This is a genomic window from Bremerella sp. P1 (assembly GCF_028748185.1).
Lineage (GTDB): Bacteria > Planctomycetota > Planctomycetia > Pirellulales > Pirellulaceae > Bremerella.
Genome location: NZ_CP118164.1, coordinates 519045 through 634387, shown reverse-complemented (window position 1 = coordinate 634387; position 115343 = coordinate 519045). Strand labels below are relative to the sequence as shown.

Annotated in this window: 103 protein-coding genes and 1 tRNA gene (2 of these 104 cut by a window edge); 45 read left to right on the top strand and 59 right to left on the bottom strand. The window is 55.9% G+C overall.

Annotation, left to right across the window (positions count from 1 at the left end):
- The 3 genes from PSR63_RS02635 to PSR63_RS02625 all read right to left on the bottom strand — a co-directional run.
- Nucleotides 1–913: the 5' portion of a TROVE domain-containing protein gene (locus tag PSR63_RS02635; protein ID WP_274330486.1), read on the bottom strand. The gene continues 749 nt to the left of window position 1, outside the view; 913 of the gene's 1662 nt are visible here — the first part of the coding sequence; it begins with the start codon at nucleotides 911–913; the stop codon falls past the left edge of the window.
- Between the two features lie 344 nt (nucleotides 914–1257).
- Nucleotides 1258–1333: transfer RNA gene (locus PSR63_RS02630), tRNA-Gln, on the bottom strand.
- 288 nt (nucleotides 1334–1621) lie between these two features.
- The gene (locus tag PSR63_RS02625) at nucleotides 1622–2335 is read right to left on the bottom strand and encodes a ZIP family metal transporter (protein WP_274330485.1); all 714 of its coding nucleotides are present in this window, start codon (nucleotides 2333–2335) and stop codon (nucleotides 1622–1624) included.
- 210 nt (nucleotides 2336–2545) lie between these two features.
- Here PSR63_RS02625 and PSR63_RS02620 point away from each other — a divergent pair, with 210 nt between their 5' ends.
- Nucleotides 2546–3709 carry a baeRF7 domain-containing protein gene (locus tag PSR63_RS02620; protein WP_274330483.1) on the top strand — a complete coding sequence of 388 codons (1164 nt, stop codon included), beginning with the start codon at nucleotides 2546–2548 and terminating at the stop codon, nucleotides 3707–3709.
- Between the two features lie 3 nt (nucleotides 3710–3712).
- On the opposite strand, the gene ruvB is transcribed toward PSR63_RS02620, so the two are convergent.
- Nucleotides 3713–4780, bottom strand: a complete 1068-nt coding sequence (gene ruvB, locus PSR63_RS02615; protein ID WP_443111078.1) for a Holliday junction branch migration DNA helicase RuvB — start codon at nucleotides 4778–4780, stop codon at nucleotides 3713–3715.
- Nucleotides 4781–4870: 90 nt separating this feature from the next.
- On the opposite strand from ruvB, the gene PSR63_RS02610 reads away from it, so the two are divergent.
- On the top strand, nucleotides 4871–5377 hold the full coding sequence (locus PSR63_RS02610) for a TspO/MBR family protein (protein ID WP_274330479.1): 507 nt from the start codon (nucleotides 4871–4873) through the stop codon (nucleotides 5375–5377).
- 154 nt (nucleotides 5378–5531) lie between these two features.
- Nucleotides 5532–5654: a hypothetical protein gene (locus PSR63_RS02605; RefSeq protein ID WP_274330478.1), complete on the top strand. Its 123-nt coding sequence runs from the start codon at nucleotides 5532–5534 to the stop codon at nucleotides 5652–5654.
- 13 nt (nucleotides 5655–5667) lie between these two features.
- Here PSR63_RS02605 and PSR63_RS02600 read toward each other — a convergent pair whose 3' ends face one another.
- The 6 genes from PSR63_RS02600 to ispF all read right to left on the bottom strand — a co-directional run bounded on the left by PSR63_RS02600 (nucleotide 5668) and on the right by ispF (nucleotide 11161).
- Nucleotides 5668–6660, bottom strand: a complete 993-nt coding sequence (locus PSR63_RS02600) for a zinc ribbon domain-containing protein (RefSeq protein WP_274330477.1) — start codon at nucleotides 6658–6660, stop codon at nucleotides 5668–5670.
- 25 nt (nucleotides 6661–6685) lie between these two features.
- A complete protein-coding gene (locus PSR63_RS02595; protein ID WP_274330475.1) occupies nucleotides 6686–7819 on the bottom strand; it encodes a zinc ribbon domain-containing protein in 1134 nt (377 codons plus the stop codon).
- Nucleotides 7820–7861: 42 nt separating this feature from the next.
- Complete coding sequence (ruvA, locus tag PSR63_RS02590; RefSeq protein ID WP_274330473.1) at nucleotides 7862–8491, bottom strand: Holliday junction branch migration protein RuvA; 630 nt, start codon at nucleotides 8489–8491, stop codon at nucleotides 7862–7864.
- Between the two features lie 27 nt (nucleotides 8492–8518).
- Nucleotides 8519–9013 (bottom strand): crossover junction endodeoxyribonuclease RuvC, encoded by a 495-nt coding sequence (ruvC, locus tag PSR63_RS02585; protein WP_274330471.1) that lies wholly within the window; start codon nucleotides 9011–9013, stop codon nucleotides 8519–8521.
- Between the two features lie 78 nt (nucleotides 9014–9091).
- Nucleotides 9092–10627 carry a cysteine--tRNA ligase gene (cysS, locus tag PSR63_RS02580; protein ID WP_338000662.1) on the bottom strand — a complete coding sequence of 512 codons (1536 nt, stop codon included), beginning with the start codon at nucleotides 10625–10627 and terminating at the stop codon, nucleotides 9092–9094.
- Between the two features lie 57 nt (nucleotides 10628–10684).
- Nucleotides 10685–11161, bottom strand: a complete 477-nt coding sequence (gene ispF, locus PSR63_RS02575) for a 2-C-methyl-D-erythritol 2,4-cyclodiphosphate synthase (RefSeq protein WP_274330470.1) — start codon at nucleotides 11159–11161, stop codon at nucleotides 10685–10687.
- A gap of 170 nt (nucleotides 11162–11331) precedes the next feature.
- Between ispF and PSR63_RS02570 the strand changes: the two genes are divergently transcribed.
- Genes PSR63_RS02570 through PSR63_RS02560 form a run of 3 tightly spaced genes read left to right on the top strand, consistent with a single transcriptional unit; the run spans nucleotide 11332 to nucleotide 14089 of the window.
- Entirely contained in the window at nucleotides 11332–12360 is a 1029-nt protein-coding gene (locus PSR63_RS02570; RefSeq protein ID WP_274330468.1) for an ABC transporter ATP-binding protein, read from the top strand.
- Nucleotides 12361–12377: 17 nt separating this feature from the next.
- Complete coding sequence (locus PSR63_RS02565; RefSeq protein WP_274330466.1) at nucleotides 12378–13226, top strand: ABC transporter permease; 849 nt, start codon at nucleotides 12378–12380, stop codon at nucleotides 13224–13226.
- A 5-nt stretch (nucleotides 13227–13231) separates the two neighbouring features.
- Entirely contained in the window at nucleotides 13232–14089 is an 858-nt protein-coding gene (locus PSR63_RS02560; protein WP_274330464.1) for an ABC transporter permease, read from the top strand.
- Here PSR63_RS02560 and PSR63_RS02555 read toward each other — a convergent pair.
- Both PSR63_RS02555 and cyaB read right to left on the bottom strand, forming a co-directional pair.
- Nucleotides 14086–15468 carry an MFS transporter gene (locus PSR63_RS02555; protein WP_274330462.1) on the bottom strand — a complete coding sequence of 461 codons (1383 nt, stop codon included), beginning with the start codon at nucleotides 15466–15468 and terminating at the stop codon, nucleotides 14086–14088. The two genes, PSR63_RS02560 and PSR63_RS02555, sit on opposite strands and share 4 nt — an antisense overlap.
- A 250-nt stretch (nucleotides 15469–15718) precedes the next feature.
- Complete coding sequence (gene cyaB, locus PSR63_RS02550) at nucleotides 15719–16270, bottom strand: class IV adenylate cyclase (protein WP_274330460.1); 552 nt, start codon at nucleotides 16268–16270, stop codon at nucleotides 15719–15721.
- A 271-nt stretch (nucleotides 16271–16541) separates the two neighbouring features.
- Between cyaB and PSR63_RS02545 the strand changes: the two genes are divergently transcribed.
- The gene (locus tag PSR63_RS02545; protein ID WP_338000661.1) at nucleotides 16542–17210 is read left to right on the top strand and encodes a TlpA family protein disulfide reductase; all 669 of its coding nucleotides are present in this window, start codon (nucleotides 16542–16544) and stop codon (nucleotides 17208–17210) included.
- Nucleotides 17211–17227: 17 nt separating this feature from the next.
- Here PSR63_RS02545 and PSR63_RS02540 read toward each other — a convergent pair whose 3' ends face one another.
- The 6 genes from PSR63_RS02540 to larB form a co-directional block, all read right to left on the bottom strand.
- On the bottom strand, nucleotides 17228–17575 hold the full coding sequence (locus PSR63_RS02540) for a P-II family nitrogen regulator (protein ID WP_105356734.1): 348 nt from the start codon (nucleotides 17573–17575) through the stop codon (nucleotides 17228–17230).
- Nucleotides 17576–18027: 452 nt separating this feature from the next.
- Nucleotides 18028–19530, bottom strand: a complete 1503-nt coding sequence (locus PSR63_RS02535; RefSeq protein ID WP_274330455.1) for an ammonium transporter — start codon at nucleotides 19528–19530, stop codon at nucleotides 18028–18030.
- Between the two features lie 525 nt (nucleotides 19531–20055).
- Nucleotides 20056–20838 (bottom strand): MBL fold metallo-hydrolase, encoded by a 783-nt coding sequence (locus tag PSR63_RS02530; protein WP_274330453.1) that lies wholly within the window; start codon nucleotides 20836–20838, stop codon nucleotides 20056–20058.
- A gap of 154 nt (nucleotides 20839–20992) precedes the next feature.
- Nucleotides 20993–21226, bottom strand: a complete 234-nt coding sequence (locus PSR63_RS02525) for a hypothetical protein (RefSeq protein WP_274330451.1) — start codon at nucleotides 21224–21226, stop codon at nucleotides 20993–20995.
- Nucleotides 21227–21519: 293 nt separating this feature from the next.
- Complete coding sequence (locus PSR63_RS02520) at nucleotides 21520–22407, bottom strand: NAD(P)H-hydrate dehydratase (protein WP_274330450.1); 888 nt, start codon at nucleotides 22405–22407, stop codon at nucleotides 21520–21522.
- A gap of 16 nt (nucleotides 22408–22423) precedes the next feature.
- The gene (gene larB, locus PSR63_RS02515) at nucleotides 22424–23194 is read right to left on the bottom strand and encodes a nickel pincer cofactor biosynthesis protein LarB (protein ID WP_274330449.1); all 771 of its coding nucleotides are present in this window, start codon (nucleotides 23192–23194) and stop codon (nucleotides 22424–22426) included.
- 187 nt (nucleotides 23195–23381) lie between these two features.
- Here larB and PSR63_RS02510 point away from each other — a divergent pair, with 187 nt between their 5' ends.
- Entirely contained in the window at nucleotides 23382–24692 is a 1311-nt protein-coding gene (locus tag PSR63_RS02510; protein WP_274330447.1) for a Gfo/Idh/MocA family protein, read from the top strand.
- A 109-nt stretch (nucleotides 24693–24801) separates the two neighbouring features.
- On the opposite strand, the gene PSR63_RS02505 is transcribed toward PSR63_RS02510, so the two are convergent.
- Nucleotides 24802–25980 (bottom strand): hypothetical protein, encoded by a 1179-nt coding sequence (locus PSR63_RS02505; RefSeq protein ID WP_274330445.1) that lies wholly within the window; start codon nucleotides 25978–25980, stop codon nucleotides 24802–24804.
- A gap of 335 nt (nucleotides 25981–26315) precedes the next feature.
- Here PSR63_RS02505 and PSR63_RS02500 point away from each other — a divergent pair, with 335 nt between their 5' ends.
- The 3 genes from PSR63_RS02500 to PSR63_RS02490 all read left to right on the top strand — a co-directional run bounded on the left by PSR63_RS02500 (nucleotide 26316) and on the right by PSR63_RS02490 (nucleotide 29144).
- Nucleotides 26316–27266, top strand: coding sequence for a bifunctional riboflavin kinase/FAD synthetase (locus PSR63_RS02500; protein ID WP_274330443.1), 951 nt, complete (start codon nucleotides 26316–26318; stop codon nucleotides 27264–27266).
- 27 nt (nucleotides 27267–27293) lie between these two features.
- Nucleotides 27294–28283 carry a DHH family phosphoesterase gene (locus PSR63_RS02495; RefSeq protein ID WP_274330442.1) on the top strand — a complete coding sequence of 330 codons (990 nt, stop codon included), beginning with the start codon at nucleotides 27294–27296 and terminating at the stop codon, nucleotides 28281–28283.
- 135 nt (nucleotides 28284–28418) lie between these two features.
- Nucleotides 28419–29144, top strand: a complete 726-nt coding sequence (locus tag PSR63_RS02490) for a hypothetical protein (protein WP_274330440.1) — start codon at nucleotides 28419–28421, stop codon at nucleotides 29142–29144.
- Here PSR63_RS02490 and PSR63_RS02485 read toward each other — a convergent pair.
- From PSR63_RS02485 to PSR63_RS02445, 9 genes are all read right to left on the bottom strand, one after another.
- Nucleotides 29141–29434, bottom strand: coding sequence for a PF20097 family protein (locus tag PSR63_RS02485; protein ID WP_274330438.1), 294 nt, complete (start codon nucleotides 29432–29434; stop codon nucleotides 29141–29143). The genes PSR63_RS02490 and PSR63_RS02485 overlap by 4 nt on opposite strands.
- A gap of 46 nt (nucleotides 29435–29480) precedes the next feature.
- Nucleotides 29481–29885, bottom strand: coding sequence for a hypothetical protein (locus tag PSR63_RS02480; protein ID WP_274330436.1), 405 nt, complete (start codon nucleotides 29883–29885; stop codon nucleotides 29481–29483).
- A gap of 324 nt (nucleotides 29886–30209) precedes the next feature.
- Complete coding sequence (gene nirB, locus PSR63_RS02475) at nucleotides 30210–33224, bottom strand: nitrite reductase large subunit NirB (RefSeq protein ID WP_274330435.1); 3015 nt, start codon at nucleotides 33222–33224, stop codon at nucleotides 30210–30212.
- Nucleotides 33225–33606: 382 nt separating this feature from the next.
- Complete coding sequence (locus PSR63_RS02470) at nucleotides 33607–35316, bottom strand: multiheme c-type cytochrome (RefSeq protein ID WP_274330434.1); 1710 nt, start codon at nucleotides 35314–35316, stop codon at nucleotides 33607–33609.
- 93 nt (nucleotides 35317–35409) lie between these two features.
- Complete coding sequence (locus PSR63_RS02465) at nucleotides 35410–36588, bottom strand: DUF1573 domain-containing protein (RefSeq protein WP_274330433.1); 1179 nt, start codon at nucleotides 36586–36588, stop codon at nucleotides 35410–35412.
- 42 nt (nucleotides 36589–36630) lie between these two features.
- Entirely contained in the window at nucleotides 36631–38895 is a 2265-nt protein-coding gene (locus tag PSR63_RS02460; RefSeq protein ID WP_274330432.1) for an O-antigen ligase family protein, read from the bottom strand.
- Nucleotides 38896–40062 (bottom strand): MraY family glycosyltransferase, encoded by a 1167-nt coding sequence (locus PSR63_RS02455; RefSeq protein WP_274330431.1) that lies wholly within the window; start codon nucleotides 40060–40062, stop codon nucleotides 38896–38898.
- A gap of 91 nt (nucleotides 40063–40153) precedes the next feature.
- Nucleotides 40154–40690: a DUF4416 family protein gene (locus PSR63_RS02450; protein WP_274330429.1), complete on the bottom strand. Its 537-nt coding sequence runs from the start codon at nucleotides 40688–40690 to the stop codon at nucleotides 40154–40156.
- Between the two features lie 129 nt (nucleotides 40691–40819).
- Nucleotides 40820–42172: a porin gene (locus PSR63_RS02445; RefSeq protein ID WP_274330427.1), complete on the bottom strand. Its 1353-nt coding sequence runs from the start codon at nucleotides 42170–42172 to the stop codon at nucleotides 40820–40822.
- A 566-nt stretch (nucleotides 42173–42738) separates the two neighbouring features.
- Here PSR63_RS02445 and PSR63_RS02440 point away from each other — a divergent pair.
- On the top strand, nucleotides 42739–43761 hold the full coding sequence (locus tag PSR63_RS02440) for a DUF1559 family PulG-like putative transporter (RefSeq protein WP_274330426.1): 1023 nt from the start codon (nucleotides 42739–42741) through the stop codon (nucleotides 43759–43761).
- A 93-nt stretch (nucleotides 43762–43854) separates the two neighbouring features.
- On the opposite strand, the gene proS is transcribed toward PSR63_RS02440, so the two are convergent.
- A complete protein-coding gene (gene proS / locus PSR63_RS02435) occupies nucleotides 43855–45375 on the bottom strand; it encodes a proline--tRNA ligase (RefSeq protein WP_274330425.1) in 1521 nt (506 codons plus the stop codon).
- Between the two features lie 242 nt (nucleotides 45376–45617).
- Here proS and PSR63_RS02430 point away from each other — a divergent pair, with 242 nt between their 5' ends.
- The 5 genes from PSR63_RS02430 (at nucleotide 45618) to PSR63_RS02410 (ending at nucleotide 52897) form a co-directional block, all read left to right on the top strand.
- Nucleotides 45618–46586: a 3'-5' exoribonuclease YhaM family protein gene (locus PSR63_RS02430; RefSeq protein WP_274330423.1), complete on the top strand. Its 969-nt coding sequence runs from the start codon at nucleotides 45618–45620 to the stop codon at nucleotides 46584–46586.
- A 439-nt stretch (nucleotides 46587–47025) separates the two neighbouring features.
- Nucleotides 47026–47931, top strand: a complete 906-nt coding sequence (locus PSR63_RS02425; RefSeq protein WP_338000660.1) for a UDP-2,3-diacylglucosamine diphosphatase — start codon at nucleotides 47026–47028, stop codon at nucleotides 47929–47931.
- Between the two features lie 179 nt (nucleotides 47932–48110).
- Nucleotides 48111–49199, top strand: a complete 1089-nt coding sequence (locus PSR63_RS02420; RefSeq protein ID WP_274330422.1) for a glycosyltransferase family protein — start codon at nucleotides 48111–48113, stop codon at nucleotides 49197–49199.
- A 128-nt stretch (nucleotides 49200–49327) separates the two neighbouring features.
- Nucleotides 49328–51682, top strand: a complete 2355-nt coding sequence (gene rnr, locus PSR63_RS02415) for a ribonuclease R (protein WP_274330421.1) — start codon at nucleotides 49328–49330, stop codon at nucleotides 51680–51682.
- Nucleotides 51683–51778: 96 nt separating this feature from the next.
- On the top strand, nucleotides 51779–52897 hold the full coding sequence (locus PSR63_RS02410) for a pyridoxal phosphate-dependent aminotransferase (RefSeq protein ID WP_274330420.1): 1119 nt from the start codon (nucleotides 51779–51781) through the stop codon (nucleotides 52895–52897).
- Nucleotides 52898–52899: 2 nt separating this feature from the next.
- Here the strand turns inward: PSR63_RS02410 and PSR63_RS02405 are convergent, their stop codons facing one another.
- A complete protein-coding gene (locus PSR63_RS02405) occupies nucleotides 52900–53475 on the bottom strand; it encodes a hypothetical protein (RefSeq protein ID WP_274330419.1) in 576 nt (191 codons plus the stop codon).
- Nucleotides 53476–53710: 235 nt separating this feature from the next.
- Nucleotides 53711–54355: a hypothetical protein gene (locus PSR63_RS02400; protein ID WP_274330417.1), complete on the bottom strand. Its 645-nt coding sequence runs from the start codon at nucleotides 54353–54355 to the stop codon at nucleotides 53711–53713.
- 708 nt (nucleotides 54356–55063) lie between these two features.
- Here PSR63_RS02400 and PSR63_RS02395 point away from each other — a divergent pair.
- Nucleotides 55064–56434, top strand: a complete 1371-nt coding sequence (locus PSR63_RS02395) for a transglutaminase-like domain-containing protein (RefSeq protein ID WP_274330415.1) — start codon at nucleotides 55064–55066, stop codon at nucleotides 56432–56434.
- Between the two features lie 196 nt (nucleotides 56435–56630).
- On the opposite strand, the gene PSR63_RS02390 is transcribed toward PSR63_RS02395, so the two are convergent.
- Together PSR63_RS02390 and PSR63_RS02385 are read right to left on the bottom strand one after the other, a co-directional pair.
- The gene (locus tag PSR63_RS02390; RefSeq protein ID WP_274330413.1) at nucleotides 56631–57074 is read right to left on the bottom strand and encodes a bis(5'-nucleosyl)-tetraphosphatase; all 444 of its coding nucleotides are present in this window, start codon (nucleotides 57072–57074) and stop codon (nucleotides 56631–56633) included.
- 8 nt (nucleotides 57075–57082) lie between these two features.
- Nucleotides 57083–58231: a TolB family protein gene (locus PSR63_RS02385; RefSeq protein WP_274330412.1), complete on the bottom strand. Its 1149-nt coding sequence runs from the start codon at nucleotides 58229–58231 to the stop codon at nucleotides 57083–57085.
- A 276-nt stretch (nucleotides 58232–58507) separates the two neighbouring features.
- Between PSR63_RS02385 and PSR63_RS02380 the strand changes: the two genes are divergently transcribed.
- The 3 genes from PSR63_RS02380 to glnD all read left to right on the top strand — a co-directional run bounded on the left by PSR63_RS02380 (nucleotide 58508) and on the right by glnD (nucleotide 63161).
- Nucleotides 58508–59983: an ammonium transporter gene (locus tag PSR63_RS02380; protein WP_274330410.1), complete on the top strand. Its 1476-nt coding sequence runs from the start codon at nucleotides 58508–58510 to the stop codon at nucleotides 59981–59983.
- 104 nt (nucleotides 59984–60087) lie between these two features.
- Entirely contained in the window at nucleotides 60088–60426 is a 339-nt protein-coding gene (locus tag PSR63_RS02375; RefSeq protein WP_274330409.1) for a P-II family nitrogen regulator, read from the top strand.
- 98 nt (nucleotides 60427–60524) lie between these two features.
- A complete protein-coding gene (gene glnD / locus PSR63_RS02370; protein ID WP_274330407.1) occupies nucleotides 60525–63161 on the top strand; it encodes a [protein-PII] uridylyltransferase in 2637 nt (878 codons plus the stop codon).
- Between the two features lie 6 nt (nucleotides 63162–63167).
- On the opposite strand, the gene PSR63_RS02365 is transcribed toward glnD, so the two are convergent.
- The 3 genes from PSR63_RS02365 to mutM all read right to left on the bottom strand — a co-directional run bounded on the left by PSR63_RS02365 (nucleotide 63168) and on the right by mutM (nucleotide 66541).
- Nucleotides 63168–64517, bottom strand: a complete 1350-nt coding sequence (locus tag PSR63_RS02365; RefSeq protein WP_274330406.1) for a DUF1570 domain-containing protein — start codon at nucleotides 64515–64517, stop codon at nucleotides 63168–63170.
- 64 nt (nucleotides 64518–64581) lie between these two features.
- Complete coding sequence (locus PSR63_RS02360) at nucleotides 64582–65604, bottom strand: DUF3500 domain-containing protein (RefSeq protein ID WP_274330405.1); 1023 nt, start codon at nucleotides 65602–65604, stop codon at nucleotides 64582–64584.
- Nucleotides 65605–65701: 97 nt separating this feature from the next.
- Nucleotides 65702–66541: a DNA-formamidopyrimidine glycosylase gene (gene mutM / locus PSR63_RS02355; protein WP_274330403.1), complete on the bottom strand. Its 840-nt coding sequence runs from the start codon at nucleotides 66539–66541 to the stop codon at nucleotides 65702–65704.
- A 169-nt stretch (nucleotides 66542–66710) separates the two neighbouring features.
- Between mutM and trpB the strand changes: the two genes are divergently transcribed.
- From trpB to PSR63_RS02340, 3 genes are all read left to right on the top strand, one after another.
- Nucleotides 66711–67925 (top strand): tryptophan synthase subunit beta, encoded by a 1215-nt coding sequence (gene trpB, locus PSR63_RS02350; protein WP_274330401.1) that lies wholly within the window; start codon nucleotides 66711–66713, stop codon nucleotides 67923–67925.
- 139 nt (nucleotides 67926–68064) lie between these two features.
- Nucleotides 68065–68868, top strand: coding sequence for a tryptophan synthase subunit alpha (trpA, locus tag PSR63_RS02345; RefSeq protein ID WP_274330399.1), 804 nt, complete (start codon nucleotides 68065–68067; stop codon nucleotides 68866–68868).
- A gap of 36 nt (nucleotides 68869–68904) precedes the next feature.
- On the top strand, nucleotides 68905–69246 hold the full coding sequence (locus PSR63_RS02340) for a hypothetical protein (RefSeq protein WP_274330397.1): 342 nt from the start codon (nucleotides 68905–68907) through the stop codon (nucleotides 69244–69246).
- A 62-nt stretch (nucleotides 69247–69308) separates the two neighbouring features.
- Here the strand turns inward: PSR63_RS02340 and PSR63_RS02335 are convergent, their stop codons facing one another.
- On the bottom strand, nucleotides 69309–69947 hold the full coding sequence (locus PSR63_RS02335) for a hypothetical protein (protein WP_274330395.1): 639 nt from the start codon (nucleotides 69945–69947) through the stop codon (nucleotides 69309–69311).
- A gap of 344 nt (nucleotides 69948–70291) precedes the next feature.
- On the opposite strand from PSR63_RS02335, the gene PSR63_RS02330 reads away from it, so the two are divergent.
- Entirely contained in the window at nucleotides 70292–70831 is a 540-nt protein-coding gene (locus PSR63_RS02330) for a hypothetical protein (RefSeq protein ID WP_274330394.1), read from the top strand.
- An 18-nt stretch (nucleotides 70832–70849) separates the two neighbouring features.
- Here the strand turns inward: PSR63_RS02330 and PSR63_RS02325 are convergent, their stop codons facing one another.
- The 3 genes from PSR63_RS02325 to PSR63_RS02315 all read right to left on the bottom strand — a co-directional run bounded on the left by PSR63_RS02325 (nucleotide 70850) and on the right by PSR63_RS02315 (nucleotide 75065).
- Entirely contained in the window at nucleotides 70850–71335 is a 486-nt protein-coding gene (locus tag PSR63_RS02325; RefSeq protein WP_274330393.1) for an LURP-one-related/scramblase family protein, read from the bottom strand.
- Between the two features lie 114 nt (nucleotides 71336–71449).
- Complete coding sequence (locus PSR63_RS02320; protein WP_274330392.1) at nucleotides 71450–72376, bottom strand: ABC transporter ATP-binding protein; 927 nt, start codon at nucleotides 72374–72376, stop codon at nucleotides 71450–71452.
- Between the two features lie 31 nt (nucleotides 72377–72407).
- On the bottom strand, nucleotides 72408–75065 hold the full coding sequence (locus PSR63_RS02315) for a hypothetical protein (protein WP_274330390.1): 2658 nt from the start codon (nucleotides 75063–75065) through the stop codon (nucleotides 72408–72410).
- 232 nt (nucleotides 75066–75297) lie between these two features.
- Between PSR63_RS02315 and PSR63_RS02310 the strand changes: the two genes are divergently transcribed.
- The gene (locus PSR63_RS02310; protein ID WP_274330388.1) at nucleotides 75298–75795 is read left to right on the top strand and encodes an SRPBCC family protein; all 498 of its coding nucleotides are present in this window, start codon (nucleotides 75298–75300) and stop codon (nucleotides 75793–75795) included.
- Between the two features lie 146 nt (nucleotides 75796–75941).
- On the opposite strand, the gene PSR63_RS02305 is transcribed toward PSR63_RS02310, so the two are convergent.
- The 5 genes from PSR63_RS02305 to PSR63_RS02285 all read right to left on the bottom strand — a co-directional run bounded on the left by PSR63_RS02305 (nucleotide 75942) and on the right by PSR63_RS02285 (nucleotide 80647).
- A complete protein-coding gene (locus PSR63_RS02305) occupies nucleotides 75942–76661 on the bottom strand; it encodes a hypothetical protein (RefSeq protein WP_274330386.1) in 720 nt (239 codons plus the stop codon).
- A gap of 319 nt (nucleotides 76662–76980) precedes the next feature.
- Complete coding sequence (locus PSR63_RS02300; protein ID WP_274330385.1) at nucleotides 76981–77445, bottom strand: hypothetical protein; 465 nt, start codon at nucleotides 77443–77445, stop codon at nucleotides 76981–76983.
- Nucleotides 77418–78389, bottom strand: coding sequence for an HD-GYP domain-containing protein (locus tag PSR63_RS02295; protein ID WP_274330384.1), 972 nt, complete (start codon nucleotides 78387–78389; stop codon nucleotides 77418–77420). Before PSR63_RS02295 ends, PSR63_RS02300 begins: the two co-directional genes overlap by 28 nt.
- 204 nt (nucleotides 78390–78593) lie before the next feature.
- Nucleotides 78594–79601, bottom strand: coding sequence for a nucleotidyltransferase family protein (locus tag PSR63_RS02290; protein ID WP_274330383.1), 1008 nt, complete (start codon nucleotides 79599–79601; stop codon nucleotides 78594–78596).
- Nucleotides 79598–80647: an XdhC family protein gene (locus PSR63_RS02285; RefSeq protein WP_274330382.1), complete on the bottom strand. Its 1050-nt coding sequence runs from the start codon at nucleotides 80645–80647 to the stop codon at nucleotides 79598–79600. Before PSR63_RS02285 ends, PSR63_RS02290 begins: the two co-directional genes overlap by 4 nt.
- Before the next feature lie 187 nt (nucleotides 80648–80834).
- Here PSR63_RS02285 and PSR63_RS02280 point away from each other — a divergent pair, with 187 nt between their 5' ends.
- Complete coding sequence (locus tag PSR63_RS02280) at nucleotides 80835–81539, top strand: class I SAM-dependent methyltransferase (RefSeq protein ID WP_274330380.1); 705 nt, start codon at nucleotides 80835–80837, stop codon at nucleotides 81537–81539.
- A 42-nt stretch (nucleotides 81540–81581) separates the two neighbouring features.
- Here PSR63_RS02280 and PSR63_RS02275 read toward each other — a convergent pair whose 3' ends face one another.
- The 3 genes from PSR63_RS02275 to trpE all read right to left on the bottom strand — a co-directional run bounded on the left by PSR63_RS02275 (nucleotide 81582) and on the right by trpE (nucleotide 84143).
- Nucleotides 81582–82133: a hypothetical protein gene (locus PSR63_RS02275; protein WP_274330378.1), complete on the bottom strand. Its 552-nt coding sequence runs from the start codon at nucleotides 82131–82133 to the stop codon at nucleotides 81582–81584.
- Between the two features lie 143 nt (nucleotides 82134–82276).
- Nucleotides 82277–82597, bottom strand: coding sequence for a putative quinol monooxygenase (locus PSR63_RS02270; RefSeq protein WP_274330376.1), 321 nt, complete (start codon nucleotides 82595–82597; stop codon nucleotides 82277–82279).
- Between the two features lie 31 nt (nucleotides 82598–82628).
- Entirely contained in the window at nucleotides 82629–84143 is a 1515-nt protein-coding gene (trpE, locus tag PSR63_RS02265) for an anthranilate synthase component I (RefSeq protein ID WP_274330374.1), read from the bottom strand.
- A 289-nt stretch (nucleotides 84144–84432) separates the two neighbouring features.
- On the opposite strand from trpE, the gene PSR63_RS02260 reads away from it, so the two are divergent.
- The 3 genes from PSR63_RS02260 (at nucleotide 84433) to PSR63_RS02250 (ending at nucleotide 88513) form a co-directional block, all read left to right on the top strand.
- Complete coding sequence (locus PSR63_RS02260) at nucleotides 84433–84942, top strand: UvrB/UvrC motif-containing protein (RefSeq protein ID WP_274330372.1); 510 nt, start codon at nucleotides 84433–84435, stop codon at nucleotides 84940–84942.
- Between the two features lie 110 nt (nucleotides 84943–85052).
- Nucleotides 85053–86093, top strand: a complete 1041-nt coding sequence (locus PSR63_RS02255) for a protein arginine kinase (protein WP_274334278.1) — start codon at nucleotides 85053–85055, stop codon at nucleotides 86091–86093.
- A gap of 113 nt (nucleotides 86094–86206) precedes the next feature.
- A complete protein-coding gene (locus PSR63_RS02250; RefSeq protein WP_274330370.1) occupies nucleotides 86207–88513 on the top strand; it encodes a TIM44-like domain-containing protein in 2307 nt (768 codons plus the stop codon).
- Between the two features lie 2 nt (nucleotides 88514–88515).
- On the opposite strand, the gene coaD is transcribed toward PSR63_RS02250, so the two are convergent.
- The 3 genes from coaD to PSR63_RS02235 form a co-directional block, all read right to left on the bottom strand.
- Nucleotides 88516–89013 carry a pantetheine-phosphate adenylyltransferase gene (coaD, locus tag PSR63_RS02245; RefSeq protein ID WP_274330369.1) on the bottom strand — a complete coding sequence of 166 codons (498 nt, stop codon included), beginning with the start codon at nucleotides 89011–89013 and terminating at the stop codon, nucleotides 88516–88518.
- Between the two features lie 40 nt (nucleotides 89014–89053).
- Nucleotides 89054–89695: a hypothetical protein gene (locus tag PSR63_RS02240; protein WP_274330367.1), complete on the bottom strand. Its 642-nt coding sequence runs from the start codon at nucleotides 89693–89695 to the stop codon at nucleotides 89054–89056.
- Between the two features lie 85 nt (nucleotides 89696–89780).
- Nucleotides 89781–90941 (bottom strand): aminotransferase class V-fold PLP-dependent enzyme, encoded by a 1161-nt coding sequence (locus tag PSR63_RS02235; protein WP_274330366.1) that lies wholly within the window; start codon nucleotides 90939–90941, stop codon nucleotides 89781–89783.
- 285 nt (nucleotides 90942–91226) lie between these two features.
- Between PSR63_RS02235 and PSR63_RS02230 the strand changes: the two genes are divergently transcribed.
- A complete protein-coding gene (locus PSR63_RS02230; protein WP_274330365.1) occupies nucleotides 91227–91409 on the top strand; it encodes a hypothetical protein in 183 nt (60 codons plus the stop codon).
- A gap of 161 nt (nucleotides 91410–91570) precedes the next feature.
- The gene (locus PSR63_RS02225; protein ID WP_274330363.1) at nucleotides 91571–92620 is read left to right on the top strand and encodes a prenyltransferase/squalene oxidase repeat-containing protein; all 1050 of its coding nucleotides are present in this window, start codon (nucleotides 91571–91573) and stop codon (nucleotides 92618–92620) included.
- A gap of 3 nt (nucleotides 92621–92623) precedes the next feature.
- On the opposite strand, the gene cobA is transcribed toward PSR63_RS02225, so the two are convergent.
- Nucleotides 92624–94168, bottom strand: a complete 1545-nt coding sequence (gene cobA / locus PSR63_RS02220) for a uroporphyrinogen-III C-methyltransferase (RefSeq protein WP_274330362.1) — start codon at nucleotides 94166–94168, stop codon at nucleotides 92624–92626.
- Nucleotides 94169–94334: 166 nt separating this feature from the next.
- Between cobA and PSR63_RS02215 the strand changes: the two genes are divergently transcribed.
- Both PSR63_RS02215 and rpsT read left to right on the top strand, forming a co-directional pair.
- Complete coding sequence (locus tag PSR63_RS02215) at nucleotides 94335–95780, top strand: tetratricopeptide repeat protein (protein WP_274330360.1); 1446 nt, start codon at nucleotides 94335–94337, stop codon at nucleotides 95778–95780.
- Nucleotides 95781–95852: 72 nt separating this feature from the next.
- Nucleotides 95853–96131 (top strand): 30S ribosomal protein S20, encoded by a 279-nt coding sequence (gene rpsT / locus PSR63_RS02210; RefSeq protein WP_274330358.1) that lies wholly within the window; start codon nucleotides 95853–95855, stop codon nucleotides 96129–96131.
- Between the two features lie 32 nt (nucleotides 96132–96163).
- Here rpsT and PSR63_RS02205 read toward each other — a convergent pair whose 3' ends face one another.
- The 4 genes from PSR63_RS02205 to PSR63_RS02190 form a co-directional block, all read right to left on the bottom strand.
- Nucleotides 96164–97015, bottom strand: a complete 852-nt coding sequence (locus tag PSR63_RS02205) for a dihydroorotate dehydrogenase electron transfer subunit (protein ID WP_274330356.1) — start codon at nucleotides 97013–97015, stop codon at nucleotides 96164–96166.
- Between the two features lie 25 nt (nucleotides 97016–97040).
- The gene (locus tag PSR63_RS02200) at nucleotides 97041–98012 is read right to left on the bottom strand and encodes a pseudouridine synthase (protein ID WP_274330355.1); all 972 of its coding nucleotides are present in this window, start codon (nucleotides 98010–98012) and stop codon (nucleotides 97041–97043) included.
- 93 nt (nucleotides 98013–98105) lie between these two features.
- The gene (locus PSR63_RS02195; RefSeq protein WP_274330354.1) at nucleotides 98106–98366 is read right to left on the bottom strand and encodes a hypothetical protein; all 261 of its coding nucleotides are present in this window, start codon (nucleotides 98364–98366) and stop codon (nucleotides 98106–98108) included.
- A gap of 98 nt (nucleotides 98367–98464) precedes the next feature.
- Nucleotides 98465–99436, bottom strand: coding sequence for a type I phosphomannose isomerase catalytic subunit (locus tag PSR63_RS02190; RefSeq protein WP_274330353.1), 972 nt, complete (start codon nucleotides 99434–99436; stop codon nucleotides 98465–98467).
- 403 nt (nucleotides 99437–99839) lie between these two features.
- On the opposite strand from PSR63_RS02190, the gene tatC reads away from it, so the two are divergent.
- Together tatC and PSR63_RS02180 are read left to right on the top strand one after the other, a co-directional pair.
- On the top strand, nucleotides 99840–100979 hold the full coding sequence (gene tatC / locus PSR63_RS02185) for a twin-arginine translocase subunit TatC (protein WP_274330352.1): 1140 nt from the start codon (nucleotides 99840–99842) through the stop codon (nucleotides 100977–100979).
- Between the two features lie 26 nt (nucleotides 100980–101005).
- Nucleotides 101006–102661: a formylmethanofuran dehydrogenase subunit A gene (locus tag PSR63_RS02180; RefSeq protein WP_274330350.1), complete on the top strand. Its 1656-nt coding sequence runs from the start codon at nucleotides 101006–101008 to the stop codon at nucleotides 102659–102661.
- Nucleotides 102662–103050: 389 nt separating this feature from the next.
- On the opposite strand, the gene PSR63_RS02175 is transcribed toward PSR63_RS02180, so the two are convergent.
- Entirely contained in the window at nucleotides 103051–104760 is a 1710-nt protein-coding gene (locus PSR63_RS02175; RefSeq protein WP_274330348.1) for an NADPH-dependent assimilatory sulfite reductase hemoprotein subunit, read from the bottom strand.
- Nucleotides 104761–105102: 342 nt separating this feature from the next.
- On the opposite strand from PSR63_RS02175, the gene folD reads away from it, so the two are divergent.
- On the top strand, nucleotides 105103–105987 hold the full coding sequence (gene folD / locus PSR63_RS02170; protein WP_274330347.1) for a bifunctional methylenetetrahydrofolate dehydrogenase/methenyltetrahydrofolate cyclohydrolase FolD: 885 nt from the start codon (nucleotides 105103–105105) through the stop codon (nucleotides 105985–105987).
- On the opposite strand, the gene PSR63_RS02165 is transcribed toward folD, so the two are convergent.
- Together PSR63_RS02165 and PSR63_RS02160 are read right to left on the bottom strand one after the other, a co-directional pair.
- The gene (locus PSR63_RS02165; RefSeq protein WP_274330345.1) at nucleotides 105984–106787 is read right to left on the bottom strand and encodes a TrmH family RNA methyltransferase; all 804 of its coding nucleotides are present in this window, start codon (nucleotides 106785–106787) and stop codon (nucleotides 105984–105986) included. The two genes, folD and PSR63_RS02165, sit on opposite strands and share 4 nt — an antisense overlap.
- Before the next feature lie 12 nt (nucleotides 106788–106799).
- Nucleotides 106800–107666: a class I SAM-dependent methyltransferase gene (locus tag PSR63_RS02160; protein WP_274330343.1), complete on the bottom strand. Its 867-nt coding sequence runs from the start codon at nucleotides 107664–107666 to the stop codon at nucleotides 106800–106802.
- 122 nt (nucleotides 107667–107788) lie between these two features.
- Here PSR63_RS02160 and PSR63_RS02155 point away from each other — a divergent pair, with 122 nt between their 5' ends.
- From PSR63_RS02155 to PSR63_RS02120, 8 genes are all read left to right on the top strand, one after another.
- Nucleotides 107789–108997 (top strand): PDZ domain-containing protein, encoded by a 1209-nt coding sequence (locus PSR63_RS02155; protein ID WP_274330341.1) that lies wholly within the window; start codon nucleotides 107789–107791, stop codon nucleotides 108995–108997.
- Between the two features lie 112 nt (nucleotides 108998–109109).
- The gene (locus tag PSR63_RS02150) at nucleotides 109110–110153 is read left to right on the top strand and encodes a glycosyltransferase family 9 protein (protein ID WP_274330339.1); all 1044 of its coding nucleotides are present in this window, start codon (nucleotides 109110–109112) and stop codon (nucleotides 110151–110153) included.
- 14 nt (nucleotides 110154–110167) lie between these two features.
- Nucleotides 110168–111217, top strand: a complete 1050-nt coding sequence (locus PSR63_RS02145; RefSeq protein WP_274330337.1) for a M28 family peptidase — start codon at nucleotides 110168–110170, stop codon at nucleotides 111215–111217.
- 34 nt (nucleotides 111218–111251) lie between these two features.
- The gene (locus PSR63_RS02140) at nucleotides 111252–111674 is read left to right on the top strand and encodes a hypothetical protein (protein WP_274330335.1); all 423 of its coding nucleotides are present in this window, start codon (nucleotides 111252–111254) and stop codon (nucleotides 111672–111674) included.
- Between the two features lie 111 nt (nucleotides 111675–111785).
- Nucleotides 111786–112973, top strand: coding sequence for an FG-GAP repeat domain-containing protein (locus PSR63_RS02135; protein ID WP_274330333.1), 1188 nt, complete (start codon nucleotides 111786–111788; stop codon nucleotides 112971–112973).
- Nucleotides 112974–113342: 369 nt separating this feature from the next.
- A complete protein-coding gene (locus PSR63_RS02130; protein ID WP_274330332.1) occupies nucleotides 113343–114350 on the top strand; it encodes a DUF1559 domain-containing protein in 1008 nt (335 codons plus the stop codon).
- Between the two features lie 152 nt (nucleotides 114351–114502).
- Nucleotides 114503–114811, top strand: a complete 309-nt coding sequence (locus tag PSR63_RS02125; protein WP_274330331.1) for a hypothetical protein — start codon at nucleotides 114503–114505, stop codon at nucleotides 114809–114811.
- Nucleotides 114812–115087: 276 nt separating this feature from the next.
- Nucleotides 115088–115343 carry the 5' portion of a DUF1559 family PulG-like putative transporter gene (locus tag PSR63_RS02120; RefSeq protein WP_274330329.1) on the top strand. Its footprint extends 761 nt past the window's final position, so the window shows 256 of its 1017 coding nt (coding positions 1–256); it begins with the start codon at nucleotides 115088–115090; the stop codon falls past the right edge of the window.

The window sequence follows — 115343 nt, the reverse complement described above, 5'->3', positions numbered from 1 at the left end:
ACTGCTTCGAACGCTTGATCTCGCGCTCGTCGGATAGACGCTTCGCGATCAAGTTAACCATCTCGTTATCCGGCTTACCTGATTCGCTACGCAGTACGCCCTGACGCAGCAGCGTGTTCAAGTTCATCCGCAGTGCCTGCGGACCCATTTGCTTGGCGATCGCCTTCCATGCATGTGCATCCTTGGCCGTATCGGCCAAAAGGTCCCACCGCAGTGACAAGTCGCGCACGATTCGGGCCTGCTCGGACCCCTTCTTCGCCTCGCGGAATGCATTCAACTTGCGCACTTCATCCGGCAGGTCATGCAGCGTAGCCGGAGCCCACTGCACCACCAGCTTTCCGGTCAACCATCCAAACAACGCACGGCGCTCGTTGTTGGCCGGCTTAGGCCGAGCCATCCGAAGCACGTCGCGCAGCGAAGGATCGTTGCCGATCGAAGCGGACAGTAGCTTCAGCGTCGAAGCTTCGTTTAGCCAACGCTCGAAGGCCCGCTTCAAACTGGAGGACAAACCGTTGCGTCCAAAGTGTCCGCTACGAACCATCTGGAACACGTTGCGCAGCATGCGGCCGTTATCGACAATTCGGTCGAATACCTCATGCGTGAGCTCGGTATCGCGCACCGACAACATCACCAGCAGTGCGGCCGGCATGTCCTTCATCATTCCACGCTGCCGCGCGTAGATGGCCAGCTTCGCCAGGAACTCGTCGTCGTTGACCTGGTCGACAAGCTGGACAACCTGATCCAGTTGCTGCTGGCCGGTTGCGTAGAACGTACCGCTCAAGCATCCGGTGGTCGCCAGTTGTGCGAGGGCATGCTTGGGTGACATCGCGTATGCGGCCCCTCCGGCAGCATTGCGTGCACCTGCCCGTGGACGATGAGACTTCGTAGAACCGAACAACAGCTTGTTAGCCATGGGAATGTTCCTCCTTGGCGAAGGATAAAAAGACGTAAAAGCACACTCGACGAAGTAATGGCGAGAGCTCGGCCCGCACAATGAACAAGGCGGGCCGTCAAGAATCGAACTTGTTAAACCATGGACTCCCAACCGGCAGTCGAGAGTGTGCGAATTGAATAGCAAAAACGAAATGATCGACGAGGGATTGACCAGAGGTAACTACGCTGCTCTATCCAGCTGAGCTACGTCCCCATGAGTGAAAGTAGGGACGGCAGGACTTGAACCTGCGACCTGCGGATTAAAGATCATGTACTCCAATCGGCAGTCAATCATTTCATACGTGCGATCTCGATCGCACGAGGCTGCGGGAGTTGGAATCGAACCAACGACATCTCGATTCAAAATCGAGCTTCGCATACCAGCAGCGAATATCCCGCATGAAAAAAAAAGGCTCCCCGTCGCATTCGACGAGGAGCCTTCTATCGGAGAGACAGAGAGGTCGACACGTTAAATGCGTTGCCAGCTTCGGCTGGGCTTGGGCTTCGATTGCCCTGTCCTGAGACCGAACCCGTTGGGATTATTCAGCGGCTGTTGTTTGAGATGGGATGACATGCGGTCTCTCCTGAAGTTGCCTGATACCTACTCAGGCGGCTGATTGATTGTTCTGGATAGATAGACGTGCCTGCTTCTGCAGGGTTCACGCTGGCGTGAAGAAAAACTTGAAAGTCAGGGAAGCAGTTCGCGACCCAGCACGCCCAAGGCAAAACCCAGCACGGCACCTAGTGCCGGTGCCCAGGCTTTTTCAAGCTTGGCCTGAGGAGCGATGTCTTGAAAGACGAGAAACAGAATCCCACCACCTGCGACAAGCTTGATCGCAGCAACGACCGCCGGATACTTCGCCAGAAGAAGAAATCCGCCCAGTCCTGCGATTGGTCCGAGAAGTGCCAGAATGCCAAATACCAGGACGATTCGGAAGCCAGAGATGCCTGGGCCCTGATTCATTTCGCGATAGGCATTGAATCCTTCCGGAAGATTTTGCAGGGCAATCAAAATGGCTAGTAATGGCCCGGACTTTCCGCCGGCACTGAAGGCTGCACCCAAGGCCATTGCTTCCGGGATGAAATCAGAAAGCATCGCTACCAGCTGTGTGGTGGGACTATGGTACCGAGCCAGGAGGATGTCGAGTCCACAAAAGATGAGCCCTCCCAAGACAAACCAAAGTAGCGAATAGTGAGCAGGGAGTTCTTCGATTCCCTCCGGCACCAAAACCAAGGCCACAGCGGAAAACAAAGCACCACCACCAAAGGCCATCACTGCGTGTCGGAATTCCTGTTCGAGCCAATCTCGATGGATGTGTTCGATGCATGCAAACATGGCTCCCAGAGGCATCGACATGCCGGCCATCAGCGTAAGCAAAGTGACAGTTATCCAAGTGGGCATAAAGCTATTTGAGTTTGAGTCAGACGTGGCAACGAGGCGCCAATTCTATAGCGATGGCGCGGACTTTGCACCGTGTAAAGGATGGTTCGAAATAGTCAGTGACACGCGACTTGAGGCGCTGTAAGCTGCCAGTGCAGGGAGCTTTGCAACCAGCATGGTGTTTTCTGAACCATCGAGGCGCTTCGAGTTGGAATAAGGAGATACTTTGACATGGAACCGCAACTGATTCAAACGCTGCTGAATGATCCCAGCGAGGTTTGTGTTTCGATCTATATGCCCACGTTCCGCTGGGGCCGAGAAGTTCAGCAGAACGAAATTCGATACAGAAATCTAATGAATGACGCGACAACGCTACTCGGCATCGATGAAGTATGCCGGCCGCAAGATCGCGAAGCTATTCTCAAGCATCTCGAAGCATTTCGTGACGACAAGAAACACGATGCATGGCGTCATCCTTCCGCAGGCCTAGCATTATTCGTCACCCCCGATTCCATGACTGTGCATCAAATGGGATGCACCATGACCGAGCAAGTACACGTAGGCGAGCGATTCTATCTTCGTCCGCTCTTGCCGGCCTTACACGGTGATGGTCGTTTCGTGTTGATTGCCGTCAGTCAGAATCACGTGCGATTGTTTGATGGCAGTGCCGATGGTTTAGAAGAACGTGTGCCGGCCGAGCTGCCGGAGAACTTGAAGGATGCTCTGAACATTGATGACTACGGTGCTACGATCCAGCATTTCAGCTATGCCCAAGGAGGAGACGTCAGCACGATGTATCACGGCCAGGGGGCCGGCGATGATCACAAGCAGGATATCCTCCAGTTCTTCCATCGAATGGATGATCCCCTGACGCATTTCCTGGAAGGACGTAACGATCCGTTGGTGTTCGCCGGGGTCGAGTACCTTTACCCGATTTTCAAAGAAGCGATCAGCTATCGTCACCTGTTGCCTGATAGCGTGCACGGTAATTTCGATGACGCCTCGCTCGATAAGCTGCATGAAAAAGCATGGGAGGTCGTCCTGCCGCACTTCCAGCAGGAATGTGATCGAGCCATATCCAACTATCACGATGCTTACGGACAGAACCGCGCGACCAGCGATCTCGAGACGATCTTGCGAGCATCCGAGGTCGGAGCCGTTGAGTCCCTGCTCATTCGTGAAGATACCGCCATCTGGGGACATCTGGACCGTGACGGACACGTTCAGGACGACGGCGTTCCTAGCGAGATCAGTCACGATCTGTTAGACGATGCCGCGGTGGAAACGCTCAAGAATGGAGGCGATGTCTTCGTCGTTCGCGAAGCGGACTTTCCCGAGGAAGAATGCTCGGCGGTAGCACGACTTCGCTTTGAAGTCGCGTCTCCGATGGATTAGTTTCTAGTCGAGAAGTTGTTTGCCCTTGGCCGCCATCACTTTTTGAATGTGTTCGACCGACTTGGTCGTTACCATGCGACCTCGCGGGGTACGAACGAGAAGTTCCGTTCGTAGCAGGAACGGTTCCACTTCATCGGCCAAGGTTTCCGGTGCGGCATTCATCGTGTGGGCGATTGCCTCGATGCCGGCCGGTCCGCCAGCGAAAACACGAATGATCGTGTTCAAGTACTTGCGATCTTGATTGTCGAGACCAAGTGAATCGATCTCTTGCATGGCCATGGCGTCTTGGGCCAATTGAAGCGTAATGTGTCCGTCGGCTTTGCTTGTCACGTAATCGCGGATCCAACGCAAGCGGTTATTCGCAACGCGTGGGGTCCCGCGACTTCGTTTGGAAATCTCAAGCGAAGCATCGTCATCGATCGTCACATCCAACTTGCGAGAGTTTCGGCGAATGATCTCCGCGAGTTCTTCGTTGGTGTAGAAGTCGAGATGTTCTCGCAGTGGGAATCGATCGCGCAGTGGAGCGGTTAGCATCCCGCTACGGGTAGTCGCTCCGATCAAGGTAAACGGTTTGACCTGCAGATTAATCGTCCGCGCGTTGGTTCCTTCCCCAAGGACGATGTCGATGCGGAAATCTTCCATCGCCGTGTAAAGGTATTCCTCGACTGCTTTGGGAAGTCGATGGATTTCATCGATGAAGAGAATCGACTTCTCGTCCGCATTGGTCAGGTAGGGAACCAAGTCTTTGGGAGCTTGCAGCGCCGGCCCAGACGTGAGTTGGAAATTGACGCCGAGGTCTTTGGGAATACAGGTCGCGAAGGTGGTTTTGCCAAGGCCAGGAGGACCATCGAACAATATGTGTCCCAGTGGTTCATCTCGTTTGACGGCGGCATCGACGACCACTTTCAGCCGTTCGCGTACCTCGAGTTGGCCAACCATTTCAGAAATGGATTGCGGGCGGAGGCTCTTATCTTCTTCGTTTGGGCTGTTTTCGCCTTGGAGTATCGCTTCCCTGCCCATTGGAAAAACCTTTTCCCGTGATAAATTTGCGAGTCTAATGCCTGATAGCAACTGAACAGGTGTTGACTATGGCCGTCCACTATAACAAATAGAGGATGAGGTCGAAAAGTTCGGTATTCTCCGGCAATGGAGCCAGATCCCATGGAATCGGCAACCAATCAACAACAGGCAACACCATTCTGGCAGAGTGCCTTGGGCCTGCTAGGGTGGATCATTCTTTGTTTTACGGCCGCAGGCGTTGGATCTTCGTTTACTGTGCCGCAGATCGAAACTTGGTACGCCGAGCTCAATAAACCCTCGTTCAATCCGCCGAATTGGATCTTTGGCCCGGTCTGGTCGACGCTCTACCTGATGATGGCCTTTGCCGTCTGGCTTGTGTGGAAGAAAGCAGGCTGGACGAATGCCCCTCACTCGCTGGGGATGTGGTGCTTTCAGCTGCTGTTAAACACCACTTGGTCCGTAATCTTCTTTGGTCTCGAAAACCCCGTCATGGCAGCATTCGAGATCGTTGTCCTTTGGATTTCGATTCTGATTACGATCGTCGCGTTCTGGCGGCACGATCGCTTTGCGGCATCTTTGATGGTGCCCTACCTGCTTTGGGTTTCGTTTGCCACCGTGCTGAACATTTCGATTGCGGCACTTAATTGATGCCAGCTTGGTTCCGGGAAAGGCTGCTTGACTGTCCAATGACCAGTTGAGCATCGTCTTCAGTCGATTTCAAAGGAAATTGAGCCATTGGCACTGCCTTTGCGGATAGGAGTTTCACACTCCCATCACTTTCAAATGCAAAGGAACCCTGACAATGACTGAAATCGTGGTCCAAGATATGGTGAACGACGTTTCCGACCAACTTCACATGGATAAATGCGAAGCCGAGCAAGTGCTCGAAGGCATGGTTTATGAGTTTGTTGAAGAGGAGCAGTGATTCGGGTCACGTGCTACCTACTGAGTAAACTTCCCAAGCCGCCGCACAGTACGGCAATAATCGCGATGCCCAGCCCCACGGCGAGAACCGTTCCCAGGATCATCATCAAGCGATGGTACGAGACAGGACCATGTCCGGTCGAGCGTCCATTCTGTCCGTTGATGAGGAAGCGATAAACTTCGTTTTCATATTGATAGGCCATGATCCAAACGGGCAGCAGCATCGGATCGCTGGCCATGTTTTGGATACGAAGATTGACCTGTACGTTGCGGCTTCGCGGAGGCACGAACTTCGCGTCCACGGCTTGCCGTTCAAGCGACTCAAGCCCTGACTTGGCCATCGGTCGAGCGTACTTGCGAGCAACATTGAATTGCTCGACGGTGTAATGATCGAGGTGTGCTTCCTTAGGTGAAACACCTTGGCTCATGTCGAAGGGGCAAAGTTGAGACGTCTCGTTTGGCGTTAACGCACCACTAGCCCCGACCAGCACGCCTTCGTAGCGCGCCCGATGTTCGCCGGATATAGGGTACCAATCGCCGCTGGCTCCCATGGGTGTCTGGCTAGTATCGGCCGTCCAGAAGGTAGCGACGTCGGCTGAGAAGACCCAGTACGGGACATAGACCGGCACCATATTCTTGATCACCGCCCTTTCCGAGATATCAGGCGGTCGCCAGAAGCCTTGGCCGATGGCTTCGCGCATTTCTTTTCGAGCTTCTTCCTCGGTCACGCGAAATGGGATGACTTTTGTCGGAGCGATGACTTTGTGGTCTTTTCCCTTTTCGAGATTAGTCGATCCGCAAAAGGGACAACGCAACGCTTCCGCTTCGGCGGAATAGCTCATCGCGGCGCCACAGCCGCTGCAGTTGAAGCTGTGCGTGGCCAATGTCGAATCTGGCGTATGGGCATCTCGGCGATGGGGTGCTTCGGTTCCGCAGTTACCGCAGAACAGATCTTCCTCGTCGATCAGTCCACCGCAAATGGTGCATTTCTCTAGGAGATCACTCATAAGGCTGGGCTTTCGCAGCGAGTCATTATTTCATCATTGCCGCGATCAGCAGAATGATAAGCACGAACAGGATCAGAAGGCCTACGCCACCTCCAACAGCTCCCCAGATTCGTTTCCACGAGACCGGTTTGTCTCCGTTGATCAGGCCTGTCTGGCCGTTAACCAGAAACCGATAGACCTTGTCGTTATAGCGATAGGTCAACAAGTAAATGGGCAATAGGTACAGGTCAGAGTTTTCGTACGAGAATTCTGTTTTAACGACCATGCTCCGGCTGGTATCGCCAGGTAGAAACTGTCGGATATTCGTCTGCTCGCGACGATAGAATTCTTCGTAGCAAATTTTCTGAGCCTCAGCGATTTCCATCTGGTACTCTTCAGCTGCCCAGCCCGCGAGGAAATAGGGCTCGTATCGCTTGGCGGCCAAAAGTGAGAACGGCTTGATGCGATCTGCATCGGCCTGGGTCAGCCCTTTGCTGGCCGAGATCATGTAGCCGCTATAGTACTTATGATGTCTGCCGGAGAGAGGCCACCATTCGGTCTTCTGGACGCGACGGGTTTTGGTGACCATCTTGCCGTTTTCCATGGTGGTGTACGATTCCGTCTTGTACCAATACTCGCCGATCGAAGCGCTCCAGCGACTTTCGGCAAGCATGGAAAAGCTCCAGAACGGAAGGTACACCCCACGTAGTTTGTCTTCGATCTTGGCCATGTGCAGGTCGCCAGGTCGATACCAGTCGTTGCCTTTGATCCAAGCGCGGAACTTTTCCATCGCCATCTCAGGCGTCACACGAAATGGAATCACAAACTCAGGCAACTGCCGCCCAGAGACTTCGGGAGAATACTCGACCACATAGGTCGAATCGCAAAACGGACAGACGTAACTCAACTCTTGCGGGTCAATCGAAACATTCGCACCACACGTTTCGCAGTGGAAATACCTTTTGATCGACTGCTTCGCTTCCGCTTTCTTCTTAGCGGCCTCTTTCACCTCGTGAGGTGTACCGCATGCCGGGCAGAATTTGTCATTCGGTTCGACCGGACAGCCACATGCCGCACACGGCTCGCCATGCGGCTGAGCCACCTCGGCAGCGACCAATTCATCGTCCGCCACCGGTTGGGCAACGACTAACTGTTCTTCGTTATCTGCGACGTCCTGCATGATGAGATGGGGTAGTGAGGAAGAGTGTGGGTTGCGAGTAAGTTATCCCTCTTGATGAGCAATTTTGTACACTGCCTGAACAAGGGAATCCACGTCCTTGTAGCTCTTTTTCTCGGCGACTGCCGTGTCGAGTAGTTTTCTTGCGTGGGTTTCGGAGTGACCCAGTTGCAAGAGAACCTCGAAGGTTTCGGTGACGACATCGCGCGAAACGTCGGGGCTTTCGCCATCGGCTCCCGAGATCAACAAAGCGAACTTCGGGACCTTACGACGCAGCTTCGCCACAATTCGGTCAGCAGTGGCCGGACCGATCCCAGGCAAGGCCGACAAACCCTTGGCGTCCTGTTGTTCGATCTGATTGGCGACTTCTTGGACCGGACGGACCATTGCTCGCAAAGCTTTTTTCACACCGACCCCGTCAACCGAGCAAAACAGCTCGAAAAACTCGCGTTCAATATGATTCGAAAAACCTACCAGGCGAGGGCTCATTCGCCCGCGAGAGGGGTCGCCATCGAGGTAGTTGATCGTGTGAAAAGAAACCTTCTGGCCAATCTGCGACTGAACCTGGCGGCGTACGAACTCGGGCACCAGCACTTCATATTCGAAGGGATCCGCCGCAATGGTGACGCTGGTGACTTCGACCGAGACCAGCTTGCCGGTGATTTTTGTAATCAAGGGTGAATTCCGTTTCGAGAGGAGGTGTTAGATGGTCGTTGCGATTTTGCTGAGGTAGTAATGACAAAGCGCCACGGCCAGCGCATCCGCGACGTCCGCAGGCTCAGGCACTTCCGCGAGCCCCAACTCGCGGCGGATCGATTCCTGCATCTGGTTTTTGGGAGCTCGACCACTACCGGTCAGGATCTTTTTGATTTGGGTAGCCGCGTAACTGTGGAAGGTCAGATCGTGCTGGGCCGCTGCCAGGCATAACACGCCCCGGGCATGCCCCATGATGATGGCCGTCTTCGGACGTTCGTAATGAGAGTACAACTCTTCCATCGCCATCACGGTTGGTTTGAGCGACGTGATGACGTCGGTAATGCCCTCATGGATTTCGCGAACCCGGGCTGGCACGTCGCCGCGTGACTTTCCCCGAACGACGCCAGCTTCCACCACGGAAACGCCTGACGGACCGACATCGATGACACCATAGCCGGTGATATTGAGACCAGGATCGATGCCGAGGATACGTTTCCGCATGGAGGTCCTAGAGTAAGCGAGTGAAGTTCACCACACCTGTTCACTCTCCCTTGGTCAGGGAGAGTGAATCAGATTGGATTAGCCTTTACGCCAGAGCGTACCGTCTTTGCGGTCTTCCAGCGTGATGCCGCATTCGGTCAGGCGATCGCGGATCAGGTCGCTTGTTTCGAAGTCTTTCTTCTTTCGCGAGTTGGCTCGGATCTCGATGACCAGGCCCATCAGTTGATCGACCAGACCGGCGTCTTCGCTTGAATCGGCTTCCGGCTTCTCAGTGAAGAGACCCAGGATGGCCGACAATTCGCGAATGGTTGCCATCGCCTGATCGAGCGAACTGGTGTCGGCGCCCTTGGTTTCTTCCAGTTTGTTCGTATCGATGAACTTGTTCACACCGCGGACAATCTCGAACAACTCGCTCACACCGCCACCAGTGTTGAAGTCGTCGTCCATCTTTTCGAGATAGGTGTCACGATGCTTTTTGAGCAGCGTCAGAAGTTCGTCACCGCCAGCTTCGATTTCGCCTTCCTTACGGGTTTTGGCGGCCTCGATGTCGTAGAAGCTCTTGCCGGTGATACGTTCATAACGCTCGAACAAACGGTAGAACGTATCGAGTCCGGTTCCGGCTTCTTCGATCGCCGGCTCGCTGAACAGGATCGTACTGCGGTAATGGGTTCGCAACAGGAAGAACCGAATACGTTCTCCCCCTTGGCGGTCGATCAGCGTATGCAAACCGCCAGCGCCGCCGCTACGGCTCATCTTGCCGCCAGCTTCGCCTTCGGTCGCGCCTTTTTCGCGTTCGGCCTTGCCGCCGATCTTGCCGGCGCTGGGGTCGCTTCGCAGTAGTCCGTTGTGCATCCAGTAAGTAACCATCGGTTTGCCGTGGCAGCATTCGCTTTGGGCAATTTCGTTTTCGTGGTGGGGGAAGGTCAGGTCGAGACCGCCACCATGGATATCGAAGGTTTCGCCGAGAATGCCTTTGCTCATCGCCGAGCATTCGATATGCCAACCGGGGCGACCTTTGCCCCAAGGGCTATCCCAGGAAGGTTCGCCCGGCTTGGCTTTCTTCCATAGCGCGAAGTCGCCTGGCGAGCGTTTACTGGCAGCGGCACCGCCCCCCTCCCCTTGCATCGCATCGACACTGCGATTGGTCAGCTTGCCATACTCGGCGTCTTTGCTGACTTCGAAGAAGACGTCGCCGTCGACATCGTAGGCGAAGCCTTTTTCGACCAGGTCTGCGATGAACTGAATGATGTCGTCCATCGAAGAAGTAGCCCGCGGCATGTCGTCGATCGTGGTGACATTGAGGGCTGCGAGATTGTCGAGGTAGTCCTTGATGTTCTCTTCGGCGACTTCGAGCATCGTCATCTTGCGCTCGTTCGCCTTGTTGATCAGTTTGTCATCGACATCGGTGATATTCACCACCAAGCGAACGTCGTAGCCGCTGTGCTCGAGGTAACGCTTGACCGTGTCGAAGATCACCGGTCCGACCATGTGACCGATGTGGGCTTCGGCGTAGACGGTTGGACCGCAAAGGTAGATGCCGACTTTGCCAGGCGTGACGGTCTTGAATTCTTCCTTGGTACGGCTCAGCGTGTTGTAGACCCGGAGATTACTCATGATCTTCCTTTAGACCGCCGGTGAGTGCGGTTGGTTCGGCTAATGATTGGGTGGAGTTTAAACTTTACGCAGCAGGCAAACGCATTGGACTTCGATCGCTTCCTCGCGGCCAATGCTGCCGACGCTCTCGCCGGTCTTGGCTTTGATGCCGATGTCCTCTGGCGAGACGTGCAAGATTTCGGCGATGCGAATCTGCATCAGCGACTTCAGATCTGCCAGCTTGGGACGTTGAGTGTGGATGACGCTATCGAGATTGATCAGCGTCCAGCCCTCGTCGAGGACTTTTTGGTAAGCAAGTTGTAGAAATTCGCTTGACGGTCGATCCTTGTTTTCTTCATCGGTATTGGGAAAAAGCTGCCCAATATCAGGAAGATTAGCCGCACCCAGTAACGCGTCAGTGATGGCATGCATCAAAGCATCGGCGTCGCTGTGTCCGACCAGGTGTTTGTCGTGCGGAATTTCGAGGCCACCAAGAATGAGTGGACCCCCGTCGGCAAGTCGATGGGTGTCGTGTCCGAGCCCGATACGTATCATCCGTAATTATTTCCCCAAGGCGAATCAATCCTCGCTGGGTCACGTTCCGATCTCCCTGACCGGAAAACACGCCCGAAAGCGCGGCGATTATAGCGAATACCCCATATTGCCACAACGCGAGGGGGCCCGACCAACTGTCCGAAAATACCCCCCTGGTCTATAATCTGCACATGGCACCCATCATCCAATTAGAAAAGCTGACCAAGACCTACGAGGTCTACCAGAAGCAAGAGGGCCTGCTTTCTTCGATTCGCGGGCTATTTCATCGGCAGTACAAGACTGTCGAGGCGGTCAAAGGGATCGATCTGACCGTCGATCAGGGGGAATTTGTCGCCTTTCTCGGCCCCAATGGGGCGGGAAAAACGACCACGCTGAAACTTCTTTCCGGCGTGATCAATCCCACCTCCGGCACGGCCACTGTCATGGGGCACGTCCCCTGGCACCGAGATAACGCTTATCGTCGTCGTTTTGCCCTTGTGATGGGGCAAAAGAACCAACTCTGGTGGGATCTGCCTGCCCAGGATAGCTTTCGGCTGCATCAAAAAATTTATCGAATTGATGCCGATCAATTCCAGCGAACCCAGGACGAATTGGTCGACCTGTTGGGGGTGAAAGAGCTCCTCTCGCAGCCGGTCCGGGCACTATCTCTGGGCGAACGCATGAAGATGGAGTTGATTGCCGCCCTGCTCCACTCGCCAGATGTGTTGTTTCTCGACGAACCGACGATCGGGCTCGACGTGGTTGCCCAGCACAACATTCAGCAGTTTCTCAAGCATTATCAGCAGGAACGCAAGATCACCGTCCTGTTGACCAGCCACTATATGAAGGACATCGCCGCGCTGTGCCAACGCGTGGTAGTCATCGCTCATGGGGTGATCATCTACGACGGCTCGCTCAGCGGCATCATCGATCGCTTCGGCGGTTATAAGATCCTCACGCTCACCTTCAACGAAGATGCCGCGTCAGGCAATCTTTCCCGCTTTGGCGATGTCATCTCGGAAGACTTCCCCAAGGTCAAACTGCGGGTCGACCGAGCGAAAGTCGGCGAAGTGCTCGCATCGATCCTCGATCAGTACGAACTGGCCGATGTCGGTGTCGAGGATCCACCGCTGGAAGAAGTGATTGCGGATGTCTTTTCGCTGGCACATCCCGGCGACACGTCCGCTAATGAAAAGAAGATGGCCGAAGCGTCGACCTAACCGCAGGAGAGAGGAACATGGCGGAACTCGCCGCACGGGCCTCCACCTGGTGGGCCATCTTTCAGATCAACTTCTACGAGAAGCTCGTCTATCGGGGCGATTTCATGCTGGGGACGCTGATGCGTTTCCTGCCGATCGTCACGCAAATCTTTCTATGGTCGGCGATTTTCTCCGCCCGAGGTGGTGGGGACAGCACAGGCGAAGAGATCGTTGGGTACACGTACTACAACATCGTCGCTTACTACCTGCTATCGACCGTATCTCGGGCATTTTCCAGCATGCCAGGCCTGGCTTCTGGCATTGCCTTGCAGATCCGTGAAGGAGAAATCAAGAAGTACCTGATCCAGCCATTGGATCTGATTTCCTTCTTTCTGCTCAATCGCGTGGCCCACAAACTGACCTATTACATCGTGGCTGCCGTGCCGTTTGCGATTGTGTTCTTCGTTTGCCGTGGTTACTTCGAAGGATGGCCGCCGGCTCAGGTGCTGTGTGCGTATTTCTTCTCGCTGATTCTTTCCTTCATGCTGGGCTTCTTCATGGAAGCGACGATCGGCATGATCGGTTTCTGGTTTCTGGAAGTGCGCTCGCTGCTGTTTGTGTACATGCTGTTCACGTTCTTCCTGTCCGGGCACATGTTTCCCTTGGATATGCTGAACGAACTGGGTGGCCCCTGGTCGACGATTGTGAAGTCGTTGCCGCTGATGTACCTGGCGTATTTCCCCGCGGCTGTGTTTCTCGAGAAGATCACCGGCGCGGAATTGATGTGGGGGCTGATCGTGCAGGTCGGCTGGGTTGTCTTCTTCATTATCGCATCACGCCTCGCATTTCATTACGGCGTGAAGCAGTACAGCGCTTACGGAGGTTGATCTCGATGAACGACCGACCTTCCTACAGCAGCGTATTCTTCATGTTCCTGCGAAACAGCCTGGTCCGAGACTTGAGCTTTCGCTCGAACTTCTGGGTCGAATGTGTCTCGAGCCTGTCCTGGGTGATCATGAACCTGGGCTTCTACTTGCTCATCTTCAGCTATACCAACTCGATTGGTAACGACACTGGTTGGGGCAAGTGGGAATTCTTTGTCTTCCTGGCGACGACACTGTTGGTGAATAGCCTGGTACAGATGTTCTTCATGCCGAACATCCAAGAGTTTTCCGAGTTGATCCGTACCGGGAAACTCGACTTCGCTTTGCTCAAGCCAATCGATACCCAGTTCCTGATTAGCTTCGAGAAAGTGAACTGGCCTTCCACCGCCAACTTTCTGTTCGGCATCTTGTTGATGTCGATCAGTCTTTACCAATTAACGCATCGGCCGAGCGATGCCATTGAATTGACCGTGGGTATGGTGGCGGTGTACCTGGTCTTTTTGCTGTGTGGTGTGGCGATCCTTTACAGTCTTATGATCGTCCTGGCTGCATCCAGCATTTGGCTGGGCAGGAACACGTCGCTGTACGACTTCTGGTTTTACATCACGAGCTTCTCGCGTTACCCGATGGAGATCTACAACGCCGGTACCCTGGGGCTGACGCTCAAGATGATTTTCACGTTCGCCATTCCGATTCTGATTGTGGTGAACGTCCCAGCACGAATTCTGGCCCAGCCGATGGGCGTCGATCCGACCGACAAATGGCTTCTGTCCGCCTACATGCTTGTTGCCACAGCGCTGAGTCTTCTGTTCTCGCGTTGGGTCTTCAAGATGTCTTTGAAGAGCTACCGAAGCGCGAGTAGTTAGACTTCGTCGTCCGGGTCGACATCCATCTCGCCGTATTGCACATGGTGCCCCGGTTCGTGTCGTGGTTCGACCAAGAACCAGGTCATGATCCACCCGATAAACAAGATGACAGCGATACCGCTGAAGACAATTTCAAAGCTCGTCAGGTCGATCAGTAGGCCCACAAACGGCGAAAGCACCATCGGCACCGCGATACACAAGCTTTGCGTGGCCAGGTAACGCGGGTGCAATTCTGAGGGGACGAGTTCCAGGGTGTAGTTGGTAAACGCACGGAACGTGATTGGCGTCACTCCCACAAACAGGAAGAGCCAGTCAAACAGGTAGAGTCCCATGTTGCCTGAGTGAACCAAAGCAATCGAGCCCAGCGGTAAGATCATCACGCCGAAGAGCATCGTTCGCAGGACCAGGCGATTCCCTTTCCAGTCGGCCAAGGGACCGCCCAGCAAACTGAAAATGGCTGTGCCGGCATTCTGGATGATGACCCAGAAGATCATCCGCGAAAGATCGACATCCAGTCGTTCGCGAGCCAGTGCTTGATAGTGTGGGAAGAGCATCAACGAAAAACCAAACGCCGCCGCGATCAGACACACCCAGCGAAAACGCAGGTCGTTCCTTACAACCAGGAATGACTCCAAAAACAGATGCTTGGCCGAGAATATCTTCTTCTCATGTTGATCGCGGTTTTCCCTCAGGCCAATAACGCTCAACGCGCTGAGGACAAACGCAAACGCCGCAAACCCGAAGATCCAGTTAACCTGAATCGTGTTTCCTTCCAGCCACTTCGGCAGCAGCCAAGCTGCCAGTGAGATGGCAATGACCGCCCCGATCACGTTCGAGGCCAGCATCAGTCGCCCGCGAAGATGGGGCGGAATGAGCTTGCCTTGGGAGGTTCCGAAGCCGAGTTGATTGAGGCCGGTGGCACAGAAGAAGAGAAAGTAGAAGCCGAGGAAGCCAACGACCATAGCCGATTGGCCAATCGTCGAATCGACGCCAGGAATAAACATGGCAGCCAGGCCGGCAAATGCGACCGACATCGCCAACGAGGTCCCAAAGAGTGACCATTTCTTCAGTGGCAGACTACGCAGCCGATCCGCATAGAGCAGCGGCGGGCAGCTTTGGCCAATTCGGCCGAGGATAGGAAGAAAGCCACGCACCCAGCCAGATCCGGCAATCAGATCAAGTACAGCTGGAATGATGATGCTCTCGGTTTTGAAGATCCAACCGCACCGCAGGACGATTTGGTAAATCGTAAGCAGGGTAAAATTCCGAGAGACGCCCTCTTCGAATTGGATGCCAGATGACGCGTCTGCCTTGGGTTGGGAGGCCTGCCGGTCGTCTTCTGGCTCCGCGGCAGTCGAGGAAAGAGGGTTTGCGCTCATCTAACTCATTATAGAACTGGCCTTAAGGACCGACGACGGGGGCCAAAATGGGCTAGGGGCAAGAAAAGAGGAAGCCCCAGATCGAGTGCGCGGTAACTTAACGACCCAGGGCTTCCTCAAACAATCGCTACATGAAGAGAGGATCTTCACGCAGAAAATTGTCGCGGTGAGAGGTAAAACCCCGGTAATCCGGTAAGGTTTTGGCGGAATCGGAAAAAATCCGGGAAAGTTCTAAGGGGAGTTTTCTTCCCTAGGTGTCGCCCAGAATCAATTCCAGGTAACTTCGACGCTCGCTATTGGAGAGTCCGAGTTGATCGGCCAATTTGGCAATCGCGTCTTTGGCCGCTTCCATGTCTTCTTCGCCTGAGGTGATCTCAAGCTCGACGAACTTGCCCAGGTTGAGCACTTCGTCCATGGCGACCATCACGTCAAAACCTTCATACTGAATGTGTGACTTGCGGCGATCCTTGGTCACTTCGGCAACATGGGTGAAACCAAGTGATTCAAACATGTCGACGATGTTGGCCGCCCCTGTCTTGCCAGAAATCAGCGGAACTTCAATTTCACGCCGGGTTTTCGTCGAATCATCGACTTTCGGGCCTTTGTAGGTGATGTAGTTTTGGTCGCCAACGCGACGAATCCGCAGTGCCTCATCCGTCTCGGCGAAATTCCGGGAAGGATGGCTGTAATACTTGTCTGCCTGACGCTTGGGAACCTCGATGATTCCGCCCAATTCCTCCAACTGCGACTCGATGGGCGCCAGGTTGTCGACCGGAAATTTTAATTCAACCTCAAATTTCATCGCACAAGTGAATCCTTCAAGCAGCGGAATGCTTCCAAAATCGGGAAGCTATCAGCCGATGTTGTACAACAGGCTGACGGGAACACAATGACCTATTATTTCCTTATGGGGCAGTTGTTGCCAGAGCGATCTGATCCAGGGAAGCCCAAGACAAGCCGAAAGTCCCTTGTTTTGTCGGTGCCTAGGGCCCCACGATGCCGGTCTCGCCCGATAGAATGAGGTGGCCCTGGGCCACGCATGTCCCTTCATACGACCTTAATACGAACTTGTCATGCCACGACTTTATTCTCGATTTACGGCCCCGCCCAGACGAAGTATGGGACCTCGAAGGGGCAATGTCGGCCTATTTGTCTTGCTGTGTGTCTTGGCAGGCTTGGCCGTCATATTGCTCGCATTGCTTTTTGGTCCCGGGGGCAGTGGTCCGGCCACTTCACATCCCTGGGTGGGGCAACCAGTCCCAATGGCTCAGCTTCAACCACTGCTAAACGCGGATGCGGCCGTAGATACCGATCAATTTGCCGGGAAGGTGACGCTCGTGAACTTCTGGGGGCCGTGGTGTGGTCCTTGCCTGATGGAGCTCCCCGAACTGCTACAGATTCGCGAGCGTTATTCGGACAACCCAGACTTCGAGCTGATTCCGATCTCGTCCGATGGAAGGTGGATGCCTGGCCAGCCTGGATTGTTTGAAGAAGAGACCGAGCAGCTGAAGCACGATTCGCAGTTGGTTCTGGCCCAATACAATTCGGCGATGCCTGTCTACGTCGACATGAATGCCGACCTTCGGCGAGAACTGATAAAGACGAGCCCTCAGTTCGGCTACCCAACCAATTTCCTGGTAGGTCGCGATGGCATGATCAAAGCGGTATGGGTCGGATATGGTGGCGATCTTACCCCGATTTCCAAAGCGATTCGTGCCGAACTGGAGGCTGGCCAAGAGTAGGCCAGACTGAAGACCCGTTAGATTGCTTCTGGACCGCGTTCGCCGGTGCGAATTCGGATACAGTCATCCATCGGCACGACGAAGATTTTGCCGTCTCCGATTTCTCCCTTGTCGCTCGATCGAGCCCCCTTCACGATCGCGTCGATGGTGGGTTCGACGAAATCCTCGTTCACCGCGATCTGCAGCTGGACCTTACGAAGCAGGTTGACCGTGAACTCGTGCCCTCGATAGACCTCGGTTTGCCCCTTTTGGCGGCCGAAACCCTGGCAATCCATCACCGTCAGACGAAAAACCTCTACCTCGGTCAAGGCTTCCTTGACGGCTTCCAAGCGGCTTGGCTGAATGATGGCAATCACAAGTTTCATAGAGAGGGGTCCAGATCGAATGTTCGATGGGAGTCCAAACCGTCGAATGTAAACCGAGGGCCCTTATGGGGCAAGTGCCAGCCAGCAGACTGGGAAAAGAAGAGCTTTTAGCGTTGGGGTGGATATCAAGTTTTCAGCGTTCAGTTTTAAGTAAGACAAAACCTGCCGTTTCGCGACCACTCTTGTCCCCTCGCCCCTTTGGAGAGAGGGCTAGAGTGAGGGGCGAACGAGGTGTCAGCTTGAACATGCACGTCTTGCTGAAAACTGAATACTGAAAACTTCAAACTGAGCACCGCGCATAAAAAAACCCCGACTTGGAAGAGCGAGGCGGAACACCCTTCCAAGTCATTGGGGTAGAACTTCTGGCCCAGGCAAAGGCCGAAGTGTCTTCATTAACATCGCGGGCAATGCCCAGGGCAAAGCCCGCGAGGTTGGCTTTCAAACATTCAGTCTTAGGAGGCGACGTGGCCAGCTTGCTGGGTTCCTTCGGAAACCAGGTGAGCTGGGTAGGCGTACATGCCGTGCTCGTGGATATCGAGACCGGCCATTTCTTCTTCAGCACTGACTCGCAAGCCCATGGTGAACTTGATCAGGTTGAAGATCACAAAGCTGACGCCGAAGGCCCAGACGAAGCCGACTGCGACACCAATGATTTGGGTGATCAGCTGAGCAGGACCACCACCGTTGACCAGACCGCCATCGGTCATGAACAGGCCAACTGCCAGCGTACCCCAGGCACCACAAACACCGTGGACCGAGACAGCACCGACGGGATCGTCAATCTTCAGCTTGTCGAACATCACACAGGAGAGAACCACGATCACGCCACCGATCAAACCGGCAACAGCTGCCCAAGCTGGGCTCAGGGCATCACAACCAGCGGTAATGGAGACCAGACCAGCGAGAGCACCGTTCAAGGTGAACGAGGTGTCAGGCTTGCTGAACATGATCCACGAAGTGATCATGGCACCAACCACACCGGCTGCAGCAGCCAGGTTCGTGGTGACAGCGATGTAAGCGAACGAACCACCACCAACAGCCGTGGTCGAACCAGGATTAAAGCCGAACCAACCCAACCAGAGGATGAACACACCCAAGGCACCCAGCGGAATGCTGTGACCTGGAATTGGCTTAACCTTACCGTCAGCAGTGTACTTACCGATACGTGGACCGATCGTGATGGCACCGGCCAAAGCAGCCCAACCACCGATCGAGTGAACCACGGTCGAACCAGCGAAGTCGTAGAAACCAGTTTCCATGCCTTCGAGCCAGCCGCCACCAGCGTAAAGACCACCCCAAGCCCAGCTACCGAAGATCGGGTAAACGATCACGGTGATCAGAACCGAGTAGACGAGGTAAGCGGTGAACTTGGTTCGTTCAGCCATTGCACCCGAAACAATCGTCGCGGCAGTAGCACAGAACACGGTTTGGAAGATCAGGAAGGCCCAGTTGAAACCAACGTTCGAGTTGACTTCCATGGCAGCTTCACTACCACCGTCGAACAGGAACATGTCCGTTCCGAGGAAGCCGTTGGTGTGACCGAACATCAGGCCGAAACCAATCAACCAGAAAGACAAAGAACCGATGGAGAAGTCCATCAGGTTTTTCATAACGATGTTACAAGCGTTCTTAGCACGCGTGAAACCAGCTTCGACTAAAGCGAAACCAGCCTGCATGAAGAACACGAGGAACGCTGCCAGGCAGGTCCAAAGCGTGTCAACGTCGCCAAGCACGGCGTCTGCGGTGAGAGGTTCTTCAGCTTCCTCTTCTTCAGCAGGGCCTTCTTCGGTGGCGGCTTCTTCAGCTTTGGGTTCGCCGGCTTCAGCCATCGGAGCATCTTCCGATGCCGGCGTTCCGGCGTCTTGCGCCGAAAGCGGGTAAGAGATCATGAGGCCGAGGGCGATTGCGAGCATCGCAAACCACACTCGGTTGGGGAGGGAGAGGGAACTTACCATGTGATTCGTACCTTTTACATAAGATGAAACAAACATCAGCCAGCTATATGCCAGGGCCAGGAATCGATCCAACGTGGGACATCTCTGAGTGCGCCTTCCCACGCAGGGTCGTGTGCACAACGCACCCCTGATCGCAAGCGTTGTGCCATTAGTTCCGACTATGCCAATGAAAAGCCTCGGCCAAGAAAATGTGGCGTTCTATGTCGTGTTCTACGAACGACTTATGAGATGGCGGGAATTTAAGCTTTTCACTGGACGTTTTTGCGAAGGCCTCAGCATGCAAAGAATGCGCGCATGAAGCTTGCTACGATTCTCAGCACTTTTGCTTGGCGCGGTTCCCTCCGTTTGGAACGCCCTTGGCATACGCAATCGCCCTAATAATGGCTCATCGATCGCCGCAATGAGAATCATTGCGACAAACGCCAGCATGCGATGCCTGTAAGAAAATGCGCAAAAAAATAGAGGAACCTTAATGAAAGGTCCCTCTAGCCGCTTATTTTGCTGGTTGGCTTTGCGATGACGTTCTTACTTGGGCAGAACGCCTTTGACGATTTCGTCTTCCCATTCGTCCATCAGAGGCCAGTCAATCGCACACGTTCCAAAGTCGGCCATGTGAAGATAGCCATTGAGCCGGGCAATCGTCTTGTCGAGCATGGCGTCATCTTTTCGGAAGATGGGGCCATGACTGGGAAGAAGCCACTTCACGTCGCTCTGACGAATTCGCTCGAGCGATTTGATGAAGTCAGGAATATCGCTGCCGTGGTGAGCATCGATCGCACCGACGCAGCCATCGCGGTAGATATTATCGCCGGAGAACAACAAGTCCCCCATACGGAAGCTCAATTGGCTGTTAGTGTGGCCTGGCGTGTGCCAGACTTCCAGTTCGAGCTTGCCGACCGTCAGCGTATCGCCGTCGACGATCTGATGTTCGATCTTTACGGGGGGCATGTCCAGGTGAATATCTTGCAACGCAATCTCGGCGAATGTTTGCAGCTTGTCGCCCGACTCCAAGGCCTTCACAGCCAATGGATGGGAGGTGACCGTCGTTCCGAGAATCTGCTTGGCCTTTGCGAGCCCCTGAATGTGATCGACGTCCGCATGGGTTGCGATCAGCGTTTTGCAGTTTGCCAGGGGAAAATCGATGTTTCGGATCACGTCGATGTAGTCTTCGACCGTTTCATCGAACCCGATATCGATAAGAATCCACTCGTTTCCCTCGTATACCAGGTAGACATTGCAGCCGAGCAGCTCACCTGCCTGGTAGTTGAGTTCGATAACGTTTGGGAAGATTTCTTTGCGAGGCTGCATGACAGGCAAATTACCTTGGGCGGAATTGGGATTTAGATAATGTCCCCATCTTAACCGCCCCCCCAGTTCAGTCACAACCAGAGGTTGACCTGCTGAGGAAGATCGAGCACCTAAGCTCATAGACTGCGTAGGCGCTCTCACCAGAGAGATGGTATTAGCGACGCGAGCCGCGGGTTAGAAAAGCACCAATCTCACGTACATCGACTTGATCCGGGGCGTCAGCCATACGTTGCCAAATCGTATTGGCATCGTCCCAGTCGAGATTTGTCTCGTTGCTATTAGCAGATTGACAAATCGCTTCCAGGGCACGCTCTTCTTCCCCTTCGCGGAATGCCCAGACGTAGGTCTGACCATCCTTTTCGTAAACGACTGCGTTCATCGTTACCATAGGTCGCCCTCCTTCGCGTCCTGCCTCTTTTTGCCTCTGTTCCAGCAAGTCGCGATGTTAAGTGATTGTTGAACGAATCCTCGGTGAACAACTCCGACGTGAAAATTCATGTCGAAGTTCCGTTAAACCTTGTCAAAGAATACTCACTTCATCGACACGAACCAATTGCAAAATCGTTGTGGATATCCGTACACGCTAATCCGCGTTTAGCGGATGACTATTGAACCGTGACGTTTCTCGCTGCATCGGAAGCAATAGTCGTGCAAACAACCACTGTTGCATGGACGTTTGATTTAGGTGGAAGGAACATCGCGTCGCGACTCGTAATCGCGCCACGCTTCTTCCACGAAAGACAGCAAGTCAGATGCCGTGAGGCCTGCCTGTGTTGTCTCTTGGATTGCTAGATCGGCTGCTAATCCATGAAGGAAAACCGCAAGAACAGCCGCGTCATAAACAACAAGCGACTGAGCAAGAAGTGCCGTGATCAAACCGGTGAGCACGTCGCCGGTGCCTCCGGTTGCCAAGCCAGGATTGCCAGTGGGATTGTGCCATTGGCGTTGTCCATCGGTAACAAGCGTGTTGGGACCTTTCAAAACAACAACGATCTCTTGCCGGCTTGCCAACTCGACGGCCATACTTCGCGCGTCTTCCATCGAGAGGTGCGGTTTGCCGACAAGACGTTGGAATTCGCCAAGGTGAGGCGTAATGACACGTGGGCCAGCATGACCAGCAAGTGGATCTTCGCGCTGCGACAAAAGATTCAAACCATCGGCATCGATGATCATCGGTTTCGCAAACGTTTCATACAGATAAGCCACAAGATGAAACAAGCCGCGCGATTGCCCCAAGCCTGGTCCTACGCCCAGGCAATCCGCCGGTTGAAGTTTTTCGCTTAAGCGTGCCTTGGCATGAAAAGGAATGTGTCCATGACGATCCGTCGGCAAGGCCCACGTCATGTAGGACGGTTCAAAGTTGGCGACCGTGTTGATGATCGCATCGGGAACGGCCAGCGTCACCAAGCCTGCTCCTCCTTTGAGGCACGCTTGCCCCGATAGGCTGATCGAACCAGGCATACCCACCGAGCCACCAACCAGTAACGCCCTGCCAAAGGTTCCTTTGTGCGAATCGGCTGCGCGTGGCGTGATGATCGGCAAACCGGATGGCAAGGGTTGAGTGGGCATGAATGGTTCCGTCGTCTTAACCTTCGGGTTGTGATTTGGCTTGCAGTACGCGTAGCGAAATGAGGCCGGCCAGGTAAGCACCCTTGAAGCCAGCGTCAATGTTCACGACCGTGACGTTCGAGGCACAGCTGTTGAGCATGCCTAGCAGTGCAGCAACGCCTTGGAAGCTCGCTCCGTAGCCGACGCTCGTCGGTACCGCTATCACCGGGCAGGCCAAGTGACCACCAGCGACACTCGGCAAGGCGCCTTCCATTCCAGCCACCACAATAACCGCGTCGGCATTACTCAACAGGTGAGCTTGCTCTCCGAAGCGATGAGGGCCAGCCACACCGACATCTTGGATGAACACAGGCTCGATACCCATCCAGCGTAATGTCTCGCGTGCTTCTTCCGCTACCGGCAAATCACTCGTGCCGGCTGTCACCAGGCCAACATTGCCCCAGGTTGGCTCGTCGCTAGGCATGCGAAACGTACGCGCTTTCTCGTGGTAGATTCCTTCCGGCAACAGCTCCTTAAGAGCCGCACCTTTCGCGTCGTCGATTCGCGTTGCCAGCGATTTATCCCCGCGCTGCTGTTGCTTGCTGAAGATCTCGACGATCGTTTCCACTGATTTGCCTTCGCCGAAAACAACTTCGGGAAAGCCGCAGCGGCGAGCGCGATCGATGTCGAGGGTCGTATCGGAGAGCTGCTCGGACTTAGGCTGCATGACTTGCGAACAGAAGTCAGCGAGGGTTACTTTTCCGGCGCGGTAGTGCTTGGCAAGGCGTTCCAGTTCGTGGCGTTTCATGGAGATCGAGATCAGTGGTTTTCGAAATTGGGGCAAAGCAAAACGTTTGATTATACGAAATAGTCCCTACTTGGGGCTGGGCCGAAATTCTTTTTGGACAATCCCTAGTGGATCGTGGTTTAATAGGGTGTTCTGGCACCAAATTATCCCACCAAATGCCCCCCTGCCCTCTTCGAGGAATCGTTCTATGAATCACCCGCAAAAATCTTCGCGTCGTCACTTCCTGAAAGCAGCCGGCACCGCGGCGGCAGTCGCTGGGGTTGCCAGCTACGTGCCCCGACATGTCCTGGGGGCCGACGGCGTGCCGAGTGCCAATGAGAAAGTGAACCTGGGCGTAATCGGTTTTGGTAACCGCTGCAAATACGTCATGGGTGGCACGCTGCCGCATGAGGACGTGCGATGTATCGCCATCGCCGACGTCTGGTCGAAGCATCGTGACGACGGCAAGGCGATCGTCGACAAGCACTACGGCAATACCGACTGCGAGACGATGCGTGACTTTCGTGAGTTGCTTGATCGAAAGGATATCGATGCCGTGCTGATCGCGACCGGAGATCGGTGGCACGCGGCAGCATCGATCCTGGCAGCCAAGGCCGGCAAAGATGTCTACAGCGAAAAACCATGCGGTATCACGATCGAAGACTGCCAGCAACTGGCCGATACGATCACTGCCGAGCAAAAGGTTTTTCAAGCTGGTACCCAGCGGCGTAGCGTGCCCAACTTTATCAAGGCAATCGAGTTGGCTCACTCCGGTAAGCTCGGTGAACTGCAAACGCTACATGCGTCCGTTTATCGACCGGTCCTCGATAACAGTTGGTTACCAGCCCAGGCTCAGCCTTCGCAGGACGAGATTGATTGGAACTTGTGGCTCGGCCCAGCCGCATGGCGTCCCTTCAACCTGGCGTACGTGCAAGGCAGATGGCGTGGTCAGTGGGACTTTGATTCCGGTGCCCGGCTGTTGGACTGGGGTGCCCATACCGTCGACCTTTGCCAGTGGGCGAACAAGGCCGACGCGACCATGCCGGTTGAGTATCAGCCGCACAAGGAAGGCATCACCTGTCAGTACGAGAACGGCGTGAAGTTGGAAATCGATTTCCTGGACGATCCGTTCGGTGATCGCTCGCCTGACTACATCACGCGACTGGGAACATGCCCCGTCAGGTTCATCGGCAGCGAAGGCTGGGTTGAAACGGGTGACAGCGGCGAGATCGTCTGCTCTTCGCCGGCACTCCAGAAAGAGATCACCGAAGACACCTCGCGCGTTCGCGGTTTGGATGTCGCCAGTCACTCGCGAAACTTCCTCGATTGCATTCGCTCTCGCAAGCTGACCGCTGCCAACCAAAACGTGATGCGCAAGTCGCACATTGCCTGTCACGCAGCTGCTGCGGCTTGGATCTTTGATCGCAAATTGACGATCGATCCGCAGAAGGAAGTCTTCATTGACGACGCCGATGCCAATGGCCTGGCCTCGCGTCCCGATCGCATCTGGAACGTGTAGACCCTAGATGCAAACAAAACAGCAAGAGCCTCTCTTTCATGTGTGGAAGAGAGGTTTTTTTGCGCCTGTGTGATTGCTCTCTCGGAATACGCCAAGCTGTTGCTGTGCGTTACTCTTCCTCACGCTCTTTTGTGCTCAGCTCAGCAATCTCCCAGCTCAAGCGGCCTAGCCACAGAGCATAGATGAACGTACCACCCACGAGCATCACGCCGGCAGGCAGAGCGATATAGGCCAGGCGTTCGATACCGGCGAAGAAGAAGATTGCCGCACCGGTAGCCATGATCGCGGAAATTAGGACAAACGTCGCGATGTAGAATAGCAGCCACTTCCCGGGAAGTTTGAAAAGGGAAGCGACGACCGAAGAACTCCACGGCGTCACGACCGAGCCTTGGTCGAGCATCGATAGGTAAATGACCGGGAAGCCCAGAAACGTAAACGCTAACAGCGGTAGCGCCGACCATTGGTCGATGGTGGCCATAAGTCCAAACGGGACGATGCTCAGCAAGACGGCGATCACCAGGAAGAGGGCTTCCATCATGCGGTCGAAGATGCCGAGTTCTGGCCAGTCCCATTCCTCCTGTCCGCTTGAGATCGACATGACGAGGAACAGGAAATGGCTTCCTAGGAATATGGTCGTACCAGCACCGAGGACCACCGAAAAGGCGGTGCCAGCCAGACTATACATGTAGTTCATGATCGACTCGTCGGGCTGTAGGCCGTAGTAGATGGCATTGGTCGCGAAGTAGATCGTTACCGAAGCGAATACAGAAAGGAAGACCCATCGCATCAATAAGCCCACATCCGAGAACAACAAGATGTCCCGCTGGATCTCTTTGGGCGCGAAGGTCAGTGGGTAGTCAACCAACTCTTCGCGGGGATCGTAGTCGATTGGGGTGAGTTGTTCGCGCGGTTTTTTTTCTTCCTCGTCCGAGTCTTGGTAGCCGCGTGGCTTGCGTTCTTCAAACGCGCCTTGCGTTCGCTTGTTCAGGTCCTTGCGTTCGGCTTGTTCCTTCATCTCCTTCTCGGCCTGGGACATGATTTCCTGCCCCATCTTTTTGCGGGCCTCATCATGATCATGGGCCACGTCTTTCAAGCCGTATTCATCCTCTGGCACAATTGGCTCAGGGACATCCAACTTGATCTCAGACTTTTCGATCGTGAAGCGATGGTGGCAATCAGGGCACTCGGTCTTGCGACCCACATCCATGGAGCGAACCGAGATGCGAGTCGAGCAGACAGGGCATGTCACCACGTGCGTCTTGAAATGGGAATAAGAAGGCTCAGTCACGAGAGGGACTCTCTAGCAGATGGGCAACGTAGGGCTAAGCGATTTCTATTTTAACGCAGAAAATCAGAAATACCCGTTGGCTTTTGCTTTCTTGGCACTTCGGAAAACGTGCGTCGATATTGCATAGATCGCTGCTGCCGGCCAGGAACCAGGAAGAGGATCTAGGCGCACTTGTATCGATTGTCTCGATTTAACGTCAACCAGTGAAGCAAGTTAGCTAGAATTCGGAAGAAGGTTTGGTTGTCATACGGTTAGGAACCAAGCAAAATACGAGTTTTCCTACGAGTGGCTGGGCAAAATATGCAGGCCACGTCGCCCCTGGGCAAAGGCGAACTGTGCAACTTTATCGGGACTTGGATTCGCTTTCGACAGAAATCCGAAGCGGAGCGCTAACGATCGGCAACTTCGATGGCGTTCACTTGGGACACGCCAAGATTGCGCAGCAAGTGCGACAGCGAGCCGACGAAGTCGGGGGCCCGGCGGTTGTGTTTACGTTCGATCCCCACCCGGTTCGACTTCTTCGTCCTGAGTTGGCGCCACCACCCCTTACCTGGACACGGCGCAAGGTCGAGCTTCTCGGTCAACTTGGTATCGACGCTGTCATCGCTTATCCCACGACGCCTGAGCTTCTGCAGTTAACGCCGGACGAATTCTTCCAGCAGATCATCGTGCAGAAGATGGCTGCCAAAGCGATGGTGGAAGGCCCTAATTTCAATTTCGGAAAAGACCGCGCCGGCGACGTTAAAACATTGGAAGCTTTGTGCCAGACGAACGGCATCATGCTGGACATCGTCGAGCCGCTGACCAGGCCGGGCGAAACCGAGTACGTTTCGAGCAGTCGTATCCGCAAGCTGATCGCTCAAGGAAACGTTCAGTTGGCCTGCGAGATGTTAACGCAGCCCTATCGCATTCGCGGGATGGTGACCCACGGAGCAGGCCGCGGCGCTCAGCTTGGGTTTGCCACCGCTAACTTGGAAGCAGTCGATACGCTGGTGCCAGAGATGGGCGTTTATGCCGGGATGAGTTATCGCGGAGACGACGTGTATGCCGCCGCGATCAACATCGGCCCGAATCCAACGTTTGGCGAGAAGGCACGCAAGATCGAGATCCACCTGATCGGTTTTCAGGGGTCACTGTATGGTGAGCCGTTGGAGGTCTCGTTTCTCTCGCGGCTGCGGGAAGTGACTACCTTTCCAAATGCCGAGGCACTCAAGAAGCAACTCGATCAAGACATTCAAACAACGATCCAGACTTTTCAAAATTATCAGTCGCAGACTTCGCGTTAGACTGCCTGAAGGACGATGGACACTCCCATGAGTATTGACTGGGCCGCACTGAAAGCGGCGATCGAAGCTCCCCAGCGATTTGTTCTCACTAGCCACGTTCGCCCCGACTGCGATGCGTTGGGCAGCGAATTGGCCATGGCGGCCATTCTTCGTCAAATGGGCAAAGACGTCACGATCGTCAATGATTCCGAGACGCCGACGCATCTTGAATTCATCGATCCAGCCGGCGAGATCAAGCAGTTAGGTAAAGACATCACGCGCGAAGAGATCCAAGACGGCTTCGATGCGTTCATGGTGGTGGATACGAGTGCCTGGATTCAATTGGGCGAAATGGCGGACGCGATGAAAGAGTTTCGTGGCGTCAAGCTGGTATTGGATCATCACGTCAGCCAGGACGACCTGGGGGGCGAGATGTTCAAAGACGCGAAGTGTGAAGCGACCGGACGCCTGGTATATGAAGCCGCCAAGGCCTGGGGCGTGCCAATCACCAAGGAGATGGCAACCGTGATGTTTACGGCCATTGCCACCGACACCGGTTGGTTTCGCTTTCCTTCGGTCAGCGGATCTACCTATCGAGCGATTGGCGATCTGATGGACGCCGGGGCCGTGCCCAGTGAAGTCTATGGAAATCTGTTCGAGAACGAACGGCTGCAACGGGTCAACCTGCGGGGACGAATCCTGGCCAGCGCCAAAATCATTCACGACGGCAAGCTGGCCTATAGCATGGCGACCCAGCAGGACTTTGAAGAAACGGGCGCTACCCCCAGCGATACCGAAGATGCCATCAATAAAACGATGGCCGTCGCGGGCGTAGAGGCCGCGATCTTATTTGTCGAGTTGCCCAACGGAGACGGGGTCAAAGCCAGTTTCCGAAGTCGATCGTCGCTCGATGTGGCCAAGCTTGCCCAGCAGTTCGGCGGTGGCGGGCACGTCGCGGCCGCAGGGGCCTTGGTGAAAAAGCCACTGGATGAGGTGGTTTCGATGCTGCTGGAAGCGACCGAAAAGGCGATGGGTTAATCCGCTAGCTCAACGGATCGCATCGACCCTGCCCCGATCTTTTTCCTAGCTCGCCAAATCGATTCAATCCGTACGCTCGCTGGTGCCGATAACGAGTGAGAACCCACTCACGTATCACCAGAGAGTTGCTAGCACATGTGGTGCCCACAGTGTCAGACCCAAGTTGCCGGAATTGCCTCGCCACGAGAGCAGTCGGCCCTGGTCTGCGCGAAGTGCCAAACACGACTCTCGACCGACTCGAAGTCAACGTCCGACACACGGCCCAGCTCTGAGGCCTCTGTGCCGCTGCCGGGGATGCGATTGGATACCCATCGCATGCAGGCAACGCTCAGCCGAGTCGATCAGTTGGTGCAGCGCTTCGGCGAAACGGCGGATTTCCAAGAGGTTGCTCAGCGGATTCCTGCGAAGCGTGCTTCTCAGCCCCAGGCACTTCCTGATCCGGCAGATTCACCCGACTCGGACGATAGTTTTCCACTGCTCGCCTCGCTTAGCTTGGCTGGCGGCGTGATGCTGCTTGTGTGTGGTTGTTTCCTGGTCGTGTGGAGCGTGGTCGCGAAGCGTCCGGAACTGTTCAACATTGGCTTTCCGATCGCTGTCATTTCGCTCGCCTGTATGGCATTGGCGGCGTGTCTTTTCTTTCAAGATGCGTCCGGAAAGCAGGCCGAAACACAGAAGTGGCTGGCTGACGTCCAGAATCAACTGGGCGGCATCCGCGACATCGCCAACAACAGCCGGCATACCCTCGGTTCAATTCCTGATCTGCCGGAATCGACAAGCTCTCCCACCAACGATCGCCTGGCCGAAGCGGAAGAGCGGCTCAACGCCTTGCGTCGTCGCTTGAACCAGTCTCGTAGCCACTAACGCTTCTTGGGATCCAGGTCCATCGTCAGGATCTGGCAAGCTTGGCAGTAATAGCCAGGGATCTTATGGGTCCCGATCTGAATGAAATAAATGGGAGTCAGATTCTGACACCCAAAGAAGAACTTGCGAAGCCAAGATCGCGTGTTGTCGTCCCAGTTGATGTGCGTGTTGCGGACGAGGCCGCGAACCATCGTGTTGCCACAGTCGGGGCAAGTCCGCGTGTTTTCCGTGGAGGTCGATTCTTCAGCGAGAGTGGCTTCGACCGGTGACTCGTATGGATTCGCGGACACGATGGGATGCTTTCCTAAGATGACCTAATCTTGTCACTTGCCGGGGTCAGAGAATCTTGTCCAAAGGAAAGACCAACTGACCAATGCCTTCGTAGAGGATGCCCATCTGACAAATCCCGTAGGCGGCAATTGTAAACTGCGCGATGGTAGCGCCGGCAAACGTAAACTGTCCCAGCGTGATCATGCCGATCCCGAACTGGGCGATCGTGATGATGCCATAACCAAACTGACCAATCGCAACCACGCCGTTGGCAATGACCGGAGTACCGTTCTTACGATACTTGAACGAGATGTGCAAAAGTGGAAGCCCGAACAGTTTGGCGTTCGACTTGTACTCGAAGCCATAGCCGTCCCACTTTTCGAGATAGGGATACGGAGCTCCGCATTTGGGGCAGGCGCGTGCGGAATAGCTAACGTCGTTGCCGCAATCGCGGCAGGGTGTCGTTGCCATGGTGAATACCGGTGACGAGAAGAGTGGGAAGTCAACGCTATCTAATGTAGCGTCGTCGAGGCCCTATCTCCAAAGCTTTTGCGCGCCCCGAGGTTTCTTGGAACCAAGAGCGAAACCTGCCCCACCCTGCCCATTCGCCTCGGAGGGATCGAGGTACAACGGCTGGGGTGAGGCAGCGCTACGGCGTCGCCGTGTGTTCTCGATCCAGGCAGAGGAAAGTGTTCCATCAAGAGGCAGATGGGTGCGGTACGAAGCGATTTGTCGCCACCAGGCGGCAACGGCAAATCAACCCATCTGCCCCTTGAGACGATCGAAGGGTTCCCCTCAACCCCCGACGCATGCCATCTGACGGCTCTTTTCTGCATCGCACGCTGAAATGCAGTGAAGCTTGGTTGCCAGGCTGGCATTCAATGTTTCTTGTGGTGGAAGTTGCACGAAGACCGTTCCCTCTTCTACCTTGACTTTGAAGGTTTGCAGCTTGAAGTCTTCGCCTGACAAGCATTCTCCTGACTCGAGCGAGAAGGTCTTCTTGTGCAGCGGACAGGCCACCTTCGGTACGCCTCCGGCATCACCGATAATGCCGCGGGAAAGGACGAACGCGTTCTTGTGCGGGCACATGTTTTGGCAGGCATACCAGTCGCTGTGGGTCGTGGCTCGGAAGATGGCGATTTGCACGTCACCATATTTGACCGCGGAACCGCCGTTAACGGGGAAGTCGGCCTCGTTGCCCATGCTAACCCAGGTGAGGTCTTCCTCGGCCGGTAGGTCGTGCGAAATCGTTTCGCCGTTGAGTCCTTTAAGTTCGACCAGGTTGACGCTGCTTTCCGGCCAATCGGCGGGACGCTGTTGGTCGCGTTCGGTGATGATCTCGATACCCAGTTCGCTTTCGTCGGTGTTGACGAACTGCTTGAAGAAGGCTCGCTTCTCCGGATCTTCGACGACCGTCTTCCATTCGCACTGATAGGTATCGACGAGCATCTGCATCCGGGCTTCGAGTTCCTCGCAGATATTCAGCGAGTCGTTGATGACCACGTCGCGAATATGGTCGAGCCCCCCTTCCATCTTTTCCAGCCAAACGCTGGTTCGAGTCAGCTTGTCGGCGGTCATGATGTAGTACATCAGGAAGCGGTCCATGTACTTCACGGCCGTTTCCTCGTCGATGTCGGCGACCAAAAGGTCAGCGTGGCGAGGGTTCGCACCGCCGTTGCCGCAGACGTACAAGTTATAGCCGTTCTCGGTAGCAATCAGGCCGACGTCTTTGCCCTGAGCTTCGGCACATTCGCGAACGCAACCGCTGACCGCGAACTTCAGCTTATGCGGGGCGCGGATGCCTCGGTAACGATTTTCAATCTGGATCGCAAAGCCGACCGAATCGCCCACCCCGTAGCGACACCAAGTACTACCGACGCAGCTTTTCACGGTTCGCACGGCTTTACCGTAAGCGTGGCCGCTCTCGAAGCCGGCGTCGATCAATTCGGACCAGATGTCCGGCAGGTCCTGCACCTTAGCTCCAAACAGGTCGACACGCTGGCCACCGGTGATCTTGGTGTACAGGTTGTACTTCTTGGCCACCTCACCCAGGACAATCAGCTTGTCGGGCGTGATTTCACCGCCTGCTACGCGAGGAACCACGCTGTAAGTGGCATCGCGTTGGATGTTGGCCAGGAAGCGGTCGTTGGTGTCTTGCAGCGTTTTGTGCGATGTTTCCAGAATATGGTCGTTCCAGAGCGAGGCAAAGATCGAAGCAGCGGCCGGCTTGCAGATCTCGCAACCTTCGCCCTTACCGTGCGAAGCCAGCAGATCGTCGAACGTTTTGATCTCTTTGATTTTGACGATCTCGAACAGCTCTTGCCGCGAGTAGGCAAAGTGTTCGCACAGGTCCTTGCTCAATGTCTTGCCGGCAGCGGCAAGTTCGGCGGTCAGGATATCGGTGACCAGCGGCATACAGCCACCACAACCACCCCCGGCCGAAGTGCACTTCTTTACTTCCGCAGGCGTCATCAAATCGTTATCGCGAATCGCCGTGCAGATCTGACCCTTGGTCACGTTGTTGCAGGAACAGATCTGAGCGCTGTCGGGCATGCTCTCGGCACCACCCAGTGCGGCAGCACCGCCGCCGTCTCCGCTGGTACCCATTAACTCGCTGGGGGAACAGGGTAACGGATCACCACTCTTCGCGAAGACAGACAGCGTGCCGTATTCCGAGGCATCGCCTACCAGGATTCCACCTAGCAAGGTCTTGCCATCTTTGCTGAACAACAGCTTCTTGTAATTTCCTTGGAAGGGATCTTCGACGACCAGCGACGTACTGACGTCTTCGCTGGCTTCGTAGTTGCCAAAACTGGCGACGTCGACACCCATCAGTTTCAGCTTGGTCGAAAGGTCGGTCCCGCAAAACTTCAGGTCTTGCCCACAGAGATTACCGGCGACGATCTCGGCCATCTCGTATCCGGGAGCAACCAGGCCATAGATCATGCCGGAGTGCAGCGCGACTTCGCCGATGGCGAAGATCTTGGGGTCAGACGTCCGCAAGTGATCGTCGACCGAAACACCGCCGCGCGGTCCGATATCGATTCCTGCTTCCTTGGCGACATCGTCACGTGGGCGAATACCGGCCGAGACGATGATCATGTCGACATCCAGGTCGGTATCGTCGGTGAAGATCATCTTCTCGACTTTGCCGTCTCCTAGGACTTCCTTGGTTCCCTTGTTCAGGTGAACATCAACGCCCAGTTCTTCGATCTTTTGAACCAGTAGCTTCGAGCCGCGATCGTCAACCTGGCGGGGCATCAGCCGCGGGGCGAATTCGATCACGTGGGTTTTCATGCCCAGGTCGAAAGCCGCCTTGGCCGCTTCCAGACCGAGCAGACCGCCACCGATCACGGCACAGGTCTGGGCCGTCTTGCCGTGCTCGATAATCTTCTCGAGGTCTTCGATCGTACGGTAAACGTACACGCCGTGCTTGTTGATACCTTCGACGGGCGGCACGAATGGATAAGATCCCGTGGCGAGAACCACGTAGTCGTATTTGATCTCCGCGCCGTTCTCGGAGTAGACGACCTGGTTATCGCGGTCGATCTTGTGAGCCCGATCACCCAGGTGAAGCTCGATGCCGTGTTCCTGATACCACTCAAGCCGAGCGATCATCAGCTTTTCAGCGTCGCGATGGGCGAAGAACGAGGTGAGCCCGACGCGGTCGTAGGCGGCCCGTGGTTCTTCGCAGAAGGTGACAATCTTGTATTGTCGTGCTTGATCGAAGTCGACCAGTTTCTCAACGAAACGGTGCCCGACCATACCATTACCGATCACCACGATGGTTTGCTGATCGTCTGTCACCATGAGTTGGATTTCCTCGTTTAGGATGCACTTGCGCAGTTTGCCGCCTCGTAGAACGCAAGCGGTGTGCCCAGATGAGAGGTGGAATCTTTCGTCGAAAATCGCGTGCGCATAAATGACGTAAGGGAAAAGACTTACGAGAAGCCAACAGAAAAGTGGATTCGTTTAGTCCACCCATGGCAAAGAAATGATCGGCAAATAAAAAGGTGCCTGCTGCGCCCCTGCGCAGGCAGATGCAGGCGTCTCTCGCAATGGGAAGAGCGAGTCAGGACAAGAGAAGGCCAACCGCTGAGAGTCCTTCAATCAGCGGACTTTGACGACGCTTTTTTCAATGGATCTAGCGTCTTTGCGAGCATACGACGCAGTGAGCACCAGAGAATGCGCTCTAGTGCTTAATCTCTTCCCAGTACTTCTCAAATGCGCCTTTGACGTGGAAGTCGGGGCTGTTGTCGAGGTCGTGACACTTCAGACAAGTGTCGCGGGCCGCTTCCAGTGGCAGCTTCATCTGATCGACGAACATCGCCGTCTGCTCATCCGAGAAGCCCCCTTCTCCATTTTGGGAGGCAACGTGATGCGAACCAGGACCGTGGCAGTTTTCACAGCCGACACTCTTCATATTCGGAGTCGCTTCCAGACCGAGGTAGCCAGAACGATACGGCAGGTAAAGCTCTGGATTCCACCCTGTCACGTGACATGCCAGGCACTCGGGATCGAAGTGCCGCGGTACTTCGAAGCGTTCTGGTGGATGAACCAGCGTATCGGTGGCGTGGCTATGCTTGGAGTTTTCCCACACTTCGTAAGCTTCCGAGTGGCACTCGGCGCACGTTTCGGAACCGACAAACGAGTGTCCACTGCTATGCGGCTGTGGACGAATGCCCAGCCCGTCGAGGCCGAGCGTTTCCAACTGCTTTTGGTAGCTGGCCAAGAGACGAAGCATCTCTTCCGAGTCCTCGAAGCGAGCATCCAGGGCAACCCGTTCATACCGAATGGGCTGTTGTGGATCGTTGAATAGGCCAACCACACCAACATACATCCCTTTGGTACCCACTTGAATCATCTGGGTGTTGGTGCCTTCGATGTTTTCAGGTTTCAGCGTGGGCTCCCCTGCCCCGCCTGCGGTAACCACGATCTGGAATCCCGGGAAGGCCTTGGCGTATTGTCGGCTTTCCTCCAGCGTGGCATGCGAAAGGAGAACGTACAGATCACAGTTCTCGGCCTTCAAGGCGTTCCAACTGGCTTCCAACTCTTGCATGGGATCGCCCATCTCAACTTCCGAGTTCGAGATCTTCTGTTGTTCCTTAGAGCCCAGAACGCCCGTGATGCCGATCTTCTTTCCGCCAGCTTCGACAATCCGGTGCTTCGGCGTGAAACCGAGGAGGCTGGCATTGCTGGAGATGTACTTAATGTTGTCGGGGTCTTCGGACGCTACCGCTGCAAAGACTTCGTCGACCGAGAGCCGCAGGTCATCGGGGCCGAAGCTGACCGCTTCGTAGTCCATCTTCTTCAGACCTTCGGCGGTGGTCTGGAACTTGATCTCGGCCTGACGTCCAAAGCGGCGGACCTGGTTACCGACATCCAAAGCGACAACATCCCAGCCGCGATCGTTACGCAACTGATTCAGGAAGGTCTGACGCCGCATCAGCCCCCCTTTTTGATTGTCGAGACCCGTGCATCCACAAGGTTCGATGTATCCGTGCTGCTGCCCAGTGAGAAACAGGGCGATTTGCGGCTTGTTCCAGCCCTCGAACAGTTCGCGGCGCGAGAACTTGGGCTTCTCGGCTTCTTCTTCCGAGGCATCCATCATGGCGATTTCGGACGGCATTGCCACGGGCTGAACGTTCGACGTGCCGGAGCCATTGGGATTCAGGGGCATCTCGGCGCCTGTGCGGACAATCTCGGAAGACCCCGCTGGCGATGCCTCGTTAACGGGAATTGGCGTCACGGCGCCGACATCGACTCGATTTTTCCCAGGAGCTTGCTGGGCAGAGGGATTGGCTTGGCTGACTTCGGTTGAGTTGCTACAGCCCAAGGTGGCCGCTAGCAGGAAGGTCGCTGCCGAGAGGAAGGAGGCCAGGTGACCAGTTTCGTGACGCATACCATTGAGGGGGTTGTTGGTTCGACGAAGCGCTTACCGGTCCCCTTCTATCCTGGTGACCGGTTCTAAGCGACATGAGTTACATCGATGAATCTACTCGACTGAGAAATAAACACCAATATTGACCTCTTGGATCTCAGGGTGTCCTTCCACAGATAGAGCGATTTTCCCCAAATCCTTACGCTCTGGTCCCAGGAAATTGCCTTCCGGCACGCCAGCAGGAATGTCAACCGAAAGAGGGATCTTGCGGACACTGCCGTTGTTGATCGACTCAGGCTCACCAACTTCGACCTTCATGTAGTCAGGAAACGTCTCAGCGACTTTCACATTAACGTCGTTACGGTGCGGGCCTTTCACAATCAGGAATAGTTTGGTCGTAGTTCCTTCAGCCTTCTTCAGCTTATTGAGGTAGAGAACCGATTTGTCGCGATCGTACTTCTTAATCGCGATGACTGAGATATCGCCCACCAGGAAGCTGGTGACGGGAATCTCAAGCTCAGGAGCGAATTCGCTGGTGGTGTGGGCCACAATCGTATGGCGATTCGTACCCAGCGGCAGACCCGGCTTTACTTCGACTTCCACTAAATACCCGGCCAGGGCCCCATTGGACTGTTTCAGTTCTTCTTCCGTCAAAGGACGTTGGGTCGCTGTGAGCAGTTCGGACTGGCTACCCGTTATGCTGAGGTCTTTGATCTCAAACGCGTCTTCCTTGAAGCTCAAGACTTTGGCCGCTGCTTTACGTGTTTCGCCGGCAGCCAGGTTGGTGAAGCGGACTTCGGTCGGATCGAGAACAATGGCCTTCACCACGCTGCCGGTGATGCGCAATTCGAGCAGCGTGTTTCGCGGATCGTTGGTTGCGATGCGGGCCGTCTGGGCGAAGTCTTCAGAATAACTCTTGGGACGCCACTCCAGTTTGATGTCGGTCGACTCGCCTGGGGGAACTTGTAGCGTGTCCCCTTCTTCCAGGTCAGCCATGGTACACTTGCAGGTGGTGCCTTCCATGGTCAATTCAAGCATCCCCTTCCCTTCGTTTTTCACAACAAACGTGTGCTTGCCGACCGAGTTCAGTTCCATGCGACCAAATACGAAGACCGGGCCCCCTTGAACGACTGCCTGAGGGGCGTCTTCCGAAATGGGAATCGACTTCCACGCTTGATCCGGATCGGTAATCGGACCGAAGTGATTGGGGAGTGTCGCGTCGCGGTAGGCGACGCCATAACCGGCTGCGGAGCCAATTAGCAGACAGACAATCACAAGGGCAATAGGTTTCATGGCATTGATAAGGAAAAGAGGCGGAATGATGGAGAGAGAAAACTACCCTCCCATTGTACGCAGATTCTCAACAACTTGTTTGGCAGAAAGTTCCGGATCGGGCCCCGGCTTCTGGTTCTCGACGGTTTTCCAGGGGCCAGGATCATGGACTTTTAGGCGTTCGAGGTCGCGTTCGGCGTGCGGATTCAATTTGTCCAGCCGTAACGCTTCTTCAGCATGAGCGACACTTTCTTCTTTCAAACCCGCCAAATGAAGGGCCCAAGCCAGCTCGGCATGGTGAATCGCTCGATTGGGAAACAGGCGTGCCGCTTCGCGATAATGGTCGATGGCCGAAAGCAAATGATCGGGATCGTCCGACTGGCGATAGATGTCCAACATCCACTGACCTGCCGAAGCGTGAAGCGGAAACGAGTGACCGGCACGTGTGAAGGTAACGGCTAACGCATCCTCAAAACTATCCAAGAGTGGTTGCCGGGCCTCGAGGCTGGCATCCGCGTTGTTCACCCAACCTTGATAGTACACATTGGCCAGCGCGGATGGTCCTTCTTTGCTCCAGGTATCGGCCGCGGTCGCCAGTTTGGCGTGCTGTTCCATGGCCCGCCAATCGCCGCGGCGTGCGGCAAGCGTTGATAGGCTCATCTGGGTTCGGCGTGCCTGCGAAGGTTGAATGCCCCACAGCGTCACGACCATCAGCCCAATAGCCCCGATGCCAAGCGGAACAAGCTTCCGTTGGAAGTCTTCCAGCAGGACACTCGGACGTGCCGGCGACGCAATCGCCGCGAGCAGGTACAGAGACCCGGCGACGCTTGGAAAGCTGATGCCGCCGGCCGCCAGTAAATTGATCACCAACGCAGCTACCGCAATGCTCAGCCACAAGCGCAGGTTTTGTGTGATCGGCTTGCCCCAAAGCGTCCACGCGACGAATCCGGTCGGGATGATTCCAATAAAGAGCGGCATGAAGTCAGGCGGAACTTCCTGCATGATCATCTGCAGCAGCGGTGCAAAAACCAGTGCCAACCCAGCACCAAGCCAGAGTGGCAAGGCGGACTGTGCGTCCTCTTCGTTGTCGGGTTTGGAGGTCTCCGTGGTCTCATCCGTGGGCTGCGGATCACGAGCAATACGAAGCGTCCAGAAAACCATCGCCGCCACCAGCAGCAAAAGTGCCGGCGTACCAGCGGATGCCCAGACTTCAAAGATAAAGTTGTGCGGGTCGGCCACGGTTTCACTAGCCATCGGCAGCATGAACTCCGGGTAGTAACCCTGGAAGTTGGCGAGCCCGCAACCAAAGACCGGATGGTCCGCAATGATCGCCGCTGCTCCTTGCCAATACTGAAGTCGATAGAGCACGGACTTGGGTGCTTCGCTCAAGACCTCGACATCCAGCACTCCGGTAACGAAGCCCAGCATGAACAGGCCCAGAAAGATGCTCAGGCCTGCGGCCGGAATGATCCATGAGACGCGTCGGCCCATCGACGTTCCGTACAGTCCCAATAAGGTCAGTCCAAATAGAGTCGCTAGCCAGGCGGTACGGCTTTTGGTTAGCAGTAGACAGATCCCCAATAGCACGATGGCTAAAGCCAGACCGCCAACCCGTTTCCAATTCGTCTCGACTGAAAACGAGTTCTTCAACCAACCAAGCGAAATCAAAATCCACGGTACGAGGAAGCCGGCCAAAGAGTTGGTCAGCGTGAACGTAGCGGTCGGTTCGGTACTGTTCAGGCGATTCTCGAATAGGGATCGAAGGGGATTGCCTGGGGTGGGATCGATGCCGTTGTCCAGCAGAAACTGTTCGGGGCTGGCCGCATAGGCCGCACGCTGCGCGGGCATCTCGACCAGGTATTGATAGACGGCAAACGAGGAAACAAACACAGCGAGACAGATCATTGTCGAAAGCATCGCATGACGCTGCGCATCGTTTACCACCCATTGCCGAATCAGAAAGTACGCAATCAATAAATGGGCGTAGTCCCAGAAGCTGTTGAATGCTGCTCGGAGATTTCCTTCGCCGGCGACAAACCAGGTGGAAATGGCCAGCCAGATCAGGAAGCCTGCCAGGCAGGTTTCGGTCCAGCTCCAGCGGATCTCAAGCTTCGGCTTCATCAGGGCGGTCGCGCCCCAGAGCACCAACAGCAAACACCACGCGACCGCGAGCCATAGCTCTGCGCCCCGATCGGGAGAGCCTTCGCTTGAAACAAGCGGAGTGACGACGGCTAGAAATGCGATACCGGTTCCCACGAAGTTGGGCAGTATCGAACTGCCGGAGGGCTCGTTGGTCGGACGTCGATCTTTCTTGGGTTTGGCTGCCATCTATTCGCTTCGATTCCGTTCTTTACGACGGGCCGCCTTTTCGATCAAGGCGATCAGACAGAGTACACAAAACACCAACAGTAAGACAAACACGGCCCCAATCAAATTGACCATGTGCAGCAGCAACGCACCCAGGCCGCATGTCATCGTCAGCAAGTAGATCACTAAAACGGCGCTGGTCTTGCTGAAGCCCATCTCGACCAGGCGGTGGGAAAAATGGCACTTGTCGGCCTCGAACGGACTGCGTCCTTGCCGAATGCGGATGTAGAGCACGGTGATCAAGTCGTACAGCGGCACTGCCAGAATGCACAGGGGAGCTAGGATCGCATGCTGGCGGTTATTTTCGTAGCTGCCGAAAGTCGCCAGGATGGTCATCACGGCCATGCAAAAACCAATCAGGTAACTGCCGGCGTCTCCCATAAAGATCTTCGCTGGCGGTCGATTGTGGTAAAGAAAGCCAAGGATCGATCCGGTAAGCACCAGCAAAAAACCACCGACAAAAAGCTGGGGGCCGGCCGTGGTTGGATCAGGGGCTAATAAAAGGACCGAGGCCAACATGAACGATCCAATTCCGGCGATTCCCGCCGAAAGCCCGTCCATGTTGTCGAGCATGTTGAACGAGTTGATCAACGCCACGATCCAGAACAACGTGACGATTTCCGGTATCCAAGGAATATCGATGAAAAAACTGAGTTTCCAATCGAGAAACCAAACGACTGTCGCGGCAACAGCAAACTGAACGGCAAGACGAATCTTCCAGCCCAGGCCGGTCAAATCGTCGAGTAGCCCTACCGTGAACAGGACGGTTGCCAGGGTCAAAAGGGTCCAAAGCGGAACCGCTTTCTCTTGATACCCAGCCAGGTGGGGCTGTGCAAAGTCCCAGCCACGCTGCAGCCAACTGGAACTAAAGGTCATGTCGGGGTGATTCGATGCGTACCAGACGATGGCCTGGGCGATGGCGAATGGAACAACGAGACCGACCCAAATGCCGATGCCGCCCCCAAGTGGCGTGGGAATCACGTGCACTTTTCGCTCATTAGGAAGATCGACCAGGCCCAGTTTCGGGGCCCAGCGACGTACCAAAAAGGTCGTGATGAGCGACAGAATCAACCCCGGCAACATCGCCGCGACGATAAAAGCAAAGGCAATGCCAGGGCTCCAGGTCACAGTTTTTCCTAGGCAGAAGACTTAAGGATGGAAGAGCAAAGAGTCCATTCTATTTAAAAAGGCGGCAATTCGTAGACCGCCCTTTCTCTTTCTAAGAGGTCATTTGCTGTCGCAGGTAGGCCCGGCAACGATCGAAGAACTCGTGGTACTCCGGCCGTTGGTAATCGGGATAGGTCCACGGCCACGAGGTCCAGGCCTTTCGGCGAAAGTGCAGCGTGACCTCGGCATAGATCCCATCCCGCAAATAAATGCGGTGATCACGATCCTTGGTAGTCGCTAAGACCAGCTTGGCCTCGGAAATGTACCCTGGGTCGAGGTTCAAAGGACGCTCTTCAGGCCACTGGCCTGTTTGAGCGTATTGTTCTTCCCAACCGTTGGACTTTCGTTTCCAATCGGGAAGATCGCCGGGAGATCGCAGCTGAGAAAAGGCCCAGAACTGCTTGTATTGACCGGGCCCCATTTCCTGGTCGTAGTACGTTGTTTCGGTCAACAAGAAGGGTTCGCTGACCAGGGCGATCTCGCCCCAGGCGGCTTCGGCCTGCGATTTGCCCCATTCGAGGGCTTCGCTATGGCAACTAAATGCGGCGACAATCGGTAAGATCTTGCGTGGATCTTGGATCTCTCCCAAGGGATGCTCTTTCGAAGGATATATCTGGGGAAGTGTTGAACGCTTCCCTCATCTTACAAGAAATAAAAAATGCCGCGGATGTTTCCACCCGCGGCACTTTTGTAAGCATCTTTCGACTCTTTCTACACCTTAGAAGGTGAAGATAGCGTCGACACCGTAGAACACACAGTCATCGTGCGTGCCTTCGGCGTATGGCGTGCCGCCACCGTTGTCCAGGTCATCAAACTTCTCGAGGCGAACTTCTGGACGAACGATCACGTTCGCATTTGGCTTCCAGTTCGCACCGAGGGTCAAGGCATAGTAGTTGCCTGGACCGAAGCCAACACGCGAGCCGTCTTCGTCGCAGAACCATTCAGCACGACCACCGAATGCCCAGCAATCGTTGATTTCCTTGAACAGGTATTGGTTCACACCGTACCAGTAGTTGTTTTCGTTACCGGTACCCAAGTTCGACTGAACACCCAGGTCGTGCTGGAACACGTAGCTCCAACCACATCCCATGTCATGAGTCAGCACGAAGCTGTTCATGTAGATGTTACCGCCGTTGGTCTTACCCCAGTCGCCGACGTTAACAGCCCAAGTGAAGCTGGTGCTGTCGGACAGGTCACGGCTGATACCACCGAGGAAGGTCGCTTGAGCTTCCCAGTTGTCGAAAGCCGTGTCCCAACCTTGGGTGTAACCGCCCCACAGAGTCGTGTCTTCGACACCGCTGTAGGTAGCGAGGATACCACCGTGGGTGAACGGCTCGCCGTAGTTCATCGTGTAGGCGTAGCTGTAGAAGAAGTTGTCCGGAGCGGTAACGACTTCGTAACCAATGATGGTGTAGAAGTGACCGACCTTAACTTCCCAGTCGCCCCAAGCGGCGGTCAGGTAAGCTTGAGGAATAGCCGAACCGTAGAGGGCTTCGCCGTCAGCGGTCGTGGCCGAGTTCCAGCCGTTGTCCCAGCGGTAACGATCGCCGTAACCGAAAGATTGCGTGTCAGGACCGTCAGCACCCCACATAGCGTCAACTCGGTAACCGAGATCGAAGCAGTAGGTTTCAGCGTCAGCGGCCTTTTCGACGTACAACCAAGCTTGGTTCAGCGTCGGAGCGTTGGAGATTTGACGGAAGGCAACCGGGGCATTTCCGTTGTTGGTGTTAACACCACGGAAGTTGCCATAGTAACCAGCCGAAACCCAACCACCGATGGTGACACCGCAGTCGTTTTCGCCAAACAGGGTCCAAGCGTCGCCGTGTTCACAGCAACCGAACCAATCCATGCCACCACAGCAGCAATCGCTGTAGCAGCCACAAGTCGAACCACAGGTCGGAGCAGCATCGCAGCCACAAGCTACATCCGTCGCACAACCACAATCGGAAGCGATTGCGTTGTAGCTCACCTGGCTGGCATCATAAATACCAGCTTCCTGAGCCGAAGCGACGGTCGAACCGCCGACCATCATTGCGGCTGCCAACATGGCGGCCTTCCAATCCATTTTCATCGTAAAACTCCCTCCAATTCCCAGGAATTCGTGAGCGTCCATAACGCGAACTACCCAACCGCCGCTCGGATGCCTAAACGCCCGTGTCCATCGGGGCGGGTAATAAAACTTACGCTTCCCCATCGAACCTCTTTTCGACCTCTTTGGTGACTCGCCGGTCAGGGCGAAACCAGGAAGTCTATCGCCGCCAAGGGGCACGATAGGAGGTGCGTAGCGTCTCGCAGCTAGTCCAGGTTTAGTTGGTTTATCGATACAGTCGCTGCGGAAATTCAGTCTGCTATATTCAGGCCGACATCTTTGCCATATCCGCAAGGTCTGCCTCTCTTGCCTAAGATTACGCTCGGGAGCCAGATTCGCCCGATTTGGCTCTAGGGACAGTCCAATGGTGGGGATATTTGCCTAAGAGAGATGTACAGATGTCGATTTGAAACGTCCTAAGTCGACAAATCCCTTGAGTTATGGGCACAGTTCGGTAACAATCAAATTGGATTAAGGAATGCAGCCAGCTTTCTCAGCCACAAACTCCTCTGTGCCGGCTCATCGTTTCGTTCGGAAGGTCTATTCGTATGAAAAGTAATGTCTCTCGCGCGACGAGCGTACGTCGCGGCTTCACGCTTGTGGAGCTCCTCGTCGTGATTGCGATTATTGGGATTCTGGTTGGTTTGACCCTTCCTGCCGTGCAAGCAGCCCGCGAAGCGGCCCGTCGTGCCCAGTGTCAGAACAATTTGAAGCAGATTGGCCTCGCGCTGATCAACTCGGAATCTGAAAAGGGTTCATTGCCCATCGCCGTCGATTCCAACAATTTCACATGGATCGCGAAAATTCTGCCTGAGTTGGAACAGGGCAACCTGTACGATACCCTGAATCTTACCGTCAGTGCTTCGGCCGCCGCGAACGCGCCGTTCCTGGAGACGCAATTGGAAATGCTCCAATGCCCTTCCGACCCGGAAATGGGTGATAACGCGTCGGTATCTGACGTAGGCATCACGAACTACGCGGGTTCGCAAGGTTACCTTTGCGGTGTCGACGCCCAGCAATTCAATGGTGGTTCCGCCACCGCAGTCTCAGGGTCACTTTCGCGTCCCCCATTCGTTGCGGCCGCGCCTTATGCAAGCAAGAAGGTTGACTTGGGTGGTGTCTTTCGGCCAAATCTGCCAACCAACCTAGCCAAAGTATCGGACGGCCTTTCCAACACGGTATTGGTTGCCGAGGTGACGGCCGCTGGCTTTACCGGCAGCTCGGACGTTACGCAGACTGACTCGGGTGAATCCGCGTTTATTACGTCGAGCTCGGGTCACGCTCGGTCGGCCTTGATTGGGGTCTATTACAGCGGCTCCGGAGTAACCGTGGGTAGCGTCAGTACCTCGGGTTATGAACCAGGCGGAACTGCGACCCCGGGTGCGGGATTGTTTGCCCCTGTTTTCATTTCCGGAGAGTCCATCAACACGAACCGGAACAGTGCCTGTACGGCACACAACGTCGAACAGTGCGTCATGGGTGATGGATCGGTCAAATCGTTGCCACTGACGACCGATCACGCCGTCTGGATGCAATTGACGGCCATGGCTGACGGAACCGTGATCAACTAAGTAAGTCCGGTCGAGTCGACGCTACAAAAAGAAAAGGGAGTGCAGCCCAAGGTTGCACTCCCTTTTTCGTTGTCTATCAACGACCTGCCAGGCTTAGTAAGCCTTGGCGATCACCATCCTGCGGGCAACATCCTGCCCGGTGAACAAGCACTTCCCTGGTTCGTCGTCACCGTCAACAGGAATGCAGCGGGCCGTTAGTTTCAGCTTCTTCAGCTCTTCCTCGACTTCTTTCACATCGGCACAGTGGACGTAAGCGAAGCCACCATGGATTTCAGGCTTATCGTCGCTTTTCGGAGTGAACCACTTCTTCAGTTCATCGATCGAGTCGACCTTACGCGTGTTGTCCTCGCGTAGCTTCTTCGCTTTCTCGAACAAGCCATCTTGAATCTCGGAAAGCATGTCGGCAATCCCTGCGACGAACTGATCGACCGGGATGCCCTGCTTGTCTTTCGGCGTTTGGTCACGGCGGCCAACGAACACACTTCCCGAGGCCACATCACGCGGGCCAACTTCAACGCGAACCGGCACGCCACGTTTGATGTGATACCAAGTCTTCTCACCGCCTCGCAGGTCACGATCGTCCATCATCACGCGAACCGGGGCACCGTCGTAGGACTGCGCCTTGAGCTTAGCTTCCAATTCATCGCAGAACGCGAGAACCGTAGCCTTCTCTTCATCGCTGCGGTAGATCGGCAGGATCACGATGTGTTTTGGGGCCAGTCGCGGCGGGACGACCAAGCCATCGTCGTCGCTGTGGGTCATAATCAGACCGCCGACCAGACGCGTCGAAACGCCCCACGACGTGGTCCAGGCAAATTCCTCGGTCCCTTCGGCCGACTGGAACTTGATCTCCTGGGCCTTTGAGAAGTTCTGGCCCAGGAAGTGGGATGTGCCTGCTTGCAGGGCTTTGCGGTCCTGCATCATGGCTTCGATGCTGACCGTCATGTCAGCCCCCGGGAAGCGTTCCCACGATGGCTTCTCGCCTTTGATGACCGGCATGGCCATGTAGTTTTCGGCGAAGTCGGCGTAGACGTCGAGCATCTGACGCGTTTCAAACAGGGCCTCTTCCTTGGTGGCATGCGCCGTGTGACCTTCTTGCCACAGGAACTCGGCTGTCCGCAGAAACATGCGGGTACGCAGTTCCCAACGAACGACGTTGGCCCACTGATTGATCAGGATAGGCAAATCGCGGTACGACTGGACCCACTTGGCGTACATGGCGCCGATGATCGTTTCACTGGTTGGACGCACAATCAGTGGTTCATCCAGTTTGCCGGCCGGTACCAGGCCTCCGTCTGGGCCAGGTTCCAGGCGGTGATGCGTGACGACTGCACATTCCTTGGCAAAGCCTTCGACGTGCTCGGCCTCTTTTTCCAAAAAGCTCATCGGGATAAAGAGGGGGAAATACGCATTCTCGTGGCCGGTGTCCTTGAACATGCCATCGAGAACTTTCTGCATGTTCTCCCAAATACCCCAGCCCCACGGTTTGATCACCATGCATCCGCGTACGGGAGATACCTCGGCCAGATCAGCGGCCTTGATCACCTGTTGATACCACTCGGGATAGTCCGCTTCGCGAGTCGGGCTAATTGCATTCTTGGGCGCCTTGGCCATCGGGATCCCTATGTTCCTATGTCTTTTATGAGGGCAAATTTGCACCATTGGGTGGACCGGCATTCTAAAAAAATCTGCCTGCTGCGGACAGCCGAGGTAGTTCTGCGTTTACATGCAACTACATTTGCGGGTCCTTGTTCAGACTAGGGGGTGTCTCTAGAATCGCCTCCAACCTTCTCTATTGGGGGGGGCGAGCGCTTTGCGGAACAGCAGATGTTGGAATAGACAAGATAGGACCCGGAATGGCCAGAAGAAGCATTACGCAGTTGGGTGAAAATGAAAGCATCAACGAGGTTTACGTCGCCTCCAGTAAGCAGCTTCGTCCCAATCGCCAGGGTAACCTCTATCTGCAAATGCAACTCTCCGACAAGTCGGGTGCCGTCAACGCAATGATGTGGAACGCCAACGAAGGCATCTACAAGCGTTTTGAAGATGGTGATTACATCCGAATCCAAGGGACATCGCAGTTCTACAATGGGGCCATGCAGGTCATCGTTTCACATATCGAGAAAGTCGATGCCCGCGATGTTGATGAATCCGACTTCATGCAGGTCAGTCCCCAACGCATGGATGCCATGCTCAAGGAACTCGCCGAGCATTTGCGGTCGATCCGCAATATTCATCTGCGAAACTTGGCCGAGTGCTTCCTGATCGACGAGGCACTAATTGCTCGCTTCCGTAAATCGCCGGCCGCGGTAAAGAACCACCACGCCTACGAAGGCGGTTTGCTGGAGCATGTCGTCAATCTGATCAAGGTCGGCAAGGCAATTGTGCCGTTCTACCCGCAGGTCGACGAAGATCTGTTGGTCTTGGGCATTCTGTTCCACGACCTGGGCAAAGTCGACGAACTAAGTTCCGGTAAGGGCCTTGCTTACAGTGACGAAGGCCAGTTGATCGGGCACCTGGTGAGCGGGGTAAGTATCGTCGATCGACTGACCAAGGAAGCCGAAAAGCTGGGTGGTGAGCCTTTCCCTGAAGAGCTTGCCCTGCGGATCAAGCACATGGTCGTCAGCCACCATGGGAAGCTTGAGTATGGCAGCCCGAAGGTTCCGATGACGGCGGAAGCGCTCGCTTTGCACTACATCGATAGCCTGGATGCCCACATGCACGGCTTCGAGAAGCTGCTTGCCGACGATGTGAACACTGACAGCCGCTGGACGACCTATAGTCCTCAGTTCGGCCGGAAGCTTTACAAGGGTGGGCACTCGTAAAAGGGCCGTATCGTACGATGAATCATTTTCAACGACATCTTTTCCACGAGGGGCAATTGTCGATGCAATGTCGATAATTTTGGGGCCCCCACGCGTCGTCGCGCACTCGTTTTCAGAGGAATTCGCCCTGAAATCTGCGGGGAAGAATGCGTCGTGTAAGTTGTAAGTTCTTGTTGTTATTGGTTTTGTGGCTTGGGGCTCGAAGTTGCAGTGACCGTCCTACGGACGATTTCTCTAGGAATCTGAGAAGCTCACATTTATGATACCTTTACCCCCTATTCACTCCATCTCAACGTTTCTCTGCCATAAAAGGCAATGTTCCGAAAGGTTTCCTTAAGCTTCCATCGCAACTTCGCAGGATCCCTTTCAGTTGCAATGGCCCCACGGCTAAGGCCTTCGAGTCCCTTAGAACTTCGATCAGGATGGAGCCTGTCAAATTATGGGTGCCATGTCGCGCAATCGAAATCGGGTTAGAACCTTATTTTTCAGCGATCTTCACTTGGGTTGTCCCTACGCCCGAGTTGAACCCTTTTTAGATCTGCTGAATCAACACGAACCACAATACATCTACATTGTGGGAGACTTCATCGATGGATGGCGTCTTCGCAAGCGTTGGCACTGGGAGCCGGTATACAATGCCATCCTGAGCCGATTGTTCGAGATGTCTCAGACCGGAACGAAGATCTTCTACACGCCTGGCAATCACGACGATTTCCTGCGTAGTTTCCGCTTCAAGTTCGATTTCGTCGAGATCGCCGACCAGTTCATCCACCACTGCCCTAACGGCCGTCGGATCTTGGTCACCCACGGCGACAAGTTCGACCAGGTCGAAAAGAAGGCCAAGTGGATTTCGGTGATGGGGTCGTTCCTGTACGACTCGATTTGCTGGGCAGACCAACGCGTCAATCGTTGGCGTCGGCATTACAACCTCAGCCGCTGGCCGTTGGCGGCGACCATCAAAAAGAACGTCAAATCGGCAGTCCAGTTCGTTAGCGACTTTGAAGACAGCCTGATGTTGCATGCCAAGTCACTGGAGTGTCAGGGCGTGATTTGCGGCCATATCCATACGCCGATCGTCGTTGAAAAGCATGGCATCACGTACTACAACACCGGCGATTGGATCGAAAATAGTACGGCGTTGTTGGAATATACCGACGGTCGCTACGAAATAATTGATGTGCCGCATGAAACCAATCCAGATGCCGCCCAGGTAATCCCTTTGGATCCGGCAGAGGTCGAACGACGCCGACAGGAACTGATGGCCGCGGCACTAGGCGTCGACTTGCGGGGATCGGATGAAGCCCCCGTACTGGCAGTTCCTTTCCATGCTGACGAGAGCCGTTAAGAGCATCTTCCACGTTTCAAGGATGAACCTCGAATTCATGGGAATTGTCTTGTCTCGCAGCAGCGCGGGAGCATATACATTACAATCACTGCAAACGCAGCGACATTTGAGCGGAGTGTTTGACGGGGTTGAGGATCAGCCCTCTTAAGTTCCGCCGAGAGATTCTTCCCCAAGTAGTTATGGCGAAAATCTTCTACAGCATGTCGGGTGAGGGGCGTGGACACGCGGCCCGAGTTCGGACGATGACGGAGCATCTCCGCCACGAACATGAACTCGTCCTGTTCGCGCCCAATGAAGCATACGACTTCCTTGCCCCCATCTATAACAAGCCAGAGTTTCCTGGCGTGGAAGTTCGCAAATTGCCGGGGCTGAAGTTTTATTACACCCAGCGGCGGCTCGATCTCTCGAAATCGATTTACGAGGGATTCAAGTTCCTAGGGCAGTTGAAGAAGAACATTCGCGAAACGACCGAGGTCCTCAAGAGCGAAAAGCCGGATCTGATCGTTTCCGATTTCGAGCCCATCCTGCCCAAGGCGGCTAGCAAGTGCGACATCCCGGTGGTCAGCCTGAATCATCAGGATTTCCTGCTGGCCTACGATTTGTCGTCGCTACCGTCCAGTTTGCAGTGGTATGCATGGGCCATGGGGTTTGTCGTCAAGGCACACCATGTCGAGAAGCAAGCGACGGTCGTTTCGTCGTTCTTCACGCCCAAGCTTCGGCCCGGCTACCAGGATGTTGTTCAGGTTGGTCCCCTGCTCCGCCCCGATGTGTGCGAGGCGCAGCCGTCGCAAGAAGGGTTCATCCTGTCGTACGTGCGAAAAGCGACCACCGACGACACGCTTGAACTGCTCAAAGCGTGCGATCGACCTGTGAAGGTCTATGGCCTGGGAAAACGACCCGCCGACGGTCCCATGACCTTTCATGAAATTGATGAGCAAAGATTTACAGACGACTTTATTCACTGCGACGCGTTGATCGGCGCCGCAGGCAATCAATCGCTCGGCGAGGCGATTTACCTGGGCAAGCCTGTGTTGGCACTGCCGGAGTCCTCGCATCACGAGCAGATGATCAATTCCCACTACCTGAAAGAGATGGGCGTGGGAAGCTGGACGGCGATTGAATCGTTCGCCAAGTCCAACCTCGTTTCGTTTCTCGACGGACTCTCGAAGTTCCGCGAGAACCTGGCCCAATATCAGGGTCAAACCAACGGGAATCCTCCGGCATTGGCTGCCATTCGCAAGCATCTGCCGTCGACAACATTAGTGTAAGAGCCCATCCTGGCAATGGTTGCCAGGCCCCAAGAGGATCCCAGGCTCTTGAAAGCAATTCTCTCTAAATCGCCGCTAGGGCGGTTCTTATGATTGCTCGTCTGAAGGGCGAGCCGTAAACTTGGATTATGGAAATAGAAGAAATCGAAGCAAAGTTACTTCATCACGTAAACGGACCGAACTACCAACCGGTCAAACCAAAAGTCATCGCCAAAAAGTTGGGCCTAACCGAGGATGATCGGAAGCCCTTCAAACGAGCCCTGAAGCGGCTCATTCGGAAAGGATTGGTTCGCTACGGAGCTAATCATCTGGTCAAAAAGCCCTCGGCTGAAGATGGCGACAAGCGGATTGTTGGCCGTTATCAACGCAACGCCAAAGGATTTGGATTCGTCCGCCCGCAAGGTGTTGCTCCCTCCAAAGGTCGCGAAGCCGATATCTTTGTCCCGCCGCGGCGAGGAATGGATGCCGCCACCGGCGACCTGGTGCTCATTCGTACTTACCTGGGACGGGGTCCTGGCGGCGACCAACGCCTGTGCGGCGAAGTCGTCGAGGTGGTCGAACGCGAAACGCATCGTTTCGTGGGAACGTACTACGAGACCCATGGCATGGCCCTGGTACAGGTCGATGGACGCATCTTCGCCGAGCCGATCCCGGTAGGAGATCCCGGCGCGAAGAATGCCCAGCCGGAAGACAAAGTCGTGATCGAAATGGTCCGCTTTCCTTCGCATGCCCATGATGGCGAAGCGGTCCTCGTGGAAGTGCTGGGCAAGCGTGGCGAACCCGGCGTCGACTTGATGTCGATCATCGTCGAATACGATCTGCCACGCGAGTTCCCCGAAGCAGCGTTGGACGTTGCCCGCGAACAAGCCGAGTTGTTTGACGAGTCGATCCCCGAAGGTCGGCGAGACTTCACCCCGGACACGGTCATCACGATCGATCCGATCGATGCCCGCGACTTCGACGACGCGATCAGTTTAGAACGGCTCGACAACGGTCACTGGATCCTCGGTGTGCATATCGCCGACGTTTCGCACTTCGTTCCCGAAGGAAGTGCGTTGGATGTCGAAGCCCGTGACCGTGCGACCAGTGTCTACTTGCCGGACAAAGTCATTCCGATGTTGCCGGAAACGATCAGCAACAACCTGGCCAGCTTGCAACCGGACAAGGTGCGGTACACGCGAACGGCGATCATCGAGTTCACTCCGGAAGGTGCCCGCGTGAACTGTGAAGTTTGCAAGGGAGCAATCCTCAGCAAACGCCGCTTCGCCTATGAAGAAGTGGACGAGTATCTGGCCGATCGCGAGCCGTGGAAGGAAAAGCTGACGCCGGAAGTCTTCGGCTTGCTCGGCCGTATGCACGAACTCGCGATGATGCTCCGCAAGCGTCGATTCGCTCGTGGCAGCATGGAACTGAGCATGCCGGAATTGAAGCTCGACATCAACAAAGATGGCGAAGTGATCGGCGCGCACACGGTCGAAAACACCGAGAGCCATCAGATCATCGAAGAGTTCATGCTGGCGGCCAATGAAGCGGTGGCCGAGGCGCTGTTCGACCGTGATTTGTTCTTCCTGCGTCGTGCCCATGCTTCGCCTGACCCGAAGAAACTAGCCGACCTGACCGAGTTCGTCCGCGATCTGGGCATTGAGTGCGATAGCCTGGAAAGCCGGTTCGAGATCATCCGAGTCTTGAACGAAGTCAAAGGAAAGCCAGAGCAAGCCGCGGTCAACTATGCCGTGCTGCGAAGCATGCAGAAGGCGGTGTACAGTCCTGACGAGATCGGTCACTACGCCTTGGCGAGTGAGCACTATTGCCACTTCACCTCGCCGATTCGCCGCTACCCTGACCTGACGATCCATCGCATGTTCGACTTGATCGAGCATGGCGTCCGGCCGCCGCAAGACTTCGGCCAGATGCAGCTCGAAGGAGAGCACTGCAGCGAACGCGAGCAACGGGCCGCCGATGCCGAGCGGGAACTGGTCAAAATCAAACTGCTCACCTACATGAGCACCCGCATCGGTGAAGAAGTCGATGCCGTGGTGACTGGGGTCGAATCGTTTGGGCTCTTCGTCCAGGCCTTGGATGTCCCGGCCGACGGTCTGGTCCGGATCGATTCGCTCAACGATGACTTCTACCGTTACGATCAGACCACCCATAGCTTGGTGGGACATCACGAAGGGAATTCGTTCCGACTGGGCGATGTCCTGACGGTGCGGATCGCCCGGGTCGACCTCGATCGACGCGAACTCGACTACCAGTTCATCGAAAAGACGGGCGAGCAAAGCTCCAAGCAACCGGCCAAGTCGCTGGGCGGGGGCCGGTCTGGCGGCAGTAAGTACAAGCCGAAGGTGCAGAGCTCGAGCATGAAGTTCTCGGCCCAATCAAGCCGTCCCAAGAAGGGTGGCCGGGATGGTCATAAGTCGAAGCAAGGGACTTCGCCGTCTCGCCCGAAGAAGGATAAACGCTCGAAACGACGGGGACGGTAGCGATTCCAGGCGGTTCTTGTGGGTTTTCCCCTGGTCGGTAATACTTGCGGGTCGGTATTCGTTTGATTTTCCCCAACTAGATGATCGATCCATTCCATGACCCATCCCTGGATTGCCGAACGTACAGCTTCTTTCGACTCGAGCGGAATCCGTAAGGTCTTTGATCTTGCGGCGAACATGACCGATCCGATCAATCTTTCGATCGGTCAGCCGGACTTTGACGTTCCGCAAGAGGTCAAGGACGCGGCGATCGATGCGATCCAAGGAGGCAAGAACGGCTATGCTCTGACCCAGGGCATGCCCATTCTGCGGGAAAAGCTGCAGGCCCAGATCAACGACGAATATGGTCACGAGGACCGCAAGGTTTTCGTTTCCTCAGGCACCAGTGGCGGGCTCGTTCTATCGATGCTGGCCATGGTCAACCCAGGCGACGAGGTGATCATCTTCGATCCCTACTTCGTTATGTACACCTCACTGGTCAAGCTGGTGGGTGGCGTGCCGGTGGTGCTGAGCACCTACCCCGACTTCCAGATCGACGTCCAGAAGGTGGCCGATGCGATCACCGACAAGACGAAGCTGATCCTGCTCAATAGCCCGGCCAATCCGACCGGTGTGGTCGCCAAAAAGGAAGTCGTCGAGGCCGTATCGAAACTGGCCCAGGAAAAGAATATTGCGATCGTCTCGGATGAGATCTATCGCGTGTTCACGTACGACGACAGCTTCTGCTCGCCGGCGACCTACAACGAGAACACGATCGTGATCGATGGGTTCTCCAAGAGCTACGGCATGACGGGCTGGCGTTTGGGTTTTGTGCATGGACCGTCGGCGGTCATCGATACGATGATCAAGCTGCAGCAGTACACGTTCGTGTGTGCTCCGCAACCGGTCCAATGGGCCGGTGCAGCCGCGATGGAAGTCGATATGTCCTCGCACGTCGCAGACTACGGTAAGAAGCGTGATCGATTGATTGACGGCATCTCGGATCTGTACGAGATCTCGAAGCCAGGCGGTGCGTTCTACGTCTTCCCGAAAGCCCCCTGGGGAACCGGTACCGAGTTCGTTACCAAGGCGATCGAGAATAACCTGTTGATCATCCCCGGCAATATCTTTAGCAACCAGAACACACACTTCCGTATTTCGTACGCAGCGACCAACGAAACAATCGATCGCGGAATCGAAGTGCTGCGAAAGCTGGCCAAAGAAGGCGGCAGTTAAAACTACTGATGAATCGTGAACGGCGTTCTAGGCCGTTCCGATTCAATGCCATTGAGCCGCGCGAGAATGTCTTGCAGGATACGCTGTTCGAGTAGGACATCGCGGCAAAGGGGAATCCAACCGTCGGTTTGAGGTCCCAGTTCGCTGGTCGACTCCTGGCTACGTAGCGTGCCGTCGAAGCGAACGCCATCCAGGGCCATTTGGGTGTTGGAAGGTCCGGTGACGTCTTCCATCTCTTTGTGAACTTCGACCCCGATGAAGTAGCCCCCCTGCTCTGGCGTGACGCGCACGATGCAGCGGCGGCGGATCGTTTGCAGGGTGCTCTCCAGTTTTTCGTAGCCACGAGTGGAATCGGTATGCCACGGTTCGAGCATGGTGCTGCCGATTCGCGGATAGGTTTCCAGGCGGCCTTCGGTGAGTTGTCCGGCAACGACGCGGACGCGTTGTTCGGTACGAATTTTGAAGTGGGTATCGACCGCATCGACAATCTGTTCCCACATCAGTTCATGATCACGGATGGGGACAAAGTGGGGATTATCGACCGGGGCCTCCGGCGCATGCCCAGCGTGATGCAGCATCGGTACGAAACTGCTACAGCCAATACTGCCTAAAAGCAGCGAGCAAATTAGAGGTATCCACCTCGCCAAGGTTGCGCTCCTGTCGACTAAATAGAGGGAGCGAGAGTTTGACGAATCGACCTGACGACAGCAAGGTCAAATCACCGACTTGCTAGCATGCAGGCAAGAAGCACCTCAGGCCGTGACATACATCACGGCCTGAGGTGCGTTTTCTGGTGGTTTTTGGCAAGGACGCTTAACCGTAGTTCTCGTCCATACCCAATCGCATCCGAAGTTCCTCGAACTGCTGCTGGTATTGCTGCGACGAGGAGTGGACGTGCTCGGCTTCCGTGATGAACTTCATCTCGGGGCTGGGGTAAACGTCTCGGTCGATGAAGGCCTGTTCAAAGTGCTTCAACTCGTTGCCGTAGACGATCAGCAGTTTGTGCTCGTCGAACTGAACTTCCAGCGGCTGGTGGGGATTCAAAACAGCGATCCCCGTGCAACCGTCGTTCAGCAGCAGATCTTCGTAGTCCCAAAGAATGCTCTTGAGAACGGGAAGATCGATATGTTCGCGGTACATGTCGCCGCCAGGTCGGCCATCGGCGTGATGACTCGATTCGAGGACGACATCGACTTCGGTTCCCAGCGGATCCAGCAGATCCATGAATGTATCGAATAGGTTTGACCGCGTGGCACTTCCCATCAGGACAGGAACCGTGCTGCCAGTTTGTTCGTCGCGGTACGTTTCTCGGCGGAAGCCTTGCGTAGGAACCACCTTCAAATCAAACGACGGGCGAACCGCATCGGTTAATTCAAAGCCGTTGTAGCTTCCAACGTCCAGGTGTGCTTCTAATTGCTCTTCCGAGAGTTGTTCGAAACTATTGGCGATATGGCCCATTTCGTTCTCGTGGAAAACACTTTTGAAAAAATTCTTCAAGAAGCCCATGAGTGCCTCTGCTCCGGTGATCTTGCTCGGTGAAGACGCTTGAGTGTCTCGCCCGAGTTGTTCTCTGGTTCTTTTCAAATCCTAGGTTGGATTCTGGTCGTGTGACGCCTTTTCTTGGGGATGTGTTTCCCGCAAAGGGCGTCCGCTGATTGGGCCTGCTTAGCGAGGCACGACCAGCGGTGTTTCACGCGAATCTACCGAGAACATAGCACCGTAAAACGGGCCACTTTCGAGGCTTAGGTGACAATCTTTGAAATCAAACAAATCAATTTCCTTGGCGCTCGCGGCGCCCAATCGCAACCTATGCCGGTGGTCGATCCTTGCCTTGATCGTTACGACCGTCCCAAATACGTCGCCGCATGGGCTCGGATGGTGTGAATTGCTTTCGAGATGATTCCTTGGCGAAACGCATGTGGTGTTTGGTATACTTCCCGGTAGTCTCGATGTCCCCTTTTGGAAGCTTTTCTCCCCGCCTGCATGATGCCACGCCCCAATCAACGCATTGCATGGATGATTTCGTTTGGGCTGATCTGTATCGGATGTACCGGTTGTCCGGACCCATCTGCGCCCCAGCCGCCGAAACAGAATTCGGAAAAAATTAATTCCTCGCAGGAAAGTTGGGGGGCGATCGTTCTTCAGGGCGAGAAAATCGGTCACACGATGGAGAAGGTCGAGCATCTTACGCACGGTCAGACCAAGTACGTCCGGACCACCACGGTCGAGCAGCTTCAGATCCAACGGGCTGGTCAGCCACTGAAGATGACCGTCGAGAACGTATTTCTGGCATCCGAGGACGGTGCATTAAAGCAGTTCACCACCAAGATCGATCAAGCCGGTTCCGTGACGCGGTTCACCGGCCAGACCTCCAGCGACGGCAAAACGTTGTCGATCTCGACTCAGGGAGGGCAGAATCAAGCGGCCTCAAGCGACCAAATCGGCTGGCAGCCAGACTACGGCGGGCTGCATGCGGTGTATCGCTTATTTCAAAAGCCTCCTATTAAAGCGGGCCAAGAGCGTTCCGTGATGGCCCTTGTGCCCACGATGAATCGTATCGCTAAGCACACCATTGAGGGACAGAAAAGTGAAGCCGTGACCATGCTGGACGGCTCGACCATCACTCTTCTGAAAACGAAGTACCTGACCGAGATTCAGGGGCAGCCACCCCTGGAATCGACGGCCTGGGTCGATGATGCCGGCGAAATCGTGAAGATGACCTCCCCGGTTCAAAACTTCGAGATCTACCGCTGCTCCCAAGAGTTCGCCCTGAGCCCCAACAAGACGGTTTCGTTTGATCTGGCACTCGATACGATTGTCCCGGTCGAGGGCATGCCGGAGGCTGGTCTGGATGACTTTAAGGAATTGACCTATCAGTTGAAACTGAAGTCAGGCGACCCGGCCAAGATTTTCGCGAGTGCCAGTAATCAAAAGGTCACCCCCGGCGACGGGCATTCTGCCAAGCTGCAAGTGTGGCGAATCCGTCCTGAGACTCCCCTGCCTGCCGGATTGCCGAAAAGTAGCAAGCCGACCGAAGCCGACCTGGCACCCAGCCCGTTGGTTCAGTTCCAAGATCCGGCCGTTCAGGCACTGCTGCATAAGACCGCCTTTCCCGGGGCAGATGCCACCCAGCAGGCAATCCTCCTGGAAAAGTTCGTCCACGATACGATCGAGGAGAAAAACTTCTCGCAGGGATTTCTTTCCGCTGCCGAAGTTGCGCAAGGGAAGACGGGCGATTGCACGGAGCACGCTGTTTTGCTGATGGCTCTCTTGCGTGCGAAGAACTTTCCTGCCCGCGGGGCGCTCGGCCTGGTGTATGTCGACTACGGCGATAAGAAAGGCTTCGCCTATCACATGTGGACGGAAGCCTGGATCGGCGACCGCTGGATGCCGTTGGATGCGACCCGAGGCAAAGGAGGCATCGGCGTCCAGTACATCAAAGTAACCGATACCGACCTGAGCGGCTCCGGAGCATTCGCCGCATTCCTGCCGGTAACGCAGGTCATCGGTCAGCTCGAGATCGATGTGGCGAAGTAGAGTTCCCCTTGTGATTTCGATTCATTCATCTTAAGGCCTAGAAGGCCTGTCGAATGTAACCAGGGGTAATAACCCCTGGTTATGAAATGCGAAAAAAGTTAGCCCTTCCAGGGCTTTCTTCTTTTCTGTTCGCTGATACCAGGGGCTCGCGCCCCTGGCTACATTCGGTCGGGCCTCCGGCCCTTAGGAGGGTGAACTAAGATTCGTCACCCACATGCTGGGCCACCGCCGCCAAGAGTCCGTCGATGGTTTGCTCTTGAATGATGTGGGGCGGATCCCAATCAAACCACTGGGCGTCGCCGTGCTCGGTGAGTTTGAGTTCGACCTCGTTCTCGAGTCGCGCCAGAAAATAGACAACAGTCTTCAAGGCATCGACGCCGCCAAACTTCCGTTTGTAGTTGACCACATATTGCAGCTCGTACCGGAAGTCTGGATCGACCGTGATGTCCTGGGCCGTAATGCCGGTCTCTTCTTCCAATTCCCGCAGGGCGCACTCCATTTCCGTTTCCCCCTCGTCGACGTGCCCCTTGGGCAGGTCCCAACGCTTGGGGTGCTTCATCAACAGAAACGACTCGATCGGGTTCCCTTTGACAATCAGAAAGCCGCAGGCCTTGGTCTGCGGCATGGATTGATCCGTCATGTTGCTCGTTACTTTTCTTCCGTGGGTTTGTCTTCCGGGAACGTGAAGTCCGCGATGAAGAGCTGGCTGCTGTGATCATCGGTGCGGGTGCTGGTCCACATCAACTTCTTGCCATCAGGCGAAAAGACAGGCAGCACGTCGGCCGCTGGGCTGTCGGTGATACGCCAGATCGGACCCGGCTTGATGGCGTCGTCCGTTTCTTCGTACTTCATCAGCCACAGGTCGTAGTTAGGACGCCCTGGCTTCGAGTGATCGGCACCGGCCCAAATGATATACGGCTTGGTCGGATGCCAATAGGGAGCCCAGTTCACCCCGACGTTATCGGTCAGCTGAAACTCTTTTTCGCCATCGACCGAAATCACGTAAATCTGCAGGAAGCCTTCTTGCTTGCGATCGCTGCGAAAGACAATCCATTTGCCGTTGGGCGAGATAAACGGTCCCCCGTCGTATCCTTTGGCGTTGGTCAACTGCTTCAGGTTCGCGCCGTCGGCATCCATGATGTACAGGTCGGGGTCGCCGTCGCGGTCGCTGCAGAAGGCAATCTTCTTGCCGTCGTACGAGAAGGCCCCTTCGGCGTCGTAGCCTTTGGCGGTCGTCAGACGGGTAAGCTTGCCCGACTTCATATCTTTGAGGTAGATGTCGGTGTAAGGATCAAAGTCCCACGAGTACCGACGACGCTGTCCCGTGCGACGTTCTTCTTCCTGCTTGGCGACTTCTTCGTCTTCGGTCTGCTTCATGTTCGGGTCGCTATGGCTGCTGGCGAACAGGATGTTCTTGCCGTCGACCGTGAAGTAAGCGCACGTCGTGCGACCACGACCAGTGCTGACCAGTTCTGGCTCGCCGCCGGCCAGGGGCTGGGTATAGATTTGATAGAACGGGTACTGGGGAGGAACGGCCTGGTAGACGATTCGCTCGCCATCGGGCGAGAAGTATCCTTCCCCGGCCTTAACCATGCCGGAGGTAACCTGGCGGACGTTGGCAAGGTATCCGGATTCGACCGATGGGGTGTCGGCCTGCTCTTGGGCATGTACTAGTGAGATAGTAGTGAAGATCGAAACAAGGGTGGCAAGCGGTAAAATGGTGTGCAAACGCATCAGCATCGAGGCGGCTCCCAGATGTGGTAGGCAAACGACAAACGCGGAAGGGTTTTCGTCCATTATAGGCAGCTTGCCACCCTCCGTCCGGTCTTGATGCGTCATCTCCTACCGAAAAAAGTTACGAGAACTGGAGTTATCTACTTTACGCGGAGCCCGTCGACCCCTATTTTTTGTACTGACTTTGTGCAACTTCCGCATCAGGCAAGACACTGGGACGTCTCTCCCGGACCAGTGGCGGGATCGCAGAGCACCACGAGCGCGATGATCCAGGCAAATCATCAGGCGGCGCGCGTAGTACTCACAATCTGGTAAATCCTTTTTTCGAGGTGGAGATTCATGCGCACGTATTTCCTTCGAGGACGATCGGCTTGCGCGCTGATCACTATGTTAGTCGGACTCATCCTATGTCAGCCGTTGGCGGCCCAACTCGCTCCTGAGACGAACGAGCAACCGCCGGCTGAAGAGAAGAACGTCCCGGTCGAAGCCGGCAACGCTGGCGAAGTGGAGGTCCCTGAAGAAGAGACCCCTGGGCTCGATACCGGCGACAATGCCTGGATGCTGACTTCCAGTGCGCTGGTTCTATTCATGACCGCCCCTGGTCTGGCGATGTTCTACAGCGGCTTGGTTCGCAAAAAGAATGTCTTGGGCGTGATGATGCAGTGTCTCTTCCTGATGGGCCTGATGACGGTCGTCTGGAGCCTGTGGGGGTACACCCTTTGCTTCGGTGGCTCGAATCCCTATTTCGGCGATCTTGAGTTTCTGTTTATGAACAACGTCCAACCGGCCTGGGATGCCGAACTGGGCGAGCCGGTTACTCCGATGCACGGAACCATTCCGGAATACACGTTCATGTTGTTCCAAGGGATGTTCTTTATCATCACTCCGGCACTGATCTGCGGTGCGTTTGCCGAACGGATGAAGTTCTCGGCGATGGCGGTCTTCTCGGTCCTGTGGGGAACGCTGGTCTACTGCCCGCTTTGTCACTGGGTGTGGGACGGCGGGATTCTCGCCTACGGAGAAGCCGATTCGCTGGCCGGTGGCGCGCTGGACTTTGCTGGTGGTACCGTGGTGCATATCAGCTCCGGGATCTCGGCGTTGGTTTGTGCGATCTTTGTTGGAAAGCGTTTGGGCTTTGGCCACGACGACATGCGTCCGCACAACTTGACCTACACCACGCTAGGTGCCGCCATGCTGTGGGTCGGTTGGTTTGGCTTCAATGCCGGTAGTGCTGGTGCCGCGAATGGCCTGGCCTCGAACGCATTTGCCGTCACGCACTTCTCGGCTGCTGCCGGTGCGGTGGCTTGGTCGCTGATGGAATGGATCCTGCGTGGCAAGCCGAGCGTGCTCGGATGTGCTTCGGGTGCGGTTGCCGGTCTGGTTTGTATTACCCCGGCCGCTGGCTTCGTTTTGCCGATGCCCGCACTGGCCATGGGAGCCGCCGCAGGGATTGTTTGCTACTACGCATGTGCTGTGCTGAAACAAAGCATGGGCTACGACGACTCGCTGGACGCGTTTGGCGTTCACGGCGTTGGTGGAACCTTGGGAGCCGTGCTCACCGGTGTCTTTGCTTCGCGTCACGTTTGTGGCGACTTGACCGGTGGCGAACCGATCGGCTTGTACGAAGGGGGCGGTGTTTCGCTTGTCATCGGCCAGGTGGTTGCCGTGTTGGTAACGATCGCCTTTTCGGTGGTGGCTACCGTGATCTTGCTGAAGCTGATTGATATTGTCATCGGCCTGCGAGTGACCCAGGAAAGCGAAATCCGTGGTCTGGATATCTCCGAACACGGGGAAGAAGGCTACATCTTCAGCTAACGTCGCACGCCATCAGGGCGATGCATTTTCATATTTTACGACCGGGCCAGGCGTGACTGGCTCGGTCCATCGAACAGAACTAAGGCGCACTAGGAGATATACCGATGAAAAAGATCGAAGCGGTTATCCGCCATTTCAAATTGGACGATGTGAAAAACGCGCTGAGCGAACAGGGAGTGTTCGGCATGACCGTGATCGAGGTTTCGGGCTACGGTCGGCAAAAAGGACACACCGAGACGTATCGCGGCACGGAATACGCAGTCGACTTCGTCCCGAAGAAGAAGATCGAAGTCGTTTGTAGCGACGAAAATCTGCAGAAGGTGATCGACACCATCCTGCGGACGGCCCAAACCGGCCAAATTGGTGACGGAAAAATCTTTGTTACCAATTTAGAAGACAGTATCCGTATCCGAACTGGCGAAACTGGGGAAGACGCCATTTGAATGACCGGCACGGATAACTAATTGGACTAAACTAGGAACGGCGCCACCGAGTTGAGTCGGCGCCGTTTTTTTACTTGAAGAGACAGGCGAAGCATTCCATGGCAGCACTGCGCCTTCGTGAATCGGTTATCGCAGCAAAACAGAAGCTCGCAGCGGACCGAGAAAAACTCAAACGCCAGCATCAGGCCGGTACGCCTGGTGTTCAGTTATGCGCGCAAATCACCGATTGCTTCGATGCCATCCTTTTGGAACTGGTCAACGCCGCAGCGGAAGACGTGCCGGGGTTCACCTCCGAGCGCGTATTGAGCAACATCACGATCGTTCCGCATGGTGGTTATGGACGACGTGACACGGCTCCGTACTCCGACATCGACTTGATGATCATGCACTCGCCAACCTTTCGCGAACCGGCGATACAGTTCACCAAGCGGCTGCAGCAAGACGTGTTCGACGTAGGGCTGATTTTGGGACATAGTCTGAGAACGCCGAAGCAGGCGATCTCGGCGGCACTTTCCGATGCAACGATCTTCACTTCGCTGGCCGAGAATCGCTTCCTCGCTGGTAGTGTCGGACTGTTCCGCGACTTTGCCGAGCCCTTTCGTCGAAAGGGAAAGCTTCACTTCCGGAGACTCTATCACGCGATCATGGCGTCGCGAGACGAAGAACGCGCCCAGTATGGCGAGATCGTCCACCTGCTCGAGCCGAACATTAAACGCTCGAGTGGAGCTTTGCGTGGAATCCAGATGGTGCGTTGGCTCGGCTTCGCCAAGTTTGGCGAAAATGATATGGACGCACTCAATCGCATCGGTGCGATCTCAGACCGCGATCGCAAGATACTGCGAGACGCCCGTGAGTATCTTTTGCGACTGAGAAACGAACTGCACTTCCATGCCGGCAAGTCGTCTGACTTGCTCGATCGCGCCGAGCAGATTCGCATTGCCGAGTTGTATGGATTCAAAGGAACCGATGGGCTGTTGCCGGTCGAGCAGTTCATGCAGACCTACTTCGAGCAGACCGGTGGCGTCCGCGACGCGGCCCGGCACTTCATCGCCTCGATCCGACCTCAGTCCCCCATCACGACGATCTTCGGCCCGATCATGACCCGCCGTGTCGATCGTGATTTTCATGTGGGGCCTTATCGCATCAGTACGTCGAAGCGATGGAAGCAGCACCGCGCTGGTCAGATTGACCAGGTCTTGGAGCTGATGATTGCGGCCAGTCGGTTTAACCGTCAGATCGATCACCCGACCTGGGAAGTGATCCGCAGCAAGATGCAGGGTCAAGGCGAAATCGAAATGACCGAAGCGACTCGCAAGGCGTTTTTGACGTTCTTGTCCGAGCCTGGTCGACTGGGTGAACTGCTGCGTCGATTGCATGAATTGCGGCTGTTGGAAAAGATTGTCCCCGGCATGGCTCACGCCCGGTGCCTGTTGCAGTTCAATCAGTATCACAAGTACACCGTCGACGCCCATTGCATTAAGACGGTCGAGTGTGCCACCCAGTTCCTCGAGCGGGACGATACGCTGGGGGCGGTGTACATGAAGATCAAGAAAAAGTGGCTACTGCACCTGGCCCTGCTGATTCACGATCTGGGGAAAGGGTTTTCCGAAGATCACAGCATCGTAGGGGCTCGCATCGCTGCGGAAGTTGCCGATCGGCTCTGGTTGTCTCCACAGGACAAAGAGACGCTCGTGCACCTGGTGCTGCATCACCTGACCATGTCGCACCTGGCGTTTCGTCGCGACACTTCCGATGAACAGTTGGTGCTGAGCTTCGCCATGGAGAACGGTCCGGCCGAGCGAATGCGGATGCTGTTCGTGCTGACGTGTGCTGACTTCGCTGGCGTCGGCCCCGGCACGCTTAACGACTGGAAAGTGCGAGTCCTCACCGATCTTTATCGACGTTCGATGCAGAACCTGGGCGGGGACGACACGGTCGATACGGTTGCCCAGCGGCGTAAGAAACTCGATCGACTGGCATCGCTGGTTCGCGGCCACGAAAACGAAGAGTGGTACCGCCACGTGATCGATTCGTTGCCTGAAGGCTTCCTCCAGGAAACGCCCGCCACGCAGATTGTTCGCGACTTGGAACAGCTGCACGCGATGAAGGACGACTCGCCGATGGTCGCGTGTCAGTACCGCGAAGATCGCGGCGTGCTAGAGATTACGATCGGTACGCGGGAAGCCCTGATGCAAGGTGTCTTCCATCGCCTGACCGCCGCAGTGACCAGCCAGCGGATGACGATTCTCGCCGCCGAGATCAACACGCTCGCCGATGGGCTGGTTCTCGACCGGTACTTCGTGCAAGACCAAGATCACGATGGCCAGTCGCCGCCTGAGCGGATGGAGGATATTTGCCAACGCATTCGTAAATACCTGACGGCCTCGGAGGAGAAAGCCCCGACGTTCACATCGACGTGGACCTCGCGCGTTCAGCGGCTGGCAGAAGAAGCGATTCCGATTCCTACGGAAATCAAAATCGACAACGAGACGTCCGATCAGTTTACGATCGTCGAGGTCTTTACGCAGGACCGCCAGGGACTGCTCTACCTGATTTCACGAATGCTCTACGATATCGACCTGAGCGTTCACGTGGCCCGGATCACGACGCACTTGGATCAGGTCGTTGACGTGTTTTACGTTACCGATTCGGATGGCAAGAAGATCTTCGACGAAGAGCGACTCGAGGCGATCAAACGCACCTTGGGCGAAGCCCTCGTCGAGCAGGCATCGTAGGGCCGGTCACGATTCCAGCTGGCGGATAAAAGCGACCCACTCGGCCTGAACGCGAGACACGCTCTCGCCGAAGGTTTCTTCCACGGTGGGGGCTGGCTGATTGCGCCGATGGACGTAGCGGTCGAGGCTTCCCGGCGCGAAGAGTTGCTTTTGAAACACCAGGTACCAGGCCAAGCCCCACGCCACGTCATAGTCGAGCCGGCCTTCATGCAGGTTCTCGAACAGGATAAAGCTGCCTGCTTCGGTTTGCAGGATCCGTTGCAGGCTCATCCCGTGATCGCGCTCCAGCCGGTCCTTTAAGCTGGCCAGAATCTCCTGCGGCGGCAGGTCGATGCGGAACGTGCCGTTCTCGAACTGAGCGTGCTCGAACAACTGCGCCAGGCCTTCGTTCAGCCAGATCGGTACCTCGTACTCGCCTTGCGGATAGAGGTAGTTTTCGACGTAGGCATGAAACGATTCGTGGCACAAATGCTGGGTGGCCTGGTTCATCATTGTGTCGAGCGTCGCTTGATTGCGGCGATCGATCACCTGGACTTGCCCCAGCGTCTTCTTGAAGTCACGCTGCCATGCTTCGCGCCGCGTCTGAACTTCGGTGACCACCGCATCGGGCGCCCAGCCAGCCTCTTTCAATCGCTTGGCCAACTGGTTCAGGTCCTCCGGCAGCTTTTTCTCTTGCTCGGTCCATTGCGCCAGGATGGCCTCGTGCCCGGCTCGAGCCACTTCCAGGCGGTCGAGAAACGAGCCAAGGTCCGAGCCAATCAGAACCTGGTTGGTATGCGGTACGTAAACCGCCGGGTTGTCGATCTGCAAGCCAATCTTCTTCAAGTAGGCTGAGTAGCTGCCGATTGAATGGAACAGCACAATCTGGATCGGGCTGTTGGGTTTCTGCTTGGGGGGCAGCCAATGTTCAAAGGCTTGAAAGATCTGATCGACACGAACAGCGAATGTTCGCGTCATGTCTTCGTTCAGGGGGCTGATCAAGACGAAGCGATCCCCTTCGTACTGCCATGCCTGATCGGTTTCGAGAATCGCGGACTTGGTTCGCTTGAGTGTCAGCGAGTCTTTCTCGGCTGCTCGGATTTGCGTGTGGTTCCTGAGCCGATCGGCGAGCTTCTCCAGACGCTTGCGATCGTCGCCGCTGACCTTTTCGAGACCTTTCTTTTTGTTCGCATTGATTGTGTGAATCACGGCGAACATCGGCTTGCCAGGCGGGCGATTGATCTCGAGAAACTCGAGTCCGCGAGGTGATTCCTCAAGTAGCATGCCCCGCAGCTCCGTACCGTCTTTTAGCACAAGACGGTCGGTCGACTGATTGCGAAGGGGGTCTTTCGGCTGAGCCCACAGCGGCAATGCCATCAACGACATTGCCGCCAAAGTTAGCCCAGCTATTCTCGCAACGGACGTCACAAACAGCCCTCGATTAGGCAGCGTTGAAAGGAACTTTGTGCGAGTCGGCCACGTTCACCCAGCAGTGAACATGCGGCTTGCCACGGAAGTACCAGACGAAGCTAGGCCCTTCCAGACGCCAGTTGTCCCACACCTTGTCTTTGCCCACGTCGGAGTCTTCGTAGAACGACAGGTGGCACGCATCGAGACCGCCGTACTTGTTCAAGCAGGCAACCACTTCGTCTTGATCGCTTTGACGGTATGGCTCGATCAACAGCTTCAGTACGTTTTGCACGGCTTCCTTCTGGTCGTCGGAAAGGTCACCGACTTTGATGCCACTGAACTTGCCCTCGGGACCTTGGAACCCGTTCTTCTGTTCGACCGGGCTCTTCTTCACCAACGCAACCTCCTGCTGCTTGCCATCCAGGATTTCATACACCTTGTTGGCGGCGAGGGCTTGATGCCAGAAGACGTTGCCAGGATGGCCAGGCTTTTCGTTGAAACCTTTGGCCGCGTGACCGTAGAAGATAGGTCCGCCAAACGCGACGTGTTCGGCCGAGTTGCCATCGCATCGCATCGTCATGTGACGACCGGTGATCACCAATTCAAATTTGCCCTCGCCCGGCTTGCCGAAAATGGCGATGTTCTGTTGCTTGCCGAATCCGCCTGCATCGTCTTTCAGCTGTTGATCAAACTTTTCGACCCACTCTGGATTGACCATACCGACAAAGATTTGCCGAATGAGATGCTGTTGATCCTTGGTGTAATAATTGCCGGCGATCGTTTGGTCGACGATATGCCAGTTGTTTTCGACGTGGGTTCGCAGCTTCCCTTCGAAGACCGTCTCGTGGTCCCAATCGAAAGTAATGTCATTCTTCTGCTTGTCGCTCAGCGATTCGTACAGAACCTTGACGAGTGACTCAGGCGTATCTTTCTTCGCGGATTCATCCGCAGCAAAGAGCGACGTGCCACCCATTGCGAGACCTGCCGTGGTGGCGGCAGCCGTTTGGAGAAAATCGCGTCGATTGGGCGGAACCAGAGGAAGACGATTAGGCATGGAAGGACCTCCAGGAAGGGAGAGGAAAAATGAGGAGCGCACTTCCCTATTTTTAACAGACCTGACCCATAGAAAACAATCGAAATGTCGATTCTGCCTATTTCGACTTCTGGCAGCGGGGGCAATGGAACGTCGCACGCTGTGCTTGAACCGTCCGCACAATGACCGCCTTGCCGCACGAACGACACACATCCCCGGCCTTGGCATACACGCGGTGCTCGTTCTGATAGCTGCCGTTTTGATTCAACGCGTTGCGATAGGTCCCGTCGTTCAACGTCGATCCTTCGTAACGAATGGCCAGTTCCAGCACTTCGACCATGCAAGCATGAATCCGCTTCCAGGCCTGAGCAGAAAGCTGATTGCACGGCTTGGCTGGGTGGACTTTCGCCAGATGCAGTATCTCGGACGCGTACAGATTGCCGATGCCAGCGATCCGGCGTTGATCGAGCAAAGCGACCTTAATCGGCTGACGCGTGGTGGAAAACTTCTCGCGGAAGGTCGCCACGTCGACATCCAAAGCATCCGGCCCGAGCCGCCCCTGGTGGAATTCGTTTTCAAACTGCTCGGCCGAAAACCACCGAACCGATCCCAGTCCCCGGCGGTCCCAGTACAAAAGCTCGGGATGCTTTACGCCGGAGAACGTCAGCCGCACACGCAAATGATCGAGCGTGGGGGGATCGGAAATGAGCACCAGCCCGGTCATACGGGGCTCGAACATGAGCCGCGATTGGTCGTCCAGGACTAGCAGAACCCGCTTTCCGAGGCGATCGATCCGCTCGACCTTCCGCCCAACCAGCTTTTTTTTCAGCACACCCGCGGTGGGGGTAATGCCGATCGGACGACGCTCGCAAGGAAGTTTTTCAAAGGTCTCGATCCGCCCGCCAATCAGCCCTAAAACGCCGCGACGCATCGTTTCGACTTCAGGAAGTTCCGGCAATGAGTTGATCTCCGTTGAATTTCGAGCCCGATCGCGGTTATCGCGTCCACTTGACCCCCTTACAGGTTGCCCGGATACTCAAAGGTTTATCACGCAGGCACCTGCGTCGCATAATGGGAGCGATCCCGCTGCGACGTCATTCCCCAAATCGTGACACATGGATCCGCTGATGGAAAGTCTAGGTACCGCCAGTCGTAACGTTCCAGATTCTGCTGGCCGCTTTGGTCCGTTCGGGGGGCGATACGTCCCTGAAACGCTAACGCAGGCCCTCGACCAGCTTACGGTTGAATACGAAAAAGCCGTCAAGGATCCGACCTTCTTCGAAGAACTGAAGGTCCTGCTGCGGGACTTCGTCGGGCGTCCGTCCCCCTTCTATCATGCCAAGCGGCTGAGCGAGCAAGTCGGTGGTGCTCAGATCTGGCTGAAGCGCGAAGACACCAACCACACCGGTGCTCACAAAATCAATAACACGCTCGGACAGGCTTTGCTGACCTTGCGAATGGGCAAGAAGCGAGTCATCGCCGAAACAGGTGCCGGCCAGCACGGCGTCGCTACGGCAACGGCCTGTGCTCACTTCGGCATCCCATGTGTTGTTTACATGGGCGAAGAAGACATTCGTCGCCAGGCTCCGAACGTCTTCAGCATGAAACTTTTGGGCGCGGAAGTGCGTCCTGTGACGACCGGTTCCCGCACGCTGCGTGATGCGATCAACGAAGCGATGCGAGATTGGATGGCTTCGGTCGAAGACACCCATTACATCCTGGGCAGTGTTGTCGGTCCTCATCCGTTCCCACGTATCGTCCGCGACTTCCAAGCCGTGATCGGCGAAGAAGCCCGCGCGCAAAGCCTCGAGCGTCTGGGCCGATTGCCTCACAAGGTCGTCGCCTGTGTCGGCGGTGGTAGCAATGCGGCTGGCATGTTCTATCCGTTTGTGGAAGACAAAGACGTTGAGCTGATCGGCGTTGAAGCTGGCGGACGCGGCCCCAGTGCCGGCGAACACGCATCGCCGCTGACCTACGGAGAGCCAGGCGTGCTGCATGGTAGCTACAGCTTTGTCATGCAGGACGAAGACGGCCAAACGTGCGATGTCCATTCGATGTCGGCAGGCTTGGACTACCCAGGCGTTGGCCCCGAGCACAGCTACTGGAAGGCCACCGGCCGCGTCCAGTACACCTGCTGCGAAGACGATGACGCGATGAAAGGTTTCGACGCACTGGCCGCTGCCGAAGGTATTCTGCCAGCACTGGAATCTTCGCATGCGGTTTCCAAGGCGATGGAACTGGCTGCCAAGATGCCGAAGGATCAGGTTGTCTTGGTCTGCCTGTCAGGTCGCGGAGACAAAGACGCCGCCGAAATCGCCCGCCTCAAAGGCGTGAAGTATTAACCGAAGCACAAGGCTCGATCCGTGTGCCACTGGCCTCTGGCCAGTGTGAACTGGGTACTCGGATTGCATTAGGCACTGGCTAGAAGCCAGTGGCACACGTAAGTCACCTCTTAGCCATCACTACAAAGGTTACGCCCCGATGTCCGCCGTCGATCGAGCTTTTGAAGCCCTGCGTTCGCAAAACAAAAAGGCCCTGGTTCCGTTTGTCACCGCCGGCGATCCTTCTTTGGAGATCACCGCGGCGGCACTGACCGAACTGGGCAAGCGTGGCGCGGCCGTGTGCGAAGTGGGCATTCCTTACAGCGACCCGATCGCCGATGGACCTGTCATTCAGGCTTCATACACGCGGGCACTCGATAAGAAGATCAAGCTGAAGTCGATCCTCGAAACGATTGGCAGCGTCACGCCGACCCTCCCCTGCCCTGTCGTGACGATGATCAGCTACGCGATCATTCACCGTCATGGCCCAGAGAAGTTCCTCGATATGGCCCAAGCCGCGGGCGTCAGTGGTGCGATCGTACCAGACCTATTGGTCGAAGAGTCGGATGCGTTTGCCAAGCTGTGCAAGGAACGCGACTTCAGCCTGATTCAATTGGTCACGCCGACTACCTCCAAAGAGCGAGCCAAGAAGATCGTCGAAACGTCGACCGGCTTCATCTACTACGTCTCGGTCGCGGGTATCACCGGCGAACGCACCGAGCTGCCGCCTGATATCGTCGACAACGTCAAATGGCTCAAGAGCCAGACCGACCTGCCGATCTGCATCGGTTTCGGTATCAACAAGCCTGAGCACGTGCATATGCTGAAGGAAGCATGCGACGGAGTGATCGTCGGTTCGGCGATCGTGCGACGTCTGTGCGAAGCGGAAAGCAAGCCGCAGGAGCAAGTCATCCAGGAAGTGGGTGAATACGCCGACTCATTACTGGATGCACTCAACGGCTAGTGGTTGCATGATTGCTTGCAGCTAGGAGCACTATCCATGGCTTTCGACCTCGTTATCTGGAAGTGGGCAGACCGTCAGGTGACCGCTGATGTTGAGGAGGTTGTAGAAGCGATTTCTCAGGACAACGCTCACGAAGCCCTAACTCGGTTTGACATGGCCGCGTTTGAGTCATCCCTCAGAGACGAGTTTGGTTCCGTCAACGAGGAGCCAGAGAGTCCCTTTCTTTACGATGTGTGCGACTTCCACGGTGTGCCTGCCAATTGGGTGACCGTTTCGGTCAGCTGGAGCAAAGTTGAGACGGTATGCCCTCGAATTCTGGCGATCGCCCGTACGCACGACCTATCTGTCTTTGATCCTCAAAGTGGTCGGGTTTGGTGATTCACCCGAGTCCCCCATCAACGATGGTGGGCGTGCCGCTCGCGGCAGGATCCGTTGAGCGGCTAAAGGATGCAACCGGTCGCCGCCTGAGCCGCGTACTGTAGGACCTCAGGGTTTTTTGTCGTCGGCTTTCGTTGCCACTGCGTGATAATCGAACTGGCCTCGGGGACCTCGAAAGCCCAATGCCCAAGTCCGTGCAGTGCGGATACCAGGCAGTTATCGTTGGTCAGCGTTAACGCGTCGGACATCACTTCTAAACTAGCGTGAATCATCGCCGGTGAGGCGCTTCCGGGATACAGCACGAAGACGTCCCACAGCATGTAGCATGTGAAGTCGAGCCATCCTTCGCCGTCGTTGCCGATGCTGCTCACCGGCTGCGTGCAGTAGCGATCGAAGTAGTTGCGATACAGCAGCTTCATCTGCCGAATCCCTTGCACACGCCGGGCATCGTCGCCGGCTTGAAGGTAGCAGAAACAAAGATTGCTGCAGCAGTTCGAGTAGATCAACTGCAGCCCGATCCCAATCTGTTTGGGCGAGTAACGCTGGTGGACTTCGGCATCAGCCAAGGCCTGATCGATGTGGTCGAAGTTGGTTGTGTTGACCGCGTCGACTGTTTCTTCTGGAAACTCGGCGTCAGCTGGGCTCAGGTCTTCGGCTTGTCCAAAGACTTGGTCACGCCAGATGTCGTAGTTCAGTGGCATCGATCTTTCCCTGAGTGGGCGTTAATGAGTCCATCGACGGACACTCGAAACAAATCGGGGTTCGGCAATCAAAAGCTACTCTCTGGCTTTTTTCGAGCTACAATTGTATTAGGCAAATTACTGAACTTGACTCAGACTATAAGCCGAAATTAATGTAGCTTTAGAGCGTTTGCGAAAGGCAGCCAAGTGGCACCCCCTTTCGCAATCTTGCCCCATCATGCGTGTGGACTTAACTTCACCCTTCGGGCAACAATGCGGGCCACTACTACGGCATCGCTTGGCAAACAAGCCAAGGCCTGACGGGTTTTGCTGACCGACTTCACTGTACGGGAGGGGAACCAACCATGCATGCCGACGATGACAGCACCAAGATGCACCGCTTCTTTGCAGGCATCACCGAGCAGACCTTTCAGGCCAAGCTCGGCGTTCCGGATACCGATCTGATCGATTATCTAACCGGCCTTCTGACCCGGTTTATTCATAGCGACATGGTCTTCAAGGTCCGCAGCTTGACCGGCAAGCCGCTGACCGAAGTGGCCGATATGCTGATCGAAGCCGAAGCCAGGATTGGCCAGGCCAAGCAATCTGTCCACCAACACGTGGGCGACTTTCTGCTCTTCTGGAGCGGCGTCTACCCGGAAAGCCTGACCCGGATGCAGAAGGCCGATCGCAAAGATCACCTGCTGAACTACTGGGTCGTCGGCAAACAGGCCTACTCGAAAGCGAGTGAACTGTCGGCCGAAGAACACTCGGACCAGGAAGCCGAACTGCTCCATAAGCTGAGCCACGAGTTTGAACTGTGCGCTTACGGCCTGGGCGAAGTCCGCCGCGAATGGGAACGCCGCGACCAGGAAGGGGACTCGCCGCAGATCATCTTGATGTAGTGTTGCTAACCGCGCTGGTTAGTCATTACGCTCGTCGTGAAGAATCTGATCGATGACGATGCACGCACACAAGATGGTGACATCGTCTTCCTCGCTCACCGTCTCGACGCCATAGGTGTCGTTCCATGTCCAGAATGTCTTGGAGACATCCGCGACCGTACGGCTTCTTCTTTTGAATTGATAGTCGTGCAGCCAGAAGCTGCCGTCGATCGTGTAGTCGTTGGGGCCTGGCACATCGAGCGTGAACTTCTGCTTGAACCAGGTGAATTCTTTGTGCATCTTGGCGAACAGCTTGCCGCCGTGAAAGATCTCGTAGCACGGCATGAAAGTCAGCAGTCGCTGCTTGATGAATGCCAGCTCATTGCCACGCATATCGCAGAAGGCAAGCTGATCGCCCCACGAAAATACTTTTCCTTTGATCTGATAGACGGGCTGCTGCTTCTCGTCGTAGACGTAAAAGTCGTCTCCCCACGACCAGAATTTCTCCCGGATCACATACCGCATAGTGCTCCCATACTTAGTAGGTAAGGATCGAATTGCTTTGGGCGGCTACGTATTCTCTCCTATCGTCATCCTGCGGAGCTGCGTTAGCCGGTGTAAGACGGAAGGTTGTTCGTTCTAGGTCACCAAACCTTTGGTCACCATCATGAAAACATCTTCCAGCGTCGGATCTTTTTCGGAAAAGTTCCGAATGGTGATCTGATTGTCGACCAGCTTCTTCAACAGCGAAGCGACCCCTTGGTCGTCGGTTTGCAGTTCGCAGGTCACCTGACCGCGATCGACATCGACATCCACGCATTCGGGCATGCTGCGGATAATCGAGAGGCCAGCGTCCATGCCGTCGACGAACTTGATGTTGATAATCCGGTTCTTGCGAATGCGGCGATAAACGTCTTCGATGCTGCCGCTCATCAGCAGTTCACCTCGCTCGATGATGCCGATCGAAGTACAGCAGTCGGCAAGCTCCGTGAGGATGTGACTCGAGATGAGAATCGTCTTGCCCATCTTGCGAAGCTCTTTGAGCAGCGCCTTCACTTCCAAACGAGCCCGAGGGTCGAGACCACTGGCCGGTTCGTCCAGGATCAGCACCGGCGGATCGTGCACCAACGTCTTGGCCAGGCACAGCCGCTGCTTCATCCCGCGTGACAGGCCGTTCACAAAGTCGTTTCGTTTGTGGGTCAGGTCCAACAATTCCAACACGTCGGTGATAACCGCCTTGCGTCGGCTGCGGGGGATCTTGTAGGCGACAGCGAAGAAGTCGAGGAACTCCCAAACCTTCATCCCGTCGTACACGCCGAAGTTATCGGGCATGTAACCCACGCTATGCCGAACGTCCATGGGCTGATCGGCCACGTTGAAACCGTTGACAAAGCCTTGCCCGCGTGAAGCCCGCAGCAGCGTGGCCAGGAAGCGGATGCTGGTGCTTTTGCCGGCACCGTTGGGGCCGATGAAGCCGAACATCTCGCCTGCGTCGATCTTCAGGTTTAGGCATTTGACTGCGGTGAAATCGCCATAGTCTTTGCCGAAGTCGACTAATTCAATCATCGAGGTACGTCCTGAAGGTGCTTAGGAAAAGTTACAGTGCGTCGATGGCATCGAGTTCCATCAGTTGGATCTGAGCCGGTTCCTGGCCCAGGAAACGCCGCGTGTTGGCATCGGCCTTCGGAGCAGGCAGGTTGGCATGCTTCAGATGCGCGACCACCATCGTGCGGATCGTGCGCTGGTTGGATGCCGGCGTGAGGGTCATGCCAGGCATGTCTTCCTCGGTCCAGCCGATCAGCCGCGTCTCGCCCTTTTTCAGTTGGCGAACGTCTTTGACCGTATTCAGCAGGTGCCGCAAATTGACTTCGCCTTCGGTGGGCGTCAGCGAAAGGACCGGCGACTCGGTCCACTCGTCAAACAACAGCCACTCGTCGTCCGCCTTGCCAAAGCGAACTTCGCGTTTGGTTTCTGGGACCAAGTCCCCCAGCCAGGCGACTTCGATCTGGTTCGACTGGGCATTGCGGCGAATGACACCGACGTCGTGCAGGGTCTGCGTCGAGGCGTACTCGATACTGCCTAGCCCGGAGGTATCGGTCTCATACGAAAACATCGGCTGGATCGACGTCGAAAGGAAGTATTCGCTGTGGATCATGGTCGACGAGTTCGAGGCAACCTGAACGCCGCTCAGTTGGATGTCGCCCCCTTCCTGGTGATAGCGAACTTCGCTGACGCCATCGCCAAAGCGGCGCGACTGATTGCTGAACGAATCGGCCCCGCGACCAAACGGCAAGGCGACGGCGGTCGACTCTGAAAAGGTCATGTCGTACGTCGTGCTCAGCGAGGTGTACAGCGAAGTGAACCGCGTCAGGTGAGCCCGGTGATAGCCGGCGTGCGCCTCGAGGAAGGCAATCTCCGTTCGGCTGCGCGCAAAACCGATGTCCAACTCGGCCAGCTTGATCACACAGACAGCACCAATGATGGCAATCACCGGAGCCGCGATCCAGGCCCACTCGACGCGGCCCATGATCCAGAAAACGAGCCAGTTGAGCGGCACCAGTACCAGCAGATAGCCGGCGGTGACACGCAGGACGAAGTTGCCGTTGGGAATGCTGATACCGGCCGCGTCTCGCAAGCAAGCCCGTGCGGCGGTCGAGATCCCACCCGAATCGCTCCACCCGGCCACGCCGGACTGGTTGTCGTAGGTGAATCCGGAGAAGGCATCGATATTCAATTCCTTTTCGGCCTTTCGGATCTGGGCATCGAGACCTTCGAGCTTCTGTTCGTCGGATACCGGTTCCTCAGTTTCCAGGGGTTCAAAGCCCTCGCTTTCCGGCTCACTCGGGGCAAGCTCCCGAACCAGGGTGGCGTCGCGCTGCTGGTAGGCAGGCATCAAGTTGGCCAGGTCGCGGCTCATGAAACGGAGCGAGGTGACCAGTCGGGGATCGTTCACGCCGTAGGAATCGGCCCAGCCGTTGACCGGCTGTTCGTCATCGGTCTTGATGAACCTCCGCGGCTCTCTTCGCAGGAGAACGCCGTTGAGGAACGAATCGAAGTTCTTCCAATTGCGAGAGATGTCCGGCGAGCGAATCTGAAACGCCGTGACGGCAATCCGCCCGCGTCCCACGCGCCGCTCAGCGACCAGGTCGCCTGTCTTGGGAATGAACTCGCCCTCAGGACGAAGCTTCAAGTCCGCGCCTCGCAGTGCTCCGGCACGCAGGTCGACCTCGTACCGCAGGTCTTGCCACTTGTTGCTTTCGTAAATGCGTTCGGTTTCGACGAATTCGTCGTTCCACTCTTGGAAACGGTCTTGCCCCAGTTCGACGCTGCCGGCGTCATCGGCGGGCAAGTAGTCGCCGAGGAAGCTCAGTTTTAGACGATCGAGCGAGTCCGGCCCGCTGATGATCAACTGCCCACCGAAGTGCAGCCAGTCGAGCATGGCTTGTTGTTGATCGAGCGACAACAGTTCAGGGTCGATCCCGTCCCAAAAGACGTAAGCGATCGATGTCCAGGCCATCGAGTTTTCGGGAACGGAAACGCGGTCGACCGTCTTCGGCAAAACCAGGCGGTAATGCGGGGCGGTCTCGGACTGGGACAGTGGCGGATGCAGCGGGCGAACGACGTCGGTCACTTCCAGAAACTGGTACTCGTCCGAAGCACTGGCCAGCACCACCATGTAGTACTCTTGCGGATGCATCCGCGTGGTGGCCAGGCGATCGACCAACACAGGGCGGCCTCCACCGACTGGACGAAGGTCGCAGGCAAACAGTCGCGTCTGCGAAATGTTGCGGTCGAACAGCGGCGGGTAAAACAACAAATCGGACCAACGCTCTTGCCCTTTGGGCAGTGCCAGAGGGCGCGTTGCCGAGAAGTAGTAATCGGTGTCGGTGATCGGCACAGGGCGATTGTTGGAATCAACCGTCGACGCGTAAAGCTCGCCGCGGAAGTCATAGTTGTTGGCCTTCATCAACGTACTGACATTGACCCAGTGGCCAGGCTTAACGCGGTTAAGCCGCGTGCTGCGATCGTCCGACGGCAAGACGTTCAGCTTCGGGGGCTCGAAGTCGTCCTTGGTCTCTTCTTTGGCCAGCCGCTCCTTTCGTTCCTCCAGCGTCTCGGCCGGGTCGAAGCAGCCGGAACAGCCGGTCGTGCCCAGCATGCAGAAAAGAAGAAATGCGGCCGTCCAGTTGCGGCGCAAAGGAGTCGCCCACAACCCAGTGAAGTCGTTTCGCGCTGAGTCGAATGTTGATGCCATACTAGAGAAGTCTTTAGCCGCCGATTCAGGAATCCATTACGCCGAGCTAAATTCCGCTCGCGTCAGGCGTTATTTCTTTCCCGTAGCGTAGAGAAGTTACGTCAGCGAAGCAAGCAGAAGGACAAGTTCACGGGTGGGGGTTGTGGACGGGTTTAGGGGAAAACGAGTTAACGATCTTCCGATTTACGGATAGAAAGTTATCGCGAGAACTCGCCCCACCGAAACACGAACCGTGCGAAAACAAACCTTTCAGATCGAAATCGATGCCCCCAGTTGGTTGGTGTTTGACATCATCCACGACTACCAACGGCGGTTGGATTGGGATTCGCTGCTATCGAAGGCTCAAGTTCTCGAGCCCAACACGCAGGCCGCGGTTGGGGTCTGTACCCGTTGTGTTGGCAAATGGTCCTCGGGCTGGATGGTGATGGACACCCGGTACGTGAGCTTCGACCGAGGCCGCGTAGCCGCGGTGACGCTGATCAACCGGCCGTGGCTATTTGAAAGCTTTCATGCCACAATCCGCCACGAAACGATTACCGAAAATCGATCGCGGGTGATATACATCTATTCGTTTGCTTGTCGACCGAAATGGTTGGGATGGCTAAGTGAGCCGATCGTCAACTGCTTGCTGCTGCGTGAGACAAGAAAGCGGTTGCATGCGCTACGCGATTACATCGACCGCAGTGCGCAGCAAAATCTTGTCCCCTCGCCCCTTAGGGGAGAGGGTTAGGGTGAGGGGACAGTTCGCCTATTGGCAGCGCAAGCGCGAGCGGAGTTCCGGTCGTTGCGGAATCTTCGTCTGGCGATGTTGGGTTAAGGACGCTCGATAAACCCTCACCCTAGCCCTCTCCCTGCGAGGGAGAGGGGACAGGATTGTTATGGTGGTCCGCGTTCGTGGGCTTCACTTGTTTTCTGCGTTTCCGCTTCGAAGACCTTCGCATCGCCAACTCGTCCTGGTGCCACGCCCAAGTCCGCTTGGGCGTGTCTTTGAATCGCTTGGCGAACACGATCTCGTCGCGCTGGCGTGATCAACTTCTTGGGCTCGTGATGAAGACGAACCTTTACCTGCTTCGTGCGTTGTGGAGGTTCTCCGTGCGAAGGTGTTTTCTTCAGGCCATCCAGTTCCCGCTGCAGCGCGTCGATCTCTTCCTGCTTCTCGCAAATCTCGCGATGCAGTTGCCGGTCGAGGGCCTGCAGGCGGTAGTACGTGTAGGCGAACAGCCGGGCAGCTTCGTAAGTGAGTGGTTCTCGCAGAGGTCGCTTCAGCCGATAGAGCTCGCGTTCACGAGCCCGCGTGGCTTCGTCGCGCTCGCGCGGTTCGCGCTGATCGAGTGACGCAGGCCGAAGCGTGGTTGTTCGCCGCGTCGGAATCGGCGGAGGCGGATCGGCAGGGAACTCGTGCGCGGCGATCTCGGGATCGATGGAAACGGCCTGGCAGTTGGCTCCGTAGGAAGGCGGCTTCTCCGCCAGCACCATCAACACTTCCCCGCAGCAGGGGCACAGCAGTCGGTTGCCATCGCGCACGGCAACCTGCGGAGCGTGGCCTTTTGAGCCAGCTCCGTGTGTTTCCGGTTGTGGTGCGTGGTGATGGGACATGATGTTCGCTTGTGTGGTGAAGTTGTGTTGACAAATCGTGTGCCACTGCCGCCCTCGGCAGTGAGAAGTGAGAAAGGTTTAGCCATCCCTAATTGGCTGCAAGAGCACTGGCCAGAGGCCAGTGGCACACCGAGGTTGGGATTGGCAACAGGGGAAGCGAGCGTGCTTCGTTGGATGTACGTGTAATTTAGACGACTAGCGCATCAGTAAGATAGTGCGCCTGGAAGATTTCTGTAGGGCCCGCGTGATTGGGAGACTTGAAGCAGAGACGGGGCGTCCAATTCGATCGACTACGCCGTGATGATCAACGACCGAGCGGCTAACTCGCAATGAATGGCTTCATATCGATCGGCCGGATCGATGTTGCGCCAATCTCATAGCATTGCGGGCCCAATTTGCGGCAGCGTGCGACCGTTAAGGGAATCATGCCGCTTCCTTCGATACGCAAAACAAAACGCTCTTTGGGATAGAGCTGTACGGGAAACAGAAAGCCAACCCCATCCTTGGAAATATTCGTGACCAACCCCAAGGTAAGGTGCGAGGTTCGTTCAATCGTAGGGAACGTTGGATTACAGCGTACGATGCAGCGTTTGAGTTGATGAAAGCGGACGTGTCGCCGCTGGTCGGTTAACGTGGTTGCGGTCGGGCCCGACTTTCCGAGTTGTTCCATTTTCGTTCGTGGAATCTGTACCTGAAACGTCAAGTCGCGTGCCGCGCGCTGAAAGACGGCTTCTTCGTTGAGCTTCGGGCTTGCCCCTACTTCTGCATCAAAGCTTTCCAGCATTTGACCATGTCCCCGTCGAGTTTGGTGGGTGCCATTTTATCGAGTATCTCTAACGCTTCTTTCGTTGAATTCGGATTGCGGTAGGGGCGGTTGCTGGTAAGTGCCTCGAAGATATCGACAACACTACAGATGCGGGCCAAAACATGGATCTCGTCACCATCGATCCCCACGGGGTAGCCAGATCCATCGAGTTTTTCGTGATGCTGGTAGACCATCATCAGTTGATCGAAGGTCAGTTCGGCACGTTCGGCCAAGGCAACAAAGCCGTCGGTCGGATGACGCTGAATCGTCTGCCATTCGGCTTCGGTCAGGCGTTCTTTTTTCGTCAAGATTTGATTGGGGATGCGAAGCTTGCCCAGGTCGTGCAGCAGACCTCCCATCGAGATCCGACGCAACTCTGCTTCGTCACGGAATCCCATTTCCTGAGCCAACAACATGGCATAGCTGGCGACGTTATACGAATGGGTGTAGGTGTGATAATCGTGCTGCAGTACGTCGAACAATTCACCGGCGACGATCTCGTCCTGGGAAATGAGCGAGGTCATATGTTCGCTCAGAACGCTGACACTTTCTAAGGTCTTGTCGAGATTGTCAGAGCGAAAGACTTCCTGCAGCATGGTCCGGCCTGTGCTGTTGAGAAAAGCCATCCGCTGGGCGATCGGTACATCGTGGTTATTCAGAATCGAGCGGACGTTCTCCTGCAGATGTTGTTGAAAGACCTCTCCCTGATCGCGCGGAATGTAAACCGTCTCGACGCCGCCTTCGAGCAGCTTGGGGAATTCGTCGTCGTCAATCTCGATATTCTGACCCCGGAGCAGGACCGGATCGGCTCCTGGGTAAAGGCACCAATAAACATCGACCGGCAGTTCTTTCGTCAGGCACAACAGGGCCAACGGAACCGGTAGATATTTCTGGCGTTTCGAGGTGTCGGTTGACGGCGACATGGTGGGTAATGTGAATGGAGTTACTTTCTATTGCATGGCGAGATTGCCATGTGTCTTCTGCATTGGAAATGTAGAACGTCGGTGGACGGATGAGCCACGAAAGCCTGATTTCGCCGACTTTATCCTTGGCAATTCGGTTACCCGTAATTGCCATGAATGCCGTGGCCTATGTTGAATGTCAGGGGTTTTTGAGGGCACTCAGCCCTACTGCGAAGAATCGCGGAGGTCTTGGTCTAACTCAGGGCGGTCCGATTCCCCGTTGTTTTCGAGATATTGGCGGTATTGATCATCGCGGAACGTTTTGACTTCGGCCAAAACTCGCCTTATTGCACCTTTTCCGTCAACGGACTCAATGTATTCACGAGCAACCGAGTTGTAGCCGTCTTCAAACGACCGTTTCTCGTTCCATGTGATGTCGCTCGTATATTCGACAAGAATGCCGTACCGCTGTCGCATCAGATCGGACAGGAATTCATCCCCGGCACCGCGTGTCTGAACGTATATCTTCCGCTCGCCGTTGGCGACGTCTTCCTCTGCCAGGCTGCGGCCACGGTCGTATTCTTTTTGAATTAAATCAATACGGCCAAAAAAGCTTCGGGGTGACTTAAGATTCTCTTTCCTTTGTAGAGCCGTGAGTTCCTCTTTCGTGTCGACGTCCTCTCCGATTTCTTCGACGACTACATCGACGGGAGGAAATTGTTCAGGAAGTATGTTCAGACCCTCGTTCTCCGAAAGTTGGAATACTTCGTCGGCCATCGCCCAAGGAAATAATGCTGGATGACCATGTTTTTCCCGATTCATAGGGCGAATAATTCGCCCTGGATTCTTCCTTGCTGCCTTAAGCACCAAGTCAATCGTCTGCGTCGAAAGAGTCGGCATGTCGGCTGGGGCGACTAGCCAGACATCGCTGGGTGTGGGGGCCAGGCGTGACTGGATGGCGCGTAGCCCGTGTTGGATCGACTCTTTCATGTCGCGTGGGCGCGGATCGGCGGTGACGACATGCACCGGGAGCGTCTGCAGGAGCTTCGGCAGGTCGGTTCGCTCTTGAGGAATCACCACGAAGATGTGATCGACGGTGGACTTCTGCCACGCGGCGATGACCGTTTCCAGGATGGTTGAGTCATTCCATGGCAGCAGCAGCTTATCGGTGCCCATCCGGCGACTTTCGCCGCAGGCCGGGATGATCGCGAAGCTGCGTCCTGCTTGGGTCATGATGCCGGCCGATTGCGATAGGAGACCAGCTGCGCGACGATGCTGATGGCGATCTCTTCGACCGTGCGGGAAGCAATGTCGAGGCCGACCGGAGCGTGCACCTGATCGAGTTGCTCTTGGGTGATCCCCTTTTCCAACAGGTCTTCGTAGATCAAGCGGATCTTCCGCTTGCTGCCAATCATGCCCAGGTAAGCCAGGGGCCGCTTGAGCAGATGATACAGACCGATCTCGTCATGGTTGTGGCCGCGGGTAACGACCAGGCCGTAGGCTCCGTCCCGTAGCGGCAGCTTAGGAAGCACCTCCTGGAACTTGCCCGGCACACGCCGCATGGCGGTGGGGAAACGTTCTGCGCTGATCACATCGGGGCGGTCATCGATGACCGTCACATCGAAGTCGACCCAGTGCGCCAGCTTGGCGACGGCCTGGCCGACGTGCCCTCCGCCGACAATCACCAGTTCGCAGCGCGGCAGGATCGGAACGAAAGCGATGCCTTGCTCTCGATAAAAGAGAGGTCGGCCTGTCAGGGGCCGCAGCGACTGGGCCGCGATCCCTTTGACTTGGCGACAATGGCTGGCATCGCCTTGCGAGGCGATGATCGCGCCGGTGGGGGAAAGCAAGACCATGCCGAAGTTACGCAGCGAATGTTCGCGCGGATCGGCGGCAATGGCCAGCGTGCCACCGAGGTTCGAGGTGATCGCTTCCAGGATCGACTGAAAGAAGTCGACTTTGTTGTGCGGAGTGAGCGGTTCGATGATCACTTCCATGCGTCCGCCGCAGATGAGGCCGTCGTCCCAGCCGTAGTCGTGATCGAGCACAAACTCGACGACGGTCCCCTGCCCTGCTTCGAGCAGCTCGATCGCGCGGCGTTTGACCTCGGCTTCGACGCAACCGCCACCGAGCGTGCCGACCTGCTGGCCGCTGGGATAGACGAGCATGGTCGCCCCAGCCTTTTGCGGGGTCGAACCGCGGGTATCAATCAGCTGGCAGTATGCAGCCGATTTGCCGGCGGGAATATCGGCAACCAGGGCTTGAAGGACTTCACGCATGCGGGGTCTTCGAGAAGGAAAGTGGCAGTGGTGTGCCCGTATGGTACTGCGAACCCCAGGGCCGCGACCAGAGGCAGACGCCAGCGACAACCTCGCTAGAGTGATTGACCCGCGGGATCGCCGTTCTTAAATTCCAATATATCGTTACCTGTTTGTCTATTGTCACTTTCGTGGGAAGAAGATCGTCATGCGTCACCTGGCATACGCTTCGGTATGGGTTGTGTTGTTATTCGGTACGCAAGCGTGGGCTCAAGAAGCGGCCGCTCCCGAAAGCGTGAAGCCGGGGATCAACGAAAAGTTTCTCGACCCCGAGCTTAACGTAGAAGAATGGGTGAATCGATTTGAGGTCGAAAGCCGTGAAGTGTTTGCTGCCAAAAGCGAGATCGTCGAGCGGATGAAGCTTTCGCCAGGCGATCGCGTGGCCGATATTGGTACGGGCACGGGGCTGTTCGTCGAACCGTTTTCCGAAGCGGTGGGCAAAGACGGCTGGGTCTACGCGTTGGATATCGCTCCGAAGTTTGTCGAGCGGGTCGAGAAGCTGGCCGAGATTAAAAGTCTGAACAATGTGACGCCGGTGCTATGCGGGCAGGATGATATTCGCCTGGCCCCTGGCAGCATCGACGCGGCCTTCATCTGCGACGTGTACCACCACTTTGAATACCCCGATCAGTCGCTCGCTTCGATTCACAAGGCCATGAAGCCAGGCGGCAAGCTGGTGGTGATCGACTTCAACCGCATCCCCGGCGAGTCGCGCGAGTGGACACTCAATCATGTTCGCGCCGGTAAGGAGGTCTTCCGGGCAGAGATCGAAAAGGCCGGCTTCCGCTTTGTGAACGAAGTGGAAGTGCCATCCTTCAAAGAGAACTACTTCCTGCAGTTTGAACGGCGGTAAGCCAGGAGAAGGCTAACCACGGATTGCGCGGATAAGCACAGATTATTGAATGTCGGGGGTGCGGAGTATCCATCTCAAAAAAATGGCGACCTCCATCAGCAATAATACCATGCTGCTGGCTAGTGGCAGCATGAATGGAATACCCATGCAGATACCCTCGCGGCGAAACACAAAATCATAGAGCAAGAAACTACAAGGGATGGCAAGCAGAGCCGCCCACCAGCCGACGGCGAAGTGGAGCACCCAAGGGGCTGTGCAACTGATAACGAGAGCCATCCACTCTCGAATTGTGAGCCCCGGGACTGAATCGAGTTCGGCACGATGTTCTTCGGGTGTCCCAGGATCGGAGTCTGCCATGATGGTCGCTGATTTCTGCGTTGCAGGCGATTGTCGAAGGAGCGAAACTGGCCGTTTCTTGAGCGTGTCTTCTTCCTGAAACGTATCGCGTTTCTGCAACCAACGCGAAGTCTTTGCCGTGATCGATACCCGCTCTAAGGGCCGGAGGCCCGGCCGAATGTAGCCAGGGGCGTCTAGCCCCTGGTACTGAGCCACAAAAGGATAAAGCCCTGGAAGGGCGACCGAACACGACAACATTCGTTTCGGACGCCCTTCCAGGGCTTGCGCTATTTTGATTCGATCTGACCAGGGGTTATCACCCCTGGCTACATTCGGCCGGCCTTCCAGGCCTAAGGACCATTACTCATGTTCGTGCCACAAACTGATCGAATGTGCCCGCTTTAAGCGGGGGCCAATACCTGGACCTTCATATCGGTGACCATGTCTTTGACTTGCTCGCGGTAGTCGTTCATGTGCGGGGCGACGAGGTGGGCTTGGAGGTGCTCGACCGACTCCCACGATTCAACGACCGTGACGGTGTTGTCGCGGGGGCCTTCTTGCACGTCGCCCAGGTTGGCATCGACGTCGATCGTCGGGCCGTAGGTGATGCAGCCATCTTCTTCCAGAACCTTGGGGACCAGTTCGTGGAATGCGGCCAGGAAGGCGTCGCGGGTATCTGGCTTCAGGTTAATGGTGGCGATGACGTGAATCATGGTGCGCATATGCTCTTTCTAGATGTTTTTGGCGGTGGGATTAGCTGCTGCTCTTTTGGGCGGCGGAGCGCTTCTCGGTGATCTCGATCGCTTTGAGGATGCCGCGAGCCTTGTTGAGCGTTTCTTGGTATTCCATTTTCGGATCGCTGTCGGCGACGATGCCGGCCCCGGCTTGCACGTAGGCGGTGCCGTCCTGGATGACGATCGTTCGCAGGGCGATGCATGTATCCATGTTACCGCCGTAGTCGATGTAGCCAACCGCGCCGGCGTAAGGGCCGCGGCGATGAGGCTCGATCTCGTCGATGATTTCCATGGCTCGCACTTTGGGTGCCCCTGATACTGTCCCCGCTGGCAGGCAGGCCGCCATGGCGTCGAAGGCGTCTTTGCCTTCGGGCAGCTCGCCGGTGACATTCGAGGTGATGTGCATCACGTGGCTATAGCGCTCGATCGCCATCACGTCGGACAGTTGAACACTGCGGTACTTGGCCACACGGCCGACGTCGTTGCGGCCCAGGTCGACCAGCATGACGTGTTCGGCCCGCTCTTTGGGATCGGCCAGAAGTTCTTCGGCCAGACGAGCGTCTTCAGCTTCGGTCAAGCCACGCGGACGCGTGCCAGCCAGTGGACGAACCGTCACGGTGCCATCCATCACGCGGACCATGATCTCAGGCGAACTGCCGACCAGGGTGGTTTCGGGCGTGCGAAGGAAGAACATGAACGGGCTTGGGTTCACAATCCGCAGCGTGCGGTAGATCTCGAAGGGATCGCTTTGGATGTCGACTTCCAGACGCTGGCTAAAGACGACCTGAAAGATGTCGCCGGCCACGATGTACTCGACACATTTGCGAACGGCAGCTTCAAAATCTTCCTGGGTGAAGTTCGAGCGGTACCCGATCGTTGGGTAGCCGGCCAGGTCGATGTCGGTGGGTGTGAGGGTCGGGTCGTGCTTGGTCAGTTGGGCGACGATCTCTTCAGCCTGCTGACACGCGGCGTCGTAGATGGCCTGATGATCGTTTTCTTTCCCCTTGGGGCACTTGGCCATCACGATCACATAGGCCGTCTTGGTCACGTTATCGAAGACGACCAGGTTGTTGTAGAAGCCGAACGAAAGGTCTGGCAGGTGGCGATCGTCTTCGGGGGCATTGGGCAGGTTTTCGACGTAGCGGACGACATCGTACCCCGCGTAACCGATCGCTCCACCGTTAAACGGGGGGAGCCCTTCGATGTGAGCGACGTTGCCGGTATCGAGCCGCTTACGGAGCTCTTCCAGCGGGTTGGCACAGGTAAAGGTCTCGGTGCCTTCTTTGCTGGCGATGGTGACTTGATCACGTGTCGCGCTGAGATGGTATTCGGGATGAATACCGATAAAGCTGTAGCGGCCGACCTTCTCGCCACCGACCACGCTTTCAAACAGGCAAGCTGGCTTGCCGTCGTCTAACTTGTGAAATGCCGAGACCGGAGTCATCGAATCGCTGATCAGGCGCCGATAAACGGGAATAATCTCGAACTTTTCCGCGAGCTGCTCAAACTCGGAGAATTCTGGGAGGTACGGCATAAGTCAGGTGTCTGCCAAAGGGTAGTGCTTGCCAATCCGTTGGAGGAGACCCGCGAGGCGTCGTAAATGTTCACACCCACGAATAATCGGTCTCTGGTAACATTGAACGGCATGGCGTCTAATCTTGACACCCCCCTTGGCGTCGATAGAATCCAGAATAATCCTCTCGCAGTATCTCTAATTGCGAATTGGATTTACGTTGATCGGCCAGTCACCTGGTAGGGTCGGCCAACAAGCAAGAGGCAAACCAACGGCTTTAAACCCACGTGGGAGGAGGCGATTTTTCGTCATGAAATGTCAACAATGCGAAAAGCCCGCCACGTTTCATATCACGGAACTCACCGGCGAGAAGCCGCACGAGCTGCACCTGTGCGAGCAGTGCGCGCAGTCGTACCTGACGCAGAACCCCTCGGGTGGGATGCCAATTCAGCCATCGCTGGCCGGAATGCTGCATCATCAACTGAAGGTGGCCGACACGGCCAAGGAACTGGCCAAGCTCGACGAGCAGGTCTGTCCGATTTGCGGCATTAGTTTTTACGAGTTCCGTAATCAGGGCCGGCTTGGCTGCCCGCACGACTACACCTGCTTCGGTAGCGAGCTTGATCCGCTGATCGTCAATATTCATGGCGATACGCAGCATGCGGGCAAGCATCCCAAGCATCATCAACAGTCGTCGCAAGACCAGACACGCTTGATTCAGCTTCATAACGACATGAAAGCTGCGGTCGAAAAGGAAGACTACGAGCGTGCTTCCCAAATCCGGGATGAAATCCGTAAGATTGAGGAAGGTCAGTCCTAAGCGTACACTGTGGGACTGGCGCGACGTCTCTCGCTGAAAATACCCAACTGGAGAGTGAAGGTACAACTTAAGTGGAACTCAAAGAATTGGCATGTCGATCTGGCGAATGGATGCGCGGTAGCGGACCTGAGTCCGATATCGTGATCAGCAGTCGCATTCGCCTGGCTCGCAATCTGGCTGAGTTCCCCTTCATTCGCCGCTGCACCCCGCAAGATCGCAAGTCGATCGAAAAGATGGTGCACGATCGTCTGCAGGTCATCCCAGGCTTCAACACGCTGTATTACCTGCGTGTCGACGAACTAGCTCATGTCGATCGACAGTTTCTGACCGAACGTCAGCTGATCAGCCGCGAACACGCCGAGGCCGAAGGTGCCCGCAGCGTGGCGATCGATAACGACGAACGCCTGAGTGTGATGATCAACGAGGAAGATCATCTCCGCATTCAGGTCATGAAGAGCGGTCTCGATCTGCACAGTGCCTGGGATCAGATCAACGAAGTCGACGATCAACTCGAAAGCAAGCTCAGCTACGCTTTCCACGAGCGTCTTGGCTATCTGACCGCCTGCCCAACCAACGTCGGTACCGGCATGCGAGTGAGCGTGATGCTGCACCTGCCTGCTTTGGTAATCACCAACCAGATCGAGAAAGTCTTCCGCAGCTTGCAGAAGATCAATCTGGCCGTGCGTGGTTTGTACGGCGAAGGCTCGCAGGCGATGGGTGATTTCTATCAGATCAGCAATCAGATCACCCTCGGCAAGTCGGAAGAAGAACTGATCGGCCAGGTCAGCGGCGTGGTGCCGATGATCATCGAGTACGAACGCAAGGCTCGCGACTTCCTGATCACCCAGAATCGCGAAGACCTGCACGATAAGATCAGCCGAGCTTACGGCATCCTGTGCACCGCTCAGACGATCAGCAGCGAAGAGACGATGCACCTCCTGTCGAGCGTTCGCATGGGCGTGAACCTGGGGCTGATCGACGACCTGGCGATTTCCGACATCAACAAGCTTTTCGTCGAAACACAGCCGGCCCACTTGCAGAAGCTGCGAGGCAACGAACTGGACACGGCCGGACGCAACATCGAACGAGCCCTCTACTTGCGGCGCTACCTGCAAGATCGAGGCAAAGAGCACCGCGACGAGCGAAATTAGCCTTAGCGGTCGATTTTCGCTGAATATTTCTTTAGACTCGGCGAATACCTTGTCGAAATCTTCCTGCGCGATTTTGCGCCAGCGAAGCCTCGCGCCTTGTCAACGTAGCTCCTATGCCTACCCTACTGCCTGAAAGTTTCGTTCTGCTGGCCGATGTCTACGATGGGATCACCATCGTGGTTCTCGCCCTCTTCATCATGGGAGGTGTCTTTGCCGAGCATCTTCAGGGCAGCCTGCGTAGTGCGTCGATGATTCGCCTGGGCAATAAGAAGAAAGAGCTCAGCCGCATGGATCAGGCCCTGCTGTCGATCCAGGAGGCTGACCCGAATTTCGATTTGCATAACTTCTGTATGGCGGCAACCAACGCCTATATCGAAGTGGAGAAGGCCCTCGATACCGGCGACCTGAGCGACATCCGTTCGTTTGTCTCGGATGGTATCTACCAGCGGATGGCGTTTCGTCTGGAGGAAGAAGAGAGCCTGGGCCGTAAGCGGAAGACGATCCATCTGAAGGTCGATAATCTTTCGCCTGCCGAGATCACGTCGTCCAAGAACAACCAGAACGCATTCGAGGTGATCTCGATGCGGATCTCTGGCACGGCCGTTCGCCAATATCGACTTAAGCAGGACGGTACCGATGTGATCACCGAAGAGTCGGAGCCGATCTCAGAGGTGTGGACTTTTCTGCGTCGCCGTGGGGCCCAGACCAAGTCGAAGGACTTTGGCTCGGTCCACGGGCATTGTCCCAACTGCGGTGCCGACATCTCGGTAAATCAGTGGGAGAAATGTCCTTCGTGCGAAAGCACCGTCCGTTCAGGCGAGCACGACTGGGTGCTGTCAGAAATCTCGGACCAGTCCTCCTGGAAAGTAACCAAGCCATTCAAGATGAGCAGTGCGACCCGCTACTGGATCAAGCAAGACCAGGGGTTCAGTTCGCACTATCTGGAAGACCGAGCAAGCGTGATCTTCTTTCGCAAGTTCCTGGCCGATCGGCTGGGGGTGATCGATCCGCTGGGTAAGGTCGCGACCGATCGTTTTTGTGACGGCTACGAGAAGAAGCTGAAGCCGAACGACTTCGGTAAACGGACGGTTTATATTCACCCACGAATCTTGGCCGCGGACGTCTCTGGCGTGATTGCCGAAGAGCCGTTCGATAGAGCCTTGATGAATATTCGCTGGACAGCTCGTCGCGGGATTGTCGATCGACATGGTGAACTGGAAATCGAGCGAGATCCGGTGCAAATCAGCACCATGATGGTTCTGGTTCGTAAGCACGGCGCGAAGACGCGCATCGAACGCACGATCACCAGTTCGCATTGCCCCAAGTGTGGTGCCCCTGAGTCCAACAACGCGTCGCACGCGTGCGAGTTCTGTCATACGGTGCTTAACGATGGGGCGCTCGAGTGGACCCTGGCCGACGTGCTGCCTTTCACTTCGACGCCGGCCATGGCTCTGCGTAAGAAGGCGTACGAAGGGATCGAAACGAATGTCTCGGTCATCAAGTTCGAGAACGCCGAGGATGCCCCGCTTGAGCGCGTCGTCTTGATGGAGCAGAAGCTGCCTGAGTTCACGCAAAGCGAGATCGATGGGGTGCAGATCGACGGACTGGCACCCAATGTCGTTGTGCGAGAAGACGACGTGACGCTCTGTAAGCTGCTCGGCGAGGTGGCTGGGGGGCTGCATATCTCCAAAGCAGACGCGAAGGATTTTATTCGCGAGGTTGCCAGGAAGTGCGGGATTGATAACGCGACGCTCGTTCAAGCGATGCGAAGTCGCGAAAAGCTCGATCGCCGTCGCCTGAAAGACTTGAATTCCCAGGTCATCAAACGATGGCTGATGGCCATGGTCGATGTGAGTTTGATCGATAGCCGCATGGAGGCCTGGGAAAAGGTCTACATCAACGCGGCCGCCAAAGAGCTGGGGCTCAGCCGCTACGATGTGGAAGCTGCGGTCCGTACTCGTTCGCTGCAGTTAGAAGAATGGACCGAGGGCATGCGCAGCGTCGATATGTTCTCGTGGGTTGTGTACATGGCCGCCGCGGACGGACGGTTCGATCCCAAGGAAATCGAGCAGCTCAAGGAGCTTGCCGCGCACTACGGTATCTCGAATAAACAGCTCAAGGAGATGTGCGTCGCGGCGAAAGAAGGCAAGCTGGACATCAGCGTTCCGGAAGATCCAACCGTGGGTCAGTTCTGGCTGGTGAAGATGATCGACATGGCGTTTGCCGACGGCAGCGTGTGCGAGAAGGAGAGGAAGGTCCTGGCTAAGGTGGCTAAGAAGATTGGGCTCACCGACTACGACCTGAAGCAACTCATTCGCCGCCGCCGAGCGGTCCTCTACAAGAAGGCTCAAGAGGCTTTACGCGGAAAGACGCCAGCCCATGATGATGAGCTGCACTTGAAGTCCGACTGGAACGACTAGGCTTACTTCGCCAGCTTGGCTCTTAGGTCGGGAATGATCGAGCTGGGAACGAATTTCTCCAACTGCTCGTCGTTAGCCAGCGGCGTGATCTGTTTCAGCAGCGAACTGGAAACGTGGCCAAACTCTTCGTCGGCCATGAGGAAGATCGTTTCAATCTCGCTGTCGAGCTTGCGATTGGCCATCATCATCGTGAATTCGCCGGCGATATCGGTCAAAGGACGAATACCACGGATCATCACACGGGCACCGACACTACGAACGAACTCGACGGCCAGGCCGCTAAACGTTTGGACTTCGACATTGGGCATCTCGGCAGTGACGCGCTCGACCAGGTCGACGCGTTCTTCAGGGCTGAATAGCCCCGACTTTTCCGCATTGATGCCGATCCCAACGATCAAGCGATCGACGAGCTTACTGCTCCGCTCGATCAGGTTAAGGTGCCCCAGCGTGATCGGGTCGAACGATCCCACATATACGCCGATTCGGTTGCCATCCGCCATCGATTCAGTCCAGAAGTGTTTCTATCAAGTGTCAGGGGTGTTACGACTTGTCGAGTGTCGTGATGTAATGACCGATCATCCAGCGAGCAATGATGAAGTAGATCAACTTGCCGAGTTCAAAAGCCACGCCCATCCCGATGCCCAGCACCATCGAGAACATCATGATATTCCTCATGAGCTCGCCCTGAGGGCCAGCGTCTCCGGACGACAGCGCACTCTGGATGGCGTTCCAGTTGGCGATTTGGATGAGCACCGTTCCAACAGTGTTAGCGATGACCAGCACAATCGCGAAGATGAGCGAATTGTTGAACAAACGATAATCGGCGAGCTCGCCACGACGGAGAACTTGAATGCTGGAGTACAGCAAAAAGCTACCGACCGCCAGCGTGGCCAGGGCTAACAGGATTAGCGGGATAAAATAGGTCTGGGTTACCTCGGCCAGGTTGGCTTGCAGTTCGGCTTGCATCCGCATTTGGGGATCGTCCGAGTCGGTCGCGAAGTTAAATCCGCCTGGCGAGACCGTTTGCATGATGAGACCGGGGATAGTCCCCAGGAAGCCCATCAGGTAAAGGACGGCCAGGATGATTGCGATCACGACCACAATCGTGATCTTCTTGGGCCGTGCCGGTTCGCTGGGAAGCACTTCGGCCAGTTCTTCTTCTCGATCGGTGAAGTCAACCATCAGCTTTTCCGAGTGGGGCAATTTGAAGAGCGCGAATCGAACCGTCGTATTCTTCTCGCGCGATAAGTGTCAGTCAGCTGAAAGCTTAATCCACAGCGGCCAACGTTTCTAGCAATCGCTCGATATCTGCCTGATTGTTGTAGGCATGCGGACTGATCCGAGCAAAGTCACCGCGAACGCTAAAGTTTACCCCCATTTTCTGACCCGCCGCGCGGAGGTCTTGAGGTAACTTGCCTGGTACCTGGAACGACACGATGCCGGAACGTTCGTCTCCCTGGCGACTGGCCAAAATCTTGGCCCCGACACTCTCCAGTCGCTGGCAGGCAAAGTCCGTGACTTCCAGTACGCGATCGCCAATGGCCGATGTTTTGGGGCCGGCACCATATTCCAGAAGAAGATCGAGACTTGCTCCCAGGCCAATCAAGCCAGGCATGTTCTGCGATCCCCCTTCGTATCGGGCGGCCGTATCTCGGAAGGTCAGGTCGATCTTATCGAAGTTCTTCCGGCCGGCCACGCTGTTCCAACCAATCCCGATGGGATGCAGCTCGCTCAATAGTTCTTGCTTCACATAGAACAGCCCTGCCCCTTCCGGGCCGAGCATCCACTTGTGTCCGTCGGCTGCCAGGAAATCGATATCGGCGTCGCGGACGTCCAGCGGAAAGACGCCCATGCCCTGGATCGCGTCGAGAAAGAACAACGCTCCGGCATCGTGCGCGATCTTGGCCAGCTCTTTCGGATTGATCCGCCAGCCGGTCTTGTAGCTGACCCAACTGATGGACAAGAGACGTGTCCTTTGGTCGCAGGCCTCGGCAATTCGGTTTAAGTCAGGCTGCACTCCGTCGACGGGAATGACGCGAACCTCGACCCCTTTGGATTGCTGATGCAGCCACGGGTAAAGATTCGAGGGAAACTCGTTGCCCAACACCACCAGGTTGTCTCCTGGCTTCCAGGCAAGTCCTTCCGCGACCAGATTGATGCCATGGGTCGTGTTACTGACCAGGGCAATCTCTTCCTTCTTCGCCCCAATCAGCTTGGCCCCGGACTCGCGGGTGTTTTCGACCGCTCGTTCCCAGTCGAGCCAGACGACATCCCCCTCATGGGCGGCCTGGTCGCACCAGTTTTTGATTGCCAGAGCGGTCGTTCCCGGCAGCGGAGCGACCGCTGCGTGATCAAAATAGGCCCATTTCTGGGTGACCGGCATCGCCTGACGGAAGGATTGCCAGCGAGAATCGTCAGAAAACGTCATGAAAAGCTTCTTTTAAGATCGACCAAAAGACTTGTTGGAAATATAGTTACGACGTAAATTAGGACGGTTTTGACCGGGTCGGTTCCGTACCAATTTAAAGACTTTTCCATTCGCCCAACACCATCCACGCGGCGGATAACGCTCGTCGGATGCCCCTTGATCGGCAGATTGTGCACTCTAGGTGACATTGCCGAAGCTTGAGGTATACTGGATGGGCTAGATAAATTGGTCAAAATTTGCCTTATCACTACGTAGCGTATCGCTGATTTGCTCCAGGAGTTGCCAATGCCGAAAGCGCTGACGATTGTGGGAATGGGGGTCTCCGTTCTCCTACTTCTGATATTTGCGCTCGACATGTTGGCAGGCGTTCCGTTTGGTGGCGTCAGCATGACGATGGACTTGGCGTTTGTAATCTGCGCTGCGATCCTCGGATTTCTGTCTTATACCACCTTCGCCGAACAAAAGTAGTTCGGCGCATCTGCCCCATTGTGTGGGAATTCGTGCGATGAATCGTGCGACTTTCCGCTTCTCGCCCCCTGGTAACGAGAAAGTTTGCTTTACGTGGTTCGCTTTGGCTGGAAAAATAGAGCAGAGCCAAAGCAAATCAAGGGAGATAGCGAGTGCTGAATATGAATCGCCGACGAATGTTGGGAATGCTGGGAGGATTGTCCGCAGCCGCTGCTGCTCCACCTCTATGGGCCGCTCCTCCATCCGATTCACAACGACGCACCTGGGAAGCGTGCGTTGAGAAAGGCCTGGCCTGGGTTCAGCGTACCCAATCGCGGCTCGGTCACTGGACGGCCGCCAACTATCCCACCGCGATGACCGCATTGGCAGGCACGGCCCTGTGTGCTTCTGGTTCGACCACGATGCAGGGACCCTACTCCGAGAACTTACGCCGTGCCGTCGAGTTCCTCGTATCGAAGGCTCGCCCGAACGGCTTGATCGGCGACCCGCTGACCGACAACCGCTACACGTACGGTCATGGTTTCTCGATGCTGTTTCTCTCGCAGGTGCTGGGGGAAGAGGAAGACTCGCTGCGTCGGGAAGAACTGATCAAGATCTTGACCAATGCGGTGAAGTTCAGTGTCTTCGCCCAAACCAAGTCGGGCGGATGGGGCTACGTGAGTGCGAAGGACGGTAACGACTTCGACGAAGGTTCGACCACCATCACCCAGGTCCAAGGTTTACGCGGCTGCCGCAACGCGGGTATCCCGGTGCCAACCGAAGTGATCGAGAACGCCAAGAAGTACATCTACGACTGCCAGAATCCGGACGGAGGCATTTCGTATAGCTCAAAGAACCGGGGCACGTCTCGTCCGGCGATTACAGCGGCTTCGATCTGCTGCTTGCAGAACGCCGGCGAATCGAAGTCGGACGTCGTCAAGAAGATGCTCGACTACTGCAAGAAGAACCTCTACCAGATCCAAACCCAGGCCCAGAGTTTCAGCCACTGGCACTACTCGTACCTGTATTACTCGCAGGTGGTCTACCGAGAAGGTACCGACGACAAATCATTCTGGGAAGCATTCCGTAACCGCCTGTACGACCGCATCACCGGCGAGCAGAACGGCGAAGGTTACTGGGACGAAACCAGCATTGGCCCCATCTACGTCACGGCTTGCAATCTGATCATGATGCAGCTGGACAAGGGCTATTTGCCGATCTATCAGCGATAAAAGCTAGACCGAGTTCTGGTCTTCGTACTCGAGAATCGCCTGGACGATGCCGTCCATCGTGTACACCTTGGCTTCCACCGTGACCTCGTAGCCGAGCTCGCGGATTGTATCGGAAGTAATCGGGCTGATGCTGACGATGTTGCTGCTGCTCATCGCTTCAGGCACCAACTGAGCCGTCGCCCTGGCGATCGCACTACTGGTGATGATCACCCAGTCAAACCCGCTGGATTCCATCTGCCGCTTAACCTCAGGCGAAACCTCGGTCACGTCGGAGCTTTCGTAGGTGATCACTTCCGTCACGTCGGCGCCGTGCTGGGCAAGTCCGACGGGCAAGACGTCCCGACCGCGTGACGCTCGTGGTAGAAGCACCCGTTTGCCGTTCACTTGTTCGGCCATCGCTTCAACCAGTGATTCGGCTCGATACTCGTCGGGAATGATATCCGCTTGGAAGCCATAGCTGGCCAGCTGCTCCGCCGTGCCTGGGCCGATCGCACCGATCTTCAGGTGCCCCAGCATGCGGAAGTCGAAGTCTAAGCTACGTAGCCGCTGCATAAAGAAAGTCACGCCGTTGCGACTCGAGAACGCGATCCAATCAAACGACTTCAAGTATGCGATCGCCTCGTTCAATGGGGCCGGATCTTTGGCGATATTGATATCGATCGCTGGCTGCACGAATACTTCCGCACCTAGTTCCGCGAGCGGATATCTCAGTTCGGCCGCCTGATGTTCGGGACGCGTGATGAGGAACGTTTGCCCGAACAACGCGCGCTGTTCAAACCAATTGGGAATGCTGTGATCTTGAGCGACTTCCCCCACGACCGTAATCACCGGCGGACGAATCTTGGAGCCTGAGTGCAGCAAGTTGGGTATCTCGCCCAGCGTGCAGCGAAAGGTCTCCTGGTCGGGCCAGCTACAGCGGCGGATGATCGCGCACGGGGTGTCCGGCGACTTGCCATGCTCGATCAACTGGGCCGACCACTGGGGAGCCGTGGTGACGCCCATGTAGAAGACCAACGTGCCGGGAAAACTGGCCAGACCGGCGAAGTCGATCGCCGAGCCATCCTTGCCCGGCTTTTCATGTCCGGTCACAAACGCAACTGCCGAGGCATGGTCGGAGTGGGTCAGCGGAATGCCGGCGTAAGCGCTGGCAGCCAATGCCGTGGTGATGCCGGGGACAATCTGGAAAGGGACGTCGGCGGCTCGCAGGGCCTCGATTTCTTCGGTGGCTCTGGCGAAGACGGTCGGGTCGCCACTTTTTAGCCGGACGACGGTCTTCCCCTGCTTGGCCTGGGCAACCATTTCTTCGTTGATCCGGTCCTGTGACCAAAGCTTTCGCTGGGCGTGGCTGCCCAGGCAGTGCATCTGCTCAGCCGACTCAGCGTATTCGAGCAGCTCCGGGTTCGAGAGGTAGTCGTACAGGACCACATCGGCCTGCTGGAGACACTGGATACCTCGCTGCGTGATAAGACCCGCATCGCCGGGCCCGCTACCAACCAGATAGACGGTTCCTGGTCCTGTCGCAGCGGAATCTTGATCAGTGGGTGTCACAGCGGTCCCTCATCGGAGAGGTTTTAGGCATGAAATCGTACGCTTTCATGAATTTAAAACGAATCCACCCTCGGACGGAAGCGGTTGATACAATAGGAGTAACGGATTATTGTGCTTGGCAAGTGCTTAAAAGTCCCCATGCGTATCTGATTGATTTGGCCAGCTTATGTCTGACGGTGGAAGTTTCTCTGTCTCCGAAGATGCCGACTACGAGGTCTCGCCTGCGCTGCGTAAACAGCTCCAGCAGCTGTTCGACCACGCGATGCAGATGATGAGCAAACCGAAGTACGACTATGACTATGCGCATAGCCTGCTGGGGGATTGCTGCAAGCGGGACCCTGCGAATCTAGTCTACGTCGAGAAGATGCTCGAAAACCTCGACTTAAAGTTCAAAGGTAAGAAGAAAGGCTCGCTATTCTCGGGTTTTGGCGGCAAAGGTGGCCTGAAAAAGGCTTTGGCGGCCAAAAAATGGCAGGACGTCATCAAGGAAGGAATCGACCTGCTCAAGAGCAACCCGTACGACAGCGTCACGCTGCGGGGGATGGTCGATGCGTGCGAAGCGATGCGCTACAACGAGGTGGGCCTGCGTTACATGAAAAACGCGATGGATGGCTCACCAGGCGATATGGAGGTCATGCGTCACTGTGCTCGCTATTTGGGACGCGTGGGCCAGTTTGATCAGGCTATTTCCCTGTGGCACTTCATTGAAGATAAAAATCGCGGCGACAAAGAAGCGAATCAGATGATTTCGCAGCTGACAATCGACCGCGAACGCCGAGCCAAAGGCTTGGCCACGGTCACCAACCGGATCGATCCCGCCGATGCCGCCAAAGTTCGTCGTCGACAAGCCACCCAAGGTGAAGGTGAAAGCAAGTCGGAAGTGCAGGAACGTCCGGCCACGAAGATCGAACTGAATGAGAAACAAAAACTGAAAGCAAAGATCGAGGAGGACCCCGATCAACTCGAGAACTACTTCAAATTGATCGATTTGTGGGTCGAGGAAGGCAAATTCTTTGAGGCCGAGTCGGTCTGGAAAGAGGCCCAGGCTCATTTCGGCGATTCGATGGAATTGACCGAAAAGAAGGAGGATTTGCTCATCCTGAAGGCGCGGCATCGCTACAAGATGGCCGAGAACCAGGCCTCGTCGCAGTCCAGCCCGCAGCTTCTGGAACTGGTCGAAACGGCCAAGAACGACCTCCACCGACTGGAATTGGAGATCTACACCCGCCGCCACGAGCGTCATCCCAACGATTTGCTGATCAAATACGAGCTTGCTTTGCGGCTCAAACGGATGGGAAATTACGACCAGGCCGAGGAGCTCTTCGACGAAATCTCGCTCGCCGATGAAAAACTTTTAGCAATTTGCTACTTGGGCAAGGGAGAGTGTTTGCAGGCTCGCAAGAAATTTGTGACGGCCATGGAGACGTATGAAGAAGCCCTAAACTATGCTGACAGCTTGAGTTCCGAGCGATTAAAGCTCCTTCTGTACCGAGCCGGCGTGCTCGCCCAGGGGCTTAAAGAGTGGTCTTCGGCCACGTCGTACCTGAAAAGGCTCGAGAAAATGGATCCAGCCTATAAAGATGTGAAGCGACGCCTAGACAAACTCAAGTAAATGCGGCATCATAATTAGCTTCCATTAAGAGTCTGACAAAGGACTGTTCGTTTCCGATTACCCGGTTCAATCATGCCTAATACCAAGAGCGCCAAAAAACGTCTTCGCCAGAATGCAGTTCGCCGTACCCACAACCGTGCGGTCAAGTCCTCGATTCGTTCCTCGATCCGTAAGGTTCGGGAAGCTGTCGCGGCCAACGAATTCGAAAAGGCAGACGAACTGTTCCGCACGACGGTGAAGAAGCTGGACAAAGCTGGTGCTAAGAACGTCATGCACCAGAAGACCACTTCGCGCCTGAAGTCGCGTCTGAACCACCACATCAAGGCCGCCAAAGACAAGGCTTCCGCCTAGTTCTTTCTCGCGGCTTGCCTGAACTTTAGATCTCAGGCATGCTCCCAAGCAATTTCGCATGCGTCGAAGATTGGTCCTTCGACGCATGTTCGTTTGTAGTCCCAGCTGCCATCTTCTTGACGCACTGGGGCCACGCAGGTGAAGCAGATACCGATACCGCACGCCATGGGCGTTTCCAGGGAAACCTGGCACGGTACGTCTCGCTCGGTCGTTAGCTTACTGACCGCTTCCATCATCTTCTCAGGGCCACAGCACAGCACTTGGGCCTGTCCGACGCCTTCAGCAAGCGATTGCTCCAGTAGGTCCGTAACCAGCCCGTGGTGCCCTGCACTGCCGTCGTCGGTGCAGATCTTCACGTCCATCCCGGTTGCCTTGAAGTCGTCCAGGCCGGCGAAGTCCGAAACCGAGCGGGCCCCGTAGCACAGCGTGACCTTCTTCGGCTTGCTGATGTCAAAGGGTTCGGTTCCGTACGACTGCTGACCGAGAACTTGCTTAGCGACCGCTAGAAACGGTGTCTGCCCGATGCCACCGGCAACCAGAATCAGGTGCTCGGTCTCGGGGATCGTAAAGCCGTTGCCCAGTGGTCCCCAGACTTCCAGCTTCTGTCCCGGTTCAAGCTGCTTGAGCCGCGAAGTGAGCTTTCCGTGTACCTGGTAGACGACGTCAACGTACTTGGGCTGTCCGTCTTCGCCGGCGATCACGTCGTATAGTGCGAACGCCCGGCCCAAGAGCGGATCGAAGCAATCGGCAATGCGGACCATCACAAACTGGCCAGGCTGAATCTTTGCCGCGATCTCGGGGGCCTCGAAGCGAACCCGATAGATCCGAGCCGAGAGGGGAACGTTTTCGACGATCGAAGTTGCTTGGAATTGAAACTGGGACATGGGCCTGGCAATCCTTGATCGGGCTCTATTTGCGGCGGAGTTGCTTCTTCTTGGAAGCCTGTTTCTGCTTGACGGCTCGCCCCTGACCGCGGCGCGATTCGCTGACAACAGGCTTGTTGGTGGTCTTCTTCTTCGATTTCTTCTTTTTGCCACCCCGGAAGGTCGTTCCTTTTTTGGTTGTGGTCTTGCCTGGGCGAGCGGCCGGGCTGGTGCCGGTGGTGCGGCGACCGGCTGGCTTTCGCTTGGGAGCACCCTTGCCTGCACCGGCTTCCGAGGCTTCCCGCAACGCTTTGACTTCCGAGGGTTTCAGTTCGCGAAAAGCACCGGCCGGGACCTCACCGAGTTTCAGTGGCCCGATCGAAACACGCTTCAACCGCAGGACTTTGTGCCCCACTTTGGCGAGCAAACGGCGAATTTCGCGGTTCTTTCCTTCGCGCAGGACAATCTCGAGGATCGAGCTTTTGCCTCGCTTTTGCTTCAGACGGCAGCTCTCGGCCTTGATGAAGCCTTCGGCGATGTAGACGCCGCTTTGGATCATCTTGATCTCTTCGACCGTGACTGCGCCGGCGACTTCCACGTGGTAGGTCTTGGGGACGCCATAGCGTGGGTGGGCCAGGTGATTGGCCAGCTCGCCATCGTTGGTGATGATGATCAGCCCTTCGCTTTGACGGTCGAGACGCCCGATGGTGAACAATCGCTCGTCTTGCGGAACGAGGTCAATCACGCGGGTACGGCCTGCCTGGTCGAAGTTGGTACTGACCACACCGACCGGCTTGTTCAAGATGAAATACTGCTTGCGGCGGACGCGAATCCGCTGGCCGTCGACCATGATCTCCTGCTTGGCGGGATCGACGGACGTGCCCAGTTCGGTGACAAATTCTCCGTCAACTTCGACGCGACCCTCCTGGATGATCTCTTCGCACTTGCGGCGCGAACCGATCCCGGCCTCGGCGAGGACTTTGTGGAGACGAACCAGCGATGACGATGAACCAGGCATGGGGCAAACAGACTGCGATAAAAGGACTTCAACTAGTGGCTCTATGATAAGCCTGGAGTCCTGCTTAGCCCATGGGTAGCGAGCGTAAACCTGCTAAAACGCGGGGTTTCCGTAAGGATCGAGAAAGCTATATGGCTGGTTCTTGACCGCCTCAGGCAGCGACGAACTGTATTCGCGAGGACGAACGCCCGTCATTTCCGGTCCGGCATCGGTATCCGGGTAAGGGTCGCTGTGCAAAGCTCTTATGCGCTGCTGCTGAACGGTTCCCGGGTTGAACCAGTTGGGTCTCGCCAAATTAGCGCAGCCGGCCGTAGACAGCAAAAACAGGCCGATAATCGCGAGGCGAGGCAACATGGGGAAAGGCTCCGAGGGAAAACCCGAGGTCATTTCCGCGAACGATACCGATTTCCCCAGATTGCCGCAATGGAGAACCTCCCCTGCCCTAGGTGCTGTCACGGCAGGTACATGTCCAGCAGAACGGTCGGTTCCAGAGCCCGCAAGGATACCGGGCCACATGCGGCCGGGATCAGGAAGGTCGATCCCTTGCCCAGGGCCTGATCCAACTGGGCATGCGACGAGCGAACTTTCCCTTCCAGGATGGCCACGATATGGAATCGTTTGCCGTCGCCGATCGACTTGCGGTCGTCGAATTCCCAGCGATCAAGGATGAACTTGTCGCACGTGACGAGACGCTCGATGTTGGCGTCGGACGTTGCCTGAGGCTTTTGCGGTTGGACGGGTCCCTTTTCGTAGTCGATGGTTTCGAGCGACTGGTCGATGTGAAGTGCACGCGGCTTGCCATCGGCCCCCACGCGTCCCCAGTCGTACAAGCGAAACGTGGTGTTACTGGCCTGTTGAATCTCGGCTACCAGCAGCCCTTTGCCCAGAGCGTGCACGGTGGTTGCCGGGATGAACAAGCAATCGCCGGCCTGAGGTTCGAGGACGTGCATCGCGTCGATGACTTTGTCCTCTTCGACCGCCTTGGCGAGGTCTTCGCGGGTAACTCCTTTTTTCAAGCCGACGTATACCTTCGCCCCCGGCTGGGCATCGAGGATGTACCAGGCTTCGGTCTTGCCCAGGTCAGGCGGATCGAGGGTAGCCCCTTGGGCGTCGTCGGGATGCACCTGAATCGAGAGATCGCGGTTGGCATCCAGAAACTTGAACAGCAGCGGAAATGTCTCGGTGGGGGACTTCACGCCAAAGAGGTCTTGGGGAAACTCCTGGACCAGTTGCCCCAGCGATTTCCCTGCTTCGGGACCGTTGGCCACAATACTTTGGTCTTCGCCATGATCGACGACTTCCCAGCTTTCAGCAAAGATCCCCTCGGCTGGAATTGGCTTGTTGAGCACCGTCCCCAGTCGCCGGCCACCCCAGATATAGTCTCGAAACGTCGGCTTGAAAATCAGCGGATAGTTCAACGACACGGCGGGTCCCTCTCAGCTGCGAGTCTAACGGTTTTGTCGGTTATGCGTGTTGGACAGCAAAAGTCCTGTCCCCGATCCCCTCAGGGGCGAGGGAACAGGACCTGTTGCCCTCGCTGCGGGATATTGTAACGAAACGAAGTCGTTGATAGGATAAAACTATGTCAGGTGGCAGGACCGGCTCATTTCTAAGCCCCATTGCTGTCGCGCGAAGTGCTCTTTCGGGGTGCCGGGCAGGATCCACCGACATGGTAAGACAACCTGTTCGCTTCGATAGGCGTGAAGCGGCTGCCTGAGTTCAGGCCGGCCGTCGGTCACCCAGATCCGCTCAGGCACAAGCTTACTGCGACTTTCTGTCACCCTGCAAATCCGATAGCGATGCGCTTCCTGCACTGAGGTTCTAGGAATGAACAGCAAGATCAACGATGACTTCTTCGAAGGCAGTTCGATGTCCTTCGGTGATCACCTGGAGGAACTACGTACCTGCTTGTTCCGTGCCGTGATCTGGCTGGCCATCGGCGTGGCAATCGGGCTGTATTTCGGCAGCGATGTGGTCAAATTTCTTGAGCAGCCGATCCAGGATGCCCTGCTTCGCTACTACCAGAACAAATCGATTTCGCAGTTGGAAGCGAACCTGGGCATCAAGTTGACCGGTGACCAGCGCACTGTCGTTGCCAAGCACCTGGAAGAGAACAACTGGATCGCCGTCGATATGTGGATCGAGCCGGCGGAAATCGAACGTCTGGCCGAAGCCAAGGGCGTTCCTTTGAACGAGGAAGGTACTGAGACGCCTGACGCCGAAGAAGAGCCTGCGAAACCAGAAGCGGAAACGGAAGCGGAAAATAGCGAGGAACCTCCGACCGACGAGACGCTCACCGACGAAAAGATCCTGAAGGAACTACAGAAGCAAAAAGTGCTTCCCACCGAAGAGCCTGTTCGCATGAGAACCTGGCAGCGGATTCAGCCATCGACCGAAGCGTTGCGTGCGGAAGAAGTGTTCATGGTCTGGCTGAAGGCCGGTATCGTCTTCGGCTTCATTCTTGCCAGCCCCGGTATCTTCTGGCACTTGTGGCAGTTCGTGGCGGCCGGTTTGTATCCGCATGAAAAGAAATACGTGTGGATCTTCATGCCGTTCAGCCTGTCGCTCTTTTTTGGTGGTGCCGCGCTGGCTTACTTTGCTGCGTTTGAGCCGGTGCTCGACTTCCTGTTCCAGTTCAACCTGATGACCGGCATCGATCCTCGCCCACGTATCAACGAGTGGTTGGGATTTGTGATCATGCTGCCGTTGGGCTTCGGGATCAGCTTCCAGTTGCCGCTGGTGATGCTGCTGTTGAATCGTATCGGGCTCTTCAGCATCCAGGCCTACTCCAGCAACTGGCGAATCGCTGTGATGGTGATCTTTGTGCTGTCGATGATCCTCACGCCATCCGACCCAATCAGTATGTTACTGCTGGCGGTGCCGCTGACGCTGCTTTATGGTTTAGGGATTGGCCTTTGCAAATGGATGCCTGGCATCCGGAAACCCTTCCCTGCCGCTAACGCGTAGCACCTCGCACCAGCAAGGATTCGCTCATGGGTTACCTCGTCCTGGAAAACGGAATCCTCCACGATCCGGCTAACGGTATCGATGGCGAGGTACGCACCCTCTGGCTGAAAAACGGCAAGGTTGTCCGCCCTCCTACAGAAGACAACCCGGCGATCGATCGGCGGATCGATTGCCGCGGATACGTCGTCATGCCGGGCGGTGTCGACATGCACTGTCACATTGCCGGGCCGAAGGTGAACATCGGTCGGCAGATGACGCCTGAGTATCGACGCGATGAAGGCATCCCCCGCAGCGAAGGCCGCCGCAGCGCTAGTGGTGGCCTCTTGCCCAGTTGTGTCGGCACCGGTTACATGTTCGCCGGGCTTGGCTACACGACGGCCATGGATGCCGCGATTCCTGGTTTGCATGCCCGGCATGCTCATGAAGACCTTCTCGACACGCCGCTGTTGGACAAAGGTTTCTACCTGCTGTTCGGCAACAACCAGTTCGTCATGGACCGCATTCGCGAAGAGCGAAGTGATTGCCTGGATGCCTACCTGGCGTGGGCTCTCGGTTCGACGCATGGCTACGCCGTGAAGATCGTGAACCCTGGCGGCGTCGAGAACTGGAAGCAGATCAGCCGTAAGTCGGTCCAGCAGTTGGACGAGCCAGTCCCAGGCTTCGGAGTTTCGCCCAGGGCAATCGTGCGGAACCTGGCGGCCTCGGTCGATCGATTGAACTTGCCGCACGCCGTGCACATTCACTGCAACAATCTGGGTGTGCCAGGCAATAGCGAGACCACCCTGCGTACGATGCAGGCCCTCGATGGACATCGCGGACACTTCGCTCACACGCAGTTTCATAGCTACGCCGGCGACGAGAATGACCCGTCCAGCTTCCGCTCGGATGCGGCTCGTTTGGCCGAGTATGTGAACGCCAACCCGAATATTTCGATCGACGTCGGCCACGTGAATCCCGGCAAGACGCTGGGCATCACGGGGGATGCTCCGTTCGGTTACTTCCTGTCCAAGCTGAGCGGCAATCGCTGGTACGCGGCCGATAGCGAGTTGGAAGCGAGCTGCGGCGTGATCCCAATGGAGTTCCAGCCGAAGAAGACGCTGGTGCATGCCGTGCAGTGGGCGGCCGCGCTGGAGTGGTACTTGCTGATTGAAGACCCGTGGCGAATCGCCATGAGTAGCGATCATCCCAACGGTGGTGCCGTGTTCCGCTATCCGGAAGTGATCCACCTCTTGATGGATTCGGCCTTCCGCCGCGAAGCGATCAGCAAGATGCATAAGCTGCTGGGCGAACGCACAACGCTGGCCGAGCTCGATCGTGAGTACTCGCTCAACGACATCGCGATCATCACCCGGGCTGCCCCGGCCAAGCTGTTGGGGCTGACCCACAAGGGACACCTGGGCGAAGGTGCCGACGCGGACGTCACGATCTACACGCCCAGCACCAACCGCACCGAGATGTTCCAACGCCCACGCTACGTGGTGCAGGCCGGCCGCGTGATTGTCGAAGATGGTGAGATCGGCAGCGAAGTCTTCGGCAAGCTGTTTACCGTTTCGCCTTGCATGGACGACGGTCAGCTGCCGGTGATTCAGAAGTGGTTTGACGACGCCCACACGATCCGCTTCCGCAACTTTGCGATCGAGAAAGAACATCTGGGCGCGGTCGAGACTGTGGTGACTTCTTAGTCGTTGGGCTGACGTACCAAACGCTGCGAGGCTCTCTTATCGATCGCACGTAGAATCAAAGCAAATTCGCCAATGGCAATGGGTACTGATGCTCCCACAATAATTCCGGAAGTAAGGCTCCTTTGCCAATCGGAAGACGCGTCGACAAAATCAATCACGAAAGCGTCGACGAACATGACTCCCAAAAGAATCGGGAATGCGGTCAACGCGATAAGAATTCCTATCGTGAGCGCCGAGAAAAACAGCATCAAACAACCGTTTGTCTCGCTCATATTCATGTTAAGCCGCCGATAGAGACACAAAAAAAATGCAGCACCACGATCTCGTAGTGCTGCATTTTATTCTCTTTCTGCGAGCAACTCGAATGGTTGGTCGCACAATCGAATGCCTTAGCCGCCGGTGGCTTCCAGAAGCTTTTCCTGACCGAGGCGATCGCAGAAGTCGCCCAGGCTTTCCCCTTCGTTGCGTTGCTCTTTGAACACGGTGAAGACCTTCACCAGTTCCGGCACCACTTCGTCGGCAGGGACCATGTCTTTATAGATGTAGCTCAAGCGGTTACCGAGCAGGCGGCCGCCGAGGAACATCGTGTACTTTTCCTTGGCACGTCCGACCAGGCCGATGTCGCTGTTGTAGGGGCGAGCACAGCCGTTGGGGCAACCGGTCATTCGCAGGGTGAACTTCTCGTCCTGCAGACCGAGCTTGGCGACTTCCTTCTCCAGGTCATCGACCATGCCAGGCAGGGCCCGTTCGCTTTCGGTAATCGAAAGACCACACGTTGGCCACGCGACACAAGCCATCGACCAACGCAGCGTGTTGCTGATCTCTTCGGTCAGCACGACGTTGTGCTTCTTCAGGATCTCTTCCAGCTTCGACTTATCTTCTTCGGCGATGTCGCTAAAGATGATGTCTTGATGGCCGGTGAAGTGGATGCCTGGGTTGAGGGTCGTGCAGACTTCACGAATGGCGGTCTTCAGCTTGCAATCGTCGAAGTCGGCGATACGGCCGTTCTCGACATTGAGGCCATAGAACCACTTGCCGTCTCCCTGGGCCGACCAGCCTTTGTGGTCGTCGAAGTCGGTAACGTCCGCTTCGTGTGGTTCTGGGAGTTCACGACCGAAGTATTCTTCGACCTTCTTCTTGAACTCCGGAAGACCCATGTTGCGGACGGTGTACTTCAAGCGAGCAACCTTGCGGTCTTCCCGGTTACCAAAGTCGCGCTGAACCTTGACGACGGCTTCGCAGACACCGATCAGGTCTTCTGGCGAAACGTAGGTCAGCTTCATGCCCAGTGCTGGGTAGGTCTTGTCGGCACTTGGCGTGCGGCCCATGCCGCCACCAACCAGGATGTTGTAACCGAGGATCTTGCCACCTTCGTGGATGGCGATCATGCCCAGGTCCTGGGTGTAGACATCGATGCAGTTGTCTTCCGGCAGGCAGATGCCCATCTTGAACTTACGCGGCAGGTAATGCTTGCCGTAGATCGGTTCAACGATTTCGTTGCCGTTCTCGTCGACGCGAGTCTTCTCGCCGGTTTCCGGATCTTGCAGGAAGATCTCGCGGTAGGCACCCGTGCGTGGAGCAAAGTGGTCCGCGATGGCAAACGACGTCTGTTGGATCTGGTCGTGCAGCTGGTTGTTCTTGAACGGAGCCGGGCAGCACATGACGTTTCGGTTGACGTCGCCGCAAGCACCGAGCGTGGTGAGACCGACGCCCTTCATACGCTGCATCAACTGACGCACGTCACCCTTCTGGATGCCGTGGAACTGCGTGGCCTGACGGCTGGTGATGCGGAGAGTGCCGTTGCCGATGTCGTCGCACAGATCCAGCTCTTCCATCAACTGCTTGCCGGTCAGAAGACCAGCCGGCAGCCGGGTGCGGATCATCATGATGTAATCTTTGCCACCACCTTTGGCTCGGTTCGCTGCTCGAGCGTCGCGGTCATCTTGCTGATACATCCCGAAGTGTTTGATCAGCTGGATGCTCTCTTTGCTGAAATGGTCGGTTCCGTCCGCGAATTCAGCTTCGATGTTGCCGCGAAGGTAGTTGCTTTCGTCTTTGATGCCCTCAACCGGGCTCAGCTTGTTATCAGTGGAAGCCATAGAGCTAAGTTATTGTGGGTAAGTAGGTGGCAGGAGGATTGGCCTGCGAAAATACAGTACTTCGGCACGCTGAAAGTCCCCAGTCTTAGGCAATCCGGCCAAAACGGGGGACAACGCGCCTAATATACACATTCCTTCAATTCTTCGTAATGCGTCAATTTGACGCTGATTCGCTGATCGATATTGCCCAAGTTAACACTGGGCATCGGTAACCTGTCCCCTGATGAGTGGGGCGAAGGGACCGGAATCGCTTTAAGGTGGTAGTTTGCGCGGGGGTGTCGGCTTATAAAATGGGTCCCGTTCTCTCCCATGTGCCTGACACCTGACCTAGCGAGGTTCCCTGTGACTGCGACGATTCTGGATGGAAAAACGGTCTCCGCCGCTTTGCAAGACGATATCGCCCAGCGGGTTGAACAGTTCAAGGCAAAAACGGGCGTAACTCCTTGTTTGGCAGCGGTTTTGGTTGGGGAAGACCCGGCCAGCCAGGTTTACGTGCGAAACAAGGAACGGGCCTGTCAAAAGGTAGGCATGACGAGCCAACTTTTCCGTAAGCCAGACGACATTACGCAAGCGGAACTTCTGGCCTTGGTCGAGCAGCTTAACCAAGACGACAGTGTCAGCGGCATATTGGTTCAGCTGCCGCTTCCGAAGCATCTGGATGCCTCCGAGGTGTTGGATGCGATCGATCCTCGGAAGGATGTCGACTGTTTTCATCCCAGCAACGTCGGTCTACTTTCTCAGGGACGACCCAACTTTTTGCCGTGTACGCCGCATGGTGTCGTCCAGATTTTGAAGCACTTCGATCTGCCGACCGCCGGGAAGAACGTAGTAATTCTTGGCCGCAGCGATATTGTCGGCAAGCCGTTGGCGTTAATGCTCATGCAGCGAACCAGCGAGACGTGCGGTTCCGACTACGCGAATGCGACGGTTACCGTTGCCCATAGCCGCACACCGAATCTGAAGGAACTGACTCTTCAGGCCGACATTTTGGTGGCCGCGATCGGCGTCGCCAAGTTTGTGACCGCCGACATGGTCAAGCCAGGTGCGGTGGTTGTGGATGTGGGCATCAACCGCACCGAAGATGGTCTCTGCGGCGATGTCGACTACGACGCGCTGCTGGAGGTTGCAGGAGCTGTGACCCCGGTGCCCGGCGGCGTCGGAAGGCTGACCGTCACGATGCTGATGGAGAATACGCTCAAGGCCGCGATGATTCAGACGCAGGGCTAAGGTGAAGTCCGCTGCCGCAGCGTCTCATACAGGAGAACAGCCGCGGTGGTCGAGACGTTCAAACTGTCTGCAATGCCCTGCATCGGCAGGTGGATATTGACGATCCCTGCCTGGTGCCATTTGTCACTCAAGCCGTGGGCTTCGCTGCCCAGCACCAGCGCGGTGGCCTGTTTCATGTCGACCGTGGTATAGGGTACCGACCCATCGACGCGGGCGGCATAGATTTGGAACTGGTTGTCCTTCAGAAACGCGATCGTCTCTTCCGAGGTCGCATCGACGACGGTTGCCGAAAAGATCGTACCCAGGCTGGCGCGAATCGCGTTGGGGTTGAACAAATCGGTGCGACCGTCCGCTGAAATCAAGACATCCGCTCCTACGGCGTCCATCGTTCGCAAGATGGCTCCAACATTGCCCGGCTTCTCGACCTGTTCGATGACGACGACCAGCGGGCATTCGGGAAGAACAACGTCGGCAAGCTTTTTCTCTGCAATCTTCGCGACGGCAACCGCTCCTTCGACGCGTTGACCGAAGGCCAGTTTCTCCATGACTTCGCGCGTCACGTGCACGATCGGGATGTCGTCGTAGTCGGTCAGAACTTGTTCAAAGTAGGCAGACTCAGGACCGGAGATGGCTTCTGGAAAGACGAAGATCGTTTCGATCGGAAAGCCTGATTGAAGAGCACGGCGAATTTCGCGGAGGCCATCAATCACGGTGCGTCCCTGCTGCGCGCGGCCACGTCGGTCACGAAGCTTTACAGCCGATTTGATCTGAGCGTTTTGGAGCGAACGGATGATTTCCATAGTGAGTTTCTCCTAGACGTTGGCAAAACTCGCGTAGTACCCGCTGGGCAGGTGGCGTCCGTTGCGATCGGGGATGGTCAACGGTCCGGCTTCAATCTGCCGGCGGGAAATGCTGGGAAACGCTTCGTCGATCATATGCTGGAGCGTGTCGTCTTCGTAGCCTGGCGAATGGCAGGTCAGCAGAACCAGCTTGGGATCTTCGGCCAGAAGCTCGTTCAGGTAGCCCATCAACAGCGGAAGGTGTTTGCTGATACGCCAGACTTCCCCCTTCGATCCGTGACCATAGCTGGGCGGATCGAGGATGACGCCGTCGTACGTGTTGCCCCGTTTGATTTCGCGTTTGACGAACTTGCGGGCATCTTCGGTGATCCAGCGAATGGGGGCGTCGGCCATGTCGGAAAGCTCGGCGTTGGCTCGCGCCCATTTCACCACGTTGGCGGCCGCATCGACATGCGTGACTTCGGCTCCTCCCAAAGCACATGCCAGCGAAGACCCACCGGTATAGGCGAACAAGTTGAGTATTCGCAGCGGGCGTGAGCTTTCCTGGCAGGTTTGCGTTAGCCACTTCCAGTTGGCAAACTGTTCGGGGAAGAGACCCAAGTGACCGAACTTGGTTGTTTTCAAGCGAAATTTCAGCGGACCGGCGGTAACTTCCCAAGTGGCAGGCAAGCGGTCGGCGTCGAGCCAGTCGCCCTGGGTTTCGGTTCGGCGTACGTACTTGGCGATGGCCTGCGACCAGAGATTGGGCTTGGTGGCCTTAAATCCTTCGGCAGACGGAGAATACCGATCGAGAACGACCGATCCGAATTGTTCTAACTTTCGACCCGAGCCGAAGTCGAGCAAGCTATATTGAAATGAGGCCAGATCGGCAGCGGTCATGTTGATCAACAGAGATTATGCAAGGGGCGGGAAATTGGTTTTGCCCTGGAATAATTGGCCATATCTTCCCACAATAGCAGAACATGCCTCATCTGTCGTCGTCCCCTAAACCGAGATCGCTCGTGACACGTTGTCGAACACTAAGTCTGTTGGGTTGCCTGATTTGGGGCGGCATGATGCTTGCGCCGGCTGCCTACGGGGCCGAGCCCTCTGAGGGAGCTCCAGCCAAACAGCCACCGACCTCGGCGGAGATCACGTCGTGGATCGATCAGCTCGACAGCGACAAGTTTCTCTTGCGCGAAAATGCGACGCAGAAACTGATTGGTGCCCACCAGGCTGCCATTGGACCTTTGGCCGATGCGGTGCGATCCGGCAGTCTGGAAAAGGCCTTTCGTTGTATCCACGTGCTGCGGGCATTTGCCATTGGGGATGATATCGAGACCGAGATCGAAGCAAGTGCCAAGCTGGCCCTGGTCGCGGCGACCGAGAACGATCGTGTCGGCGCCTATGCCGGCGATGTGCTCAAGCGAATCGAGCCACTTCAACGCGAACGTGCGATTCGTATTCTGAGCGGCCTGGGAGTGAAGTTCACCAGTTACGCCCCGCAGCAAGGGTTTCAGACGCTGGATGAAGGGCCTGGGATTTGGATTACCAACGACTACACCGGCTCGGCCAAGGAACTTCACTACTTGCAGCACCTGGGCTTCATTGAAGACGTACAGATCGAAAACGATAAAATCACGGCGGATTGGTTTGCCGAGATCGCCAAGATGCCCAACGTTCATCTGATGACGATCAAAGATGGCCCTGTCGATATCGAAATGCTGCGCGAGTTGGAACCAATCATGCATAAGATCGATTGGCTGCGGCTGTACTATTTGAATTTGAAGTCGTCGCCGGCTCCCCTGCTGAAGAAGATGACTTCGCTGCATCATGTGGAAATGTTTGGCATGGTGGTCGACGGCAAAGAGGTCTTCAAGGACGTCGCCGAGCAGGAGCGAATTCGCTCGGCGCTGCCAGGCGTGCTGCCGGATGGACTCAAGTTCCGTAGCGGTGGTTTTCTCGGTGTGCGTGGTCCCAGCGATGGTAATCGGGGCCCATGCGTTGTGCAGAGTGTCGACCAGGATACGGGTGCCTACAAAGCTGGCCTGCGTGGCGGCGACACCGTGGTGGAAGTCAACGGGGTGAAGGTCCAAGGGTTCATGCACTTGATCGAGTTGCTGCAAGATAAGAAAGCAGGCGACAAGGTGAAAATGATCGCCGTTCGAGGGACGGAGACCAAAGAGTTGGACGTGACCCTCGGAAAGTGGCAGCTCCGCGAAATCTATTAATAAGCGGATGACGGCCGAACCTCTATTGCCACCGCAGGTCGATTGCCCCTACGATACGCTCCGCATCCGTGCCGCCTGAACTGGCACGCGACAAAAGGAGTTGTCGAAGCCCATGCTATCACCTGCCCCACGCATTCTTATCACTCGCCTTAGTGCTCTGGGAGATACCGTCCTTACGCTACCAGTGCTGTGTGCGCTGCGAAAGGCTTATCCCGCGGCTCAAATTGGCTGGGTTGCCGAGCCGGCGGCCTCAAAGGTACTCGCGGATCGGACCGATCTCAACTTCCTGTTTACCGTCGAAAAAGGCTGGCTCACCAAGCCGGTCGAAATCAATCGATTGCGGCGTGCCCTTTCGCGACATAAGTTCGAGATCGTGCTTGATGTACAAGGTCTGACCAAGAGTGCGGTAGCTGGATGGCTGTCCGGGCGGACGCAACAGATCACCTTCACGCGAGGACAATCTCGCGAAATTGCCCCCAACCTGGCAGGTACGCGAATCGCTCCTTCCGCGAAATATATTGCCGAGCGCTACCTGGAACTGCTCGAGCCGCTGGGAATCACGAAGCCGGCCCTTGAGTTTCAGATGCCCTACGACCAAGTCGCCCACCAGGCCATCGCCAGCCGAGTGCCGGTCATCTCGAGCGATCGCTATGCGGTGTTGAACGTGGGTGCCGGGTGGTACTCGAAAACATGGGTCCCGGCCCGCTTTGGCGAGGTGGCGGCAGACCTGTTCATGCGGTACGAGATACCGAGTCTGCTGCTGTGGGGAAGCGACAAGGAGTTCGAATACGCCAAACAGGCTGCCGAAACGGCTCGTTCGATCGCCCCGCATAGCGTCACGATTCTGCCCAAAATGTCGATCGCGGAGATGAAAGAAACGATCCGTCACGCCAAGCTGCTTGTCAGCGGTGATACGGGGCCTTTGCACTTCGGCGTAGCACTCGAAACGCCTACCATTTCCTTGTTCGGCGTGACCAAGGCAGAGTACTATAGTCCTTGTCGCGGCATCCACCGGACCATCCAAAACATGCACGATCCCCTTTCCTGCCGTAAACGACGCCGGGCCGGAAACGAGGCAATGCAGGCAATTCCGACGGTGGACGTCCTGAGTCAGGTAGACATCTTGCTCAATATGCGGCATCCTAAAGCTGCGTAACCTGGACTTTTTCTGTGCCCCAACCGAGCCTCACTTTGCCGTCCGATCAGCAAGAACAACGGATCCCACTTTGGAGTACGCTCGTCGCTGGAATGATCGGCGTGATCGCGATTGTCGTGATGCTCGCGCTCAACAGTGGCGGCGATCCGGCACCTCCGGCCGCGAACGTGAACGGACCCGAGGACCTCTCGCGATACCTTCCCTTTGACGGGGAGAAAGCGTACGAGCATCTGAAAGATATCTGTGCCCTGGGGCCGCGCGTCAGCGGTAGCCCTGCGATGCAGAAACAACAACAGATGATCGAGGATCACCTGTCCCAGCACGGGGCCACGGTGGTGAAGCAGTCGTGGGAAGTTCGTCATCCGGAAACAGGTCAGCCGGTCACGCTTACTAACCTGTTCGGTCGCTTTCATCCTGATCGAACCGAGCGAATCTTGCTTTGTTGCCACTACGATACTCGTCCTTACGCCGACGAAGACCCAGATAACCCGAAGGCCCCGTTCCTGGGGGCCAACGACGGAGCTAGTGGTGCCGCGGCACTGATGGAGTTGACTCGGCACCTGGGCCAGCTCGATACCAAGTACGGTATCGACGTGGTCTTTCTTGATGCGGAAGAGTTCATCTTCGATAAGGAACGCGATCCGTTCTTTCTCGGGTCTACCTATCTCGCCCAGAAATATCGTAGCGCCGACATCAATTTTCAGTACAAGTGGGGCATTCTGCTCGACATGGTGGGCGACAAGGATCTGCAGATTTACCAGGAACGCAACAGCCTGTCCTGGAAAGATACCCGACCGTTGGTGATTGATATCTGGCGCGTGGCAAACCGGCTGAATATTCCGGAATTCGTTCGCAGGCCACGACATACGATCAATGACGACCATGTCCCCTTGCACGATATCGGCGGGATTCCGATCATCGATATTATCGATTTCGACTTCCCAAGTCCGGGCTATGGACCAAAATATTGGCATACGCAGCAGGACGTGCCTGAGAACTGTTCGGCCGCCTCCCTGGCCAAAGTTGGGAAAGTGGTGCTAACCTGGCTGCAAGAAGTCGAATAATTACGCCGTACTCGCACCGGGCAGGCACTCGTACATGCTCTTCGCCACATCACTCATTGCTTTCGTCTTGATCATTGTCGCGTGGATGATGCATACGCAGCATCAGCATACGATCAAGATGATCGAAAAGCACACCGACTGGGACGACCGCAAACGCGAGTTCCTTTTTTCGCAGGTGCGTCGGCGAACGAAGGTGACCCACACGATCGTGCTGATTGCCGTGGCCTTTCTGTTCAGCAATGTCATCCCGGTGAATATCCTCTACGTTCTTTACTGGGCCTGCGTTTCCCTGCTGCTGCTGCGGATTGTGGTGTTGGCCGGTCTCGATGGCTTTGCGACCAAGAACTACATCCTCTCGCTGCGCGACGAGCGAATCGCCAGTCGCCGGGCTTTGGAGGAAGAAGTACGCCGGCTACGCGAAGAAAAGGCCCAGGCCGGTACGCACAGCGAAGACTAGCTCTACCCGTGTCATAAAAACATGCAAATTATCGCGTGACACGTCAGCGGTTGGGTGGGACAATAAGGCCTCAAGTCGATAACCCTTGTGCCTGCCTGGAGTCCCCTTCTCATGCTATCTCGCCTGCTACTGCTCTCCCCTGCCCTCTTGCTTTGCACTGGTTCGCTTTTGGCTGAAGAAGCCAAGCAGCCAAACTTCGAGAAGACGCGTCTGACCGAAGAGTACTTCGCCGAAGGTGCTTCGATTGGCGACTTCAACAAAGATGGCAAGACCGACATCGTCTGCGGGCCCAATTGGTTCGCCGGCCCTGACTTTAAAACCAAGCACACGTTCTACGATGGCAAGGCATTTCCCAACGACCGGGGTTACTCGGATAACTTCTTCTCGTACGTGGGTGATTTCAACGGCGATGGCTTCGACGATGTCCTGGTCGTCGGCTTGCCTGGCACGCCAGCCCATTGGTACGAGAACAGCCAATCAGGCGAGCCGTGGAAGAAACACTTCGCATTTCCAGCGGTCGACAACGAAGCTCCTGCCTTTCTGGATATCACCGGAGATGGCAAGCCAGAACTGATTTGTCACTTTGAAGGTCAGCTCGGCTATGCCAACCCCAGCGAGAAGGATCCGACGCAGCGTTGGGAGTGGACGCCCATTTCCGAAAAGCAAGGTTGGGGCCGCTACCAGCATGGGCTCGGTGTCGGTGACATCAACGGAGACGGTCGACAAGACTTCCTTATGCCAGAGGGTTGGTGGGAACAGCCGGAAAACTGGGACGGCACGACTCCTTGGAAGAAACACGCTTATCGTTTCGCCCCCGGCGGAGCAGGCATCCATGCGTACGACCTTGATGGAGATGGCGATAACGATGTCGTGACCAGCCTGCATGGCCATCGCTACGGTCTTGTGTGGCACGAACAAACTAAGGGCGACAACGGCGAGATTCAATTCACCCAGCACGAAATCATGGGTACGCCAGAGAAGTCGGTCAGCGAACTGGTCTTCAGTCAGCTTCACGCGGTGGAGTTAGCCGACATGAATGGTGATGGCCTGAAGGACATCGTCACCGGCAAGTGCTACTGGGCCCACAACGGCCACGATCCCGGTGCGAAAGATCCCGCTGTGCTGGTGGTCTTCCAGACGGTTCGCTCGGACCAAGACCAGATAAGCTTCCAGCCGATCGTCGTCGACGACAACAGCGGCACGGGCCGTCAGATCACGCTGAACGACGTGAACACCGACGGCAAGGTCGACATCATCGCAGGCAACAAGAAGGGAACGTTCTTGTTCCAGGCGAAGTAGCGAGCAAAGCTCTTCGCCCCGATCAATCTTGAGATTGCTCTGCTCGTAGCAAACGCCTGCTCGTAGGCGTGGCATACGCTCGTGGTCGGTCCGCTCGCGGGGGCCGACTCGATCATGTATTGGGTTTGCCAGATAGGTAAATCGATATTGATGCGATTCGTGGTGGGCCTTTAAGGCTCGGATGCGAAAGGAGTTATGACTTGGGCCAGGGGTCTATGAGAGGGGTGCTGAATTGACAATTCGCGGTATAAAGTCTAGTATTCAAGGAGATTTTTGACGTTTTTCGTCATGATCCCTACCCCAAATTCCACTGGCCCTCCTGGGCCAATTTTTTTATCCCACCCTTCCCCACGCTTGGATACCCTAGCCATGCCCAACGCTAAACGTTCAGCTTTCACTTTGGTGGAACTGCTGGTCGTGATCGCCATTATTGGCGTTCTCATTGCCCTTTTACTTCCCGCAGTCCAGCAAGCCCGTGAAGCCGCGCGGCGAATGAGTTGCTCGAATAACTTCAAGCAGCTTGGCTTGGCGATGCACAACTATCACGACACCCACAATTCGTTTCCTGCCTCGGCATACACGCCCGCCGACGACCCCGGATACACGTACCGAGCGTACAGCGCGTGGGTTCAGATTCTCCCATTTATCGAGCAAAACGCGCTGCATGATCAGCTTGTCAATTCATCGGATCGATTCCGAATCATTTGGCAAAGTGTTGCCCAGCGTAACACCAAGGTTGACGCATTCCTGTGCCCATCGGATGGCGAATACCCATCCGGCAGCCCTGGCTGTAACTATGGCGTAAGCGTGGGAGCAACTCGTAGCTACGATAGTCATGGTAATCAAAACGGGATGTTTCGCGGACCTCAAAAAGATCACACTCAGCCAGGTGTCGAGACGGCTATGAGGGACATCACCGATGGCCTTAGTAACACGCTCATGATGTCGGAAGGTCTCGTCGGCGATAACAATGGTTCGAGCCTGATGAACGGGAATTCTTCGGAACCACGTAAGGGTTCGTCCGTTAGCTGGAATCAGTTTCCCAGCCAGGCCGATCTTGATACGTTCGGTCAAGCTTGTGAAGCGATCACGGATCACAATGGTTCCAACGGACAGTATTGGATTACCGGCCTGCCATCTCAGACCATCTTCAATACGCTCGCTCCTCCCAATTGGCGATACCCGAATTGTCAAACCAGCGGAAGTGGATTCGCATCAGATCGGGACGGGGTCTATGCACCGCGAAGCCGACACCCTGGTGGCGTTCTCGTCGCAGTCGGTGACGCTTCGGCCCGTTTCATTCCTGAAACCATCGATCTGAGAACTTGGCAGAATTTTGGTGGCCGCAGTGATGGCCAGGTAATCGAACTGCCTTAGTTAAGAAGCTTCGGCTGGCGTGTGATTGATATCCAAAATGATTTCAAACCAGCGGCGTACAGGGAGACTTGTTCGCCGCTTTCGTTATCCGTCTTGCCAAGCTTTGCCTGCCTGAATTCTTCCGCTGTCTATTTGTTTCAAGGATCAATTTCATGTCCCTGCTATTTCGAATGGCGTTTCTTGGCTTCTTGGTTTCTGCGTTTGTGGGGTGTGGCCCGGGCAGCACCCCGGTTCCAGAAAACACCACACCTCCGTCCGAACTGATTCGTAAGGACCTCCAGTACATCGTCGACTCGGGACAAGTTGGCAGTGAGATGATGACCATTCAAGAGAACATTACCCGCATCAGCGAAGAAGATCCTGACAAGGCTGCCCAGTTGCAGAAGGATTACGATCAGCTGGAAAAGACGGGTCGCGGTCAGGCACGCTCAATCGCCAAGAAGATGATGGAAAAGCTGTAATCGATTCGCTTGCCGCGAGTTAGTTAAATACACAGCGCCAACATATTCTTCGTTAAAAATATAATAAATCTAAGTTCGCCTTAGATTCTTGCCGTGTTCTGCGGTCTCAGATAGGATGGCAAAACGATCAACGCTCTCTCGATGTTAGGGCGTTTGATCGTTCATTGATCCTTTCGCCACTGTCTTGTGGCAACCTCAATGGATCATGCCCGCCTTTTTTGCTTAGCAAAGCCATCCTTCCTTCTGCTTTCTGAGTCACCCCCATAGGAACAGATTATGTTGTCCCACTCGCATCGTCAGCGTGGTTTCACGCTGGTCGAACTCTTGGTCGTTATTGCCATCATCGGTGTGTTGATCGCCCTGTTACTGCCAGCCGTTCAGCAAGCACGCGAAGCGGCTCGTCGTATGGAGTGCCAGAACAAGCTAAAGCAATTAGGGCTTGCGCTGCACAATCATCACGACACCTATCAGCACTTTCCTAAGAAGGGACGTCTGGAAGGTCCATACAGTGACCGTGTCAGCGGGATGATCG

Bases quoted from the DNA above. Each gene is read 5' to 3' on its own strand.
- PSR63_RS02625 (WP_274330485.1), bottom strand. From the start codon at position 2,335: ATGCCCACTTGGATAACTGTCACTTTGCTTACGCTGATGGCCGGCATG.
- PSR63_RS02620 (WP_274330483.1), top strand. From the start codon at position 2,546: ATGGAACCGCAACTGATTCAAACGCTGCTGAATGATCCCAGCGAGGTT.
- PSR63_RS02610 (WP_274330479.1), top strand. From the start codon at position 4,871: ATGGAATCGGCAACCAATCAACAACAGGCAACACCATTCTGGCAGAGT.
- PSR63_RS02605 (WP_274330478.1), top strand. From the start codon at position 5,532: ATGACTGAAATCGTGGTCCAAGATATGGTGAACGACGTTTCCGACCAA.
- PSR63_RS02600 (WP_274330477.1), bottom strand. From the start codon at position 6,660: ATGAGTGATCTCCTAGAGAAATGCACCATTTGCGGTGGACTGATCGAC.
- PSR63_RS02595 (WP_274330475.1), bottom strand. From the start codon at position 7,819: ATGCAGGACGTCGCAGATAACGAAGAACAGTTAGTCGTTGCCCAACCG.
- ruvC (WP_274330471.1), bottom strand. From the start codon at position 9,013: ATGCGGAAACGTATCCTCGGCATCGATCCTGGTCTCAATATCACCGGC.
- cysS (WP_338000662.1), bottom strand. From the start codon at position 10,627: ATGAGTAATCTCCGGGTCTACAACACGCTGAGCCGTACCAAGGAAGAA.
- ispF (WP_274330470.1), bottom strand. From the start codon at position 11,161: ATGATACGTATCGGGCTCGGACACGACACCCATCGACTTGCCGACGGG.
- PSR63_RS02570 (WP_274330468.1), top strand. From the start codon at position 11,332: ATGGCACCCATCATCCAATTAGAAAAGCTGACCAAGACCTACGAGGTC.
- PSR63_RS02565 (WP_274330466.1), top strand. From the start codon at position 12,378: ATGGCGGAACTCGCCGCACGGGCCTCCACCTGGTGGGCCATCTTTCAG.
- PSR63_RS02560 (WP_274330464.1), top strand. From the start codon at position 13,232: ATGAACGACCGACCTTCCTACAGCAGCGTATTCTTCATGTTCCTGCGA.
- PSR63_RS02555 (WP_274330462.1), bottom strand. From the start codon at position 15,468: ATGAGCGCAAACCCTCTTTCCTCGACTGCCGCGGAGCCAGAAGACGAC.
- cyaB (WP_274330460.1), bottom strand. From the start codon at position 16,270: ATGAAATTTGAGGTTGAATTAAAATTTCCGGTCGACAACCTGGCGCCC.
- PSR63_RS02545 (WP_338000661.1), top strand. From the start codon at position 16,542: ATGCCACGACTTTATTCTCGATTTACGGCCCCGCCCAGACGAAGTATG.
- PSR63_RS02540 (WP_105356734.1), bottom strand. From the start codon at position 17,575: ATGAAACTTGTGATTGCCATCATTCAGCCAAGCCGCTTGGAAGCCGTC.
- PSR63_RS02535 (WP_274330455.1), bottom strand. From the start codon at position 19,530: ATGGTAAGTTCCCTCTCCCTCCCCAACCGAGTGTGGTTTGCGATGCTC.
- PSR63_RS02530 (WP_274330453.1), bottom strand. From the start codon at position 20,838: ATGCAGCCTCGCAAAGAAATCTTCCCAAACGTTATCGAACTCAACTAC.
- PSR63_RS02525 (WP_274330451.1), bottom strand. From the start codon at position 21,226: ATGGTAACGATGAACGCAGTCGTTTACGAAAAGGATGGTCAGACCTAC.
- PSR63_RS02520 (WP_274330450.1), bottom strand. From the start codon at position 22,407: ATGCCCACTCAACCCTTGCCATCCGGTTTGCCGATCATCACGCCACGC.
- larB (WP_274330449.1), bottom strand. From the start codon at position 23,194: ATGAAACGCCACGAACTGGAACGCCTTGCCAAGCACTACCGCGCCGGA.
- PSR63_RS02510 (WP_274330447.1), top strand. From the start codon at position 23,382: ATGAATCACCCGCAAAAATCTTCGCGTCGTCACTTCCTGAAAGCAGCC.
- PSR63_RS02495 (WP_274330442.1), top strand. From the start codon at position 27,294: ATGAGTATTGACTGGGCCGCACTGAAAGCGGCGATCGAAGCTCCCCAG.
- PSR63_RS02490 (WP_274330440.1), top strand. From the start codon at position 28,419: ATGTGGTGCCCACAGTGTCAGACCCAAGTTGCCGGAATTGCCTCGCCA.
- PSR63_RS02480 (WP_274330436.1), bottom strand. From the start codon at position 29,885: ATGGCAACGACACCCTGCCGCGATTGCGGCAACGACGTTAGCTATTCC.
- nirB (WP_274330435.1), bottom strand. From the start codon at position 33,224: ATGGTGACAGACGATCAGCAAACCATCGTGGTGATCGGTAATGGTATG.
- PSR63_RS02470 (WP_274330434.1), bottom strand. From the start codon at position 35,316: ATGCGTCACGAAACTGGTCACCTGGCCTCCTTCCTCTCGGCAGCGACC.
- PSR63_RS02465 (WP_274330433.1), bottom strand. From the start codon at position 36,588: ATGAAACCTATTGCCCTTGTGATTGTCTGTCTGCTAATTGGCTCCGCA.
- PSR63_RS02460 (WP_274330432.1), bottom strand. From the start codon at position 38,895: ATGGCAGCCAAACCCAAGAAAGATCGACGTCCGACCAACGAGCCCTCC.
- PSR63_RS02445 (WP_274330427.1), bottom strand. From the start codon at position 42,172: ATGAAAATGGATTGGAAGGCCGCCATGTTGGCAGCCGCAATGATGGTC.
- PSR63_RS02440 (WP_274330426.1), top strand. From the start codon at position 42,739: ATGAAAAGTAATGTCTCTCGCGCGACGAGCGTACGTCGCGGCTTCACG.
- proS (WP_274330425.1), bottom strand. From the start codon at position 45,375: ATGGCCAAGGCGCCCAAGAATGCAATTAGCCCGACTCGCGAAGCGGAC.
- PSR63_RS02430 (WP_274330423.1), top strand. From the start codon at position 45,618: ATGGCCAGAAGAAGCATTACGCAGTTGGGTGAAAATGAAAGCATCAAC.
- PSR63_RS02425 (WP_338000660.1), top strand. From the start codon at position 47,026: ATGGGTGCCATGTCGCGCAATCGAAATCGGGTTAGAACCTTATTTTTC.
- PSR63_RS02420 (WP_274330422.1), top strand. From the start codon at position 48,111: ATGGCGAAAATCTTCTACAGCATGTCGGGTGAGGGGCGTGGACACGCG.
- rnr (WP_274330421.1), top strand. From the start codon at position 49,328: ATGGAAATAGAAGAAATCGAAGCAAAGTTACTTCATCACGTAAACGGA.
- PSR63_RS02410 (WP_274330420.1), top strand. From the start codon at position 51,779: ATGACCCATCCCTGGATTGCCGAACGTACAGCTTCTTTCGACTCGAGC.
- PSR63_RS02405 (WP_274330419.1), bottom strand. From the start codon at position 53,475: ATGCTGCATCACGCTGGGCATGCGCCGGAGGCCCCGGTCGATAATCCC.
- PSR63_RS02400 (WP_274330417.1), bottom strand. From the start codon at position 54,355: ATGGGCCATATCGCCAATAGTTTCGAACAACTCTCGGAAGAGCAATTA.
- PSR63_RS02395 (WP_274330415.1), top strand. From the start codon at position 55,064: ATGGAGAAGGTCGAGCATCTTACGCACGGTCAGACCAAGTACGTCCGG.
- PSR63_RS02390 (WP_274330413.1), bottom strand. From the start codon at position 57,074: ATGACGGATCAATCCATGCCGCAGACCAAGGCCTGCGGCTTTCTGATT.
- PSR63_RS02385 (WP_274330412.1), bottom strand. From the start codon at position 58,231: ATGGACGAAAACCCTTCCGCGTTTGTCGTTTGCCTACCACATCTGGGA.
- PSR63_RS02380 (WP_274330410.1), top strand. From the start codon at position 58,508: ATGCGCACGTATTTCCTTCGAGGACGATCGGCTTGCGCGCTGATCACT.
- PSR63_RS02375 (WP_274330409.1), top strand. From the start codon at position 60,088: ATGAAAAAGATCGAAGCGGTTATCCGCCATTTCAAATTGGACGATGTG.
- glnD (WP_274330407.1), top strand. From the start codon at position 60,525: ATGGCAGCACTGCGCCTTCGTGAATCGGTTATCGCAGCAAAACAGAAG.
- PSR63_RS02365 (WP_274330406.1), bottom strand. From the start codon at position 64,517: ATGGCATTGCCGCTGTGGGCTCAGCCGAAAGACCCCCTTCGCAATCAG.
- PSR63_RS02360 (WP_274330405.1), bottom strand. From the start codon at position 65,604: ATGCCTAATCGTCTTCCTCTGGTTCCGCCCAATCGACGCGATTTTCTC.
- trpB (WP_274330401.1), top strand. From the start codon at position 66,711: ATGGAAAGTCTAGGTACCGCCAGTCGTAACGTTCCAGATTCTGCTGGC.
- trpA (WP_274330399.1), top strand. From the start codon at position 68,065: ATGTCCGCCGTCGATCGAGCTTTTGAAGCCCTGCGTTCGCAAAACAAA.
- PSR63_RS02340 (WP_274330397.1), top strand. From the start codon at position 68,905: ATGGCTTTCGACCTCGTTATCTGGAAGTGGGCAGACCGTCAGGTGACC.
- PSR63_RS02335 (WP_274330395.1), bottom strand. From the start codon at position 69,947: ATGCCACTGAACTACGACATCTGGCGTGACCAAGTCTTTGGACAAGCC.
- PSR63_RS02330 (WP_274330394.1), top strand. From the start codon at position 70,292: ATGCATGCCGACGATGACAGCACCAAGATGCACCGCTTCTTTGCAGGC.
- PSR63_RS02325 (WP_274330393.1), bottom strand. From the start codon at position 71,335: ATGCGGTATGTGATCCGGGAGAAATTCTGGTCGTGGGGAGACGACTTT.
- PSR63_RS02320 (WP_274330392.1), bottom strand. From the start codon at position 72,376: ATGATTGAATTAGTCGACTTCGGCAAAGACTATGGCGATTTCACCGCA.
- PSR63_RS02315 (WP_274330390.1), bottom strand. From the start codon at position 75,065: ATGGCATCAACATTCGACTCAGCGCGAAACGACTTCACTGGGTTGTGG.
- PSR63_RS02305 (WP_274330386.1), bottom strand. From the start codon at position 76,661: ATGTCCCATCACCACGCACCACAACCGGAAACACACGGAGCTGGCTCA.
- PSR63_RS02300 (WP_274330385.1), bottom strand. From the start codon at position 77,445: ATGCTGGAAAGCTTTGATGCAGAAGTAGGGGCAAGCCCGAAGCTCAAC.
- PSR63_RS02295 (WP_274330384.1), bottom strand. From the start codon at position 78,389: ATGTCGCCGTCAACCGACACCTCGAAACGCCAGAAATATCTACCGGTT.
- PSR63_RS02290 (WP_274330383.1), bottom strand. From the start codon at position 79,601: ATGACCCAAGCAGGACGCAGCTTCGCGATCATCCCGGCCTGCGGCGAA.
- PSR63_RS02285 (WP_274330382.1), bottom strand. From the start codon at position 80,647: ATGCGTGAAGTCCTTCAAGCCCTGGTTGCCGATATTCCCGCCGGCAAA.
- PSR63_RS02280 (WP_274330380.1), top strand. From the start codon at position 80,835: ATGCGTCACCTGGCATACGCTTCGGTATGGGTTGTGTTGTTATTCGGT.
- PSR63_RS02275 (WP_274330378.1), bottom strand. From the start codon at position 82,133: ATGTTGTCGTGTTCGGTCGCCCTTCCAGGGCTTTATCCTTTTGTGGCT.
- PSR63_RS02270 (WP_274330376.1), bottom strand. From the start codon at position 82,597: ATGCGCACCATGATTCACGTCATCGCCACCATTAACCTGAAGCCAGAT.
- trpE (WP_274330374.1), bottom strand. From the start codon at position 84,143: ATGCCGTACCTCCCAGAATTCTCCGAGTTTGAGCAGCTCGCGGAAAAG.
- PSR63_RS02260 (WP_274330372.1), top strand. From the start codon at position 84,433: ATGAAATGTCAACAATGCGAAAAGCCCGCCACGTTTCATATCACGGAA.
- PSR63_RS02255 (WP_274334278.1), top strand. From the start codon at position 85,053: ATGCGCGGTAGCGGACCTGAGTCCGATATCGTGATCAGCAGTCGCATT.
- PSR63_RS02250 (WP_274330370.1), top strand. From the start codon at position 86,207: ATGCCTACCCTACTGCCTGAAAGTTTCGTTCTGCTGGCCGATGTCTAC.
- coaD (WP_274330369.1), bottom strand. From the start codon at position 89,013: ATGGCGGATGGCAACCGAATCGGCGTATATGTGGGATCGTTCGACCCG.
- PSR63_RS02240 (WP_274330367.1), bottom strand. From the start codon at position 89,695: ATGGTTGACTTCACCGATCGAGAAGAAGAACTGGCCGAAGTGCTTCCC.
- PSR63_RS02235 (WP_274330366.1), bottom strand. From the start codon at position 90,941: ATGACGTTTTCTGACGATTCTCGCTGGCAATCCTTCCGTCAGGCGATG.
- PSR63_RS02230 (WP_274330365.1), top strand. From the start codon at position 91,227: ATGCCGAAAGCGCTGACGATTGTGGGAATGGGGGTCTCCGTTCTCCTA.
- PSR63_RS02225 (WP_274330363.1), top strand. From the start codon at position 91,571: ATGAATCGCCGACGAATGTTGGGAATGCTGGGAGGATTGTCCGCAGCC.
- PSR63_RS02215 (WP_274330360.1), top strand. From the start codon at position 94,335: ATGTCTGACGGTGGAAGTTTCTCTGTCTCCGAAGATGCCGACTACGAG.
- rpsT (WP_274330358.1), top strand. From the start codon at position 95,853: ATGCCTAATACCAAGAGCGCCAAAAAACGTCTTCGCCAGAATGCAGTT.
- PSR63_RS02205 (WP_274330356.1), bottom strand. From the start codon at position 97,015: ATGTCCCAGTTTCAATTCCAAGCAACTTCGATCGTCGAAAACGTTCCC.
- PSR63_RS02200 (WP_274330355.1), bottom strand. From the start codon at position 98,012: ATGCCTGGTTCATCGTCATCGCTGGTTCGTCTCCACAAAGTCCTCGCC.
- PSR63_RS02195 (WP_274330354.1), bottom strand. From the start codon at position 98,366: ATGTTGCCTCGCCTCGCGATTATCGGCCTGTTTTTGCTGTCTACGGCC.
- tatC (WP_274330352.1), top strand. From the start codon at position 99,840: ATGAACAGCAAGATCAACGATGACTTCTTCGAAGGCAGTTCGATGTCC.
- PSR63_RS02180 (WP_274330350.1), top strand. From the start codon at position 101,006: ATGGGTTACCTCGTCCTGGAAAACGGAATCCTCCACGATCCGGCTAAC.
- PSR63_RS02175 (WP_274330348.1), bottom strand. From the start codon at position 104,760: ATGGCTTCCACTGATAACAAGCTGAGCCCGGTTGAGGGCATCAAAGAC.
- PSR63_RS02165 (WP_274330345.1), bottom strand. From the start codon at position 106,787: ATGGAAATCATCCGTTCGCTCCAAAACGCTCAGATCAAATCGGCTGTA.
- PSR63_RS02160 (WP_274330343.1), bottom strand. From the start codon at position 107,666: ATGACCGCTGCCGATCTGGCCTCATTTCAATATAGCTTGCTCGACTTC.
- PSR63_RS02150 (WP_274330339.1), top strand. From the start codon at position 109,110: ATGCTATCACCTGCCCCACGCATTCTTATCACTCGCCTTAGTGCTCTG.
- PSR63_RS02140 (WP_274330335.1), top strand. From the start codon at position 111,252: ATGCTCTTCGCCACATCACTCATTGCTTTCGTCTTGATCATTGTCGCG.
- PSR63_RS02135 (WP_274330333.1), top strand. From the start codon at position 111,786: ATGCTATCTCGCCTGCTACTGCTCTCCCCTGCCCTCTTGCTTTGCACT.
- PSR63_RS02130 (WP_274330332.1), top strand. From the start codon at position 113,343: ATGCCCAACGCTAAACGTTCAGCTTTCACTTTGGTGGAACTGCTGGTC.
- PSR63_RS02125 (WP_274330331.1), top strand. From the start codon at position 114,503: ATGTCCCTGCTATTTCGAATGGCGTTTCTTGGCTTCTTGGTTTCTGCG.